The 83,985-nt window shown below is 73.3% G+C and carries 67 protein-coding genes, 1 pseudogene and 1 riboswitch; of the genes and pseudogenes, 44 read left to right on the top strand and 24 right to left on the bottom strand.

The genetic code is table 11. From position 1 onward, the window contains the following. Positions 1-204: 204 nt before the first annotated feature. Positions 205-738, bottom strand: coding sequence for a hypothetical protein (locus AB0P17_RS30530; protein WP_365815806.1), 534 nt, complete (start codon positions 736-738; stop codon positions 205-207). Between the two features lie 344 nt (positions 739-1,082). Here AB0P17_RS30530 and fmt point away from each other — a divergent pair, with 344 nt between their 5' ends. Together fmt and AB0P17_RS30520 are read left to right on the top strand one after the other, a co-directional pair. Continuing rightward, the gene (fmt, locus tag AB0P17_RS30525) at positions 1,083-2,027 is read left to right on the top strand and encodes a methionyl-tRNA formyltransferase (protein WP_365815804.1); all 945 of its coding nucleotides are present in this window, start codon (positions 1,083-1,085) and stop codon (positions 2,025-2,027) included. 32 nt (positions 2,028-2,059) lie between these two features. Further along, a complete protein-coding gene (locus AB0P17_RS30520) occupies positions 2,060-3,493 on the top strand; it encodes a transcription antitermination factor NusB (protein WP_365815802.1) in 1,434 nt (477 codons plus the stop codon). 184 nt (positions 3,494-3,677) lie between these two features. On the opposite strand, the gene AB0P17_RS30515 is transcribed toward AB0P17_RS30520, so the two are convergent. Further along, positions 3,678-6,101, bottom strand: a complete 2,424-nt coding sequence (locus AB0P17_RS30515) for an excinuclease ABC subunit UvrA (protein WP_365815800.1) — start codon at positions 6,099-6,101, stop codon at positions 3,678-3,680. A 445-nt stretch (positions 6,102-6,546) separates the two neighbouring features. Between AB0P17_RS30515 and rpe the strand changes: the two genes are divergently transcribed. From rpe to AB0P17_RS30480, 7 genes are all read left to right on the top strand, one after another. Then, positions 6,547-7,230: a ribulose-phosphate 3-epimerase gene (gene rpe / locus AB0P17_RS30510; RefSeq protein WP_365815798.1), complete on the top strand. Its 684-nt coding sequence runs from the start codon at positions 6,547-6,549 to the stop codon at positions 7,228-7,230. Positions 7,231-7,410: 180 nt separating this feature from the next. Beyond that, complete coding sequence (locus AB0P17_RS30505) at positions 7,411-8,460, top strand: sugar-binding domain-containing protein (RefSeq protein WP_365815796.1); 1,050 nt, start codon at positions 7,411-7,413, stop codon at positions 8,458-8,460. A gap of 210 nt (positions 8,461-8,670) precedes the next feature. After that, positions 8,671-10,113 carry a GuaB1 family IMP dehydrogenase-related protein gene (locus AB0P17_RS30500; protein WP_365815794.1) on the top strand — a complete coding sequence of 481 codons (1,443 nt, stop codon included), beginning with the start codon at positions 8,671-8,673 and terminating at the stop codon, positions 10,111-10,113. 106 nt (positions 10,114-10,219) lie between these two features. Further along, positions 10,220-10,672, top strand: coding sequence for an Lrp/AsnC family transcriptional regulator (locus tag AB0P17_RS30495; RefSeq protein ID WP_365815792.1), 453 nt, complete (start codon positions 10,220-10,222; stop codon positions 10,670-10,672). A gap of 193 nt (positions 10,673-10,865) precedes the next feature. Further along, positions 10,866-11,693 carry a carbon-nitrogen hydrolase family protein gene (locus AB0P17_RS30490; protein WP_365815790.1) on the top strand — a complete coding sequence of 276 codons (828 nt, stop codon included), beginning with the start codon at positions 10,866-10,868 and terminating at the stop codon, positions 11,691-11,693. A 113-nt stretch (positions 11,694-11,806) separates the two neighbouring features. Next, the gene (locus tag AB0P17_RS30485; RefSeq protein WP_365815788.1) at positions 11,807-13,513 is read left to right on the top strand and encodes an NAD(P)/FAD-dependent oxidoreductase; all 1,707 of its coding nucleotides are present in this window, start codon (positions 11,807-11,809) and stop codon (positions 13,511-13,513) included. 341 nt (positions 13,514-13,854) lie between these two features. Then, positions 13,855-15,009, top strand: a complete 1,155-nt coding sequence (locus tag AB0P17_RS30480; protein ID WP_365815812.1) for a glycoside hydrolase family 6 protein — start codon at positions 13,855-13,857, stop codon at positions 15,007-15,009. On the opposite strand, the gene AB0P17_RS30475 is transcribed toward AB0P17_RS30480, so the two are convergent. Then, a complete protein-coding gene (locus tag AB0P17_RS30475; protein ID WP_365815786.1) occupies positions 14,988-16,430 on the bottom strand; it encodes a solute carrier family 23 protein in 1,443 nt (480 codons plus the stop codon). The two genes, AB0P17_RS30480 and AB0P17_RS30475, sit on opposite strands and share 22 nt — an antisense overlap. A gap of 217 nt (positions 16,431-16,647) precedes the next feature. After that, the gene (locus AB0P17_RS30470; protein ID WP_365815784.1) at positions 16,648-17,928 is read right to left on the bottom strand and encodes an MFS transporter; all 1,281 of its coding nucleotides are present in this window, start codon (positions 17,926-17,928) and stop codon (positions 16,648-16,650) included. A 191-nt stretch (positions 17,929-18,119) separates the two neighbouring features. Here AB0P17_RS30470 and AB0P17_RS30465 point away from each other — a divergent pair, with 191 nt between their 5' ends. The 11 genes and pseudogenes from AB0P17_RS30465 (at position 18,120) to AB0P17_RS30415 (ending at position 28,879) form a co-directional block, all read left to right on the top strand. Next, positions 18,120-19,301: an ROK family transcriptional regulator gene (locus AB0P17_RS30465; protein WP_365815782.1), complete on the top strand. Its 1,182-nt coding sequence runs from the start codon at positions 18,120-18,122 to the stop codon at positions 19,299-19,301. A 197-nt stretch (positions 19,302-19,498) separates the two neighbouring features. Beyond that, a riboswitch (FMN riboswitch) is annotated at positions 19,499-19,629 on the top strand. 184 nt (positions 19,630-19,813) lie between these two features. Then, positions 19,814-20,857 (top strand): annotated as a pseudogene (gene ribD, locus AB0P17_RS30460) (bifunctional diaminohydroxyphosphoribosylaminopyrimidine deaminase/5-amino-6-(5-phosphoribosylamino)uracil reductase RibD); the annotation flags it as partial. Positions 20,858-21,046: 189 nt separating this feature from the next. Then, entirely contained in the window at positions 21,047-21,667 is a 621-nt protein-coding gene (locus tag AB0P17_RS30455; protein WP_365815780.1) for a riboflavin synthase, read from the top strand. Beyond that, complete coding sequence (locus AB0P17_RS30450; RefSeq protein ID WP_365815778.1) at positions 21,664-22,314, top strand: nicotinamide mononucleotide transporter family protein; 651 nt, start codon at positions 21,664-21,666, stop codon at positions 22,312-22,314. The genes AB0P17_RS30455 and AB0P17_RS30450 overlap by 4 nt, the downstream gene beginning before the upstream one ends. Then, positions 22,311-23,699, top strand: a complete 1,389-nt coding sequence (locus tag AB0P17_RS30445) for a bifunctional 3,4-dihydroxy-2-butanone-4-phosphate synthase/GTP cyclohydrolase II (RefSeq protein WP_365815776.1) — start codon at positions 22,311-22,313, stop codon at positions 23,697-23,699. The genes AB0P17_RS30450 and AB0P17_RS30445 overlap by 4 nt, the downstream gene beginning before the upstream one ends. Before the next feature lie 75 nt (positions 23,700-23,774). Beyond that, on the top strand, positions 23,775-24,287 hold the full coding sequence (gene ribH / locus AB0P17_RS30440) for a 6,7-dimethyl-8-ribityllumazine synthase (protein ID WP_365815774.1): 513 nt from the start codon (positions 23,775-23,777) through the stop codon (positions 24,285-24,287). 8 nt (positions 24,288-24,295) lie between these two features. Beyond that, a complete protein-coding gene (locus AB0P17_RS30435) occupies positions 24,296-24,568 on the top strand; it encodes a phosphoribosyl-ATP diphosphatase (RefSeq protein ID WP_365815772.1) in 273 nt (90 codons plus the stop codon). A gap of 107 nt (positions 24,569-24,675) precedes the next feature. After that, positions 24,676-25,524 (top strand): ATP phosphoribosyltransferase, encoded by an 849-nt coding sequence (hisG, locus tag AB0P17_RS30430; RefSeq protein ID WP_365815770.1) that lies wholly within the window; start codon positions 24,676-24,678, stop codon positions 25,522-25,524. A 72-nt stretch (positions 25,525-25,596) separates the two neighbouring features. Next, a complete protein-coding gene (locus AB0P17_RS30425; RefSeq protein ID WP_365815768.1) occupies positions 25,597-26,052 on the top strand; it encodes a PH domain-containing protein in 456 nt (151 codons plus the stop codon). 245 nt (positions 26,053-26,297) lie between these two features. Further along, positions 26,298-27,779 (top strand): hemolysin family protein, encoded by a 1,482-nt coding sequence (locus tag AB0P17_RS30420; RefSeq protein ID WP_365815766.1) that lies wholly within the window; start codon positions 26,298-26,300, stop codon positions 27,777-27,779. Continuing rightward, the gene (locus AB0P17_RS30415) at positions 27,776-28,879 is read left to right on the top strand and encodes a hemolysin family protein (protein WP_365815764.1); all 1,104 of its coding nucleotides are present in this window, start codon (positions 27,776-27,778) and stop codon (positions 28,877-28,879) included. The genes AB0P17_RS30420 and AB0P17_RS30415 overlap by 4 nt, the downstream gene beginning before the upstream one ends. 158 nt (positions 28,880-29,037) lie before the next feature. On the opposite strand, the gene AB0P17_RS30410 is transcribed toward AB0P17_RS30415, so the two are convergent. After that, positions 29,038-30,972, bottom strand: a complete 1,935-nt coding sequence (locus AB0P17_RS30410; RefSeq protein ID WP_365815762.1) for an AAA family ATPase — start codon at positions 30,970-30,972, stop codon at positions 29,038-29,040. A 361-nt stretch (positions 30,973-31,333) separates the two neighbouring features. Then, positions 31,334-31,963 (bottom strand): hypothetical protein, encoded by a 630-nt coding sequence (locus AB0P17_RS30405; RefSeq protein WP_365815760.1) that lies wholly within the window; start codon positions 31,961-31,963, stop codon positions 31,334-31,336. Between the two features lie 395 nt (positions 31,964-32,358). Between AB0P17_RS30405 and AB0P17_RS30400 the strand changes: the two genes are divergently transcribed. Further along, entirely contained in the window at positions 32,359-33,726 is a 1,368-nt protein-coding gene (locus AB0P17_RS30400; RefSeq protein ID WP_365815758.1) for a peptidase C39 family protein, read from the top strand. Positions 33,727-33,748: 22 nt separating this feature from the next. Here the strand turns inward: AB0P17_RS30400 and AB0P17_RS30395 are convergent, their stop codons facing one another. Then, complete coding sequence (locus tag AB0P17_RS30395; RefSeq protein WP_365815756.1) at positions 33,749-34,753, bottom strand: alpha/beta hydrolase; 1,005 nt, start codon at positions 34,751-34,753, stop codon at positions 33,749-33,751. Positions 34,754-34,956: 203 nt separating this feature from the next. On the opposite strand from AB0P17_RS30395, the gene AB0P17_RS30390 reads away from it, so the two are divergent. Further along, the gene (locus AB0P17_RS30390) at positions 34,957-35,634 is read left to right on the top strand and encodes a TetR/AcrR family transcriptional regulator (RefSeq protein ID WP_365815754.1); all 678 of its coding nucleotides are present in this window, start codon (positions 34,957-34,959) and stop codon (positions 35,632-35,634) included. Between the two features lie 136 nt (positions 35,635-35,770). Here AB0P17_RS30390 and AB0P17_RS30385 read toward each other — a convergent pair whose 3' ends face one another. Next, positions 35,771-37,045, bottom strand: coding sequence for a glycoside hydrolase family 18 protein (locus AB0P17_RS30385; RefSeq protein ID WP_365815752.1), 1,275 nt, complete (start codon positions 37,043-37,045; stop codon positions 35,771-35,773). A 385-nt stretch (positions 37,046-37,430) separates the two neighbouring features. On the opposite strand from AB0P17_RS30385, the gene AB0P17_RS30380 reads away from it, so the two are divergent. Next, entirely contained in the window at positions 37,431-38,603 is a 1,173-nt protein-coding gene (locus tag AB0P17_RS30380; RefSeq protein WP_365815750.1) for an acyl-CoA dehydrogenase family protein, read from the top strand. Between the two features lie 7 nt (positions 38,604-38,610). On the opposite strand, the gene AB0P17_RS30375 is transcribed toward AB0P17_RS30380, so the two are convergent. Beyond that, positions 38,611-39,009 (bottom strand): hypothetical protein, encoded by a 399-nt coding sequence (locus AB0P17_RS30375; protein ID WP_365815748.1) that lies wholly within the window; start codon positions 39,007-39,009, stop codon positions 38,611-38,613. 226 nt (positions 39,010-39,235) lie between these two features. Between AB0P17_RS30375 and AB0P17_RS30370 the strand changes: the two genes are divergently transcribed. The 4 genes from AB0P17_RS30370 (at position 39,236) to fxsA (ending at position 43,445) form a co-directional block, all read left to right on the top strand. Then, the gene (locus AB0P17_RS30370) at positions 39,236-39,676 is read left to right on the top strand and encodes an Lrp/AsnC family transcriptional regulator (RefSeq protein ID WP_365815746.1); all 441 of its coding nucleotides are present in this window, start codon (positions 39,236-39,238) and stop codon (positions 39,674-39,676) included. 108 nt (positions 39,677-39,784) lie between these two features. Continuing rightward, positions 39,785-41,425: an amidohydrolase gene (locus tag AB0P17_RS30365; RefSeq protein WP_365815744.1), complete on the top strand. Its 1,641-nt coding sequence runs from the start codon at positions 39,785-39,787 to the stop codon at positions 41,423-41,425. Positions 41,426-42,000: 575 nt separating this feature from the next. Beyond that, positions 42,001-42,789: a polyprenol monophosphomannose synthase gene (locus AB0P17_RS30360; protein ID WP_365815742.1), complete on the top strand. Its 789-nt coding sequence runs from the start codon at positions 42,001-42,003 to the stop codon at positions 42,787-42,789. Between the two features lie 71 nt (positions 42,790-42,860). Next, complete coding sequence (fxsA, locus tag AB0P17_RS30355) at positions 42,861-43,445, top strand: FxsA family membrane protein (protein WP_365815740.1); 585 nt, start codon at positions 42,861-42,863, stop codon at positions 43,443-43,445. A gap of 146 nt (positions 43,446-43,591) precedes the next feature. Here fxsA and AB0P17_RS30350 read toward each other — a convergent pair whose 3' ends face one another. The 4 genes from AB0P17_RS30350 to AB0P17_RS30335 form a co-directional block, all read right to left on the bottom strand. Further along, positions 43,592-43,966 carry an RNA polymerase-binding protein RbpA gene (locus AB0P17_RS30350; protein WP_003959706.1) on the bottom strand — a complete coding sequence of 125 codons (375 nt, stop codon included), beginning with the start codon at positions 43,964-43,966 and terminating at the stop codon, positions 43,592-43,594. Between the two features lie 265 nt (positions 43,967-44,231). After that, entirely contained in the window at positions 44,232-45,578 is a 1,347-nt protein-coding gene (locus tag AB0P17_RS30345) for an MFS transporter (RefSeq protein ID WP_365815738.1), read from the bottom strand. Positions 45,579-45,639: 61 nt separating this feature from the next. Further along, positions 45,640-46,419: a glycerophosphodiester phosphodiesterase gene (locus AB0P17_RS30340; protein WP_365815736.1), complete on the bottom strand. Its 780-nt coding sequence runs from the start codon at positions 46,417-46,419 to the stop codon at positions 45,640-45,642. Next, entirely contained in the window at positions 46,416-47,012 is a 597-nt protein-coding gene (locus AB0P17_RS30335) for a hypothetical protein (RefSeq protein WP_365815810.1), read from the bottom strand. Before AB0P17_RS30335 ends, AB0P17_RS30340 begins: the two co-directional genes overlap by 4 nt. 253 nt (positions 47,013-47,265) lie before the next feature. On the opposite strand from AB0P17_RS30335, the gene AB0P17_RS30330 reads away from it, so the two are divergent. Next, complete coding sequence (locus AB0P17_RS30330; RefSeq protein WP_365815734.1) at positions 47,266-48,765, top strand: PLP-dependent aminotransferase family protein; 1,500 nt, start codon at positions 47,266-47,268, stop codon at positions 48,763-48,765. Positions 48,766-48,843: 78 nt separating this feature from the next. Here AB0P17_RS30330 and AB0P17_RS30325 read toward each other — a convergent pair whose 3' ends face one another. Both AB0P17_RS30325 and AB0P17_RS30320 read right to left on the bottom strand, forming a co-directional pair. Next, the gene (locus AB0P17_RS30325) at positions 48,844-50,463 is read right to left on the bottom strand and encodes a hypothetical protein (RefSeq protein ID WP_365815732.1); all 1,620 of its coding nucleotides are present in this window, start codon (positions 50,461-50,463) and stop codon (positions 48,844-48,846) included. Between the two features lie 34 nt (positions 50,464-50,497). Beyond that, positions 50,498-50,692: a hypothetical protein gene (locus AB0P17_RS30320; RefSeq protein WP_365815730.1), complete on the bottom strand. Its 195-nt coding sequence runs from the start codon at positions 50,690-50,692 to the stop codon at positions 50,498-50,500. A gap of 246 nt (positions 50,693-50,938) precedes the next feature. Between AB0P17_RS30320 and AB0P17_RS30315 the strand changes: the two genes are divergently transcribed. Beyond that, positions 50,939-51,331, top strand: a complete 393-nt coding sequence (locus AB0P17_RS30315; protein WP_365815728.1) for an ankyrin repeat domain-containing protein — start codon at positions 50,939-50,941, stop codon at positions 51,329-51,331. Between the two features lie 237 nt (positions 51,332-51,568). Continuing rightward, positions 51,569-52,987, top strand: a complete 1,419-nt coding sequence (locus tag AB0P17_RS30310; protein WP_365815726.1) for a HEAT repeat domain-containing protein — start codon at positions 51,569-51,571, stop codon at positions 52,985-52,987. Between the two features lie 51 nt (positions 52,988-53,038). Here AB0P17_RS30310 and AB0P17_RS30305 read toward each other — a convergent pair whose 3' ends face one another. Then, positions 53,039-53,206: a hypothetical protein gene (locus AB0P17_RS30305; RefSeq protein ID WP_365815724.1), complete on the bottom strand. Its 168-nt coding sequence runs from the start codon at positions 53,204-53,206 to the stop codon at positions 53,039-53,041. 66 nt (positions 53,207-53,272) lie between these two features. On the opposite strand from AB0P17_RS30305, the gene AB0P17_RS30300 reads away from it, so the two are divergent. The 3 genes from AB0P17_RS30300 to AB0P17_RS30290 all read left to right on the top strand — a co-directional run bounded on the left by AB0P17_RS30300 (position 53,273) and on the right by AB0P17_RS30290 (position 56,771). Then, positions 53,273-54,391 (top strand): glycosyltransferase family 1 protein, encoded by a 1,119-nt coding sequence (locus AB0P17_RS30300; protein ID WP_365815722.1) that lies wholly within the window; start codon positions 53,273-53,275, stop codon positions 54,389-54,391. Then, positions 54,388-55,608: a glycosyltransferase gene (locus AB0P17_RS30295; RefSeq protein ID WP_365815720.1), complete on the top strand. Its 1,221-nt coding sequence runs from the start codon at positions 54,388-54,390 to the stop codon at positions 55,606-55,608. The genes AB0P17_RS30300 and AB0P17_RS30295 overlap by 4 nt, the downstream gene beginning before the upstream one ends. Before the next feature lie 308 nt (positions 55,609-55,916). Continuing rightward, on the top strand, positions 55,917-56,771 hold the full coding sequence (locus tag AB0P17_RS30290) for an SGNH/GDSL hydrolase family protein (RefSeq protein WP_365815808.1): 855 nt from the start codon (positions 55,917-55,919) through the stop codon (positions 56,769-56,771). A gap of 142 nt (positions 56,772-56,913) precedes the next feature. Here the strand turns inward: AB0P17_RS30290 and AB0P17_RS30285 are convergent, their stop codons facing one another. Genes AB0P17_RS30285 through AB0P17_RS30270 form a run of 4 tightly spaced genes read right to left on the bottom strand, consistent with a single transcriptional unit; the run spans position 56,914 to position 60,469 of the window. After that, complete coding sequence (locus tag AB0P17_RS30285; protein ID WP_365815718.1) at positions 56,914-57,792, bottom strand: biotin-dependent carboxyltransferase family protein; 879 nt, start codon at positions 57,790-57,792, stop codon at positions 56,914-56,916. Next, positions 57,789-58,406, bottom strand: coding sequence for a 5-oxoprolinase subunit PxpB (pxpB, locus tag AB0P17_RS30280; protein ID WP_365815716.1), 618 nt, complete (start codon positions 58,404-58,406; stop codon positions 57,789-57,791). Before pxpB ends, AB0P17_RS30285 begins: the two co-directional genes overlap by 4 nt. After that, the gene (locus AB0P17_RS30275; RefSeq protein WP_365815714.1) at positions 58,403-59,167 is read right to left on the bottom strand and encodes a 5-oxoprolinase subunit PxpA; all 765 of its coding nucleotides are present in this window, start codon (positions 59,165-59,167) and stop codon (positions 58,403-58,405) included. The genes pxpB and AB0P17_RS30275 overlap by 4 nt, the downstream gene beginning before the upstream one ends. A gap of 24 nt (positions 59,168-59,191) precedes the next feature. Beyond that, entirely contained in the window at positions 59,192-60,469 is a 1,278-nt protein-coding gene (locus AB0P17_RS30270; RefSeq protein WP_365815712.1) for an MFS transporter, read from the bottom strand. 147 nt (positions 60,470-60,616) lie between these two features. Here AB0P17_RS30270 and AB0P17_RS30265 point away from each other — a divergent pair, with 147 nt between their 5' ends. The 4 genes from AB0P17_RS30265 to AB0P17_RS30250 all read left to right on the top strand — a co-directional run bounded on the left by AB0P17_RS30265 (position 60,617) and on the right by AB0P17_RS30250 (position 69,050). Beyond that, positions 60,617-61,333, top strand: a complete 717-nt coding sequence (locus AB0P17_RS30265; RefSeq protein ID WP_365815710.1) for a GntR family transcriptional regulator — start codon at positions 60,617-60,619, stop codon at positions 61,331-61,333. 51 nt (positions 61,334-61,384) lie between these two features. Then, complete coding sequence (locus tag AB0P17_RS30260) at positions 61,385-62,929, top strand: hypothetical protein (RefSeq protein ID WP_365815708.1); 1,545 nt, start codon at positions 61,385-61,387, stop codon at positions 62,927-62,929. A 225-nt stretch (positions 62,930-63,154) separates the two neighbouring features. After that, complete coding sequence (locus tag AB0P17_RS30255; RefSeq protein ID WP_365815706.1) at positions 63,155-64,066, top strand: hypothetical protein; 912 nt, start codon at positions 63,155-63,157, stop codon at positions 64,064-64,066. Positions 64,067-64,181: 115 nt separating this feature from the next. Beyond that, a complete protein-coding gene (locus AB0P17_RS30250) occupies positions 64,182-69,050 on the top strand; it encodes a hypothetical protein (RefSeq protein ID WP_365815704.1) in 4,869 nt (1,622 codons plus the stop codon). On the opposite strand, the gene AB0P17_RS30245 is transcribed toward AB0P17_RS30250, so the two are convergent. Further along, entirely contained in the window at positions 69,037-69,507 is a 471-nt protein-coding gene (locus tag AB0P17_RS30245) for a hypothetical protein (RefSeq protein ID WP_365815702.1), read from the bottom strand. The two genes, AB0P17_RS30250 and AB0P17_RS30245, sit on opposite strands and share 14 nt — an antisense overlap. A 447-nt stretch (positions 69,508-69,954) precedes the next feature. Here AB0P17_RS30245 and AB0P17_RS30240 point away from each other — a divergent pair, with 447 nt between their 5' ends. Genes AB0P17_RS30240 through AB0P17_RS30225 form a run of 4 tightly spaced genes read left to right on the top strand, consistent with a single transcriptional unit; the run spans position 69,955 to position 74,311 of the window. Further along, positions 69,955-72,879 (top strand): nitrate- and nitrite sensing domain-containing protein, encoded by a 2,925-nt coding sequence (locus AB0P17_RS30240; RefSeq protein ID WP_365815700.1) that lies wholly within the window; start codon positions 69,955-69,957, stop codon positions 72,877-72,879. Next, positions 72,876-73,316 (top strand): roadblock/LC7 domain-containing protein, encoded by a 441-nt coding sequence (locus AB0P17_RS30235; protein WP_329828359.1) that lies wholly within the window; start codon positions 72,876-72,878, stop codon positions 73,314-73,316. Before AB0P17_RS30240 ends, AB0P17_RS30235 begins: the two co-directional genes overlap by 4 nt. Positions 73,317-73,326: 10 nt before the next feature. Then, the gene (locus AB0P17_RS30230; RefSeq protein WP_329828358.1) at positions 73,327-73,722 is read left to right on the top strand and encodes a DUF742 domain-containing protein; all 396 of its coding nucleotides are present in this window, start codon (positions 73,327-73,329) and stop codon (positions 73,720-73,722) included. Then, a complete protein-coding gene (locus AB0P17_RS30225) occupies positions 73,703-74,311 on the top strand; it encodes an ATP/GTP-binding protein (RefSeq protein ID WP_365815697.1) in 609 nt (202 codons plus the stop codon). Before AB0P17_RS30230 ends, AB0P17_RS30225 begins: the two co-directional genes overlap by 20 nt. Positions 74,312-74,444: 133 nt before the next feature. Here AB0P17_RS30225 and AB0P17_RS30220 read toward each other — a convergent pair whose 3' ends face one another. Further along, positions 74,445-75,275 carry a M15 family metallopeptidase gene (locus AB0P17_RS30220; protein ID WP_365815695.1) on the bottom strand — a complete coding sequence of 277 codons (831 nt, stop codon included), beginning with the start codon at positions 75,273-75,275 and terminating at the stop codon, positions 74,445-74,447. Positions 75,276-75,438: 163 nt separating this feature from the next. On the opposite strand from AB0P17_RS30220, the gene AB0P17_RS30215 reads away from it, so the two are divergent. Continuing rightward, positions 75,439-75,978 (top strand): NUDIX domain-containing protein, encoded by a 540-nt coding sequence (locus tag AB0P17_RS30215; protein WP_365815693.1) that lies wholly within the window; start codon positions 75,439-75,441, stop codon positions 75,976-75,978. A 47-nt stretch (positions 75,979-76,025) separates the two neighbouring features. Here AB0P17_RS30215 and AB0P17_RS30210 read toward each other — a convergent pair whose 3' ends face one another. Further along, positions 76,026-78,503, bottom strand: coding sequence for a TIM-barrel domain-containing protein (locus tag AB0P17_RS30210; protein WP_365815691.1), 2,478 nt, complete (start codon positions 78,501-78,503; stop codon positions 76,026-76,028). A gap of 216 nt (positions 78,504-78,719) precedes the next feature. On the opposite strand from AB0P17_RS30210, the gene AB0P17_RS30205 reads away from it, so the two are divergent. Continuing rightward, positions 78,720-80,720, top strand: coding sequence for an acetoacetate--CoA ligase (locus AB0P17_RS30205; RefSeq protein WP_365815689.1), 2,001 nt, complete (start codon positions 78,720-78,722; stop codon positions 80,718-80,720). A 78-nt stretch (positions 80,721-80,798) separates the two neighbouring features. Beyond that, a complete protein-coding gene (locus tag AB0P17_RS30200) occupies positions 80,799-81,884 on the top strand; it encodes a hypothetical protein (protein ID WP_365815687.1) in 1,086 nt (361 codons plus the stop codon). A 91-nt stretch (positions 81,885-81,975) separates the two neighbouring features. Here the strand turns inward: AB0P17_RS30200 and ptsP are convergent, their stop codons facing one another. Then, the gene (gene ptsP, locus AB0P17_RS30195; RefSeq protein ID WP_365815685.1) at positions 81,976-83,646 is read right to left on the bottom strand and encodes a phosphoenolpyruvate--protein phosphotransferase; all 1,671 of its coding nucleotides are present in this window, start codon (positions 83,644-83,646) and stop codon (positions 81,976-81,978) included. Between the last annotated feature and the right edge of the window lie 339 nt (positions 83,647-83,985).

Genomic DNA, 83,985 nt, shown 5'->3' with positions numbered 1-83,985 from the left:
GGAGCGGAGCGCGGCGGTGCAGAACGGAGCGGAGCGCGGCGGTGCAGAACGGAGCGGAGCGCGGCGGTGCGGCCGGGCGGCTGCCGGCCGCACCGCGCTCTGCCGCCCGTACGCGGTGGGGGTGCGGTACGGGCTGGCTCGTCGCGCCGTCGCCGAGTGACCGGTTCCGGCGCGCGGGGCGGGGGAGAGCGGGGCGGGGAAGTCTCAGCCGCCCCGCGGACCGGGGAAGGCGTTCGGGCGGCTCTCCTCGCGGAGCGACGGGAGGCTCGCCGAGGGCTGCGGCGGCATCGAACGGGCCGCCGGCACCGCGGGGACGGCGCCCGGCAGCGAGGCGCGGGCGGAGCCGGGGTCCTGCGCGCGGTCCGTGTCGGCCGCGCCGGGCTGCTGCGTGGCCCGCCGCGTACCGTAACGCCGGTGCACCGCCTGCTTGGTGACCCCCAGCGCCGACCCCACCGCGTCCCACGAGAACCCGAGCGAGCGGTCGAAGTCCACCGCCGCGGTCACCAGTGTCTCGACGCTGTCCCTCAGCTCCTGCGCGAGGCGGACGGTCGGGGCGGGCGCCCTGCCGTAGACGACGAAGCCCGTGGAGGGGCCCGAGCGCCGCGGGCGGTAGACGTTGCCCAACTGGGCGGTGAGCGTGCGCAGCGCGTCCACCTGCCGCCTGACCCGCTCGATGTCCCGCACCAACAGGTGCAGACTTGCCCGGGCTTGTGCGTCGTGGGTTGCGTGGTCGGCCATGAACAAGCCTCTCGAACCGGCGTGGAAAAGGATCCGGGCCGCACCGGTGCGGCCCGTGTGGGTCAATCTCTCTTGACAACGCTCGATCGGGCGATGTGGTCACGCTGCGGGGGCGTATGCGCATATGCGCGGGGCGCACAGGCCGTCGTACGCCCCCCGAGGCGGGAGGACGGGGCTCCCCGCTCGCGCATCTACACTGGTACGCCGTTCACCGGCCCGCGAAGATCCGTACCGGTCCCGCGGCACCGGGCCGCCGCGCGGCGGCCCGGGCGGGAGCGTCTCCGGCCCTCCGGCCGGTACTCTCCCTCCGTTCGACCATCAGTCCGAGAGGTAGTCAGCCACCGATGAAGCTCGTCTTCGCCGGCACCCCCGAGGTCGCCGTACCCGCCCTGGACGCACTCATCGCCTCGGAACGGCACACCGTCGCCGCCGTCGTGACCAGGCCCGACGCACCCGCGGGACGCGGGCGCAGGCTGGTGGCCAGCCCGGTCGCCCAGCGCGCGGAGGAAGCGGGCATCGAGGTGCTCAAGCCCGCGAAGCCCCGGGACGAGGACTTCCTCGCCCGGCTGCGCGAGATCGGCCCCGACTGCTGCCCGGTCGTCGCGTACGGCGCCCTGCTGCCCAAGTCCGCCCTCGGCGTGCCCGTCCACGGCTGGGTGAACCTGCACTTCTCGCTGCTGCCCGCCTGGCGCGGCGCCGCGCCCGTGCAGCACGCCGTCATGGCCGGCGACGACATGACCGGCGCCGCCACCTTCCAGATCGAGGAAGGGCTCGACTCCGGCCCCGTGTACGGCGTGCTCACCGAGCACGTCCGGCCCACCGACACCAGCGGCGACCTGCTGACCCGGCTGGCGTTCGCCGGCGCCGGACTGCTCTCCGCGACCATGGACGGCATCGAGGACGGCTCCCTGGTCCCCGTGCCGCAGCCCGCCGACGGCATCTCCCTCGCCCCCAAGATCACCGTCGAGGACGCACAGGTCGACTGGGCCGCCCCCGCTCTCCGCGTCGACCGGGTCGTGCGCGCCTGCACCCCCGCGCCCGGCGCCTGGACACTCTTCCGCGGCGAACGGCTCAAGCTCGTCCAGGCCCGGCTCGCACCCGAGGTCGACACCCTGGCGCCCGGGGAACTCGCCGTCGGCAAGAACACCGTGCACGCCGGCACCGGCTCGGGCGCCGTCGAACTGCTCTGGGTCCAGCCGCAGGGCAAGAAGCCGATGCGCGCCGCCGACTGGGCGCGCGGGGTGCGGATCGCCCCGGACGAACGGCTCGGCACCGCCGACGTAGGCTGAGAGGGATCCACTCTTCTCACCGCGGAGCACCTTTGAACGAGCAGGCCACGCGCCGCCCCTCCAAGCCGTACCGCCGCCCCAAGAAGGACCCCGTACGGCTCCTCGCCTTCGAGGTGCTCAGGGCCGTCGACGAGCGGGACGCCTACGCCAACCTCGTGCTGCCCCCGCTGCTCAAGAAGGCCCGCGAGAACAGCGACTTCGAGGCGCGGGACGCGGCGCTCGCCACCGAGCTGGTGTACGGGACGCTGCGCCGCCAGGGCACGTACGACGCGATCATCTCGGCCTGCGTGGACCGGCCGCTGCGGGAGGTCGACCCGCCGGTGCTCGACGTGCTCGCGCTCGGCGCGCACCAGCTCCTCGGCACCCGGATCCCCACCCACGCCGCGGTCTCCGCCAGCGTGGACCTGGCCCGGGTGGTGCTCGGCGACGGGCGCGCCAAGTTCGTCAACGCCGTCCTGCGCAAGATCTCCAAGGACGACCTGGACGGCTGGCTGGAACGGGTCGCGCCGCCGTACGACGAGGACGCGGAGGACCACCTCGCGGTCGTCCACTCGCACCCGCGCTGGATCGTCTCGGCGCTCTGGGACGCCCTCGGCGGCGGGCGCGCCGGGATCGAGGACCTGCTCGAAGCCGACAACGAACGCCCCGAGGTGACCCTCGTGGCCCGGCCCGGACGCTCCACCACTGACGAGCTGACCGGCCTGTTCGGCGCGGACACGGTGCTGCCGGGACGCTGGTCCCCGTATGCCGTACGGCTCGCGGAGGGCGGCGAACCGGGCGCCGTCGACGCGGTACGGGACGGCCGCGCCGGGGTCCAGGACGAGGGCAGCCAGCTCGTCGCCCTGGCCGTGGCCAACGCGCCGCTGGAGGGCGCCGACACACGCTGGCTCGACGGCTGCGCGGGCCCCGGCGGCAAGGCGGCGCTGCTGGCCGCGCTCGCCGCCGGACGCGGCGCCGCGCTCCTCGCCGCGGAGAAGCAGCCGCACCGCGCCCGGCTCGTGGAACGCGCCCTCGCCGGGAACCCGGGCCCGTATCAGGTCATCGCCGCCGACGGCACCCGCCCGCCCTGGCGCCCGGGCTCCTTCGACCGCGTCCTGGTCGATGTCCCCTGCTCGGGGCTGGGCGCGCTGCGCCGCAGGCCGGAGGCGCGCTGGCGGCGCCGCCCGGCCGACCTGGACGGGTTCGCGCCGCTCCAGCGCGGGCTGCTGCGCGAGGCGTTCCAGGCCGTACGGGTCGGCGGCATCGTCGGGTACGCGACGTGCTCCCCGCATCTCGCCGAGACCCGGGTCGTCGTCGAGGACGTCCTCAGAGGCCGGGGCGGCCCGCCGGTCGAGGCCGAGTGGGTCGACGCCAGGCCCCTGATGCCCGGGGTCCCGGCGCTGGGCGACGGCCCCGACGTACAGCTCTGGCCGCATCTGCACGGCACGGACGCCATGTACCTGGCACTGCTGCGCCGTACGGCCTGATCGCGCGGCGTACGGCCTGAGCGTCGCGTACGGCCTCTGCGTCGTGTACGGCCTGTGCGTCGTGTACGGCCTGTGCGCCGCGTACGGCCTCTCCGTCGCGTACGGCTTGAGCGCCGTGTACGGCCGGTACGTCGTGTACGGCCTGAGCCGCCGTCGGTCCGTGCGCGGCGGCTCAGGCCGCCGGTCAGGCGCCCACGTACTCCGCGAGGTGCTCGCCGGTGAGGGTGGATCGGTCGGCGACGAGATCGGCCGGCGTGCCCTCGAAGACGATCCGGCCGCCGTCGTGGCCCGCGCCCGGGCCCAGGTCGATGATCCAGTCGGCGTGCGCCATGACCGCCTGGTGGTGCTCCACGACGATGACCGACTTGCCGGAGTCGACGAGCCGGTCGAGCAGGCCGAGCAACTGCTCGACATCGGCGAGGTGGAGGCCGGTGGTCGGCTCGTCGAGGACGTAGACCTGCCGGTCGGCGCCCTTCTCGGCCAGGCGGGTGGCGAGCTTGAGCCGCTGCCGCTCGCCGCCGGAGAGCGTGGTGAGCGGCTGGCCGAGGGTGAGGTAGCCGAGCCCGACGTCGGAGAGCCGGCCGAGGATCGTGTGCGCGGCGGGCGTCCGCGCCTCGCCGGAGCCGAAGAACCTCTCGGCCTCGGCCACCGACATCGCGAGCACCTCGCTGATGTCGCGGCCGCCGAGGTGGTGGTCGAGCACGGCCGGCTGGTACCGCTTCCCCTCGCACTCCTCGCAGGTGGTGGCGACGCCGGCCATCATCGCCAGGTCGGTGTAGACGACACCGGCGCCGTTGCAGTTGAGGCAGGCGCCCTCGGAGTTGGCGCTGAACAGCGCCGGCTTCACGCCGTTGGCCTTCGCGAAGGCCTTGCGGATCGGTTCGAGCAGTCCGGTGTACGTCGCCGGATTGCTCCGCCGCGAGCCGCGGATGGGGCTCTGGTCGACCGACACCACACCGGGGCCGGCCGTTGCCGGGCCGTCGACCAGCGACCCGTGCACGAGCGAGCTCTTGCCCGAGCCCGCGACCCCGGTGACCACGACCAGCACCCCGAGCGGGATGTCGACATCGACGTCACGCAGGTTGTGCGCGGACGCGCCGCGGATCTCCAGCGCCCCGGTGGGCGTCCGTACCTTCTCCTTGAGGGCGGCCCGGTCGTCGAAGTGGCGGCCGGTGAGGCTGCCGCCGGCCCGCAGCCCCTCGACGGTGCCCTCGAACTGGACGGTGCCGCCCGCCGTACCCGCGCCGGGGCCGAGGTCCACGACATGGTCGGCGATCGCGATCATCTCCGGCTTGTGCTCCACGACGAGCACCGTGTTGCCCTTGTCCCGCAGCCGCAGCAGCAGGCCGTTCATCCGGCCGATGTCGTGCGGGTGCAGGCCGATGGTCGGCTCGTCGAAGACATAGGTGACATCGGTGAGCGAGGAGCCGAGGTGACGGATCATCTTCACGCGCTGCGCCTCGCCGCCGGACAGCGTGCCCGCGGGCCGGTCGAGCGAGAGGTAGCCGAGGCCGATCTCCACGAACGAGTCGAGGGCCGCCCGCAGCGCGCCGACGAGCGGTGCCACCGACGGCTCGTCGATGCCGCGCACCCAGTCGGCCAGGTCGCTGATCTGCATCGCGCAGGCGTCGGCGATGCTGATCCCGTTGATCTTCGAGGACCTGGCCCCCTCGTTGAGCCGGGTGCCGTCGCACTCGGGGCAGGCGGTGAAGGTGACCGCCCGGTCCACGAACGCCCGGATGTGCGGCTGCATGCCCTCCCGGTCCTTGGCGAGCATCGACTTCTGGATCCGGGGGATCAGCCCCTCGTACGTCATGTTGATCCCCGCGATCTTCATCCTGGTCGGCTCGCGGTGGAGGAAGTCGTGCAGCTCCGTCCCGGTGTACTCGCGGATCGGCTTGTCCGGGTCGAAGAAGCCGGAGTCGGTGTAGAGCCGGTAGTTCCAGCCGCCCGGCTTGTAGCCGGGGACGGTCAGCGCGCCGTCGGCGAGCGACTGGGAGTCGTCGTAGAGCTGGGTCAGGTCGAGATCGGAGACGGTGCCCCGGCCCTCGCAGCGCGGACACATGCCGCCGGTGATGCTGAAGCTGCGGCGCTCCTTCACGGTCTGCCCGCCGCGCTCCACGGTGACGGCGCCCGCCCCGCTGATCGAGGCGACGTTGAAGGAGAACGCCTTGGGCGAGCCGAGATGCGGCTGCCCGAGCCGGCTGAAGAGGATGCGCAGCATCGCGTTGGCGTCGGTCGCGGTGCCGACGGTGGAGCGCGGGTCGGCGCCCATCCGCTGCTGGTCGACGAGGATCGCCGTCGTCAGCCCTTCGAGCACGTCGACCTCGGGCCGCGCCAGCGTCGGCATGAAGCCCTGGACGAAGGCGCTGTACGTCTCGTTGATCAGCCGCTGCGACTCCGCGGCGATGGTGCCGAACACCAGGGAGCTCTTGCCCGAGCCGGAGACACCGGTGAACACCGTCAGCCGGCGCTTCGGGATCTCGACGCTGACGTCCTTGAGGTTGTTCACGCGCGCGCCGTGCACCCGGATCAGATCGTGGCTGTCGGCGCTGTGGACGCCGTCCGGCACGGACGGCTGCGGGCCCGTGCTCGTGGCTATGCTCATCGTGGTGTCTCCATGGTTCAGGCGGAGTCGTCCGGGCGATCTCCGTCGGCGTCGACTGGCTCGATCTAACCAGCTTCGGGCAGTACGTCTGGATTTTTTCCTCGGGTGCGGTCGTTCCGGACCGTCGGGCGCCGACGCCGCGGCGCAGCGGCGCCGGACCGGGTCCCCGTCCGCGCACGCCACGCTACGGGCGGGGCGGCGGGCGGCGCTTCTCGATTCCTGCCCGGTTCCGACCGGACGTCCTGCCCGGTTCCGGCCGGAGGTTCCGCCCGGTTCCGACCGGAAGCCCGGAGCCGCGGGAGTCAAGCCGATCTCTCCGTAAACCCCGATCTGTCCACAGAATCGCGAGGATTGCGCGGACTGTGCCCATTCCCGTACGGGATTGGTCGGTACCCGGGTTCCCGGGGCGGTCGGGAAGTGCTCCGGAGCATGGCAGGCTTGGCACATGGCCCAGATCAACCCCAGCATCCTGTCCGCCGACTTCGCCCGCCTCGCCGAGGAGGCGAAGGCGGTCGACGGCGCGGACTGGCTCCATGTCGATGTCATGGACAACCACTTCGTGCCCAACCTGACCCTGGGCGTGCCCGTGGTCGAGGCGCTCGCCCGGGCGACGGACACGCCGCTGGACTGCCATCTCATGATCGAGGAGCCCGACCGCTGGGCCCCGCAGTACGTCGAGGCCGGCGCGGGCTCCGTGACCTTCCACGTGGAGGCCGCCGCCGCCCCCGTACGGCTGGCGCGGGAGATCAGGGCCAAGGGCGCCAAGGCGTCGATGGCGCTGAAGCCCGCGACCCCGGTCGAGCCGTACGAGGACCTGCTCCCCGAGCTCGACATGCTGCTGATCATGACGGTGGAGCCGGGCTTCGGCGGGCAGGCGTTCCTGGACATCATGCTGCCGAAGATCCGCCGCACCCGGGAGCTGATCTCCAAGCACGGACTCGAACTGTGGCTCCAGGTCGACGGCGGGGTCTCCGCGACCACCATCGAGCGGTGCGCGGAGGCCGGGGCCGATGTCTTCGTCGCCGGATCCGCGGTGTACGGCACGGACGATCCGGCGGCGGCGGTACGGATGCTGCGCAACCAGGCGACCGAGGCGACCGCCGCGGCCTCCTGGGCCTGCGGCCACTGATCCTCGGCCGGGGAACCCGGGCGCGCGCACCGCGAACCCGGGCACCGCGAACCCGCGGAAAACGGGGCGCGCGGCGCGGCTCCCCGGTGGACGACCAGTGAGCCACAGGAACATGAACGGGGCCTTCCGAGGCCGATCAAGGACCGCTGGATCTGACAGGATGAACAGCGAGTCCAGAGTGTGAACAAAGGTGAGGAGATCGCGGTGTCTGGTATGTCGGCGGGTCGGCCAGCCCTGCGGATGGGACCCGCGGAACTGGTGCAGGCGGCGGCCATGGCCCGCCGCTTCTACCTGGAGGGCAAGTCCAAGATTCAGATCGCCGAGGAGTTCGGCGTCAGCCGCTTCAAGGTGGCCCGGGTCCTGGAGACCGCGCTGGAGCGCGACCTCGTACGGATCGAGATCCGCGTCCCCGCCGAGCTGGACGCCGAGCGCTCCGACGCGCTGCGCGCCCGCTACGGCCTGCGGCACGCGGTCGTCGTCGAGTCCCCCGCGGAGGGCGAGGACGAGTCGCCCGACCCCGAGAACCTCGGTGAGGTCGCCGCCGATCTCCTCGGCGAACTGGTGGTCGAGGGCGATGTCCTCGGCCTCGCGTGGGGCCGCTCCACCATCCACATGGCCGCCGCGCTCGACCGGCTGCCGCCCTGCACGGTCGTCCAGCTGACCGGCGTGTACGACGCGGGCACCGCCGAGCGCGGCTCCGTCGAGGCCGTCCGGCGCGCCGCCCAGGTCTCCGGCGGCGAGGCGCACCCCATCTACGCCCCGATGCTGCTGCCCGACCCGGCGACCGCCGCCGCGCTGCGCAGCCAGACCGGGATCGCGCGCGCCTTCGAGTACTTCGACAAGGTCACCGTCGCGGCCGTCTCCATCGGCTCCTGGGAGCCCGGGATCTCCACGGTCCACGACATGATCACCGAGGAGGAGCGCACCCATTACGCCTCGCTCGGCGTCGCCGCGGAGATGTCCGCGCACCTCTTCGACGCGGAGGGCCGCCGGGTCGGCCGCGACCTGGGCGAGCGCTGCATCACCGTCGAGGCGGACCGGCTGCGCCGTATCCCGGAGGTCGTGGCGATCGCGGGCGGGCTGCGCAAGGCCGAGGCGATCGGGGCCGTACTCCGCTCCGGGCTGGTCACCAGCCTGGTCACGGACACCGCCGCGGCCGACTTCCTGCTGACGGAGTTCACCCCCGCCCCGCACCCCGCGCTGGAGCGGGCGGACCCGGACGACGACTGAGGCACCGACGGGGGATTCGACGGGGGATTTCGGAGGAAGCTTCGAAGATCACCACCGGCTCCCTGGCGGAACGTACAGAGCCGGTCGAGAGGTTCGCCAGAACGCCGGCGGATCGGTGATGATGGCGTAGGAGCCGCAGCCGGGGCCCACCGGGCCCGTCGCTGACTCCCCACCCGCCCCTCAAGCGAAACAGCAGGTGAGAGAGTCAGTATGCGTTTCCTCAACGACGTCACGCCTTCGTACGACCTGACGTACGACGATGTCTTCATGGTGCCGAGCCGCTCCGCCGTCGGCTCCCGCCAGGCCGTGGACCTCTCCTCGCCGGACGGCACGGGCACCACCGTCCCGCTCGTCGTCGCGAACATGACCGCGATCGCGGGCCGCCGGATGGCCGAGACCGTCGCCCGGCGCGGCGGACTGGTCGTGATCCCGCAGGACATCCCGATCGAGGTCGTCACCGACGTCATCTCCTGGGTCAAGACGCGCCATCTCGTGCTCGACACGCCGATCGTGCTGACCCCGTTCCAGACCGTCGGCGACGCGCTCTCCCTGCTGCCCAAGCGGGCCCACGGCGCGGGCGTCGTGGTGGACGGCGACCGCAAGCCCGTCGGCATCGTCACGGACCACGACCTGACCGGTGTGGACCGCTTCACCCAGCTCTCCGAGGTGATGTCGAAGGACCTCGTGCTGATCTCCGCGGACCTCGACCCGGGCGAGGCGTTCCACACCCTCGACAACGCCAACCGCAAGCTCGCCCCGGCCGTCGACGCCGAGGGCCGGCTCGTCGGTGTCCTCACCCGCAAGGGCGCGCTGCGCGCGACCCTCTACACGCCCGCCACCGACGCCGAGGGCAAGCTGCGGATCGCCGCTGCCGTCGGTGTCAACGGCGATGTCGCGGGCAAGGCGGCGCAGCTGCTCGACGCGGGCGTCGACACCCTGGTCGTCGACACGGCCCACGGCCACCAGGAGTCGATGATCAGCGCCGTCAAGGCGGTCCGCGCGCTCGACCCGAAGGTCCCGGTCGTCGCGGGCAACGTGGTCGCCGCGCAGGGCGTACGCGATCTGATCGAGGCCGGCGCGGACATCGTCAAGGTCGGGGTCGGCCCCGGCGCCATGTGCACCACCCGCATGATGACCGGCGTGGGACGCCCGCAGTTCTCGGCGGTGCTGGAGTGCGCCGCCGAGGCGCGCAGGGCAGGGAAGCACGTCTGGGCCGACGGCGGGGTCAGGCACCCGCGCGATGTCGCCATGGCGCTGGCCGCCGGCGCGTCGAACGTGATGATCGGCTCCTGGTTCGCCGGTACGTACGAGTCGCCCGGCGACCTCCAGCAGTCCGCCGACGGGCGGCTCTACAAGGAGTCCTTCGGCATGGCCTCCGCCCGCGCCGTACGCAACCGTACGAGCGAGGAGTCGGCGTACGACCGGGCGCGCAAGGCGCTCTTCGAGGAGGGCATCTCCACCTCGCGGATGTTCCTGGACCCCGCGCGGCCGGGCGTCGAGGACCTGATCGACTCGATCGTCGCGGGCCTCCGCTCCTCGTGCACCTACGCGGGCGCGAACTCCCTCGCGGAGTTCGCCGAGAAGGCGATCGTCGGCGTCCAGAGCGCCGCCGGATACGCCGAGGGCAAGCCGCTGCACAACAGCTGGAGCTGACCGGGCGGGCGGGACGGCCCTCCCGTACCGTTCGGGTACGGGAGGGCACGGAGCCACGCATGGAGCCCCGCACGGAGCCCCCGCACAGAGAAATGAACCACCAGCAGTGCGACTGAACGAACTTGACGAACGCATCGTCCACGCCCTCGCCGAGGACGCCCGCCGCTCCTACGCCGACATCGGCTCCCTCGTCGGTCTCTCCGCGCCCGCCGTGAAGCGGCGCGTCGACCGGCTGCGCGCCACGGGCGCGATCACCGGTTTCACCGTACGGGTCGACCCCGCCGCCCTCGGCTGGGAGACCGAGGGCTTCATCGAGATCTACTGCCGCCGCAACACCTCGCCCGACGCCATCCGGCGGGGCCTGGAGCGGCTGCCCGAGGTCGTGGCGGCCTCCACCGTGACCGGCGAGGCGGACGCCGTCGTCCAGGTCTTCGCCGCCGACATGCGCCACTTCGAGCAGGTCCTGGAGCGGATCGCGGGCGAGCCGTACGTGGAGCGCACGAAGTCGGTGCTCGTCCTGTCCCCGCTGCTGCGCCGGCACTCCGCCGGACCGCCATAACCGCCGGCTCCTCGCGGTGCCGGTTCCGCGCGCCCCGTGGACAACGAATCGCCGCCGGGGCCGCCGAACACGCAACGGATCGATGGTTCGCGCGCAATGGACGCGTCTTGTCGCGCCCGGCGGACGGACCGTACCGTCGAGCTGTCCCGGCGGACTCCCGCCGGACCCCTTCGCACCCCGCCCGAGGTCAGCCATGCCCCCGCTCCGTACCGCCCTGCTCCAGAGCTCGGGACGGCCCGGTTCCGTCGACGGCAGTCTGCGCGTGCTCGACGAGGCCGCGGGACGGGCCGCGGCGGCCGGGGCCGGGCTGCTCGTCTGCCCCGAGATGTTCCTCACCGGCTACGCCATCGGCGACGCCGTCCCCCGGCTCGCCGAGACCGCCGAGGGCCCCGGCAGCGCGGCGGTCGCGGAGATCGCCGGGCGCCACGGGCTCGCGGTGCTCTACGGCTACCCCGAGCGGGACCCCGCACCGGGGAGCGGCGCGGTCTACAACTCCGCGCAGCTGATCGGCCCCGACGGCACCCGCCTCGCCAACTACCGCAAGACCCACCTCTTCGGCTCCTTCGAGCGCACCTGGTTCACCCCGGGGGAGCGCCCCGTCGTCCAGGCCGAACTGGCCGGACTGCGGCTCGGGATCATGATCTGTTACGACGTGGAGTTCCCGGAGAACGTCCGCGCCCACGCCCTCGCCGGCACCGATCTGCTGCTGGTGCCCACGGCCCAGATGCACCCGTTCCAGTTCGTCGCGGAATCGATGGTGCCGGTCCGGGCCTTCGAGAACCAGATGTACGTGGCGTACGTGAACCGGACCGGCGAGGAGGGCGCGGCCGGTGAGCGGGACACGTTCGAGTTCGTCGGGCTGAGCTGTCTGGCCGCCCCCGACGGAGCGGTCCGCGCCCGCGCCGGACGCGGCGAGGAACTGCTCCTCGGCGAGGTCGACGGCGCACTCCTGGCCGCCTCCCGCGCGGCCAACCCGTATCTGGACGACCGCCGCCCCGGCCTCTACCCATCGCTGGGCTGACTCCCCGCGCCCGCTCCCGTTCCCCTCCCCGAATCCGCCGAATCGTTCCGCCCCTGTTCCGCGTGCCCTGTCCCGCACGCCCGGTCCCGTATGCCGCGAGGAGTCCGTACCCCATGACGTCCACGGTGCCCACCGCCGTCCAGCACACCGACGCGCAGCCGCCGGTCACCATGGCCGGTCCCGACTTCCCCTACGCGTACGACGACTTCCTCGCCCACCCCGCCGGGCTCGGCCAGATCCCCGCGGCCGAGCACGGCACGGAGGTCGCCGTCATCGGCGGCGGGCTCTCCGGCATCGTCACCGCGTACGAGCTGATGAAGATGGGGCTGAAGCCCGTCGTGTACGAGGCCGACCGGATCGGCGGGCGGCTGCGTACCGTCGGCTTCGACGGCTGCGACCCCGGGCTGACCGCCGAGATGGGCGCGATGCGCTTCCCGCCGTCCTCCACCGCGCTGCGCCACTACATCGACCTGGTGGGCCTGGAGACCCGGCCCTTCCCCAACCCGCTGGCCCCCGGCACCCCCTCCACCGTGGTCGACCTCAAGGGCACCTCCCACTACGCGCGGACCGTCGACGAACTGCCGCCCGTCTTCCACGAGGTGATGGACGCCTGGAACACCGCGCTGGAGGAGGGCGCCGACTTCTCCGCCATGAACCGGGCGCTGCGCGAGCGCGACGTGCCCAGGATCCGGGAGATCTGGGCGAAGCTGGTCGAGAGGCTCGACAACCAGACCTTCTACGGCTTCCTCTGCGACTCCCCGGCCTTCGCGTCCTTCCGGCACCGGGAGATCTTCGGCCAGGTCGGCTTCGGCACCGGGGGCTGGGACACCGACTTCCCGAACTCCATCCTGGAGATCCTGCGGGTCGTCTACACCGAGGCCGACGACCACCACCGCTCGATCGTCGGCGGCAGCCAGCAGCTTCCGCTGCGGCTCTGGGAGCGCGCGCCCGGCAAGCTCACGCACTGGCCGGCCGGTACCTCGCTCGCCTCGCTGCACGACGGCGCGCCGCGCCCCGCGGTGACCCGGCTGCACCGTACGGCGGGCAACCGGATCACGGTCACGGACGCCTCGGGCCGGATCCGCACGTACCGCGCCGCGGTCTTCACCGCCCAGTCCTGGCTGCTGCTCTCCAAGATCGCCTGCGACGAGTCGCTCTTCCCGATCGACCACTGGACGGCGATGGAGCGCACCCACTACATGGAGTCCTCCAAGCTGTTCGTGCCGGTCGACCGGCCGTTCTGGCTGGACGAGGCCGTGGACGACCGGGGGGAGCCGACCGGGCGCGACACGATGTCGATGACACTCACCGACCGGATGACCCGGGGCACCTATCTGCTGGACGACGGGCCCGACCGGCCCGCGGTCATCTGCCTCTCGTACACCTGGTGCGACGACAGCCTCAAGTGGCTGCCCCTGTCGCCGGAGGAGCGGATGGAGGTGATGCTGACCTCGCTCGGCGAGATCTATCCGAAGGTCGACATCAGGAAGCACCTCATCGGCGGGCCGGTGACCGTGTCCTGGGAGAACGAGCCCTGGTTCATGGGCGCGTTCAAGGCCAATCTGCCCGGTCACTACCGCTATCAGCGGCGGCTGTTCACCCACTTCATGCAGGACCGGCTGCCCGCGGACCGGCGGGGGATCTTCCTGGCAGGGGACGACATCTCGTGGACGGCGGGCTGGGCCGAGGGCGCCGTGCAGACCGCGCTCAACGCGGTGTGGGGGGTGATGCGCCACTTCGGCGGCGCCACCGACCCGGTCAACCCCGGGCCCGGCGACGTGTTCGACGAACTCGCGCCCGTGGAACTCCCGGAGGGCTGAGCCCGAGGGAGAGTTCCCCCGGTTCCCGTCGTACGACAGGTGTCCACCGGCGGCCCGCGCCGGGGCGGAGGCCCGGCTGCGCAGCGGGGCCGAGCGCGGCCGGGCCCCGGCGACCGAAGCGGGCGTACATCGGCGCGGTGTGCCCCGGTCGGGGCCGTGAACCCCGCTGATCCGGGCCCGTGCGCCCCGCCCACCGGCATAGGCTCGCGCTCGCCCGGCCCGGCGCTCGCCCGGCCGGGCACCGTGCGAAGGGGGGAGTCCAGGTGGCGGGAACAGGGGCGCGGCGCTCCACGGCTCAGCTCGAACGGGCCGAACGGCGCCGGGCCGGGCGCCACTACGCCATGGCCGTCGCGGCCTCGGCGGTGGTCGTCGTCTCCACCGTCACCGGTGTGCTGAGCGCCGCCGCGGGACCGGACGGGCGGGACACGGCCGGGCCCGCGCCCACCGCGTCGCCGGTGCTCGCGCCGCTGCCCGGGGTACCCAGCCGGGTCGCCGTCGCCCCGCCGGTGTCCTCGCCGCCGCCGTCGAGCACCCCGCCGGCGGCGCCGAGCCCGTCCGGTACGGACGTGGCGCGCACCCCGTCGGCCGCCGCGCCGGAGAGCGGGCGCCGCTCCCCGGAGGGCACCGGGCCCGTGGACGCCGCGCTCTACCGGCATCCCGCGTCCCAGGTGCTCGACTGGGTCGCCGCGCACCGCGACGACCCCCGGCGCCCGCTGATCGAGTCGCGGATCGCGGACCGGCCCGCCGCGGTCTGGTTCGCCGCCTACAACCCGGGCGCCGTCACGAGGGAGGTGCGCGCGGTGACGGCCGGGGCCGCCGCGGCCGGCCGGGTGCCCGTCCTCGTGCCGTACGCGATCCCCGACCGGGACTGCGGGGGCGCCTCGCAGGGCGGGGCGCCCGACCTCGCGGCGTACGACGGCTGGATCGCCGAGTTCGCGGCGGGGCTCGGCGCGGGACCGTCGATCGTCGTCCTCGAACCCGACTCGGTCGCCCTCTCCGACTGCCTGGACGCGGCGGCGCGCGCGGAGCGGTACGCCTCGCTGGCCCGCGCGGCCCGGACGATCCACGCGGCCGCCCCGAAGGCGCGGGTCTACTTCGACGCGGGCCACTCCGGCTGGCACCCGGCGGAGCGGCAGGCCTCGCTGCTGCGGGCCGCCGGGGCCGCGAGCAGCGGCGACGGCATCTTCACCAACGTCTCCAACTTCCACCGCACCGCCGACGAGGCGGCGTACGCCCGGCGGGTGCTGGCCGCGCTCGGCGGCCCGGCCCGGCTCGGCGCGGTGATCGACACCAGCCGGAACGGCAACGGGGCGCCGGCCGCCGGGCAGTGGTGCGATCCGGCGGGCCGGGCGCTGGGCCGGGCGCCGACGACCGACACGGGCGAGGCGCGGATCGACGCCTACCTGTGGGTGAAGCTGCCGGGGGAGTCGGACGGCTGCAAGGGGGCGGCGGGTTCGTTCACGCCGGACTACGCCTACGAGCTGGCGACCGGCTGAGCGGGCTCGTCGGGTCCGTCGGCTCCCTCGGGTCCGCCGGGTCCGTCGGCTCCCTCGGAACCGCCGGGTCCGCCGGGTCCGTTGGTTCCTTCGGTTCCTTTGAGATGCGCCGGGGCGAAGGCGCGCAGCGCGTGGTAGCCGGTGATCACCACGATCGTGCCGAGGGCGATCCCGCCGATCTCGAAGTTGTCGGTGATCTTCAGGCTCACCCCGCCGACCCCGATGATGATGCCCGCGGCCGTCGGCACCAGGTTGAGCGGATTGCGCAGGTCCACCCCGGCGTTGGTCCAGATCTGCGCGCCGAGCAGGCCGATCATGCCGTACAGGATGACGGTGATGCCGCCGAGCACCCCGCCCGGGATCGCGGCCACGATCGCGCCGAACTTGGGGCAGAGGCCGAAGAGCAGGGCGAAACCGGCGGCGGCCCAGTACGCCGCGGTGGAGTAGACGCGGGTGGCGGCCATGACGCCGATGTTCTCGGAGTACGTGGTGTTGGGCGGGCCGCCGACGGCGGTGGAGAGCATCGAGGCCGCGCCGTCCGCCGCGATCGCCGTGCCCAGCTCGTCGTCGAGCGGGTCGCCGGTCATCTCGCCGACGGCCTTCACATGGCCCGCGTTCTCCGCGATCAGCGCGATCACGACCGGCAGCGCGAGCAGGATCGCCGACCACTCGAAGCTCGGCCCGTGGAAGTCCGGCAGCCCGACCCAGGGGGCCTTGCCGACGCCCGACAGATCCAGCCGCCAGTGGTCGACGGCCTCGGCGCCGCCCGCCGGGGAGTGGATCCGGCCCAGGACCCGGTCGAAGATCCAGGAGATCGCGTATCCGAAGACCAGCCCGAGGAAGATCGCGATCCGGGACCAGAAGCCGCGCAGACAGACCACGGCGAGGCCGGTGAACACCATCACCAGCAGCGCCGTCCACTGGTCCTGCGGCCAGTACGTGGCGGCCGTCACCGGCGCCAGGTTGAAGCCGATCAGCATCACGACCGCGCCCGTCACCACGGGCGGCATCGCGGTGTGGATGATCCGGGCGCCGAAGTGCCGTACCGCGAGCCCGGCCAGCAGGAGCACGCCGCCCACGACCAGGATCGCGCCGGTGACGGTGGAGCTGTCGCCGCCCGAGGCCCGGATCGCCGCGGCCACGCCGACGAACGAGAGCGAACACCCCAGATAGCTCGGCACCCGGCCGCGGGTCGCCAGCAGGAAGATCACCGTCGCGATGCCGGACATCATGATCGCGAGGTTGGGGTCCAGGCCCATCAGGACCGGGGCCACGAACGAGGCGCCGAACATCGCCACCACGTGCTGGGCGCCGAGTCCCGCCGTACGGGGCCACGACAGCCGCTCGTCGGGGCGGACGACGGCGCCCGGTGCGGGCGTGCGCCCGTCTCCGTGCAGGGTCCAGCGCACGCCGAGCTTCATGGGTGGTGCTCCACTTCTGGGTCGCGTCCGGCACAAGGCCGGCGCCGCCACGGCCCGGACCGGGCTCGGAGGCTGTCGGGTGACCTCCGGCCGCGCCCGGTCGGAGGTCACCCGACAGGCTCTCAGCCGATCGGGCGGCTGTGTGGCCGAAAAAGATCAGCGCCCATCGTAGTGCCGCCACCGGACCCGCTCCGCCCGGCGGTCCTCGGACAGGACTTCATGCAGGGCCCAGAGGGTCGGACGCCGTCGCCGGGTCACCGGTCCGCGCGCCGCCCGGGGCGCGGGCTCCGTCGGCTGCCCCGTTCGCGGCGGCACGCCGGTCGCCCGTACGCAGCACCCCCGCGCCCACGACCAGACCGCAGGAGAGCAGCGTGACCAGCCCGAACGAGACCACCAGCGAGGTCGCGTCGGCGACCGCGCCGATCGCGGAGGGCGCGATCAGACCCGAGGTGTACGTGATGGTGGCCACGCCCGCGATGGCCTGGCTCGGGTTGGGACCCGAGCGCCCCGCCGCCGCGAAGGCGAGCGGCACGACCACCGCGACCCCGAGCCCCAGCAGCCCGAATCCGGCCATGGCGACCAGCGGCTGTGGCGCGACGACCACCAGCAGACCGCCCGCCGCGGCGAGCACCCCGCCGGTGCGCACGGTCCGTACCGCGCCGAACCGGTCGACCACCCGGTCACCGGTGAGCCGGGTGACCGCCATGGTGAGCGCGAAGGCCGTCGTCGACGCCGCGGCCACCCCGGGGGAGGTGTCCAGGACGTCCCGCAGATAGACCGCCGACCAGTCCAGGCTCGCGCCCTCCGCGAAGACCGCGCAGAACCCGACGACCCCGATGAGCAGCGCGGACCGCGGCGGCAGCGCGAACCTCGGCGGGGCCTCCGCCTCGGGCGCGCTCCGTACGTCCAGCACGTTCTGGCAGGCGATCAGGCCGAGCGTCGTGAGGACGAGGGCCGCGAGGAGATGGTGCAGCCGGGCGTCGGCGCCGAGATGGGCCGCGAGGGCGCCGGACGCCGACCCGATCAGGGCGCCCGTGCTCCACATGCCGTGCAGGCTGGAGATGATCGACCGGTCGAGCCGGGCCTCGGTCTCCAGACCCAGCGCGTTCATCACCACGTCCGACATGCCCGACGAGGCGCCGAAGACGAACAGCGCCGCGCACAGGGTGACGAGGTTCGGCGCCAGCGACGGCAGGACCAGGGCCAGCGTCCACAGGGAGAGCAGCACCCGCAGCGCGTTGCGCGCGCCGAACCGGTGGCTGATCGCCCCCGCGACCGGCATCGCGGTCACCGAACCGATCGCCGGAAAGGCGAGCGCCAGCCCGAGCTGCCCCGCGCTGAGACCGGCGTGCTCCTGGATCCAGGGGACCCGGGTGGCGAAACTGCCGGTGACCGCGCCGTGCACGCAGAAGACGACGGCGATGGCGAGCCGGGCCCGCCGCACCCCCTGCTTGTCGTGCCGCTTGCCGTGCTTGTCGCCGGCCGCTTCAGTCCGCATGCCGTTCCGTCCTCCCCTGAGGGTCCCGCTCCGCCGGGTGTCCCGTTGCCCGGGCCCACCCCGTACCCACCTCCGTCAGGTGCGGGGAGTAAATTATCAGGAACCCTGCCTGATAAATAGAGACAGGCGGGAGGCATCTCAGGACCGCCGGGGACGTCCGTGCCCCGGCGGCTGTCTGGAAGGATCCCGGCATGGCCGCATCCCCGAGCACCGCCCGGGCCATCAACGACCGGCTGGCCCTGCGACTGCTCCAGCAGGAAGGCCCGTTGACGGCGGGACAGCTCAAGACGATGACCGGGCTCTCCCGCCCCACCGTCGCCGATCTGGTGGACCGGCTCCAGGAGTCGGGACTGGTCACCGTCGTCGGGGAGACCGACGACCGCCGCCGCGGCCCCAGGGCCCGGCTGTACGGGATCGTCGCCGACCGCGCCCATCTCGCCGCCCTGGACGTACGGACCGACAGCGTCGCCGTCGTCGTCGCCGATCTCCTCGGTGTCACCCTCGCCGAAGCAGTCCTGCCCATCGGCAGCGACACCGCGACGGAGCCCGCCGTCGAGCAGGCCGCGGCGCTGCTGGAGGACATCGCCCGGCAGGCCGGCCCCGTACCCCTGCACAGTGTCGGGATCGGCGCCCCCGGCCTGGTCGATGCCACCGGCGTACTCCGCGCCACCACCGGGCTGCCGGAGTGGCACCGGCGGCTCGTCGCCGTGCTCCAGGAACGGCTGCCCGCCACCCTCCTGGTCGAGAACGAGACCAACCTCGCCGCCCTCGCCGAGCAGCGCCTCGGCGCCGCCCGCGGCCAGGACACCTTCGTACTGCTCTGGCTCGGCCACGGCATCGGCGCGGCCGTCGTGCTCGACGGGCGGCTCCGCCGGGGCGCCTCGGGCGGCGCGGGCGAGATCGGCTTCCTGCCCGTGCCCGGCACCGGGGGACTGCCCTCGGCGACGGCCTGCGACGGCGGCTTCCACAGCCTGGCGGGGTCGGCCGCCGTCTGCGAACTCGCCGAGGGATACGGGCTCGTGCCCGCGCCGGGCGCGCCTCAGGAGCCGCCGTCCGCCGCGCTGGTGCGCGCCGCCGTCGGAGACGGGCGGCCCGGCGCGGGGAAGTTCCTCGATACCCTCGCCGACCGGCTGGCCATCGGCGCCGCGGGGGTCGCCGCGGTTCTCGACCCCGGCCGGATCGTGCTGGCCGGGGAGGTCGGCCACGCGGGCGGCGAGGCGCTGGCCGCCCGGGTCGAGGACCGGCTCGCCGCGATGTCCCCACTCCGGACCGAGGTCAGACCCGGGGCGCTCGGGGGCGCCGCCGTGCTCAGGGGCGCGCTGCTCACCGCGCGCGACGCGGCGCAGGACGAGCTGTTCGCGCCCGGCATATGAGACGAGGGGCGGCGCCCGCGCCCCACGCACGGGCGCCGTCCCCCATACCCGGGCGGCCGGCTCCCCGTGCGGAGGTGCAGGCGGGAGGGGCGGAGCGCAACCCCTTGGCGGCATTCCCGCCCCTTCTGTGAGTCAACCCACAGCGCTCGCCCGGAACGCCCACGATCAGCCGTGGCACACTGGTCGCGTACCAGCAGCAGCGCACTCCGGGGTCGGTGCAATTCCGAACCGGCGGTTATAGTCCGCGACCCGGCCGCATCCAGTGGCCGGTTGACCAGGTGAGATTCCTGGACCGACGGTGAAAGTCCGGATGGGAGGCAGTGCGCGGCGGGCTCTTACCGGTACGCCGCCCCGGGCGGGTTCGTCCTCCGACGAGCCGGCTCCCCGGCCTTGGCGTTCGCCTGTGAGTTCCCGTTTCTCTGTCGTCATCGACAGGCCCCGGAGTCCGTGCCCGAAGAGGCAGGAGGACCCGGGTGGCCACCCAAGCCGAACGCGTCACCGACGCGGACGCCATGCGGCGGGCCGTTGTGCTCGCCGCCCGCGGACTCGGCTCCACCAGCCCCAATCCGGTCGTCGGATGCGTGATCCTGGACGCCTCGGGACACCTCGCCGGCGAGGGCTTCCACCGCCGCGCCGGCGGCCCGCACGCCGAGGTCCACGCCCTGCGCGCGGCGGGATCCCGGGCCCGGGGCGGCACCGCGTACGTCACGCTCGAACCCTGCGCCCACACCGGCCGCACCGGCCCCTGCGCCCAGGCGCTGATCGACGCCGGGGTCGCCCGGGTCCACTACGCAGTCCCCGACCCGAACCCGCAGGCCGCCGGGGGCGCCGCCACCCTGCGAGCCGCCGGGATCACCGCCGAGCCCGGGCTGCTCGCCGCCGAGGCCGAGGCGGGCAACGCCGCCTGGCTCACCTCCGTACGCCGGGGCCGCCCGTACGTCCTGTGGAAGTACGCGGCCACCCTCGACGGCCGGATCGCCGCCGCCGACGCCACCAGCCGCTGGATCACCTCCGCCGAGGCGCGCGCCGACGTGCACCGGCTGCGGGCCGAGGCCGACGCGGTCGTGGTCGGCTCCGGCACCGCCCGCGCGGACGACCCGCAGCTCGCGGTCCGCGGCATCGAGGGCGCCGTCCAGCCGCTGCGGGTCGTCGTGGACACCGAGGCCACCGCCGTGCGGCCCGGCGCCCGGGTCCTGGACGGCGGCGCGCCCACCCTGATCGCCGTCGCCGAGGACGCCGACGCCCGCCATCTCCCCGACGCCGTACGGCTGCCCCGCGCGGCCGGGGGCCGGGGGCTCTCCGTCCCCGCCCTGCTGGCCGCCCTGCACGAGCGCGGCGTGCGTTCCGTACTCCTCGAAGGCGGCCCGGCGCTGGCCGGCTCCTTCGTCGCCGCGGGCGCGGTCGACAAGGTCGTCGGCTATCTCGCCCCGCTCCTCCTCGGCGCGGGTCCCGCCGCGCTCGGTGACGCCGGAATCACCACGATCGCCGGGGCGTTGCGCCTGCGGATGACGGAGACCGTACGGATCGGCCCCGACCTGCGGATCACCGCGATCCCCAAAGAGGCCACCGCGATCCCCGAAGAGGCCACCGCGATCCCCGAAAGGGCCACCGCGATCCCCGAAAGGGCCACCGCGATCCCCGAAGGGGGCACGGCGGCCCCCGGATCCCCCGTCGCGCGGCCCGCCGGGCCCGCCGCGACCACCGGCACCGCCACCACTGCCACCACCGCCACGAAGGAGCGTTGAGTGTTCACCGGAATCGTCGAAGAACTGGGTGAGGTCACCGCCGTGGAGAACCTCGGTGACTCCTCCCGCTTCCGCCTGCGCGGACCCGTCGTCACCGAGAACGCCCGCCACGGGGACTCCATCGCCGTCAACGGTGTCTGTCTGACGGTCGTCGAGTCGGGGGACGGCGAGTTCACCGCCGATGTGATGGCCGAGACGCTCGACCGGTCCAGCCTCGGCGCCCTCGGGGCCGGCTCCCGCGTCAACCTGGAGCGGCCCATGGCCCTCGGCGGGCGGCTCGGCGGACACATCGTCCAGGGCCATGTCGACGGCACCGGCACCATCGTCGAGCGCACGCCCTCCGAGCACTGGGAGATCGTCAAGATCTCCCTGCCCGCCGCCCTGACCCGCTACGTCGTGGAGAAGGGCTCCATCACCGTGGACGGCGTCAGCCTCACGGTCGTCGACGCGGGCACCGACCACTTCACCATCAGCCTCATCCCCACCACCCTCGCGCTGACCACCCTCGGCATCAAGGGGCCGGGCGACCCGGTCAACCTGGAGGTCGACGTCATCGCGAAGTACGTCGAGCGCCTGCTGACCCCCGCTCAGCGCGCACAGGCCGAGGAGTCCCCGCGGTGAGCACCCTGTCCTGGCTGAACGGTGAGGCGTTCAGCGCCTTCGGTCAGCACATCCTGTGGTCCGACATGATCGGCAACACCATCGGTCTGGCCGCGCTCGCCCTCGGCTGGCGGCGCTCCATCTGGACCTGGCCCGCCCAGCTCCTCTCCGGCGTCATCCTCGTCGGCGCGTACGCCTCCGCCCACCTCAGCGGCGGCGTCGGCAAGCAACTCCTGGTCATCGGCGTCGCCGTGTGGGGCTGGCGCCAGTGGCAGCGGGGCACACAACAGGCGCAGGACGGCTCGATCGCCGTACGGTTCGCCACCTGGCGTGAGCGCGGGCTGCTCCTCGGCGGTACGGCCCTGGGCACCCTCGTCGTCGGCGGGCTCTTCGTCGCCGTACCCGAACTGTCCTGGAACCCCTGGCCCGACGCGTACATCTTCACCGGCACCCTCGCGGCGATGGTCGCCCAGGCGCGCGGCCTCGTCGAGTTCTGGTTCGCCTGGCTCCTCGTCGACGTGGTCGGCGTCCCCCTCGCCTTCAGCAGCGGGCTGGCCTTCTCCGGCCTCGTCTACGTCATCTACCTCGCCCTCGTCCTGTGGGGCATGCGCGACTGGTGGCTGCGCTCCCGCGCCGGCGCCATGCCCCTGGAAGGAGCAGCAGCATGACCACTCGTCCGTCCCACGCCACCGCCCCCGCCCCCGCCCTCGACGGGGCGGCGGCCGGTATCCCGCACCCCGACACCCCCGGGACGCCGCGCACCGACGCGCCGCGCCTCGCCTGGTCGTCCCGCGACCACGCCGAGGACCTCTCCCTCGACCCCGTGGCCCAGGCCGTACGCGACATCGCGGCCGGCCGCCCCGTCGTGGTCGTGGACGACGAGGACCGCGAGAACGAGGGCGATCTCGTCATCGCCGCCGAGAAGGCCACCCCCGAGATCATCGCCTTCATGATGAGCGAGTGCCGCGGCATGATCTGCGCCCCCATGGACGGCGCGGAGCTGGACCGGCTGGAACTCCCGCAGATGGTCGGCGACAACACCGAGTCGATGCGGACCGCCTTCACCGTCACCGTCGACGCGTCGGGCGCCCACGGCGTCACCACCGGGATCTCCGCCGCCGACCGCGCCACCACGCTCCGGCTCCTCGCCTCGGGCGAGGCGGAGCCCGGCGACTTCGTCCGCCCCGGCCATGTCTTCCCGCTGCGCGCCAGGTCCGGCGGCGTTCTTGTGCGCAACGGCCACACCGAGGCCGCTGTCGACCTCGCCCGGCTCGCCGGGCTGCGCCCGGCCGGCGCGATCGTGGAGATCGCGGGCGAGGACGGGGTGATGCTGCGGCTGCCCGAGCTGGTCCCGTTCGCGCGCAAGCACGGCCTGACGATCATCTCCATCGAGGACCTGATCGCGTACCGCCGCACCGAGGAGCCCACGGTCCGCCGGGAGGCCGAGGTCAGCCTGCCCACCGCGTACGGTGACTTCACCGCGTACGGATACCGCTCCACCGTCGACGGGGTCGAGCACGTCGCCCTCGTCCACGGGGAGCTCGGCGACGGCGAGGACGTGCTCGTGCGCGTCCACTCCGAGTGCCTGACCGGCGACATCTTCAGCTCCCAGCGGTGCGACTGCGGCCCCCAGCTCCAGGCGTCGATGGAGCGCGTCACCGCGGAGGGCCGCGGCGTCGTCGTCTACCTGCGCGGCCACGAGGGGCGCGGCATCGGCCTGCTCTCCAAGCTCCGCGCGTACGAACTCCAGGAGCGGGGCCACGACACCCTGGACGCCAACCTGGAGCTGGGGCTGCCCGCCGACGCCCGCGACTACGCGGCGGGCGCGCGGATCCTCGACGACCTCGGGGTGCGCAGCCTGCGGCTGATGACCAACAACCCCGACAAGACCACCGCCCTCGTCCGACACGGCCTGCGGGTCACGGGGCGCGAGCCGATGCCCGTCCAGGCGGGCGAGCACAACCTCCGCTACCTGCGCACCAAGCGCGACCGGATGGGCCACGACCTGCCGTGGCTCGACGCCGTCGGCGCCTCCACCTGCGGCAACCAGTAGGACCGTACGGCCGGCCACGGCTGACGTACGGCCGGCACACCACCCCGACCAGCAGCACAGCATCCGAGGAGAGACGTGAGCGGCAAGGGCGCACCCGAACTGAGCGTGAAGAACTGCGGAGACCTCCGGGTCGCCGTGATCGCGGCGCAGTGGCACGAGAAGATCATGGACGGTCTCGTCGACGGCGCCCTGCGCGCCCTGTCCGACCTCGGCATCGACGAGCCGACGCTGTTCCGCGTGCCCGGCAGCTTCGAGCTGCCCGTCGTCGCCAAGGTGCTCGCGGGACGCGGTTACGACGCGGTCGTCGCGCTCGGGGTCGTCATCCGGGGCGGCACCCCGCACTTCGACTATGTGTGCCAGGGCGTCACCCAGGGCCTCACCCAGGTCTCCGTGGACACCGGGGTTCCCATCGGCTTCGGCGTACTGACCTGCGACACCGAGGAACAGGCCCTGGACCGGGCCGGTCTCGAAGGCTCCCACGAGGACAAGGGACACGAGGCGGTGACCGCCGCCGTCGCGACCGCGACCACCCTGCGCACCATCGCCGAACCCTGGCGCCGGTCGAGTGAGTCCAGCCGCGTAAAGTGAGCGTCACCATGTCCAAGAAGACGTTCGAGGAGCTGTTCAGCGAGCTCCAGCAGAAGGCCGCCCACGGCGACCCCGCCACCTCCCGCACCGCCGAACTGGTGGAGAAGGGCGTCCATGCCATCGGCAAGAAGGTCGTCGAGGAGGCGGCCGAAGTGTGGATGGCCGCCGAGTACGAGGGCAAGGAAGCCGCCGCCGAGGAGATCTCCCAGCTCCTCTACCACGTCCAGGTGATGATGGTGGCGCGCGGAATCTCCCTCGACGACGTGTACGCCCATCTCTGAGCATCGCCCCGGTACCGCTCCGTACGCGTACCGACCCACCTGTTCCACACCGTTCGTCCCGCTGTACGCCTGTCCCGCCCACCCTCCGCACGAAGGAACAAGACCTCATGCTGCGCATCGCCGTCCCCAACAAGGGTTCACTCTCCGGGCCTGCGTCGGCGATGCTCCATGAGGCCGGATACCAGCAGCGCAAGGAGTCCAAGGAACTCGTCCTGGTCGACCCGGAGAACGAGGTCGAGTTCTTCTACCTGCGCCCCCGCGACATCGCGATCTACGTCAGCTCCGGCAAGCTCGACATCGGCATCACCGGCCGCGATCTGCTGCTGGACTCGGAGGCCGACGCCGAGGAGATCCTGCCGCTCGGCTTCGCCCGCTCCACCTTCCGCTACGCCACCAAGCCGGGCACGGCGACCGGGGTCGCCGAGTTCGGCGGCATGACCGTCGCCACCTCGTACGAGGGCATCGTGGCCCAGCACCTCGCCGACCACGGCGTCGACGCCTCCGTCGTCCACCTCGACGGCGCGGTCGAGACCGCCATCGAACTGGGCGTCGCCCAGATCATCGCGGACGTGGTGGAGACCGGCACCTCGCTGCGGAACGCGGGCCTCGAAGTCATCGGCGAGCCGATCATGACCTCGGAGGCGGTCGTCATCCGGCGCACCGGCTCCGACGCGGCGGAGCCGAAGGTGCAGCAGTTCCTGCGCCGCCTCCAGGGCGTCCTCGTGGCCCGTACGTACGTGATGATGGACTACGACTGCCGCGCCGAGCACCTGGAGCGGGCCGTCGCGCTCACCCCGGGGCTCGAATCGCCGACCGTCTCCCCGCTGCACAACGAGGGGTGGGTCGCCGTCCGCGCGATGGTCCCGGCCAAGGAGGCCCAGCGGATCATGGACGACCTCTACCAGCTGGGCGCCCGCGCCATCCTCACCACGGCCATCCACGCCTGCCGGCTCTGACCGGCTCCCGCCGCCGAACCGTCCCGCCGGAGGCCCCCGGGGCCTCCGGCCACCACCCCGGGAAGACCCGCCATGTCCGTGCCCGCCCCCGCCGTACCCGCCCTGCCGGTCACGTTCCGGCCGACCGCCACCCGTACGGTGCTGCTGTCCGTCGGCACGGTCATGTTTGTTGTTATTTCGGCCATCGGCCTGGTGCTCGAACAGCTGAGCACGGGGGAGCGGCTGAGCTTCATCCTCACCGCGCTGCTGTTCTTCGGCGTGCTGGCGCTGCTCAGCCGTCCGAAGGTCGTCGCCGACGACACGGGGGTGACGGTCGTCAATCTCACCCGCACCCGCCGGCTGGAATGGGCCGAGATCCTGCGCGTCAATCTGCGGCCCGGCGACCCCTGGGTCTTCCTCGACCTCAGCGACGGCAGCAGCCTGCCCGTCCTCGGTATTCAGCCGGGCGTGGCCAAGGCGCACGCCATCCGCGACGCCCGCGCGCTGCGCGACCTCACCGAGTCCCGCGCCGCGCGGGACCACGACTGACCAGCGACGGACCTCTCCGGCAGCCACCGGGACACCGGCCGCGCGGCGGTGACCGGTCGCCAGGTCCTGTCCGTCCGGCCCCTGTCTTGATTACTCTGGTGACGGAGGCGCCAGGTGCGCCCCGCCCCGCATCAGACGGCCGTCGACGGCCCGCGGGGCATCCTGCGACCCGAGGAGTGACTCCCTCCAGCAATGGACGGATCGTCCGGTAGTACCTGCGCCGCCCCCTTCGACGAGGCGGCGGCATGACCATCCCCCTTCTGCTGCTCACCGCAGCGTTCCTTCTCATCCTCGCCAACGGCTTCTTCGTGGCGGCCGAGTTCGGCCTCATCACGGTCGACCGCCCCGACGCCGAGCGCGCCGCCGCCGAGGGCGACCGCCGCGCCCGTACCGTCGTCAGAGCCCTGCGGGAACTCTCCTTCCAGCTCTCCGGCACCCAGCTCGGCATCACCATCACCTCGCTCGTCGTCGGCATGCTCGCCGAGCCGGCGCTCGCCGACCTGCTCGGCCCGCCGCTCGCCGCGACCGGACTGCCCGCCGGGGCCGTCTCCGGCATCGCGGTCGTCATCGGCATGCTGCTGGCCTCCGCCCTCCAGATGGTGATCGGTGAACTCGTCCCCAAGAACTGGGCGGTCTCCCGGCCGCTCCAGGTCGCGCGGTTCGTGGCGGGCCCGCAGTACCTCTTCGCCACCGTCTTCCGGCCGGTGATCTCGCTGCTCAACGCCGTCGCCAACCGGCTGGTGCGGATACTCGGCGTGGAGCCGACCGACGAACTCGCCTCGGCCAGGACCCCCGGCGAACTCGTCTCCCTGGCCCGCCACTCCGCGCAGGCCGGCACCCTCGAACAGGACACGGCCGACCTGTTCGTACGGACCCTCTCCCTCGGCCGGCTCACGGCACAGCACGTGATGACCCCCCGGGTGAAGGTCAGCGCCCTCCAGGCGGACGCGACGGCGGCGGACGTCCTCAACCTCACCCGGGCCACCGGGCTCTCCCGCTTCCCCGTCTACCGCGAGCGCATCGACGAGATCATCGGCATGGTGCATCTCAAGGACGCGCTCGCCGTCCCCGTGGCGGAGCGGCTGCGCACCCCGGTCGGCCGGATCGCCGTCACCGCCCTCTTCGTCCCGGAGACCCTGCCGGTGCAGCAGCTCCTGGCGCGGCTGCGCAACGAGCAGCCGATAGCCGCCGTGGTCGACGAGTACGGCGGTACGGCCGGGGTCGTCACCCTGGAGGACATCGTCGAGGAACTCGTCGGCGAGGTGCTCGACGAGCACGACGCCGCGCGGGACGGACGGCCGGAACTCGCCCCCGTCGACCCCGTGGACGGCCGGCCCGCCTGGGAGGCCGACGGCAGCGCCCGCGTCCTCACCCTGCGGCGCATCGGACTCGACGTCCCCGAGGGCCCGTACGAGACCCTCGCCGGGCTCGTCGCCGATCTGCTCGGCCGGATCCCGGCCCCCGGCGACCGCGCGGAGCTGCCCGGCTGGCGGCTCTCCGTACGCCAGGTGGACCGCTACCGGGCCGAGCGGGTCCGGCTGATACGGCTGACCGACGAAGGACCGGCCGGACCCGTACCGGACCACCCGGCCGCGCCGCCGGTCCGCACCGGGGCGCCGCCCGGCAAGGCCCCCGACGGACCCGCCGCCACCGCGGCCGATGTCCTCGTGGGCGCTTCCGCCGAGGTCTCCGCGCAGGCCCCCGCGCCCGTGGAGGCCGTCCGATGAGTGTGCTGCAACTCGTCTTCGCCCTTCTCCTCGTCCTCGCCAACGGCTACTTCGTCGGGGCCGAGTTCGCCCTCGTCTCCGTACGCCGCAGCCAGATCGAACCGCACGCGGCGCGCGGCTCGGCCAAGGCCCGGCAGGCGCTGTACGGGCTGGAGAACCTGCCGCAGATGATGGCCGCCGCGCAGTTCGGCATCACCATCTGCTCCCTGACGCTCGGCGCGGTGGCCGAGCCGACGGTGGCGCGGCTCCTGGAGCCCGTCTTCCACGCCATGCGCGTGCCGGAGGGCCTGATCCATCCCCTGGGATACGTCATCGCCCTGGCGCTCGTCGTCTTCCTGCACCTCGTCATCGGCGAGATGGTCCCCAAGAACCTCGCCATGGCCGCCCCGGAGAAGACCGCGCTGTGGCTCAGCCCCGGCCTGGTCGGCTTCGCCCGCCTCTGCCGGCCGGTCACCGCGGGCCTCGGCGCCTGCGCCCGGCTCGTCCTGCGGGCCTTCCGCGTCGAACCCAAGGACGAGGTGGAGGCCGTCTTCACCAGCGAGCAGCTCAACCGGCTCGTCGAGGACTCGGGACAGGCGGGACTGCTGGAACCCGAGGCGCAGGAGCGGCTGGAGGACGCGCTGGAACTGGGCAGCCGCCCGGTCACCGACGTGCTCCTCACCCGCGCCTCACTGGTCACCGTGGACCCGGCGGTCACACCGCGGGAGATCGAGGAGCTGACGGTACGCACCGGCTACTCCCGCTTCCCGGTGTGCGCCGAGGGCGGCGGTGCCTTCATGGGGTACCTGCACGTCAAGGACGTCCTCGATCTGGAGATGGCCGACCGGGCCGTGCCCCAGCACATCTGGCGGCCCATGGCGACCCTCCGCGCGGAACTCCCGCTGGACGACGCCCTCACCGTGATGCGCCGCGCGGCCACCCATCTCGCCCAGGTCGCGGACGCGTCCGGGCGGGTGCTCGGCCTGGTGGCGCTGGAGGACGTCCTCGAAATGCTGGTCGGGGAGGTACGCGACCCCTCCCACCGGGCGGCGTCCGTCCCCCGGGCGACCCTCGTCGGCGAGCAGCGCACGGACCAGGCCTCCCAGGTCCTGGCCCGCTGAATCCCGGCCGCTGGCCGGTGCCCGGTGGCCGGAGCCCCGGGACCCGGAGCCCCGGGACCCGGAGCCCCGGGACCCGGAGCCCCGGGACCCGGAGCCCCGGGACCCGGAGCCCCGGGACCCGGAGCCCCGGGACCCGGCCGCCTCCGGGACCCGGCGGGTCATGTACCCGTCGGGTCCTGGGGGCTCCGGCCCGCCGGGCCGCGCCCCGAGAGCACCTCGCCGTACGCCTGCATCAGATCGGGCAGCCGCAGCGTGGCCAGGTCATCGCGCGTAGGAGTACCGCTGTAGCCGGACAGCCGCAGATCGCGGTAGGCGCAGCTCTTCTCGTACAGCGTCCGGACGAACCGGCCGTTGCCCAGCTCGTCGATCCATCCCTGGTCGACCACGTGCCCGCTGATCGAGCGCAGCTCGTCCACGGACTCCTCGTCCCACACGTCGCCGTTCTCGGCGGCCAGCACCCCGCCGATCGCGGTCAGTTCGAGCGGCCGGTAGCTCGGGAAGTCGACCCGGCTCGTGAAGCGCGAGGAGAGCCCCGGGTTGGTGGCGAGCAGCCGGTCCATGCCCTCCGGATAGCCCGCCAGGATCACCACGAGGTGGTCACGGTTGTCCTCGGCGCGCTTCAGCAGCACCTGAAGGGCCTCGTCGCCATAGGCGTCGCCCTTGCTGTAACCGGAGTTGGAGAGGCTGTACGCCTCGTCCACGAAGAGCACCCCGCCGATCGCCGAGTCGATCAGCTCGTTCGCCTTGACGGCGGTCTGGCCCAGGAACTCACCGACCAGGTCGGCCCGTTGCGCCTCGACGAGATGGTCCCCGCCGAGCAGCCCGAGCGCGTAGAAGATCCGTCCCAGGATGCGCGCCACAGTGGTCTTGCCGGTGCCCGAGGGGCCCGAGAAGACAAAGTGACGTTTCGGCGGCTGGACCGGAAGACCCTGACCGGCCCGCAGTCGCGCCATGCGCAGCTGCGCGGAGATCGCCTTCACCTGGCGCTTCACCGGTTCGAGCCCGACCATCCGCTCCAGCTCGGCCAGCGCCTCGGCGAGCAGCGCCGGATCCGTCGGCCCCTCGGGGAAACGCGGCGCCGTCGGCTGCTCGGGCGGAGGCGGCAGCTTCTCCCGCAGCGCGTCGGGCGCGACGGGCGGACCGCCGCCGCCGAGCGGCGGCGCCGGCTCCCGGCCGAGCAGGATGTCGGAGCCGAGCGGCCCCTCCGGCTCGCTCCCCGACTGCGCCTGGGACTGGGCCTCGGCCACGTCCGCCGCGTCCTGGCCGAGCCCGGCCAGCGACACGGAGGCCAGCCCCAGCGGATCGTCGGGGCCCTCGTAGCCGTCGTACCCGTCGGAGTCGGTGATCGCCGCGAGCCGCGCCGCGGTGTCCATGAACGCCGGGTCGAGCCGGTGCACGGCCCGGTAGAGCGGCAGGGCGGCGGCGCTGCGCCCGGTGCCCTCGTGGGCGCGGGCCAGCCAGTACCGCAGCTCCTTGCGCTGCGGCTGCTCGCTGCGGCAGCGCATCAGCGCGGTGGCGAGCAGCGGCTCGGCCTGGCCGAACATCTCCAGCCTGACCCGGGCCATCCCGCCGAAGAGACCTGCCTCGATGCCGAGCAGCGGATCGTGCACGAGCTGCTCCGTATGGCGGCACAGCTGTTCCCAGTCCTTGACCAGATAGGCGCGGCAGGCGTGCAGGAAGCGGACCTGCGGATCGGTGTCCACCGGCGGCAGCCCCGCCAACGCCCGGTCCAGCTCGGGCACATGGCGGCCGTCCAGCCAGTGCGAGGCGTGCGCCAGCCGCAGGTCGCGCCCGCTCTCCAGGACCGGCTGGACCCACCAGCCCAGCCAGTACCACGAGTTCAGGGTGCGGCGGTGGCGGGTGCGCTGCTCGCCGAAGCGGTCGCGATGGCGGTACATGTGGAGCAGGGCGGTGGTGGTCTCGACGCGCAGCGCGTGCAGCCCGAGCCAGCCGTCGGCCATCCCGGGATCGAGCCGGACGGCTGTCCTGAACTCCTCCTCCGCCTGGGGGTACGCCCCCATGGTGTAGGCGTCCACCCCGCGCACCCAGGCGAGGTCGGCCGGGGCGCCCGTGCCCTGCGTGCCGATATCCATCAGGTCCCCCACAAACCGTGCCCCCGTGATGTCCCGCCGGGCGGGCGCCCGTCGGCAGCGTACTGAACCACCATGACGCGGACGGGAATTGACCGCACTCACAGGCATCGTACCTGCGCAGAGTGTGTGCGACTAAGGGCGCCGCGCACCGGGTCGCGCGGTGACCCAGGGTGAGCGGGTGAGGCGGTACGGGGCCGGGAACGCGGCGAAGAGGGCAGAACGAAGCCCCCGATCACGGGGGAACAACCGGGGGCTTCGCGTCTGGGGCGGCTCCAAAAAGCCGCACATTAAGAACGTAAGACCTGTCCCGCCCGCTGGTCAAGCCGAGTTGGGTACTCGGTGCGCGTCGATTTCCGACTGCTCAGTATGGCGGCATCAACCGGTCACGGTGGGTGATGGTTTGGTCCTGCCTCGCGGTCGCGCGAGATGCCGGGCGTATCACGTACCCCTCGTGCCCCTCATGTACCAGAGCATCGGAAAAGGGACGAGTTGGGTCCGTCGCGAAATGGCGTGTCTCCGCCACCGTCCAGCCGTCCCAGAAGGCGGACTGCGCCGCTCCGTCCCGGCGGCGCCCCCGCTCCCAGGACTCCTCGGCGCCCCGCTCCATCCAGAACAGCCCGGCGAGATACGGCCGCAGCGCCCGCCGGCCGGCCCCGACCCCCTCCACCACGACCACCGGGGCGGCGGGCAGTACGCGCGGCGCGGTGAAGCGGCGCAGCGTCCAGTCGTACGGGGTGTACCGCGCGGCCTCGCCACGCGAGAACGCCTCGATGACCTGCGCCGTCAGCCGGGGCAGCCACGCGAAGAGCTCCTCGTGGCTGGCCACGTCGTCCAGCCGCAGCACGGGTGCGCCGCCGAGCGCCGTCGCGAGCCGCGCCGCGAAGGTGCTCTTGCCCGAGCCGGCGTGACCGTCCACGGCGATCAGCCGCACCGGACCGCAGGAGGGCGGCAGGTCGCGCAGCCGCGCGGCCACGGCGGTGAGGTCATCCATACGGCCATCTTTCGAGGGAACCTCCGGATGTATCCGAAGGCGGCGCGAGGCGCCGTAGTAGGTTGTTTTCCTGCCTGCGGGCAGCGGGCAGGGCTTGTCCGGGGCCGATTGTCAGGACCGGCGTGAAGCCCCTCCGATTTATCGGTAGGGGAGGAGTCACACGGCCCAGCGTACGAGCTGAGCGAGGCACTGGGGTGGCGCGTTGCGCCGTCCACGAGCCGGGGCGCCCGGAGTGGTGCCCCGGCCGCCCCAGGTCATGCCACTGGCGCAGACCAATATTGGTCGGGCGACGCGTTGCGAATCGCTGGCAGAAGCCCGCGGGGAGCCGCGATAGTGGACGACTGCCGTCCGGCTTTTCGCCTCTCCGCCTCTCCGCCCGTCGACCGGAGGTTCCGATGCCCCGTCCCCCTTCGCGCAGAACCGTTCTCGCCGCCGCGCTCGCGGTCACCGCCGCCACCGGGACGGGCGCGGCCCTGCCGGCCGCCGCCGCGGAGGCGGCCCCCGGGGCTCCCGCCGCCCCCGCGGGGCCGCTCGTCGACAACGCGTTCTGGACCTCGTACACCGACTGGCGGGCCGGTGCGGCGAACGGGGTCCGCGCCGTCTCCGGCGCCCGGCCGTCGCTGGTCATGGCCACCCCGGCGGGTTCCACCACGTACGCCGATCCGCACACCGGGAAGACCACCACGTGGGAGTACGCCACCTGGACCTCCCCCCTGCACCACCCGAAGGTCCCCGCCACCGAGGTGATCGCCTCCTGGAACGCGTCCACCCCCGCGGGCACCTGGCTCCAGGTCGAACTGCGCGGCCGGTACGGGGACGGCACCGACACCCCGTGGTACGTGATGGGCCGCTGGACCTCGGGCGACGGGGACGGCGACATCCGGCGCACCTCCCTGGACGGCCAGAGCGACGGCCGCAGCTCCATCTGGACCGACACCTTCGCCGTGGACGACGCGGCGAGCGGTACGCGCCTCGTCGCGTACCGGCTGCGCCTGACCCTCCACCGCGCCCCCGGCAGCGGCCTCACCCCGGTGGTCCACCGGATCGGCGCGATGGCCTCCGACATCCCGGACCGGTTCACCGTCCCGGCGTCGACGCCGGGGCTCGCGCGCGAGCTGACCGTGCCGCGCTACTCGCAGAACACGCACATCGGGCAGTACCCCGAGTACGACAACGGCGGTGAGGCGTGGTGCAGCCCCACCTCCTCGCAGATGATCATCGAGTACTGGGGTCGTGTCCCCACCGCCGGGGAACTCGCCTGGGTGAACCCGGACTTCGATGATCCGCAGGTCTGCCACGCGGCCCGGTACACCTACGACTACCAGTACGAGGGGTGCGGCAACTGGCCCTTCAACGCCGCGTACGCCGCCACGTACCGGGAGCTGAGCTCCGCCGTCACCCGGCTCGGCTCGCTCGCCGACGTGGAGACGCTGGTGGGCGCGGGCATCCCCGCCATCACCTCGCAGTCCTTCCTCAAGGAGGAGCTGACGGGGGCGGGTTACGGCACCTCGGGCCACCTCATGACGGTCATCGGTTTCACGGCCGAGGGCGATGTGATCGCCAACGACCCCGCCTCGCCCAGCAATCCGGCCGTGCGGCGGGTCTACCGCCGGGCCGAGTGGGAGACGATCTGGCTCCGCACCAAGCGGTACAACGCCTCCGGCAAGGTCGCCTCCGGTACGGGCGGGGTCTGTTACGTCTACTGGCCCGCGAAGCCGTCCGCCGCGCAGTGCCGGGCGCTGCGGGCGGTCGGCCTGCTCTGAGGGCGGAGCGCCGGCGGACGGATCACGGACGGTGCGGGGAGGCGGGCAGCGAGCGCAGCCACTCCACGAGGAGCCCGTTGACCTCGTCGGGGCGCTCCTGCTGCACCCAGTGGCCGCAGCCGTCGAGAAGGTGCGAGGAGATCAGGCCCGGCAGCGTGGTGGGGTACGCCGCGATGGCGTCCGCCATCCAGGTGGTGGAGGCGTCGAGCGTGCCGCCGATGAAGAGCGACGGCTGACGGACGGGTGCCCCGTCCCACGCGGCGAGGTCCTCCCAGTCCCGGTCGACGTTGCGGTAGCGGTTCAGCGCCCCCGTCAGCCCGCTCCGCTCGAACTCGCCCGCGTAGACGTCGAGATCGGCCTCCGTCAGCCAGGAGGGCAGCCGGCCAGCGGGGAAGCGGTCGGAGAGCTTCGCCCCCTCGGGCACGAAGAAGAGGCTCTCCTCGCCGGCCGGCGGCATCGTGTCGGCCGACAGGCCGGCGTAGAACCCGGCCAGCCATCCCCGTACATCGGGCTCGATCTCCGCCTCCGCCCGGCCGGGCCGCTGGAAGTAGCTGATGTAGAACTCCTCCGCCCCGCCGAGCATCCCGAAGGCGTCGCTCGGCCGGAAGCCGTTCCTCGGTGAGTACGGGACGCTCAGCATTCCCACGGCGGTGAAGACATCGGGCCTGAGCAGCGCGGAGTTGGCGGCGATGGGGGAGCCCCAGTCATGGCCGACGACCACCGCGCTCTCCGCGCCGAGCGCGCGCACCACACCGACGTTGTCGGAGACATGGGCGAGCATCCGGTACGCCGCCGCATCGGCCGGCTTGGACGAGCGCCCGTAGCCGCGTACGTCGACGGCGACGGCGTGGTACCCCGCGGCGGCGAGCGCCGGAAGCTGGTGGCGCCACGAGTACCAGGACTCGGGGAAGCCGTGGACGAGCAGGACCAGCGGACCGGTGCCCTGTTCCGCGAGATGGATCCGGCCGCCGGGCACGTCCACCAGCCGGTGCCGTACAGCCGGGTTATCCATCGACATCGCTGACATCGCCGCTCCTCGATCGGGGTGGGTGGTCCCACGATCATTCGCACGGCCCACCACGCCCGCAAGGTTTGTTGCTGGTCCGGCAAAACCGCACCTTCGCGCGAGCCCTCCGCCGACCACACTGTGGTACCCCGCGTCCACTCTGCAATACTGCGAGGATTCCCGCGGGGGGAACACCGTGGCAGCCGGAGACCAGGACGCGGATTTTGAATCGTAGTCAACAGCGTGGACCGTCCCTGCGATCACAGGTACGGCGCTCCGAACTCATCGCAACCGGCCGGAAGTTGTTTGCCGACACCTCGTACGACGCGCTGTCGATGGACGACATCGCGCAGCACGCGGGCGTCGCCAAAGGACTGATCTACTACTACTTCAAGAACAAGCGCGGCTACTACCTCGCCATCGTCGAGGACTCGGTCGCCGAACTCGTCTCGCTCGCCTCCGACGGCGCCGAACTGCCGCGCACCCAGCGGGTACAGCGCACCGTCGAGGCGTATCTGCGCTTCGCCCAGTACAACGAGGCGGCCTACCGCACCATCGTCACCGGCGGCGTCGGCTTCGATACCCAGGTCCAGGCGATCCGCGACGCGGTCAGGACCGGCCTGGTCGCCACGGTCGCCCAGGGCGCCTACGGCCATGACGACATCCCGCCGATCGCGCGGCTCGCCCTGCTCGGCTGGCTCAGCAGCGTCGAGTGGCTCACGCTCGAATGGCTGGAGCACCGGGACGAGCTGCGCCGGGAGATCCCGCGTGACCTGCTCGTCCGGATGCTGCGGCACACCCTCAACACCATCGAGGAGTTCGCGCCGGAGTGCCCGGCCCCGCCCCAGGACCTCGAATGGGTCCCGTTCACGGGCCGCGGCCCCGGGCAGGACACGCCGTAGAGCCCGGCGTACGGAGAGAAAAACCCGGACGCCGGGGGCGGGGGCCGATCGGGCGCCCCGCCCCCGGCGCGTTCCGGGGCCGTACTGGTGCGGGATCCCGTGGGATCCAGTGGGATCTGTCGGTATGGAGCGGGATCTAGTCGATGGACTTGATCAGCTCGCCGTCCGCGGTGTCCCCGCTCAGCTCCCAGAAGAAGGTGCCGCCCAGGCCCTGCTGGTCCTTGTACGCCATCTTCCCGGCGATGGTGGCCGGGGTGTCGTAGCTCCACCACTGGTCGCCGCAGTGGGCGTACGCGGTGCCGCCGACCGTGCCGTTGGCCGGGCAGCGGTCCTTGAGGAGCTTGTAGTCCTCGATGCCCGCCTCGTACTTCCCGGGCGCCGCGCCCGTCGCGGTGCCGCCCGGCTCCGCCTGGCCGACGCCGGACCAGCCGCGCCCGTAGAAGCCGAGGCCCAGCAGCAGCTTCTCGGACGGGATGCCGAGGCTCTTGAGTTTGGTGATCGCGGTGTCCGAGTCGAAGCCCTGGGTCGGGATGCCCGCGTACGAGGTCAGCGGCGAGTGCGGGGCGGTCGGGCCCTGCGCGGCGAAGGCGCCGAAGAAGTCGTACGTCATCGGGTTGTACCAGTCGAGGTACTGCGCGGCGCCCGCGTAGTCCGCCGCGTCGATCTTCCCGCCGTCCGTGCCGTCGGCGGTGATCGCCGCCGTCACCAGGTCGGAGCCGAACGTGCCGCGCAGCGCCGCCGCCACGTCCCTGAAGGCGTCGCGGCCGCTGCTGTCACAGGTCAGCCCGCAGGCGTTGGGGTACTCCCAGTCGATGTCGATCCCGTCGAACACATCGGCCCAGCGCGGGTCCTCCACCAGCGCGCGGCAGGACTGCGCGAACGCCGCCGGGTTCTTCGCCGCCTCCGCGAAGCCGCCGGACCAGGACCAGCCGCCGAAGGACCAGATCACCTTGAGACCGGGGTGCATCGCCTTGAGTTTGCGCAGCTGGTTGAAGTTGCCCCGCAGCGGCTGGTCCCAGGTGTCGGCGGCGCCGTCCACACTCTGGTCGGCCGTGTACGCCTTCTCGTAGTCCGCGAACGCGTCGCCGACGGTGCACTTGCCGCCGGTGACATTGCCGAAGGCGTAGTTGATGTGGGTGAGCTTGTCGGCCGAGCCGGACGTCTCGATGTTCTTCACGTGGTAATTGCGGTCGTAGACACCCCAGTTGGTGAAGTATCCGATGACCTTGTCCCCGGCGGCCCGGGCCGGCGCGGCCGCCGCGGCAGCGGACGCGGCCGGTGCCTCGGTGGTCTCGCCCGCCGAGGCGGTGCCCGCCCCGGAGAGCAGCGTCACGCCGAGAACGGCGGTGCACGCCGCGGCGGTCAGCGCCCGGAAGCGGGAGCGGGAACGGGAAGGGTGGAACCTGAGCATGGAGTCTCCTCGTGGGGGAGAGGAAGGACAAGTGGGGGGAGTCGGGATCCTGCCACGGAGCCGACCGGGCAGGAATGTCAGGTGTGTTGAGGGGGAACGTTAGAAGGACTAGACCAGTGTGGTCAATGGTTCGTACCAACCCGCTTTCCCTCCGCGAACGCCGCACGGCCGCGTCGGTGCGTGATCGCCGACCCGTGACGAAGCCCCGCCGATCGGGCATACTCAACGCGCCACAGCTGATGATCAGCCCACGCCGTGATCCGGCAGGGCAGCATCGGCGAGGCAGGAACGACCTGTCCGGGGCCATCCCCGGACCCGTGCCGGCGACGTGACGCACACCCCGCGCGCGTTCGCCGCAGCGCCCGACAGGGAGGAGAGCGCCGCCATGTCCGACCGCGCCCCGCGACCGGTGGACCGTCTGCTGCCCACCGATGAGGCTCAGGACCTCATCGCCCTCGTACGCGACATCAGCCGACGGGAGATCGCCCCCACGGCCGCCGAGGAGGAGGACGCCGGGCACTTCCCGCGCGAACTCTTCCGTCTGCTCTCCGGATCCGGCCTGCTCGGCCTCCCCTACGACACCGCCTACGGCGGCGGGGGACAGCCGTACGAGGTCTACCTCCAGGTACTCGAAGAGCTCGCCGCCGCCCGGCTCACCGTGGGTCTCGGCGTCAGCGTCCACACCCTCGCCTGCCACGCCCTCGCCGGCTACGGCACCAAGGCCCAGCAGGCCGAACACCTGCCCGCGATGCTCACCGGCGGCCTGCTCGGCGCGTACTGCCTCTCGGAACCCGCCGCCGGCTCCGACGCGGCCTCGCTCCGCACCAAGGCCGTACGGGACGGTGACCACTGGGTCATCACCGGCACCAAGGCATGGATCACCCACGGCGGTGTCGCGGACTTCTACACGGTGCTGGCCCGGACCGGCGGGGACGGCGCGCGCGGCATCACCGCGTTCCTCGTGCCCGGCGACGCGCCGGGGCTGAGCGCGGCCCCGCCCGAGAAGAAGATGGGCATGAAGGGCTCGCCCACCGCCCAACTCCACTTCGACGGCGTACGGGTGGCCGACGACCGCCGGCTCGGCGAGGAGGGCCAGGGCTTCGCGATCGCACTCTCCGCGCTCGACTCGGGCCGCCTCGGCATCGCCGCCTGCGCCGTGGGCGTCGCCCAGGCCGCACTGGACGAGGCCGTCGCCTACGCCACCGGACGGCGGCAGTTCGGCAGGCCCGTCGCGGACTTCCAGGGGCTGCGCTTCCTGCTCGCCGACATGGCCACCCGTATCGAGGCCGGACGCTCGCTCTGTCTCGCGGCCGCCCGGCTGCGCGACGCGGGGCGGCCCTTCTCCCAACAGGCCGCCATGGCCAAGCTGTTCTGCACCGACGCGGCCATGCAGATCACCATCGACGCCGTACAGGTACTCGGCGGCTACGGCTACACGGCCGACTTCCCGGCGGAGCGCTATCTGCGCGAGGCGAAGGTGCTGCAGATCGTCGAAGGCACCAACCAGATCCAGCGGATGGTGATCGCACGCCATCTCGCGGGCCCGGAGACCCGCTGACGGAACCTCAGGCGGCGCGCTGGGGCAGCGACCGCACCTTGAACGGGCGCGAGCCCGGTCCGCCGACGTGCGAGAAGGGCTGGGTACGCCAGTCGAGCCCCTGGGGGAGCGTCAGCAGCAGCCCGGTCTCCTGCTCCTGGGGCTCGTGCGACGCGTCGGCGGGCCGCGCCTCGGAAGCGGCGCGGCCCGTACCGGCGCACACCGACAGCACGAAGGGGTTCCACGGGGTGGGGCACAGCGCGTGCTCCGGAAGGGTCCCCTCGTCGGCGAGGAGCGCGATCGGCTGCACGCAGTCCGGGCAGACGACCCGGTACATCTCGAAGGTGTCGTAGAAATCGATCTCGTCACTGTCGTCGAGATCGACGGGAACCGGCTCGGTACGTCCGGCGCGCTGAAGACTCTGCATGGAGACATTCCCCCTCGGGTGGGCCGACCAGGCTCGTGTGGTCTCGACCACAGCAAGCACTTCCCGTCGCGCGCGCCAGGTAACCGTAAGGTCTCGACGGACACGGCCACAGCTCTGTGGTCTTCGTCACATGCCAGCCGCAGGTGCGCGCGGAAGCGGCCCTCCCGCCGGGCGCGGCGCCGCTCCGACTGTGCCGGAACGGCCCCGTGGCCATAGGTTGATCCGCATGGAGGAGCTGGATCGACAGATTGTGGAATTGCTCGTCAAGGACGGCCGGATGAGCTACACCGACCTGGGCAAGGCCACGGGCCTGTCCACCTCGGCGGTACATCAGCGGGTACGCCGCCTGGAACAGCGCGGGGTGATCCGCGGTTACGCCGCGGTGGTCGACCCCGAGGCGGTCGGCCTGCCCCTCACCGCGTTCATCTCGGTCAAACCCTTCGACCCCAGCGCCCCCGACGACATCGCGGACCGGCTCGCCGGCATCGCCGAGATCGAGGCGTGCCACAGCGTGGCGGGCGACGAGAACTACATCCTCAAGGTCCGGGTCTCCGCCCCGGTGGAACTCGAACACCTCCTCACCCGGATCCGCTCACTGGCCGGGGTCTCCACCCGCACCACGGTGGTCCTCTCCACCCCCTACGAATCCCGGGCGCCGCATTTCTGAGGGCTCGGTTCGCCTCCGGGCGGTGAAAGCCACGGTCGACCGCCGGCGTCGACGCGCAGCGCCCCGGAGGCGCACCGAGCCCCCAGAAAAGAGGGGAGACTGGTGGGCATGAGTGATCGCACCGCCTCCCCGGCCGACCATCGCACCGTGCTGCTGCGCCGCGGGGAAGTCCACAGCCCCGCCGACCCGTTCGCCACCGCCATGCTCGTGGAGCGCGGGCATGTCGCCTGGGTGGGTTCCGAGGGGGCCGCGGACTCCTTCGTCGCCGGGGCCGACGAGGTCGTCGACCTGGACGGCGCGCTCGTGACCCCCGCCTTCACCGACGCCCATGTGCACACCACGGCGACCGGCCTCGCGCTCACCGGGCTCGACCTGTCCGGCGCGGCGAGCCTCGCGGAGGCGCTCGCGCTCGTACGGGCGTACAGCGCGGCGCGGCCGGACGAGCGGATCCTGCTCGGGCACGGCTGGGACGCCGAGCGGTGGCCCGAGCGGCGGGCTCCCGCGCGCGCCGAACTGGACGACGCCGCCGGGGGCCGGCCGCTCTACCTGCCGCGGGTCGACGTGCACTCGGCCGTCGTGACCACCGCTCTGCTCGACCTGGTCCCCGGCGTCACCTCCCTGGCCGGATACCGCCCCGAAGGGCCCCTGACTGCCGCCGCCCACCACGCCGTACGCGCGGCCGCCCACGGTGCCGTCAGCGCCCGTCAGCGCACCGAGGCGCAGCGCGCCGCCCGGCTGCGGGCCGCCTCCCTCGGGATCGGCACGCTCCACGAGTGCGCGGGTCCCGAGATCTCCGACGAGGAGGACTTCACCGCCCTGCTGGCGCTCGCCCGGGACGAGCCGGGGCCGCGGGTCCACGGCTACTGGGCGGAGCCGGTCAGCGACGAGAAGGGGGCCCGGCGCGTCCGGGAGCTCGGCGCCGCGGGTGCGGCGGGCGATCTCTTCGTGGACGGCTCGCTCGGTTCGCACACCGCCGCCCTGCACGAGCCGTACGCCGACGCCGCCCACACCGGCATCGCGCATCTCGACGCCCCCGCCGTCGCCGCCCATGTGACCGCCTGTACGGAGGCGGGACTTCAGGCCGGATTCCACGCCATCGGCGACGCCGCGATCAGCACGGTCGTGGCCGGGGTACGGGCCGCCGCCGAGCGCCTCGGTCCTGCCCGGATCCGCGCCGCCCGGCATCGCGTCGAACACGCCGAGATGCTCACCCCGGAGACCGTCGCCGCCTTCGCCGAACTGGGCCTCACCGCTTCCGTGCAGCCCGCCTTCGACGCGGCCTGGGGCGGCGACGAGGGGATGTACGCGCGCCGGCTCGGCGTCGAACGGGCCCGTACGCTCAACCCGTACGCGGCGCTGCTGCGCGCCGGGGTGCCGCTGGCCCTCGGCTCCGACAGCCCGGTCACCCCCCTCGACCCGTGGTCGACGGTCCGGGCCGCGGCCTTCCACCGCACCCCCGGCCACCGGATCTCCGTACGGGCCGCGTTCACCGCCCACACCCGGGGCGGCTGGCGGGCCGTCGGGCGCGACGACGCGGGGACCCTGGTGCCGGGCGCCCCCGCCGACTACGCGCTCTGGCGGACCGAGGAACTGATCGTCCAGGCCCCCGACGACCGGGTGGCGCGCTGGTCGACGGACCCGCGCTCCGGGACGCCGGGCCTGCCGGACCTCACGCCGGGGCGTCCGCTGCCCGTGTGTCTGCGGACGGTGGTCGGCGGGCAGACCGTCTTCGTGGGCCCGAACGAGTGACGTAGGGACATTTCGTACCGCCGACCGATGCTTTCCGGCCTCGGCCGCGACCTGCGGATCTTCCGCACTGACCTGGTGTTTCGGGTCAATCTCGCAGGTCAAAGGGGTATTGACAGCGAGCCGTCACCGGCGGGTAGGTTCGGCCGGGTCCACCACAGGACGTCCGTCCGGCAACCTCCACGCACGTCGTCGAACGCCGCTGGGCCATGGGGCGGTGTGCCGCACCGGCGCACCACCACTGGGAGCCAGGTCCAGCGCCCGCGTATCGGAGGCGAGGGAAGGTTTCCGCCGGCCGGCAGGTGCGACCCGGACGGGGCCCCGGCGTTCAGTAGACAACGGCTTTCGGTCGATCCGCAGCCAGCGGGTCCCAGGTCGGCCCGAAGGACGCCGGGTCCCGGTCCGCAGCCCCGCCCCGGGTGTTCACGCTCCGTACGGGAGCCCACGGCCGGCCGTTCCCCTCCCTCATCTCCGGACATCACCTCTCAACTCGTCCGACACCGGGCCACCATCGTGCTCGGGGGCCCCTGTCCGCTCGCTAAGCTGAGGCGTCTGCGTACGGCGATGAAGGGGCAGCAGTGAACGACGGTGGCCAGAGGCGGTACGGCCCGCTCGGTACAGCCTTGGTGATCATCCCGACCTTCAACGAGGCCGAGAACATCGCGCCGATCGTCTCCCGCGTGCGCGCGGCCGTACCGGCGGCCGACATCCTCATCGCCGACGACAACAGCCCCGACGGCACCGGCAAGATCGCCGATGAGCTGGCCGCCGAGGACAGCCAGGTCAAGGTGTTGCACCGCAAGGGCAAGGAAGGGCTCGGCGCCGCCTATCTGGCCGGATTCCGCTGGGGCATGGAGCACGGCTACGGGGTCCTCGTCGAGATGGACGCGGACGGCTCCCACCAGCCCGAGGAGCTGCCCCGCCTGCTGACCGCGCTCAAGGGCGCCGATCTCGTGCTCGGCTCACGCTGGGTGCCGGGCGGGCGCGTGGTCAACTGGCCCAGGACCCGCCAGATGATCTCCCGCGGCGGCAGCACCTATTCGCGGGTCCTGCTCGGCGTCCCGATCCGCGATGTCACCGGCGGCTACCGGGCCTTCCGCAGGGAGACCCTGGAAGGGCTCGGCCTCGACGCCGTCTCCTCCCAGGGGTACTGCTTCCAGGTCGATCTGGCCCGCCGCGCCGTCGACGCCGGCTGCCATGTGGTCGAGGTGCCCATCACCTTCGTCGAACGCGAGCTGGGCGACTCCAAGATGAGCAAGGACATCCTCGTCGAGGCGCTGTGGCGGGTCACCGCCTGGGGCGTCGAGTCCCGGGCGAACCGGCTGCTGGGCCGCAAACCGGCCGGACCGAACGGCCCCGCGGCCTGACCCTGGCCCCCCATGATCGTTACGGCCTCCCCGGCCCGCCGTAACGGCCGGCGCCCAGGCACACTGGAACCATGACGACCGCGCACTCGCCCCGGCCCGTTCCCAAGCGCTCACGCGCCCGCACCCTCCTCCCGCTCGCCATCGCCGTCTGGCTGGTGCTGGAGATCTGGCTGCTGACCGTGGTGGCCGAGGCCGCCGGCGGATTCACCGTCCTGCTCCTGCTCGTCGGCGCGGTCGTGCTCGGCGCCGTGGTGATCAAGAGCGCCGGGCGCCGCGCCTTCCAGAACCTGACCGAGACGCTGCAGCGGCAGCAGCGCCCCGGCGCCGCCGCCGAGCCCGAGGCGGCCACCGGCTCCACCGGCAACGGCTTCCTCATGCTCGGCGGCCTGCTGATCATGATTCCCGGGCTGATCACCGACGTGCTCGGCCTGCTGCTGCTCGTACCGCCGGTACGGAAGGGGCTCGGCCGGTACGCGGAGCGCTCGCTGGAGCGCCGGATGAACGCGGCGGGCCCCGGCACCCTGGGTGACGCCTTCCAGCAGGCGCGGATGCGCCGGCCCGACGGCAAGGTCGTCCAGGGCGAGGTCATCAAGCAGGACGAAGCGCCCGAGCGGCGCCCCGAGGACGAGGGCCCGCGCCCGCCGCTGACCCCGTGACCCATGCCGTGACCGTATCTCCCCGGTGACCTTGCGTAACCGGGGAGGGTCGGAGACAGACACGCCGCGGGCCGCGTCACACAGTTCGTGTGACGTGGCCCGCGGCGTGTGCTGTCGTGCGCTTGTCGTGTGCGGCGGTTACGCGGTCAGGCGGACTTCCGGCTGTCCCGCGGGTGCACGGCGATGTTCATGGCGCCGGAGCGCAGGACCGCCAGCCTCTCGGCCAGCACCTCCTCCAGCTCCTCGCGGGTGCGCCGCTCCATGAGCATGTCCCAGTGCGTACGCGCAGGCTTGCCCTTCTTCTCTTCGGGGCCATCCCCGTCCACCAGGAGTGCCTGGGCGCCACACGCCTTGCACTCCCACTCCGGCGGAATTTCCGCCTCCACCGAGAACGGCATCTCAAATCGATGGCCGTTCTGGCATGCGTACTCCACCGCCTGGCGCGGGGCCAGATCGATGCCGCGGTCCGTCTCGTAGCTGGTCACCACGAGTCGCGTGCCGCGGAGAGCTCGCTCACTCATGAATCGTGCCTCCCGGGCTTGTCGCCCACAGGACAGGTGTCGCTGTCGTCGTCATCCGGTCAACGTTCGGTCGGCGGTAAAGATTCCCGTTGCGGGTCATGCCTCGTCCGTCGTGCCGCTGCTTTATCAAGGGTTGCGTACCCACCGGCGCCCGGTTTGTCACATCTAACAGGAGATGTCACCCAGCGATTTCATTGGTTGAGTACGCAGTAACGGTCCGCCTGGCAGGCCAAACGCGTACACTACCGCCCTTTCACTTCAACGTCTAAATCCGGTCCGGTACGGGATTCCCCGCGGCGGCGATCGCCGCCTTGACCGGCACCCGCGCCAGCAGCACGGAACCGATCGCGAAGAAGACCACCAGCGAGATGATCGCATCCCGGTAGCTCCCGGTGAGCTGGAACGCGAGACCGAACACCAGCGGACCCAGCCAGCTCAGCCCCCGGTCGCTCATCTCGTACGCGGAGAAGTACTCGGCCTCCTTGCCGCTCGGTACGAGATGCGAGAAGAGCGAACGCGAGAGCGCCTGGCTGCCGCCCAGGACCAGCCCGATCGCCGCGGCCATCAGATAGAACGCGACCGGCGCCCCCGCGGGCAGGAAGTAGCCCGCCGCGAGGATCAGCGTCCAGACGGCCAGCGACCCCAGGATGACGCGTTTGGCCCCGTACAGCCTGGCCATCCGGCCCATCCCCAGCGCGCCCGCCACCGCCAGGACCTGCACCAGCAGCACGGCGGTGATCAGGGTCGTCTGGTCCAGGCCCAGCTCCTCCGAGCCGTAGATCGACGCCTGGGAGATCACCGTCTGGATGCCGTCGTTGTAGATCAGATAGGCGAGCAGGAAGCCGAGCGTCAGCGGATGGCGGCGCATGTCCCGCAGCGTGGCCATGAGCTGCCGCCAGCCGGTGCCCACCGTCCCCTCGCCGTGCGGCGCCACCTGCCGGTCGCGCAGCCGGCGCAGCGGTACGAGGGTGAAGGCACCCCACCAGAGCCCCGCCGAGGCCAGACAGATCCGTACCGCCGTCGACTCCGGGACGCCGAAGGTGTCGTGCCCGGTGTACAGGACCAGATTGAGGACGAGGACCAGCGCCCCCGAGGTGTAGCCGAACGCCCAGCCCCGCGAGGAGACCGCGTCGCGCTCGTCGGGTTCCGCGATCTGCGGCAGATACGCGTTGTAGAGCACCATCGAGACCGCCAGCGAGGCGTTCGCCACGACCAGCAGCAGCGCGCCCAGCAGATAGCGGTCCCCGTCGAGGAAGAACATGCAGGTCGTGGCCGTCGCCCCGAGATACGCGGCCGCCGCGAGCAGCGGCTTCTTGCGCCCCGTGCGGTCCGCCGCCGCGCCCACCAGCGGCATCACCAGCACCGCCACCACGATCGAGACGGAGACCGCGTACGCGAAGACCGAGCCCGCCCGCACCGGGACGCCCAGCGGATGGACGAAGCCCTCGGCGTCCGCGGCGTTCTTCGCCACCGAGGTCAGATAGGGGCCGAGGAAGACGGTGAGCACGCTCGTCGAATAGACCGAGCACGCGAAGTCGTAGAAGTACCAGCCGTGTTGCTCACGCCTGAGGGCCTTCGCCCCGTCGGCCCGTTCCACCGTGTCAGCGGTCACCCGCGCTGCCTCGCTCTCCCCGTACGGACGCCGCGCCCGCCGGCCGTACCCGCCACGGGCACTACCCCCAGGCTCCCCGCGCGGCCAACACCGAGCGCAGCGTTTCCAGTTGATCAGTCATGATGCCATCCACGCCGAGGTCGACCAGCGCCTCCATCCGCGCGGGATCGTTGACCGTCCAGACATGGACCTGGAGGCCGAGAGCGTGCGCCGTCCGTACGAAGCGCTCGTCCACCACCCGGATGCCGTACTGCGATTCGGGCACCTGCGCGCACACGGCGCCGCGGCGGACCGGGGCGGGGACCCCGTACGACCGCAGCCGCAGGCCCGCCACGCCCCGTACCCCGTACGAGGTGGCGAGCCGGGGGCCCGCGAGCCGGGCCGCGCCCGCCACCCTGGCCTCGGAGAACGAGCCGACGCACACCCGGTCCCAGCTCCCCGTGGCGCGGATCAGCTCGACCAGCGGTGCCAGCGCGGGCGCCGCCTTGATGTCCACGTTCCAGCGGGCCTCGGGGAACTCCTCCAGCAGTTCGGCGAAGAGCGGCAGCGGCTCGCGGCCCGCCACCCTCGCCCGGCGCACCTCGTGCCAGGGCAGCTCCGCGATACGGCCCCGCGCGTCCGTCACCCGGTCCAGCGTCGCGTCGTGGAAGGCGACGAGCCGGCCGTCCGAGGTGGCGTGCACATCGGTCTCGAAGTAGCGGTAGCCGAGACCGGCCGCCCGGCGGAACGCGGCGGCCGTGTTCTCCAGGCCGTCGGCGGCGCCGCCGCGGTGGGCGAAGGGGATCGGGCCGGGGCGTACCGCGCCGGGCCGGTCCAGATAAGGGTGGAGTTCGCGCGTCACCGCCGCAGTATGGCGCCTTCCGGTGACCCGGCGGCGACCACCGTACGGCCGTTGTCCGCCGCGGGGATGGCGAAGACCCGCAGGAAGAACTGGGCCAGGGGGCCGATGGCCAGCGCGTACGCCACCGTACCGATGCCCACCGAGCCGCCCAGCGCGAAGCCGGTGGCGACGACGGCCACCTCGATCGCGGTACGGACCAGCCGCACCGAACGGCCGGTCAGCCGGTGCAGCCCGGTCATCAGCCCGTCCCGCGGCCCCGGGCCGAACCGGGCGGCGATGTACAGCCCGGTGGCCACCCCGTTGAGCACGATCCCGGCGACCAGCAGCGCGATCCGGGCCGGCAGCCCGTGCGCCGCGGGGACCAGGGCCAGCGTCGCGTCGATCGCCAGCCCGACGGCGAAGACGTTGGAGACCGTGCCCAGCCCCGGTCGCTGCCTGATCGGTATCCAGAGCAGCAGCACCACCGCCCCCACGGCGATCGCGACCACCCCCATGGAGAGCCCGGTCAGCTCGGCGAGCCCCTGGTGCAGCACGCCCCACGGCTCCAGCCCCAGGCCCCCGCGCACCAGCAGCGCCGCGCTCGCCCCGTACAGCGCGAGCCCGGCGTAGAGCTGGCAGAGCCGTCGGGTGAGCCGCCGGGGCCCCGGGCCGGCGGCTCCGGACGGGTCGGAGGCGCCGAGCGTGCCTGTGGCGCCGGACGAGCTGGAGGAGCCGGATGAACCGGATGAACCCGAGAAAGTCGACACGGTGCCGTCCCTTGGTGCCATGGTGGACTGATGCGTGTCACTCTGTGGCGGGTGGACAGCGGACAACCAGGTCCAATTCCGGGAAGGTGGACTGATTTCCATGGCTCAGTGGACCTCGGCGGTCGGGGCGTCGCAACTCGCCCGACAGCTCCAAGCCCAGCAGCCCCGGCCGGCCGGCCCCGGCAGCCGCCGCCCGCCCGCCTACCGGGCGCTCGCCGACGGCATCCGGCTGCTCGTCCTGGAGGGCCGTGTCCCCGTCGCCGCCCGCCTCCCCGCCGAGCGCGAACTGGCGCTCGCCGTCTCCGTGAGCCGTACGACGGTGGCCGCCGCCTACGAGGCGCTGCGCGCCGAGGGTTTCCTGGAGTCCCGCAGGGGCGCGGGCAGTTGGACGGCCGTCCCGGCGGGGCACCCGCTGCCCGCGCGGGGCCTCGAACCCCTGCCGCCCGAATCGCTCGGCTCCGTCATCGACCTCGGCACGGCCGCGCTGCCCGCCCCCGAGCCCTGGCTCACCCGGGGCGTCCAGGGCGCGCTGGGCGAGCTGGCGCCGTACGCCCACACCCACGGCGACTACCCGGCCGGGCTCCCGGCGCTGCGGCAGATGCTCGCCGACCGCTACACCGCGCTGGGCGTTCCGACGATGCCCGAACAGATCATGGTCACCACCGGCGCCATGGGCGCGATCGACGCGATCTGCCATCTCTTCGCGGGGCGCGGCGAACGGATCGCGGTGGAGTCGCCCAGCTACGCCAACATCCTCCAGCTCATGCGCGAGGCGGGCGCCCGGCTGGTGCCCGTCGCCATGGCCGAGGGGCTGGCCGGCTGGGACCTCGGCCGCTGGCGCCAGGTGCTGCGGGACGCGGCGCCCCGGCTCGCGTATGTCGTCGCCGACTTCCACAACCCGACGGGCGCGCTGGCCGACGAGGACCAGCGGCGCGCGCTCGTCGACGCGGCGCGCTCGGCGGGCACCGTCCTCGTCGTCGACGAGACCATGTCCGAACTGCGCCTCGACCCGGAGGTGGAGATGCCGCGCCGGGTCTGCGCCTTCGATCCGGCGGGCAGCACGGTCCTCACGGTCGGCTCGGCCAGCAAGGCGTTCTGGGCGGGGATGCGGATCGGCTGGGTCCGCGCCGCCCCCGACGTGATCCGCTCCCTCGTCGCGGCGCGCGCCTACGCCGATCTGGGCACCCCGGTGCTGGAACAGCTCGCCGTCAACTGGCTGATGCGGACGGGCGGCTGGGAGGAGGCCGTCGCGCTGCGCCGCACCCAGGCACGCGAGAACCGGGACGCGCTGGTGGCGGCGGTGCGCGAGCAGCTCCCCGGCTGGGGCTTCGACGTGCCGCACGGCGGGCTGACCCTGTGGGTGCGGACCGGCGGGCTCTCCGGGTCCCGGCTGGCGGAGGTCGGCGAGCGGGTCGGTGTCCGGGTGCCCTCGGGGCCCCGCTTCGGGGTCGACGGGGCGTTCGAGGGGTATGTACGGCTGCCGTTCACCGTCGGCGGCCCGGTCGCCGTGGAGGCGGCGGCCCGGCTCGCGGCGGCGGCGCACCTGGTCGGGACGGGCGCGACCACGGGCACGGACGCGCCGCGCACCTTCGTGGCCTGAGCCCGGCGGGCCTCGCGTGGCCTGAGCGACCGGCCGGCCCCGGGGCCAGGGGGCGGCCGGTCGCGGCGTCCCGCCCGGTCAGCCCTCGGCGGCCGACGGCGCGGGGACCTGCCCGACGGCCGGCTCCGGCTCGGTCTCCTGCCCGGGCACCCGCTCGTACGCCCGGTCCTGCCCGTACGCCCACCGCTGGAAATGCTGCCGGGGAGGCAGGAGATCCAGCACGGCGCGGCGGTGCGGCTCGCTCGTCGCGTCGTCGTACGGGTCGGGCGTGGCCGGGACCTGGAGCCGGAGCACCGGCGCCGTGCCGAGCCGTACGTACCCCCGGCCGGGCGGCATGTCCGGCGTGGGCGTGGTGTGCGGAGGGGCCCCGAGCACCGCCTCCACCAGCGCGGGCGTGGCGGGCCCGAGGACGACCCGGGCGCGGGTGTGCGCCGTCACGTCCTCGCTCAGCTCGCCCAGGGCGTCGAGGTGTTCGGCGACCACGACCGTCACCCGGGCCGCCCTGCCGTGGCGCAGCGGCACCTGGAGCAGGACCTGCGGGTCGGGCCGTCCGTCGGCCGCCGCGAGATGGCCGAGGGCGCCGGGCCGGTCGCACAGGATCCACAGCGGGCGGCGGGTGTCCTCGGGGGCGGGGTGGCCGGACTGGAGGGCGCGGTCGGCCTCGATCAGCCGCCGTTCGGTCTCGCGCGCGGCCCATTCGAGGCCGGCCAGCGCCCCGGTGAGCCCGCACTCCACGGTCAGTACGCCCGTACGCCCGGCCAGGCAGGCGAACTCGCCGGTCCCGCCGCCGTCCACGACCAGGATGTCGGCGTCCGGGAGGGCCTGGAGCGCGAGCGAGCGCAGCAGGCTCGTGGCGCCGCCGCCGGGATGGCCCGCGACCAGCAGATGCGGTGCGGCGGAGCGCGGCCCGGTCCGCCAGAGGACCGGGGGCGCGTTCCGGTGCCCGGCGGTGGCCGCCACGGGAATCGTGCACGGCACCGCGTCGTCGTCGGTGAAGCCGAGGAGGCTCTCGCCCGGCGCCGTGACGAAGCACTGGGCGGCGATGTCGGTGGGGAGCGGGGGCAGGACGGTCATCAGCAGGAGGTTGTCCTCCTCGTCCCAGTCGAAGAGATATTCGCGCCCGCGTCCGGATTTGACGTGCAGCAGCTGCTCGATCCGGGCGCGTGCGGCGGGCTCGCCGTCGGGGAAGTACGGCGGGTAGGCGACCCGGAGCCGGGTGAGCCGTCCGTCGCCGTCGAAGGCGTGGTCGGTGAAGGCGGTGCTCCACTCGCCGCCGTGGCTGAAGAGCGGACTCGGGTCCTCGGGGACGGCGAAGTGCGGTACGAGCGCCTCGTAGAGGGAACGGAGCCGCCGTAGCTCCGCCTCGTCGGGCCCGGTCCGTACGGGCGGACGGTCCCGTCCCCTCCAGCCGGCCACGCCCAGCACCGAGACCAGCAGCAGCGGCGGCCCGTACGGGAGGAGCGCGACCAGCAGGAGGCAGGCGGCGGCCAGGAACAGCGCGGGACCGCGCCGGTCCTTGGGCGTATGCGTCCAGCTCCGGCGCGCCGCCGCGGCCATCATCCGCAGGCCGCGGCCGATCGTGATCAGCGGGTGGAGGGCGTCCCTGGCGCCGTCCGCGGCCGTACGGGCCAACTCGCGCCCGCGCGCGACGCGTTCGCCGCCGCCGGCCGGAAGGTGGGGGAGTGGTCGCCGGGCCACGTCTGTCTCCTGGGGGTGCGGAAGGGGGCGGGCGTCAGAACTTGATCCCGCCCAGGAGGCCGGCGAGGCTCGCCCCGCCGGCCGTGATGCTCGGGGCGATGGCGGTGCCCGCCAGGTAGAAGCCGAAGAGGGCGCAGACGATCGCGTGCGACACCTTGAGTCCGTCCTTCCGGAAGAAGAGGAAGACGATGATTCCGAGCAGTACGACGCCGGACATGGACAGAATCATGGGCATTCTCCTGGTTCGTGCGGACAGTCACCATGAGTCCTTCCAGGATCACGAAAAGTATCTATGCGACAAAAGGTGCAAATGAGTGAAGATTTAAGCATTTCACTGCACTGGCGCAGGTGAGTCCCCACTCCGTCGGCGGACGTCCGGACTCTCCGCTTCCTCTTAGGGCTCCGCGCAGTAATCTGTCGGTTCATTCCGCACAGACTCTTCATTCCGCACAGACTCCGGAAGGCGGTCCCACCGATGAGCGAAGCCCCCGACCCCCAGGTCATCGAACTGGCCACCAAGGTCTTCGACCTGGCCAGGACGGGCGAGGCCGAGACGCTCGCCGCGTACGTCGACGCGGGTGTGCCCGCCAACCTCACCAACGACCGGGGCGACTCGCTCCTCATGCTCGCCGCCTACCACGGCCACCTGCCGGCCGTCGAGGCACTCCTCGCCCGTGGCGCCGACGCCGCCCGGGTGAACGACCACGGCCAGACGCCGCTCGCCGGCGCGGTCTTCAAGGGCGAGGACGAGATCATCCGCGCCCTGCTGGCCGGCGGCGCGGATCCGGCCTCGGGCAGCCCCTCCGCGGTGGATACCGCGCGGATGTTTGGGAAGACGCACCTCCTGGAGCTGTTCGGGGCCCGGTGACCGTCGTGACGGACAGCGTCGTAAATGTGGTCGCGGTGGCGAAATGGCTGGGTCATCATGACGACGGGCCCACGGAGGGCCACCGACGAGAGGCAGGGAAGATGGTCTGCGTTAGGCAGAAGACGACAACGGACGGCCGATCATGTTGCCGCGCGGTCTAGGACGTGCGTCAGGCCCGAGAGGGCTTCGGCACCACACTCCCCGGTTGCGTCGACAGCTTGATGTGAGGCTTTCCCCATGTTCGATCCAGTCATAGCGCCGAGCGGCACGCTGCTCGGCCTGCTGCAGAGGGGCCGCGGCGACGGCACGCTGCACGCGCTCGCCGCACCCCGGGCAGAGGCACTCGCCGCCCTCAACCACTGCGTGCTGAACGACCCCCGCCACGACTGGCAGGTCGAGAACCGCTCGCTGTACTACGCCCGTCTCTATCTGGACATCCACGGCGGTCTCGAAGCCATCGACGACCACCTCTTCCGCGCCGAGGACCACGTCGACAGCGACGAGTCACGGACCGGGCTCGCCCTCGCCGTCCTCGGCCACCTCGCCTCGTACGGCAGGCACGACGCGCTCGACCTGCTCCGGCGCTACACCGCGACCGGCACCAACTGGGCGTGGGCCCTGGACGAGCTGGCGCTGCGCGACGACGACACGGGCCTGCGCGCCCTCGCCACCCCCGTCCTCGCCCGGTTCCCCGCCACCCCCGACGGCGACGCCGAACTGGCGTCCACCGTGCGCGACGCCTTCGAACCCAGGCCCTGGCGGCTCTGGGCCGACGACCCGCGCCCGGCGGTCGGCGCCCGCATCAGAGCCGCCGGCGAACGGGGCTCCTTCGACCGCTGGCAGCGCCAGATGCGGCCGAGCGGACCCCGCCCCGGCTGGAGCGTCCAGGCCGTCTTCGACTGGGCCCAGCAGGGTCTGGAACGCGGCACCGAACTCCACCTGCCCGCGGCCCGCTGCCTCACCGCCGTCGCCGGCCCCGGCGACCGCCCGCTCATCGTCGAGGCCGCCCGCGGCGGACCCGGCGGGGCCCGCTGCGCCGCGCTCCACTACCTCGCCGAGGCCCGCGACCCGGTCGTGCTCGACCTGATCGAGGCGGCGGCCGGCGACCCGCACCGCGCCGTCGCCGACGCCGCGGTCTCCGCCTTCGAGCGGATGTGCGGCGACGAGGCCGTCGACCGCGCCCGGGGCTGGATCCACCGCCCCGACGCCCTCGGCGCCTCCGCCGCCGGAGTCCTCGCCTGCCGCGGCGGCACGAAGGACACCCCTCTGGTCCTCGGCGCCCTGCGGGAGACCGTACGCGCCGAAGGCCCCGACTCCCCGCGGCTGTGGAGTCTCGTCGACGGCGCGGGCCGCCTCGGCATCGTCTGCGCGGCGCCCGTGCTGCGCCACGTCTACCGGGAGACGGCGTCCTCCCAGCTCCGGGGCCGCACGGCGCGGGCACTCGCCGCCACCGACCCCTCGTACGCCACCGGATTCGCCGTCGAATGCCTGTGGGACTGCGAGGAGACCACCCGGGAGATCGCCGCGCTGCACGCCGAGACCGGCGACGTACGGGTGGCCGACCGGCTCCGGCGGCTCGCCGCCGATCCGGCCGAGGAGGCCGAGGTGCAGACGGCCGTACGCAGCCGCATGGGCCCGGACGCGGCGGCCAGGTGACGCCCCGGCCCCGGCCCCGTGGCCCGGACGCGACGGCTTGACCCTGTGCCGTCACCCCGTCGCCGCCCCGGTGTCGCCGTGACGTAAGGGCGCCGAGGGCCCCACGCCCTCGGCGCCCGCGTCCGCCGCGCGCTCCTCGCGCACGGTCCTGGTCACTTCCGCGTACGGCCCCGGTGACATCGCCGGATACGGGGGACGTCCCCCGCTTCCAATGCTCACGGGACGTTCCCCACGCGGAAAGATCCACGTTGGCAGGGACACGTTCGGTACGACGACAACACGGATATGCGTGTCGTCATCGTCACCGAGTCCTTCCCGCCCGATGTCAACGGCGTGGCCCACTGCGCCCTCCAGACCGCCCGGCACCTCGCCGCGCGCGGTCACGACCCCCTCGTCATCGCCCCGTCCGTCGCCGGCGACGACGAGACCGACACACCGTGCCCCGTGGTACGCGTGCCCTCCCTCCCGCTGCCCGGCTATCCCCAGGTACGCGTCGCCCTGCCCAGCCGCCGGATCGCCGCGGCCATCACCGCGCACCGCGCCGACCTCGTCCACCTCGCCAGCCCCTTCGTGCTCGGCGTGCGCGGCATGACGGCCGCCGCCCGCCTCGGCGTCCCCGCCGTCGCCGTCTACCAGACCGACCTCGCCGGCTACGCCCGTACGTACGTGGGCGCCGGCGAGGCCGCCGCCTGGCGCCGGCTCAAGGCCGTGCACACCGCGGCCGACCGCACCCTCGCCCCGTCCAGCGCCGCCGTCGCCGACCTCGCCGAGCACGGCATACCCCGGGTCAGCCTCTGGCCCCGGGGTGTCGACACCGTACGGTTCCGGCCCGAACTGCGGGACGAGGCGCTGCGGCGCCGGCTCGCCCCGCACGGTGAACTGATCGTCGGCTACGTCGGCCGGCTCGCCGCCGAGAAGCACGTCGAACTCCTCGCGGGCGTCTGCGGCCTGCCCGGCGTCCGCGTCGTGATCGTCGGCGACGGCCCCAGCGAGACCTCGCTGCGCACCGCGCTGCCCGGCGCGGTCTTCCTCGGCCGCACCACCGGCGAGGACCTGGCCAGGACCTTCGCCTCCTTCGACGTCTTCGCGCACACCGGCCCCTACGAGACCTTCTGCCAGACCGTGCAGGAGGCCATGGCCAGCGGTGTGCCGGTGATCGCCCCCGCCGCGGGCGGACCGCTCGACCTCGTGGACCACGGCCGTACGGGACTCCTCGTCACCCCGCACGACACCGACGCCGTCACGGAGGCCGTGCGGGAACTCGCCCACGCGCCCGCGCGCCGCGCCGCCTACGGGCGGGCAGGACGCGCCGCGGTCGAGGACCGGACCTGGGCCGCCGTCGGGGACCAGCTCCTCGGCCACTACGCCGAGGTGCTCGGCGCGCGTACGGCGGTGGTCGCGTGAGCGCCCTGCGGATCGTACGGCTCGCCAACTTCGTCACGCCGTCCTCCGGCGGACTGCGCACCGCCCTGCACGCGCTGGGCGCCGGCTACCGCGCGGCCGGACACGAACCGGTGCTGATCGTGCCGGGGGAGCGCGCCTCCGACGAGGAGACCGGGCAGGGCCGGGTGATCACCCTGCCGGGCCCCGAACTGCCCGGCACCGGCGGCTACCGCGTCCTCGCCGCCCGCCGCCCGCTGCGCGATGTCCTCGACCGGCTCGCGCCCGACCGGCTCGAAGTCTCCGACCGGACCACCCTGCGCTGGACCGGCGAATGGGCCAGGCGCCACCGGATCCCGTCCGTCATGGTCTCCCACGAGACGGCCGACGGAGTGCTGCGCACCTGGGGCGTGCCCGGGGCGGCGGCCGGGCGGGCGGCCGACCGGCTCAACGCGCGCAGCGCCTGGGCGTACTCCCGGATCGTCTGCACCACCGAGTGGGCGGAGCGCGAGTTCCTGCGGATCGGCGCCCGCAATGTGGTGCGCGCCCCGCTCGGTGTGGACCTGGACCGCTGCCGCCCGCAGCGCCGCGACCCGGATCTGCGCGCCCGGTACGCCCGGGGCGCTGATGTCCTGCTCGTCCTCGGGTCCCGGCTGTCGGTCGAGAAGCGCCCCGGCGCGGCGCTCGACGCGCTGGCGGAGCTGCGGCGGCGCGGGGTACGGGCGTCGCTGGTCGTCGCGGGCGAGGGGCCGCTGCGCGCCGGGCTGGCCCGCCGGGCCCAGGCGCAGCGGCTGCCCGCGCACTTCCTCGGCCATGTCGGCGACCGTGCCGCCATGGCGGACCTCCAGGCCGCCGCCGACATCTGTCTGGCGCCGGGCCCGGCCGAGACCTTCGGCCTCTCGGCCCTGGAGGCGCTCGCCTGCGGCACCCCGGTCGTCGCGAGCGCGTCGTCCGCGCTGCCCGAGGTGATCGGGGACGCGGGCCGGGCGGCGGCGGACGACGCGCATTCCTTCGCGGACGCCGTAGAGGAGCTGCTGGCCCGCCCGGAGGCCGTCCGTCGCGCGGCGGCCCGCGCGCGGGCCGAACTCTTCGGCTGGGACACGGCGGTGGCGGCCTTCCTCGCGGCGCACGACGCCCCCGTGAACGGCGCCCCGGCGCTCCGCTTCCCGCGCGCGGCGTCCCCCGTGCCGACGGCCGCGGCGCCGGCTCCGGCCGTACGCCCCGACGGGGCCCCGCGATGACGGCACGGCCGAGACCCGTCACGCCGGGCGGAGCACCCGTCACGGCGGCCTGTCCTCCGGCCATGGCGGCGCGTCCTCCGGCCGCGGTGACCCGTCCTCCGGCCGCCGTGGCGCGCCCGTCGGCCACGCACGCGCTCCCGCCGGCCGCGGGGCCGGAACCTGTGCCGACACCGCTGGACACGGTGCCCACGCCGCGCCGTGGCGGCACCGGGCGCCCCGGCGTCCCCGGACCGGCGGCGGCCGGACCGGCGGGCTCCGCGCAGGCAGGACCGGGGCACGTCCCGGCGTCCGTCCCCGTGGCCACGCCCCTGCGGTTCGCCGCGCTCGGGGACTCCCTCACCGCCGGGATCGGCGATCCGGTGGACGGGGACGGCTGGCGCGGGTGGGCCGCGCTGCTCGGCGGCGCCCTCGGCGCCGCGGAGGGCGCGGAGGGCGCGGAGGAGGAATGGTTCCGGAACTTCGCGGTCAGCGGCGCCCTCACCCGCGACGTCGAGGAGCGGCAGACGCCCGAGGCGCTGGAGTTCGCCCCCGACATCGCCTCCGTCGTCGTCGGCGTCAACGACACGCTCCGCTGTGCCTTCGACATCCAGGACCTCGCCCCGCGCCTCGACCGCGTCTGCGCCGCCCTCGCCGCGCGGGGCACCGTCCTGCTCACCGCCTGTCTGCCCGACCCCGGCACCATGCTCGGGCTGCCCGCGCCGCTCGCCCGGCCGCTCGCCCGGCGTCAGCGGGCCCTCAACACCGTCGTCCACGCGCTGGCCGCGCGGTACGACACCGTCCATCTGCACATGGCCGACACCGCCTGGGTCGCCGACCGCGCACTGTGGAGCGCCGACCGGCTGCACCCGGGGGAGCGCGGCCACCGGATGATCGCGGCGCGCTTCCACGCGTCCCTCGCCGGCCACGGGTTCGCCCTCGGGGCGCCGCCCGCGCTCGACCCCGACCGGCCGCCGCCCACCCGCGGGGAGTCACTGCGCTGGCTCGCGACCTCCGGCACCGGATGGGTGGCCCGCCGCTGCCGCGACCTGCTGCCGGAGCTGCTGAGGCTGGCGGGCGACGAGGTCGTGCACTGGGCCCGCGGCACCAGCGCCCGCCTCGACCTGCGGGCCGACCACGCGCTCTCCGGGGCGCTCGCCCAGCTCGCCGCCCCGAGGGAACAGTGACGTACCAGGAGTGACGTACAAGGCGTGACGCACGAACAGTGACGCACGAACAGTGACGCACGAACAGTGACGCACGAACAGTGACGCACGAACAGTGACGCACGAACAGTGATGTACGAGCAGTGAGGTACGGCCCCGGAGTTCAGCGCCGCCCCGGCACCCGCCCCGGCACGAAGCGCACCGGCGTCCCCGGTGCCGCCTGCGCCGCGGCCGCGAGGTCCGGCCCCGCGACGACCGCGACCACCGGATAGCCGCCGGTCGTCGGCCGGTCCGCCAGGAACACCAGCGGACATCCGTCGGGCGGCACCTGCACCGCCCCGTCCACCAGCCCCTCGCTGGGCAGCTCGGCCGGCACCGCGCGCTCCAGCGGCGGCCCCTGCGTGCGCAGTCCGATCCGGTTGCTCGCGGACGACACCCGGTAGACCGCCGTGGTCAGCGTCCGCAGCGCGGCGGGCGTGAACCAGTCGGCGCGCGGCCCGAGCCGGATCCGCAGCACCAGTTCGTCCGGCGGCGCCGGGGCCGGCGCCACGTCGACGCGCGCCGCCCGGCCCGCCGGACGGCCCAGCACCACCACCGCGCCGTCCCGCAGCGGCGCGGGTCCGAGCCCCGAGAGCAGATCCGTGGCGCGGCTGCCCAGCACCGGGAGTACCGCGATCCCGCCGCCGAACGCCACGTAGCTCCGTACCCCGGAGACCGCGGGACCGATGTCGAGGACCGCGCCCGCCGGGACCCGTACGGGCGCCCCCCAGGCCGCCGGACGGCCGGCCACCGTGACTGCGCACGGTGCGCCGGTGACCGCCACCGTGACCGCGCGCCGGGGCCGTACCGCGCAGCCGCCCAGCGTCGTCTCCAGGGCCGCGTCCCCCTCCGCGTTGCCCACCAGCCGGTTGGCCAGCCGCAGCGCGGGCCGGTCCAGCGCACCGGAGCGTGCCACCCCCAGGTGGGCGTGGCCGCCGCGCCCCAGGTCCTGCACCGTGGTCAGCGGTCCCTGCCGTACGACGGCGAAGGCGCGGTCCGTCACCCGTCCACCGCCGTGAACCGCACCCGCGTCCCCGGCGCGAGCAGCGCCGGCGGGGTCCGCGCCGTGTCCCACAGGACGGCGTCCGTCGTCCCGATCAGCCGCCAGCCGCCGGGGGAGGAGCGCGGATACACCCCGGTGTACGGGCCGGCGAGGCCGACCGAGCCCGCCGGGACCGCCGTACGGGGCGTGGTCCTGCGCGGTACGGCGTACCGCTCGGGCAGCCCGGTGAGATAGCCGAAGCCGGGCGCGAACCCGCAGAACGCGACCCGGAACTCCGTGGCCGTGTGGATCCGTACCACCTCCCGCTCCGCCACCCCCCACAGCGCGGCCACCTCCGCCAGATCGGCGCCGGCGTACCGGACGGGCAGTTCGACCACCGCCCCCTCGGCCACGGACGGCCCGGTGCTCTCCCAGTCGCCGAGCCGCGCGGCGAGGCCGGCCGGGTCGGCCACCCCGTCGAGCAGGACCGTCCGCGCGGCGGGCACGATCTCCCCGACCGGCGGGAGGGTGCCCTCGGCGCGGCGGCGCAGCAGCTCGGCGTGGAGCGCCTCGGCGGCGGGCCCGTCGGCCACCTCGACGAGCAGCGCCCGCTCGCCGACGGGCAGCACCCTCATACGAACGCCTCCAGCCGGACGCCGGACGCCTCCAACTGGCCGCGGACGCGCCGGGCGAGGCCGACGGCGCCCGGGGTGTCGCCGTGCAGACAGAGCGAGCGGGCGCGGACCCCGATGGACTGCCCGCCCAGCGAGGTGACGACGCCGAACCGGGCCATGGAGACGGCCCGTTCCACCACCGTCGCGGGATCCGTGATCACCGCCCCCTCCTGGCCGCGCGGCACGAGCGTGCCCTCCACGGTGTACGCGCGGTCCGCGAACGCCTCGGTGACGACCGGGAGTCCGGCCTTCTCCGCCATGCCGTGCAGCCGTGAGCCCGGCAGCCCGAGCAGCGGCAGCCGCTCGCCGGTCAGTCTCACCCCCTCCACGACGGCTTCGGCCTGCTCCTCGTCGTGCACCACCCGGTTGTACAGCGCGCCGTGCGGTTTGACGTACGCGACCCGGGCGCCCGCCGCCTTCGCGAACACCTCCAGCGCGCCGATCTGGTAGGCGACCTCGGCCGCCAGCTCGTCGGACGGCACGTCCATCGGACGCCGCCCGAAGCCCGCCAGATCGCGGTACGAGACCTGGGCGCCGATCCGTACCCCCCGCTCGGCGGCCCACGCGCAGACCCGCCGCATCGTGGCCGCGTCCCCGGCATGGAAGCCGCAGGCCACGTTGGCGCTGGTGACGACGGAGAGGAGTTCCTCGTCCTCCGTCAGCCGCCAGCGGCCGAAGCCCTCTCCGAGGTCGGCGTTGAGGTCGATGGACGCCCAGGTCATGGAGTCACCTTCCGGTCGGCGATGTCAGAGCAGTTCACGCCCGCGAGTCTCGGGCAGGCCGAGCAGCGCGAGTACGGCGAGACCGTAGCCGACCGCGCCGAACACCAGGGCCCCGCCGACGCCCCAGCTCGTCGCCAGGAACCCGACGAGCGTCGGGAAGAGCGCGCCGACGGCCCGCCCCGTGTTGTACGTGAAGCCCTGCCCGGTGCCGCGTACGGCGGTCGGGTAGAGCTCGCTGAGGAACGAGCCGAAGCCGCTGAAAATGGCCGACATGCAGAAGCCGAGCGGGAATCCGAGGACCAGCAGCAGCCCGTCGGCCCCCGCCGGAATGTTGGTGTACGCGAGGATCGCCGCGGCGGACAGCACCGCGAAGAGCGCGATGTTCTTCTTCCTGCCGAGCCGGTCCGTGAGGTAACCGCCGGTCAGATAGCCGGTGAAGGCACCGGAGATGAGGAAGGCCAGATAGCCGCCGGTGCCGACGACGGTGAGTCCGCGGTCGCTCTTGAGGAAGGTGGGCACCCAGGTGGCGAGCGTGTAGTAACCGCCCTGCACCCCGGTGGACATCAGGGTCGCGAAGAGCGTCGTCCGCAGCAGGTCCTTGCGGAAGATCGCGGTGAACGAACCCTTCCGCTCGCTGGTGCGGCGCTGTTCGGCCGCCGCGGGCGCGTCGCTGACGTTGCGGCGTACGTAGACGATCAGCAGCGCGGGCAGCGCGCCCGTCCAGAACATCACCCGCCACGCGGTGTCCGCGTCCAGGAACTGGAAGACCAGGGTGTAGACGACGACCGCGAGCGCCCAGCCGGCCGCCCACGCGCTCTGCACGGCACCGAGCGTACGGCCGCGGTGCCGCCCCGAGGCGTACTCGGCGACGAGGATCGCGCCGACCGCCCACTCACCGCCGAAGCCCAGCCCCTGGAGGGCGCGGAAGACGAGCAGCGTCTCGTAGTTCGGCGCGAAGCCGCACAGCACGGTGAAGACCGCGTAGGTGATCACCGTGATCATCAGGGCCCGCACCCGGCCGATCCGGTCGGCGAGCACACCGGCGACGGCGCCGCCGATGGCGGACACGACCAGCGTGACGGTGGTGAGCAGACCGGTCTGGCCGCTGTCGAGGCTGAAGTAGGCGGCGATGGCCACCATCGACAGCGGCAGCGTGAAGAAGTCGTACGAGTCGAGTCCGTAACCGCCGAACGCGCCGGCGAAGGCCCGGCGCCCCTGCGGCCCCAGGGCCCGCAGCCAGGCGAACGCGCCGGTGTCCTCGGGAAGTTCGTCCTTGGTCAGACGTGCTTGGGTCGTGCTCATCCGCACCTCGCAGGAGGGTGAGTGTGCCGGGACCGTGAGCTGAGAACACCGTAGGGGATTGTTCAACGATCCGACAAGAGGCATGTTGGTTTGTCGGTTTCTTCTACGATGGACGCACCATGCCGGGCGAACGAGGGAGAGCACGCTGTGGGGACGAGCGGGTCGGGACTCGGTCAACTGGCGGACGACCGCGCGCTGCTGGGCCGCACCAGCACGGCGGAACGGGTCGCCGACATCCTGCGCACGCGGATCGCCGAGGGGTACTTCCAGCCGGGGGAGCGGCTCTCCGAGGACAGCATCGGCAAGGCGCTCGCCGTCTCGCGCAACACCCTGCGCGAGGCGTTCCGGCTCCTCACCCATGAACGGCTGCTCGTCCACGAGCTGAACCGGGGGGTCTTCGTCCGGGTCCTCGCGGTCCAGGACGTCGAGGACATCTACCGCACCCGCCGGCTGATCCAGTGCGCGGTCGTCCGCGGCCTCGACGGCCCCCCGTTCGAACTGGGCGGCCTGCTGGACGCCGTCACCGAGGGGGAGCACGCGGCGGAGGAGGGGCACTGGAAGGACGTCTCCACCGCCAACATCCACTTCCACCGGGAACTGGTCGCCCTCGCAGGCAGCGCGCGCACCGACGAGCTGATGCGCGGCGTCCTGGCCGAACTGCGCCTCGCCTTCCACATCGTGGACGATCCACGCGCCCTGCACGAGCCGTACCTCACCCGTAACCGGCAACTCCTCGAATCCCTGAAGGCGGGCGACCGGGACGGCACGGAACGCCTCCTCGCCGCCTATCTGGACGACTCGCGCGAGCAGGTCGTGGAGGTGTACGCGGGCCTGGTCGCCGACGAGCCGGCGGACAAGGACTGAGGTTCTGCGTCGTTTCGACCGTTGTCGGTGCGAGGACCTAATCTGTTCCCCGTGACTTCGCCTGCCCCGACGGACTTCGTTCCGCCCCAGCTCAGCGCGGGGCCGCGGCCCGCCCAGGGCCCGGCCGCCGACGAAGGGCTCGCGCGCCGCCTGCGCGCGCTCGCCTGCACCGCGCCGCTGCACGACCTGGACGCCCGCAAGGCCAATCTGGCGGGCGAGTACTCGGTGTACGCGATGGCGGAGGTCGCCCTCTCCGCCATCGACCTGGTCACGCTCAACATGGACTTCGACACCGGCGCCGACCACGAACAGATAGTGTCCAGACTCCTCCCCCGCATCGCCGCCCAGGCACCCCGCCGCCCGGCCGCGGAGTACGAACGCGTCGCCCGCTGGGTCCTGGAGAACCTGATCAACGTGGGCAGCGTGGACCGTGGCTTCCGCGCCGTCTACGGCACGTTCGGCACGGACGGCGTCTACACCCGCAGGGATTACGACTTCAAGCTGATCGAAGAGGTCCCGGGACACGGCGGCAGCGTCTTCCTCCGTACGACCGACGAAGCGGTCAACGTCCTGGTCGGCGCCCTCGACACGGACGTCACCAGCGCCCAGATCGCCGCCGAGGTCAAGCTGGAGGTCCTGATCAGCCGGGGCAGGCTGGCCGACGCCCAGCTCGCCGCCGAACAGGCCCGGTACCGGACCGTGCAGTACGCGGAGACGCTGCGCAGAACCCTGGAGGCGACCCGGCGCAACGTACGGGCCGTGGACTGGCTGAACGCCGTACCGGACATGATCGACGAGGCGCTCGACCATGTCGCCGACCGGTACCGCCACGAGAACGCGATCCTGACCAACATCCGCAAGGCGCGGGACGAGGCGGAGACCGGCACCGACCCCAGAACGGCCGAGCACAAGCGGCGCGCCGCCGAACTCGTCGACATCGTCAAGGACTGCATCCGCCGGCACACCCAGCTCCAGTCCCGCCTCCTGGAGGCCGGCCCCCTCTTCCGGGCCGAACAGGACCGCCAGGCCTTCGCCCGGCCCGCCGCCCACACCGGACTCGACCTGTACGGACAGCTCGTCGCCCCGCTGCTGCCGCTCCCGGTGGAGCGGGCCGCCCGCGTCACCGACGCCTTCTTCGCCCGCGGCACGGGCCTGCGCACCCCGGCCTCCGTCCGGGTCGGCGACCTGATCGACCTGCTGCTGACCCCACCGGTGGAGCGCGAACACCTCGGCGCGGAGATGCCGGAGCCGGACCTGATCGCGACCCCGGACGACAGCCGCTTCAGCGAGGAACAGCTCGCGAGCGCGAAGGAACTCCTCGACCTGGAGCACGACGCGCCGCGCAGACTCTCCGGCCTTCTCGCGGAGGCCCGCCTGCGCGATCCGGAACTGCCCTACCTCGTCGCCCTCCTGGCCATCCACGCGGCCAGCCCCCCGGTGGGCACGGCCTACCGCCAGGGCGAGGAGCGCCTGCTCTTCGCGGTGGACGACGGCACCCCCCTGGACGACCCGGAGTTCGGCGGCGCGGACCTGATAGTCGGCACGGCCCTCCTGGACGCGGCAGGCATGACGGCGGACCGCGCGGAGGCGGCATGACCACGGCAGCCGGACAGGAGAGCCCATCGGCGGGAGGGGATCGGGGTCGGGTCGGAGGCGGTGCGTGTCCGGACACTGAAGCGTGATGTGTGGCGCGTAGACGCCCGTCTCTTCCGTACAAGAGCAGTACCGCGCCGTGCATCATGCCGTCCGGGCATGTGCCTCCGGAGACCCCGGGCCCCGCACCACGACGCACCACCCGCACCCCCCCCAAGGAGCCGCCCCGTGAGCGACTACACCGCCGAGCCTTCCGCCACGTGGCCCGACCCCACCGACCAGGACCCGCCCGAGCCCCCCGGGCCGAGCGCCGGCGGAGCGCTCACCCCCGCCGACGCCGCCGACGCCGCCCGCCTCGTCTCCTTCGGGCTCCAGCCCAAACTCCTGCCGGCCCGCGACGCCGAGTACACCGAACTGCTCCGCCGCTACCGCGAGGACCCCGCCTTCGCCCGCGTCGCCGACGCCGTCGCCACCGGGTTCGGCCTCGTCGTCCTCGAAGTCTCCCCGCGCGCCGGCATGGCCGTCACCGCGGCCGAGGACTCGGTCTTCGCCGTCCGCATGGGCGACTACGCGCGCCGCGCCTCGACCGACTCCGCCGACCGCTTCCTGCACGGCCTGGCCCATCTCGCCGTCGCGGCCCTGGCCTTCCCCCGCCCCGAGGACCTCGCAGACGACGGATACATCGGCCGGATCACGGTCAACGGGGTGGACGCCTTCGTACGACAGGCCTGCCGCCGCCTGGAGGAACGCGCCGAGCGGGACGGGGAGAACACCGACCCGTCGACCGACGCCCCCGGCCTGGAGGCCGCCTGGCGGACCTACGCACGGCGCAGCGCGACCGGCGCCACCAAGGACGCCCGCCGTCTCGCCGGCTCCACGACCGGCATCATCGGCAAGGCCGTGGCGTTCCTCACCGACTCCGGATTCCTCCAGCGCACCGGCGACGACGCCGGAGGCGCCTACCGCACCACCGCCCGCTACCAGCTCCAGGTGCGCGACATGGCGGGCCACGCGGCCCTCACCGAACTGCTGGAGCTGGGCGTCGTCCCCGTCACCGACGGCTCCGCCACCCTGCTGCCCCCGCCCGACGGCGACGACCTGGAACTGGCCGCCGACGCGGGCCTGCCCTTCCACGCCTGACGCCCCGCCCACGACCACCCGTCCCGCCCACGGCCACTCGCTCCGCCCAAGGCCACCCGTCCCGCCCACGCCATCCGCCCCACCCGCCCCGCCATTCACCAGACGAGAGTCCGCCATGTACGAGCTGTCCCGGGTCCGCCTCTACTCCATCGGCCCCGCCGGCGCGCGCTACGCCGACACCGTGCTCGACCTGCGCGGAGTGGGCGCCCCCGTGCCCCGCCCCGCGCCCACCCAGGCGGAGTTCTTCGAGGAGGAGCCGGTCGGCCCGCCGCGCCGCCCCGCGCCCGCGGGTGTGCTCTTCCTGGAGAACGGCGGCGGCAAGTCCGTCCTGCTCAAGCTGATCTTCTCGGTGATGCTGCCGGGACACCGCAACACACTCGGCGGCGCCAGCTCCGGCGTGCTGCGCAAGTTCCTGCTCGCGGACGACTGCGGCCATGTCGCCCTGGAGTGGCAGCACACCCTCACCGGGGAACTCGTCGTCGTCGGCAAGGCCAGCGAGTGGCGCGGCCGGCAGGTCTCCAACGACCCGCGGAAGTTCGCCGAGGGGTGGTACTCCTTCCGGCCCGGCCCCGGACTCAGCCTCGACTCGCTGCCGGTCGCCGAGTCCACCGCCGTCCGGCCGCCCGCCGAAGGCGTCTCCGGCGCGCGCGGCAGACGCCGCACGATGAAGGGCTTCCGCGACGCCCTCACCGAGGCCGGGAAGTTCTACCCCCATCTGGACATCCACTGGGAGGAGATCCACGACCGCTGGAACGAACACCTCGGCGATCTGGGCCTCGACCCCGAACTCTTCCGCTACCAGCGCGAGATGAACGCCGACGAGGGCGAGGCCGCCGGCCTCTTCGCCGTCAAGAAGGACTCCGACTTCACCGACCTCCTGCTGCGCGCCGTCACCGACACCCGGGACACCGACGGCCTCGCCGACCTCGTCGGAGGCTTCGGCAACAAGCTGGGCCGCCGCGCCGAACTCACCGCGGAGCGCGACTTCACCGCCGGTTCCGTCGATCTCCTCGGCCGGATCGTGGCGGCGACCGAGACCCGCGGCCGCGCCCGCGACGTCCACGCGGGCGCCGAGCGCCGGGCCCGGGCGCTCGTCACCCGGCTCACCGCGCGGGCCGGCGAGGAGCGCGGCCGGGCCGCCGACCTCGCCCAGCGGGTCACCGCCGCCGCCCACACCGTGACCGAGGCCGAGCGGTCGCGCGGCCACAGCGCGCTGATCGCCGCCGAACTCGCCTACCGGCACGCCTCGCTGGCGCTCACCGCCGCGGAGAAGCGCGCCGCCGCCCAGCGCCGGGAGCTCACCGACGCCCGTACGCTCCACTCGGCCTGGCAGGCCGCCGAGAGCGTGCTGCGCCACCGCGCGGCGTCCGACCGCTCCGCACGCGTGGCCGCCGCGATCCGGGAGGCCGAGCGGGACGCCGCGCCCGCGCTGGCCGCCCGCGCCACCGCCGCGGCCGATCTCGTACGGGCGCTGCACGCCGCCGCCGAGGAGGGCGAGCGCCTCGCGAACGAGGAGGAGGAGCGCTCCGCCACCCTCCAGGAGACCGGCGAGGCCGCCCACCGCGACGCGACCGCCGCCGCCACCGACGCGCAGCGCGCCCGCAGCGAGGCCGGGCATCTGCGCCAGCGCCTCGCCGAGGTCGAGCAGGAGACGGCCGAGGCGGTCCGGGCCGGCTGGCTCGACGACTCCGCGCCCGACGCCGACCCGGCCCGTGCCGCGCTCGCCGCCAGTGACGCGGAGAAGGCGGCCGTCGCCCTCTGGGACGCGGCTCGCGACGCGGCGCGTACGTCGGCGGAGCGCGCCAGGGAGGGCGCCTCCGCCGAATCCCGCGCCGAACTGGCCGCCGCCCGCGCCGCCGACGCCGCCCGCGCCGCCGAGCAGTCCTACGAGGCCGAGCGCCGCGCCGCCGAGTCGATCGCCGGGGACGAACGCCTCGCCGAACTGCTGAGCCTGCCCACCACCGTCGCGGCCCTGACCACGTCGCAGGCGGGGGTCCCGGGGCAGCGCACCGGAACGGACCCGGCGCCCGACGGCCCGGCGTCCGACGGCCCCGCGGCCCATCGCCCCGGGGCGTCCCCGCACCCCTCCGAGGGCCCGCTGAGCCCCGAGGAACTGGACCGGTACGCCGACGAGCTGCGCGAACTCCTCGACCAGGGCATCGCCGCCGCCGAGCGGAACCTCTTCGAGCTGCGGACCGCCGCCGCCGACGACGCGCGGATCCTCGGCGCCCTCGGCGACGGCGGGCTGCTGCCGCCGGGCCCCGATGTGCTGGCCACGGTCGAATTCCTCGGCGAACACGGCATCCCCGCGCTGCCCGGCTGGCGCTATCTCGCCCAGGCCGTCGACCCCGCCGACCACGCCGCCGTCCTGGTCGCCAGGCCCGAGCTGGTCGACGGCGTCGTGATCACCGACCCCGACTCGCACGCCCGTGCCCGGGAGGCGCTCGCCGGCGCCGCGCTGCTGCCGCGCTCCACCGTGGCCGTCGGCACCGCCGCCGCGCTGCTGGCCCCGGTGCCGCCGCCGGGCGGGGAAGGTGCCGAGGACAGCGGTGTCTTCCTCGTACCGCCGAACCCGGCCATGCACGACGAGCACGCCGCCGACGAGGAGCGGCAGACGCTGCGCGCCCGCGCCGCCGCCCGCGACGAGGAGATCCGCACCCTCGCCGCCCGGCTGACCGGCGACCGCTCGCTCGCCGCCAGGATCGGCTCCTGGCGCGCCGACTGCCCGCCCGGCATGCTCACGGAGCTGTCCGCCGCCGCGGCCACGGCCCGGGAGAGCGCGGAGACGGCCGCGGCGGCGCTCGCCGAGGCCCGTACGGTACGGGCCGAGGCGGACGAGGCCGCCGCCGACACCGCCCGGGTCCGCGACGAACGCCAGGAGGCCGCCCAGCGCGCCCGCCGGGCCGCCGACGTGCTCTCCGGCCTCGCGCACCGGCTCCGTGAACGCGCCGGCTGGCAGGCCAAGCTCCGGGAACTGGCCGACGACGCCACCGAGTACGAGGCGCGCGCGGCCGTCTGCCTGGAGCGGGCCCGCGCCGCCGACGAGGACCGCAGGGCCGCCCAGCGCGCGGGTGACGACGCCCGCCGTACCGCACGCGCCCTGCGCGCCGAGCGCGCCGAGATCGCCGGCGCCCCCGAGACGATCCCCGAGGCGGCGCCGGACGCCCCGCGCGCCGCGCTGCCCGCCCTGCGCGAGGCCTACCGCGCGGCCTCCCAGCTGTACGAGAAGGTGGGCGTCGGCGCCGACCTGCGCGCCGAACAGGCCCGCGCCGAGGGCGACGAGAGCGCCGCCCTCGCCGAACTGGACCGGCTCACCAACAAGGTCCGTACCCGCGCCGGGCAACTGCTCGAATCCACCGATGGCGCCGACGGGCCCTCCCGGCAGGCCGCCGCCGCCCGCGCCGAGTCCCTGGTCCAGATGCTGGAGTCGCGCGCCTCGGCCGCCAGTGAGCAACTGGGCCGGTTCCGCGGCGAGGCCGAGCGGCTGGCCCCCGCCGACGGCGACACACACACCGAACTCCCCGAGGACCAGGTCCCGGCCGACGCCGAGCAGGCGCAGATCCTGCTCCGTACGGCCACCACCGAACTGGCCGTACGGACCGACGCGCTGGAGACGGCGCGGGCCGCGCACAGCGAGCTGCTGTACGCGCACCGCGCCGCCGAGGAGGCGGCGGGCGGCTTCGACGAGACCGCGGCCCTCCTGCGCGACCTGCTGCGCGGCGCCGTCACCGAGGAGACCGGCCCCGAGGAGGCACCGCGCCCGCCGGAACCGTATCCGGGCACGCTGGAGGAGGCCCGCGGGTCCACGGGCGAGGCCCGCCGGGCCCTGCGCGGCTGCGCGGCCGACCTCTCGGCGGCGGAGGCGGGCGTACGCGAGGCATGCGACGTGCTCGTACGGCACGCCAACTCCACCCGGTACGAGCAGGTGCGCACCCCCGCCCGGCAGCAGATCCGCGAGCTCCCGGCCGCCGCGCTGCCCGAGCACGCGGCGGCGTGGGCGCAGGCGTTCGCCCCCCGGCTGAGGGTGCTGACGGACGAGCTGGCGCAGTTGGAGCGCAACCGCGACTCCATCGTCGACCGGCTGCGGGGTCTGGTCGACTCCGCGCTGACGACGCTCCGTTCGGCCCAGCGGCTCTCCCGGCTGCCCGAGGGCCTGGGGGAGTGGTCGGGGCAGGAGTTCCTGCGGATCCGCTTCGAGGAGCCGGACCGCGCGACGCTCACCGAACGGCTGGGCCAGGTCATCGACGAGGCCACCCGGGCCGCCCTCAAGAAGAACTCCGACCTCCGCAGGGACGGCATGTCCCTGCTGCTGCGCGGCGTCCAGGCCGCCCTCGAACCCAAGGGCATCGCCGTCGAGATCCTCAAGCCCGACGCCGTGCTGCGCGCCGAGCGCGTCCCCGTCGGGCAGATGGGCGACGTCTTCTCCGGCGGTCAGCTGCTGACCGCCGCGATCGCCCTGTACTGCACGATGGCGGCGCTCCGCAGCAACGACCGGGGGCGCGACAAGCACCGGCACGCGGGCACGCTCTTCCTCGACAACCCGATCGGCCGTGCCAACGCCACCTACCTGCTGGAGCTCCAGCGCGCGGTCTCGGACGCGCTGGGTGTGCAGCTCCTCTACACCACGGGTCTCTTCGACACGACGGCGCTCGCCGAATTCCCGCTGGTCATCAGGTTGCGCAACGACGCGGATCTGCGCGCCGGGCTGAAGTACATCAGTGTGGAGGAGCACTTGCGCCCCGGGCTGCCGCAGCAGGACCCGGACGGCGAGCCCGTGCACGGCGAGATCACCGCGACCCGCATGTTCAAGCGGACCCCCGACCCGGCCGCCACACCACCCCCGGCCCCGGACCCGGCCCCAGCCCCGGAAGTCCCGGACTCCGCCCGGGAAGCCGCCCGGATCCCGGCCCCGGCCGGCTCCCCGGACCCGTCGGACCCATCGGACCCGTCGGACACCGGAGGGGCGCGGGTCAGGCCGTCTTGAGCCCGGCCGCCGCCTGTTCCTCGCTCAGGGCGGCGGCGCCCGCCGGCGGTATCCGTACCCCCTCGCGCGCCGCCTTCCTGGCCGCCCGCCGTGCCCTGCGCCGCTCGCGGCGCAACTGGCGCGCCGTACTGCTGGGCACGGACACCACTCCGTAACGCTGGTTCCACACCTGGCGCGTCACCCAGACGTCCAGCACACCCCACGTCGCGACCACCGTCGAGGCCACACTGCTCAGCACCATCGGGAAGGCCAGCCAGGACCCCGCGAGCGTGCTGAGGAACGCAATCATGGCCTGAATCAGTGTCACCGCGGTGATGATGACCGCCCGGACCGCGGCCGTCCTGACCGGATCCGGCATGCGGTAGGACCGCGCGGGCTCCTCGACCCACAACCCGCGCGAGACCCGCTCGAACTCCCCCGCCCGCACGGAACCCCGCCGTTCATCCGTCTGCTGCATGGACCGTCACTCCCCAACCCCGCTGCCCGTCCCAAGGGGGACTGCCCGGCTCGTCACGCTTCATGCCGCTTCGGAATCGAACCGATTCCGAACGGTGATGCGCGAACCGCCCGTAGCGCTCCGGACTTCCCCCTGATCCCCGTACATAACGACGAATGTCCACCCGCGAAGATTCCCCTCCGGGCCGTCATCGGACCGTCACCCCGCTGTCAAGCGAATGATTTCGGCCATCTGTCTTGACCGGTACGGGGCTTCCCTCGTGGCCTCCATACATCAGAGGCCGAAGCCATCTCGCCGAATACCGGGACAACTCATGATCAAGGAGGCAGGGGACGGCTGAAAAACATCCGGACGTGTCTTCGAGTTGCCGGTGTGACAGTAGTAGGCTCGCGCCGTTTGCTGACGAAGTATCTCCCGCATCAGGCGGGGATCGACCAGGGGGAGGCCATGCGCTTTCGCGGGAAATCCATCCGCCGGAAGATCGTGGCGCTGCTGCTCGTGCCGCTCATCGGGCTCACCGTTCTCTGGGGGCTCGCGACGACGCTCGCCGGCACCCCGGCCAAGCAACTCGTCGACGTCAGCTACGCGATCGAGAAAATCGGCCACCCGGTGGAGGACAGCATCCGGGTCCTCCAGAGCGAGCGCCGCCAGACGCTGATCTTCCTGGCGGACCCCGAGGCCGTCGACTCGCTCACCGAGCTCCGCAGCCGCCGCAGCGACACGGACCGGGCGCTGACCACGGTCAGACGCAACGCCGCGTCCGGCGTGCGGGACCGGATGGACACCATCACCTCCGACCGGCTCGGCAGGCTCCTCGGCGACCTGGACGGTCTCGACCTGATGCGCCGGTCCGTCGAGGAGAGCACGGTCACCCGTGAGGGTGCCCTGGACTTCTACAACAAGCTCATCGACCCCGGTCACAACGTCCTCGCCTCCCTCTACAGCAACGAGGACATGGACGGCGACAACTGGGGTCGTGCGCTGATCGGCCTGGACCGCGCCAAGGAGATGCTCTCCCGGGAGGACGCGCTCGTCGCCTCCGCGCTGGTCGGCCGCGAGATGACCGCCGAGGACCTGCGCCGCACCTCCGACCTGGTCGCCAACCGCGTCCTGCTCTACGAGTCCAACCTGGCCGACCTGCCGCTCTCCGACCGCGCGACGCTGGAGCAGTACTGGCGGACCCCCGCCACCCTGGAACTGCGCGAGACCGAGGACCGCCTGATCGCCGCCGGGCCGGCCAAGAACCCGAAGTCGGTCAGTGCCAGGAGCTGGCAGCGGATGACGGCCTCCGTCCTCAGCGACCTCACCGACGAGAGCGCGGAGGCCAGTTCCCTCTACCGGGACCACATCGACCCCGTCCGCCAGGACGTCTTCGTCAGGACCGGGCTCGCCGCGGCGCTGGGTCTGCTCACCCTCCTCATCTCCATCTTCGTCTCCACCCGCGTCGGCCGTGACCTGATCCGCGACCTCTCCCGGCTCCGCAAGGAGGCCCACGAGGTCTCCGGCGTGCGCCTTCCGAGTGTCATGCGCAGGCTCGCCGCGGGCGACCCGGTCGACGTGGAGACCGAGGCGCCGCGTCTCGAATACGACAGGGACGAGGTCGGCCAGGTCGGCCAGGCCCTCAACACCCTTCAGCGCGCCGCCGTCGAGGCCGCCGTCAAACAGGCCGACCTGCGGCGCGGCGTCTCCGAGGTGTTCGTCAACCTCGCCCGCCGCAACCAGGTCCTGCTCCACCGGCAGCTCACGCTCCTCGACACCATGGAGCGCCGTACGGAGGACACCGAGGAACTGGCCGACCTCTTCCGTCTCGACCACCTCACCACCCGCATGCGGCGCCACGCCGAAGGCCTGGTGATCCTCTCCGGCGCCGCCCCCTCCCGTCAGTGGCGCAAGCCCGTCCAGCTCATGGACGTCGTACGCGCGGCCGTCGCGGAGGTCGAGGACTACGAGCGCATCGAGGTCCGCAGGCTCCCGAGGATCGGTGTCGGCGGCCCCGCGGTCGCGGACCTCACCCACCTCATCGCCGAACTCCTGGAGAACGCCACGGTGTTCTCGCCCCCGCACACCGCGGTGCAGGTGCACGGCGAACGGGTCGCCAACGGCTTCACCCTGGAGATCCACGACCGCGGTCTGGGCATGGCCCCCGAGGTGCTGCTCGACGCGAACCTCCGGCTCGCGGAGACCCCCGAGTTCGAACTGTCGGACACCGACCGGCTGGGACTGTTCGTCGTCAGCCGGCTCGCCCAGCGGCAGAACGTACGGGTCTCCCTCCAGCCCTCCCCGTACGGCGGTACGACGGCGATCGTCTTCCTGCCGGTCGCGCTGCTCACCGACGCCCCCGAGACGGAGGGCACCGGCTTCCGGCTCGACCGGAAGAACGCCCTGGAACGGGGGCGCGGACGCGCCGACTCCGGCGGCGGGCGGCGCACCGCCCTGGCGCAGGTCCCCACCGGACTGGGCAGCGGCCCGTCCGTGCTCGACGGCCCGGTCGAACTCGAAGCGCCGGTCGGTGCTCTGGGAGCCGACAGCGGGCCGGTAATCGGCGGAGGTGACGGCATCGGCGATCTCGATGACACGGAGAGCGAGCGTGGCGGCCTGTTCCGCGCGCGCGAGCACCTCCGCGACACCGCCCACAGCACACCCGACGCCCACGCCCGGCGTGACGGACGTGAGGGACGTGACGGTTACGACGTACGGGACACCCGTGACGGCCGCGACGCGCGAGGCGACCTGTACGACGTACGGGACGCCCGTATGAGCCGCGACGAACTGCGCGAACTCCGCGACGAGAACCGCCGTGACGACACCCGCGACGGCCGCGACTTCCGCGACCGGCGTGACGGCCGGGTCACCCCGGCCCCGCGCGCCCGGCACGCCCGGCAGGACCCGGGGGCCGACACCGGATCCGGATCCGCCGACGAGCCGGTCCTGCCCCGCCGCAAGCCCCCGACCCTGGTCGCCGACCGCGGCCGGCGGGTGGACGAGCCGGAACGCGGACACCCGGCGCAGGACCAGCCCGCCCCCGGCGGGACGGGCGGACGCGGCTGGTCCGGCATCCCGCCGCAGACCACCCGCCGCGCCGGAACCGGGACACCGTCGGATCAGGCACCGGCCATGATCGACGGACTGCCCCGCCGGATCCGGCAGGCCAGCCTGGCCCCGCAGTTGAGGGACGTCGCGCAGGACAGGAATTCCGGCCCGGGGCCCGGCGAGGGCCGGCCCGTCGAGCAGGAGCGGGACGCGGACGAGGTCCGCAGCCGTATGGCGTCGCTCCAACGCGGCTGGCAGCGCGGTCGTCGGCAGAACGACGCCGAGGACTCCACCGCCCGGGTCGAGACACAAGGAACCACATCGGAGGGGGACGGTCGATGACCGCACCGAATGTCGCAGCACGCTCCACCGACCCCAATGGCGCGGGAGAGCTCAACTGGCTGCTCGACGAGTTGGTCGAGCGCGTCGCCAGCATCCGTAAGGCAGTGGTCCTCTCCGGGGACGGCCTCGCCACCGGCACGTCGAAGGACCTGACGCGTGAGGACGGCGAGCACCTCGCGGCCGTCGCCTCCGGATTCCACAGCCTGGCCAAGGGCGTGGGCCGGCACTTCGAGGCCGGCCGGGTCCGGCAGACCGTCGTCGAACTCGACGACGCCTTCCTCTTCGTCACCGCGGCGGGTGACGGCAGCTGTCTCGCCGTGCTCTCCGACGCGGACTCGGACGTCGGTCAGGTCGCCTACGAGATGACGCTCATGGTCAAGCGGGTCGGCGTCCACCTGGGCACGGCCCCACGGACCGGCCTGCCCGCCGGAGGGTGAGTGGGCTGAGATGAGTGACTCAGGTCAGGATCCGCAGCACTGGTTCGACGGCGAAGCCGGACCGGTGGTGCGTCCGTACGCGATGACGCGTGGCCGCACCAGCAGCGCGACGCGCCACCAGCTCGACCTGATCGCGCTCGTCGTATGCGAACCCGAGGCCGGCGACCCAGGCCGGGACCAGACGCTCTCCCCGGAACACGTGGAGATCGTGGATCGCTGCTACACGAGTCCCCAGTCGATCGCCGAACTCTCGGCGGGCCTCGATCTCCCCGTAGGGGTGGTCCGGGTGCTCGTCGGGGATCTCGTCGAGGACGAAATCGTGCGTGTAACCCGTCCCGTTCCGCCGGCCGAGCTGCCGGACGTGAGCATTCTCCGCGAGGTGATCAATGGTCTTCGGGCGCTCTAGCCGCAGGCAGCGTCCGGTCGATCCGGTGGCGCTGAAGATCCTCGTAGCGGGGGGCTTCGGGGTGGGCAAGACCACCCTGGTCGGCGCCGTGAGCGAGATCAGGCCGCTCCGTACGGAAGAGGTACTGAGCGAGGCCGGCCGGCCCGTCGACGACGTCGACGGCGTCGAGTCCAAGACGACCACCACGGTCGCCATGGACTTCGGCCGGATCACCCTCCGCGAGGACCTGGTGCTGTACGTCTTCGGTACCCCCGGGCAGGACCGGTTCTGGTTCCTCTGGGACGAGCTGGCCCAGGGGGCCCTGGGCGCCGTCGTGCTGGCGGACACCCGGCGGCTCGCGGACTCGTTCGCCGCCGTCGACTACTTCGAACGGCGCGGCATTCCCTTCACGGTCGCCGTCAACTGCTTCGAGGGGGCCGGCCGGTTCCCCGGCGAGACCGTACGCGCGGCGCTCGACCTCGACCCCGAGGTCCCGCTGGTGATGTGCGACGCGCGCGAACGCGAGTCCGTCAAGGAGGTGCTGGTCTCGGTGGTCGAACACGCCATGACCCGCGCGGCCCTGTCGCGGGAGCACGCGCCTACCTCCTGACCGACCCCCGCTCCCTCAGGCCTCTCCCGCACGAGAACCGGAGACGGCCGGCCGGCGTCCCCCACCACGGGGGACGGCCGGAGCCCACGGGGGTGGTCCCGGCCGTTCCCGCGCCGTTCTCGGGACTCCGGGCTCAGCGGCCGAGAACCGAGCCCCGCGCCACCGGGAAGTCGAAGTAGGTGTCCGGGAACGTCTCCGGCTTGTGGGTGAAGTGCCACCATTCCTCGGGCAGGTTGGTGAATCCCACCTCGGTCAGGGCCGACTTCAGGAGCTGCCGGTTCGCCCGCTGCTCACCCTGCACCCGCGGGTCGTCGGTGTGCGACAGCGTGTCGAAGCAGTCGTAGCCCGTTCCCATGTCGACGGAGTTGTCCGGGAACCGCTCGTCCTTCGGCCCGTAGCACGGAGTGAGCGGTTCGCCCGGTACGTAACGACGCGTCGGCAGGGCCGGCAGCCTCACCAGCGTCAGGTCCACCGTGGAACCCCGGCTGTGGCCGGACTTCTCCGCGATGTAACCGTCCTCGAACAGCCGCGACTTGTCGACGCGCGGGTAGAACTCCGTCTTCATGCGCTCGTCCTGGAGATCCTTCGCCCAGCGCACGAAGTGGTCCACGGCCCGCTGCGGCCGGTAGCAGTCGTACACCTTCAGGGAGTAGCCCTGCCGCAGCAGTCGCGACTGCGCCGTGCGCAGCGCCTCGGCCGTGGACCGGGTGACGATGCAGACGGGGTCCTTGTAGCCCTTCACCGGCTTGCCCAGGAAGGTGTGCGGGGTCGGGTAGCGCATCTCCTCGATGACGGTCGGCACGACCGTGCGCAGGGCGACGAACTCCGGGGGCGCGGTCGGCTCGGAGCGGACCGTGGCGGGCGCCGCTCCGGCACTCGGGGCGGGCGTGATGACAGTGAGCAGCGCGGCGGCGCAGGCGGCCGTGACGGCCAGGGCGCGGCGCGGGAACGCGATTCTTGTCATGGTCGTATGGATCTACCAGCTTCACCGGGCGTGGGGAAAGGGTGATCGCATACAAGGAAAGGGCGATCGCATACGGTCCGCCTGCGTCCGGTGGTGGCCGCCCGTGTCCGGCGGTGGCCGCCTGTGTCCGGTGGTGGCCACCCGTGTCCGGTACAGTCCCGGCGTGTCCGAGCCCCGGAAGAAGACCGACGCCCACGCGTACTGCGGCCACTGCGGCGCCCCGTACCCCGCCGCCGCGGGCTGGCCCCGCACCTGCCCGGCCTGCGGCGCCACCGCCTACCGCAACCCGCTGCCCGTCGCCGTCGCCCTGCTGCCGGTGACCGACCGCGAGGGCACCTCCCTGGTCGTCATCACACGCACCATCGAACCCGCGTACGGCGGCGTCGCCCTCCCCGGCGGATTCATCGACCACCGGGAGGACTGGCGCCACGCCCTCGTCCGCGAACTCCGCGAGGAGACCGGCATCGAGGCCGCCGAGCAGGACGTCACGCTCGCCGACGCGCTCAGCTCACCCGACGGTCATCTCCTCCTCTTCGGCCTCCTCCCGGAACGCCCCGCCGCGAGCCTGCCGCCCTCGGTCCCCACGGCCGAGACCTCGGGCCTGCACCTGCTGCGCGCCCCCGCCGAACTGGCGTTCCCGCTCCACACGGAGGCGGTACGGGCCTGGTTCGCCGGCCGCTACGCCACCGGGCCACGCCGCTGACCGTACGGCGGCCGCCCGTACTGCGGTACGGAGCCGTACCGGTCCGGTCAGCCGGCGGCCCGGCCCCGGACCCGTACCGGCCACCGCGGGGGCGCCGCGCCCTCGTCCGTCACCCGCTCGACCCGGACGGCGCCGTCCACCAGCCGCGAGGTGTACCGCTCCACCCGGGGCTCGGGCTCCCCCTCGGACCCGCCCGCCGCGGCACGCTCCGCCCCGTCGACCGCCCCGCGTTCCGCCGCGTCTCCCGCGGCCTCCACCGGCTTGTCGCCACCGTCCTCCGGATCCAGCACCACCAGCCCGCCGCCCGCGCGCCCCCCGGCCGGAGTCCACGCCTCCAGCTCCATGCCCCCGTCCGCGCCCCGTACCGGAATCACCGCACCCGCCCGGGCCAGCACCGGGATCCGGGACGGCGGCGCGTCCAGCAGCACCTGGCCGGGCCCCTCGTACGCCTGCTCCGTCACCGTGTCGTACCACCGCCCACGCGGCAGCCGCACCGCCCGCCGGTCCGCGCCCCGCGTCAGCACCGGCGCCACCAGCAGCGCGTCACCCAGCAGGAACGCGTCCTCGCAGTCGCGCAGCGCCCGGTCCTCCGGCGCGCCCCACCACAGCGGCCGGACGTACGGCGCCCCCGTCAGCCGAGCGAGCTGAGCCAGCGTCACGAAGTAGGGCCGCAGCCGCTCCCGCTCGCCGAGCGCGGCCCGCGCGTGCTCCAGCACCCGGGGGCCGAACTCCCACGGCTCCCTGCGCCCCGCGTCGATCGCCGCGTGCGTACGGAACAGCGGCAGATACGCGCCGAGCTGGAACCAGCGCAGATACAGCTCGGGCGACGGACTCCCGTCGAAACCGCCCACGTCAGGACCCGAGTACGGCACCCCGCACAACCCGAGACCCAGCACCAGCGCGAGTGACGCGCGCAGCCCGGGCCACCCCGTCGACACATCACCGGACCAGGTGCCGCCGTACCGCTGCATCCCCGCCCAGCCCGAGCGCGAGAACAGGAACGGCCGCTGCTCGGGACGCAGCCGCCGCAGCGCCTCGTACCCGGCCCGCGCCATCGTCAGCGCGTACACGTTGTGGGCCTCGCGGTGATCGCCGCCCCGGCCCTCCAGCGCGTGCCGCGCCGAGCGCGGCAGGGTCGGGTCGCCGAACGGCGCGAAGGACACCGGCTCGTTCATGTCGTGCCACACCCCGGCGAACCCCTGCGCCAGCCGCTCCTCGTACAGCTCGCCCCACCAGTCGCGCACCGCCGGATCGGTGAAATCCGGGTAGACGCACTCACCGGGCCAGACGACGCCCCGCACCGGGCGCCCCCGCGCGTCCCGTACGAACGCCCCGCCGCTTCCCGGGTCCCCCGCGCGCGCACCGAGCGCGCGCCCGCTGTCGTACACCGCGTTACCCGGCTCCGCCTTCACCGCCGGATCGACGATCGAGACCAGCCGCACCCCCTCCGCGCGCAACTCGGCCGCGAGCCCCGGCAGATCGGGGAAGCGCTCGCGGTCCACCGTGAAGACCTGGTGCGCGTCGTAGTGGTCGATGTCGAGATGGACCGCCGACAGTGGCAGATTCCGCTCGCGGTACCCCGCCACGATCCGCCGCACCTCCCGCTCGCTGCCGAACCCCCAGCGCGCGTGCTGCGGACCGAGCGCCCAGGACGGCGGCGCCACGGGCGCGCCGCTCAGCGCCGTCCAGCCGTGCAGCACCCGCGCCGGCGTGCCGGTCACCACCCAGCAGCGCAGCGGCCCGCCCTCCATCCGCAGTTCGGCCGTGCCTGGCCGGTCGTGCCCGGAGCCCGCCCCCTCCTCGCCCTCGCGCAGCGTGACCCGGCCGTCCCAGGAGTTGTCGTGGAAGGCGAGGTGCGTACCCGCGTCGGCCACGACGAGCTGCACCGGCATCGTCACGTACAGCGGATCGTCCCCCGGCCCGAACCCGCCGCCCGGATCCGTGTTCCACAGCCGGTACGTGCCGTCCCGCAGCCGCGGCCCCGACGCCCGCCCGCCCAGCCCGAAGAACCGCGCGTCCGCCGCCACCTCCGTCCGCTGCACCCAGCGCGCGCCGCCCCCCGCCACCGGTTCCCACCAGCGGGGCGGCAGCTCCCGGCGGAGCACCACGCCCCCCGGCGTACGGACCTCCACACCGCCGTGGCGCGACACCGCCACCGTCACCCGCTCCGACACCACCCGCCAGCCGCCGTCCTTGTCCGGTTCGAGACCGGCCCGCGGATCCGGCTCCGGCGGGGCACCGGCCAGCCCGTACGACGGCAGCGGACCCGCCCCGTCCCACCCCCAGAAGACCGCGCCGCCCACCATGACGCACACCCGCAGCTCCGCCCGCGCGAACCGCACCGTCCCCCCGCCCGGCAGCGGCTCGGCCCCCGTGACCGGCCCCGGCACCCGGGCCCGCTCCGGCCCGCGCGGCGCCAGCTCCCGGGCGTCCGCCCGCCGCCCGCGCCATGCCGACCGTACGGAGCGCAGCCCCCGCACCGATCCGACCACTCTCATCGAACGCACCAGTTCCCGACCGTCCATGCTGCTCAGCCTGCCATCCGGGCCGCCTCCGGGGGACTCCGTTCAACTCCCGTTCACTTGTGGCGCCCCCGGTCCGACATCACGGACGGAACCTGGTGCCGCGGACGATCACATGGCATCGTCCGTACCACGCCACCGAGTCACCACGCACCACGCACCGCGTCACCACGCACCACGTCACACGTCACCACTGCCGAGCCAGCCGGGAGCCGCCCCATGACCGCAGCCGCCAGCCCCGACACCCCCCTGTGGCAGCCGAGCCAGGACCGGGTCGCCACAGCCCGGATCACCCGCTTCCAGAGCTGGGCGGCCGAGCGGTACGGCGCACCGGCCGACGGCGGCTACGCGGCACTGCACCGCTGGTCGGTCGAGGAACTGGAGACGTTCTGGACCGCCGTCGCCGACTGGTTCGACATCCGGTTCGCCACCCCGTACGAACGCGTCCTGGGCGACCGAACCATGCCCGGTGCCCAGTGGTTCCCCGGCGCCACCCTCAACTACGCGGAGCACGCGCTGCGTACGGCGGACGACCCGGCCCGCGCCCAGGAACCGGCGCTCCTCTACGTCGACGAGACGTCCGAGCAGACCGCGGTGAGCTGGGCGGAGCTGCGCCGCCAGGTGACCGCGCTCGCGGCCCGGCTGCGCGAACTCGGCGTACGCCCGGGGGACCGCGTCAGCGGCTACCTCCCCAACATCCCGCAGGCCGTCGTGGCGTTCCTCGCGACCGCGGCCGTCGGCGGGACCTGGACCTCGTGCGCGCCCGACTTCGGCGCCCGCGGCGTACTCGACCGCTTCCAGCAGGTCGAACCCGTCGTCCTCGTCACCGTCGACGGCTACCGCTACGGCGGCAAGGAGCACGACCGCACCGGGACCGTCGCGGAACTCCGCCGCGAACTGCCCACCCTGCGGGCCGTGGTCCACATCCCCCTGCTCGGCACACCGGCGCCGCCCGGCGCCCTCGACTGGACGGACGTCGTCGCACCGCCCGAGGACCTCTCGGCCGAGCCGGCGGCCCTCGCCTACGAGCACGTCCCCTTCGACCACCCGCTGTGGGTCCTGTACTCCTCCGGCACCACCGGCCTGCCCAAGGCGATCGTCCAGTCCCAGGGTGGCATCCTCCTCGAACACTTCAAGCAACTCGGCCTCCACTGCGACCTGGGCCCCGAGGACCGCTTCTTCTGGTACACCTCCACCGGCTGGATGATGTGGAACTTCCTCGTCTCCGGGCTGCTCACCGGCACCACGCTCGTGCTGTACGACGGCAGCCCCGGCCACCCCGCCATCGACGCCCAGTGGGCCGTCGCCGAGCGGACCGGCGCCACCCTCTTCGGCACCTCGGCCGCGTACGTCATGGCCTGCCGCAAGGCCGGTGTGCACCCGGGGCGTGACCACGACCTCTCGCGCGTCGGCTGCGTCGCCACCACCGGATCGCCGCTGCCGCCCGACGGATTCCGCTGGCTCCACGACGAGGTCGCCGCGGACCTGTGGATCGCCTCGGTCAGCGGCGGCACCGACGTGTGCAGCTGCTTCGCCGGGGCCGTCCCCACCCTCCCTGTCCACGTGGGGGAACTCCAGGCACCCTGCCTCGGCACCGACCTCCAGGCCTGGGACCCCCAGGGCCGGCCGGTCGTCGGCGAGGTCGGCGAGCTGATCGTCACCCAGCCCATGCCGTCCATGCCCGTCCGCTTCTGGAACGACCCCGACGGCAGCCGCTACCGCGACAGCTACTTCGAGATGTTCCCGGGCGCCTGGCGTCACGGCGACTGGATCACCCTGACCGACCGGGGATCCGTCATCATCCATGGACGCTCCGACTCCACCCTGAACCGCCAGGGCGTCCGGATGGGCTCCGCCGACATCTACGAAGTCGTCGAACGCCTCCCCGAGATCAGGGAATCCCTGGTCATCGGAGTGGAAGAACCGGACGGCGGCTACTGGATGCCGCTCTTCGTCCAGCTCGCCGAGGGCGCCGTACTCGACGACGCCCTGCGCGACCGCGTCCGGCGGACGATCCGCGAACAGCTCTCCCCACGCCATGTCCCCGACGAGATCGTCGAAGTCCCCGGCGTCCCGCACACACTGACGGGCAAACGCATCGAGGTCCCCGTCAAGCGCCTCCTCCAGGGCACACCGCTGGACAAGGCCGTCAACGCCGGCTCCGTCGACGACCTCGAACTGCTCCGTTTCTACGAGAACCTCGCCCGCGAACGCCCCTGATCCCGGCGGCGGACCGCCCGTTGTCAGACCCCCCAATTACTCTGAGTGAGCAAAGATCGACCGTGTTCAGGGGGAGTCATGACGCACACCGACCGCAAGCACACCGACCGTACGGATTCCGGCCGTACGCACACCGACCACATCCGAGCCGACCACGTCCGAGCCGACCACAACGGAGCCGATCGCTCCCGCACCGATCGCCCCCGCACCCGCGCGGCCAGGCGCCGCGCGCTGCGCCGTGAGGTCCCCAGCATCGTCGGCCTGTTGGCCGACGAGCGGGACTTCACCGCGATGCGGAGCTATCCCAGCTTCACCTTCGACGACCACGCGGCCTATCTCCGGCAGCTCGACGGGCTGCTGAGGGCACTCGCGGCACAAGGGGTGCACACCACCGTCGCCCTCTTCGACCCGGAGGAGTTCGCGGAGTACTGCGAGGAGACGGGGCTCGACCCGGACACCCCGGACAGCCGCAGCCGCTTCACCGCCGCCATCCCGGCGAGCGGCGCGGCCGTCGCGTACACGGGCCAGCCCATCGACACCCTCGTCCCGCAGCTGGTCAACACCGCGATCCGCAGGGCCACCTGGGAGTACGTGACGACGCTCCTCGCCGACCTCGGCACCTGCGCGCAGTGCGGAGAGGACATCGGAACCGCGGCCTTCGACCGCGGCTCCCACATCCTGCTGCGCCTGTTGGAGGAGGCGGGCCCCGGCACCCACCACCTCGTCTGCAGCGTCCCCGCGGGGGACGAACAGCTCCTGGCCGTCCTGCACGCGGAACGCGCGGAGGGCACGGAGGGCACGGAAGACGCGGCGGGTTCGTCGCCGTCCGGTGGCGCCACGGTGTCCGAGGACATCGCGCCCCTGGACGGCGAGGCGGCCCGTCTCGACGCGTCCGAGGCGGCCGAGTTCGTCAGCGTGCTCGCGGCGGGCATCGCCCTGGAGAGCCCCGGGGGAGTGGTACTCCGTACGACGGAACCGGGCACCCCGGACCGGCTGCGCGGCTGGCGCCTCGCCGCCGGGAGCCTCGTCCCCCTCACCGAGGGCGAGGTCTTCAGCGCCTACTGCACCGACGCGGACACCGGCGAGCCGCTCTCACCCGAGCCGGACGTGGAGTACTGCGCGGGCTTCGATCTCCACCTCGAAGAGAGCGGCCCTCACCACTAGAACCCACTGGAGCCCAAGGCCAAGGAGAAGGGGCTTCCTGCCGTGCACGGCAGGAAGCCCCTCAGGATCCCAAGGAACCCGGATCACCGGCTCATTCGCCGGACAGCACCGTCTGGGCGGCCTTCCTGGCCTCCTCCGCGGAGTCCGTCGCCCGTGCCGCGGCCGCGGCACGGGCGCACTGCGCCAGGGTGTACTTGGCCAGCGCGGACCGGACGTAAGGAATCGAGGCCGCGCCCATCGACAACGACGTCACACCGAGACCGGTGAGCACACAGGCGAGCAGCGGATCGGCGGCGGCCTCACCGCACACACCGCAGCTCTTGCCCTCGGCCTTCGCGCCCTCGGCCGACAGAGCCACCAGATCGAGCAGCGCGGGCTGCCACGGGTCCTGGAGCCGGGAGACGGCGCCCACCTGCCGGTCTGCGGCAAAGGTGTACTGGGCCAGGTCGTTGGTCCCGAGCGAAAGGAACTCGACCTCCTGAAGGATCGACCGGGCCCGCAGAGCGGCCGACGGAATCTCCACCATCGCACCGAACTTCGCGTTCAGCCCGGCCTCGCGGCACGCGTCCGCGAACGCCTTCGCGTCGGCGCGGTCGGCCACCATCGGCGCCATGACCTCCAGATACACCGGCAGTCCGGCCGCCGCCTTCGACAGCGCGGCGAGCTGGGTGCGCAGCACATCGGGATGGTCCAGCAGACTCCGCAGCCCGCGCACACCCAGCGCCGGGTTGGGCTCGTCGGCGGGGGTCAGGAAGTCCAGCGGCTTGTCCGCGCCGGCGTCCAGGACCCGTACCACCACCCGGCCCTGCGGGAACGCTTCGAGGACCTTGCGATACGCCTCGACCTGCTTCTCCTCGGAGGGGGCCCGCTCGCTGTCGTCCAGGAACAGGAACTCGGTACGGAACAGACCGACGCCCTCCGCCCCCGCCTCGACCGCGGCCGGTACGTCCCCGGGCCCGCCCACATTCGCGAGAAGAGGCACCTTGTGCCCGTCGGAGGTCGCGCCGGGCCCGGTGGACGCCGAGAGCGCGGCCTTCCGCGCGGCGGCCGCCGCCTCCAGTTCGGCGCGCTTCGCGGCATCGGGGTCGACGAAGATCTCCCCCGTACTGCCGTCGACCGCGATCACGGTGCCCTCGGCGATCTCTCCCGCACCCGGCAGCGCGACGACGGCGGGCACTCCGAGCGCCCGCGCGAGAATCGCGCTGTGGCTCGTCGGCCCGCCCTCCTCGGTCACGAAGCCGAGCACCAGAGCCGGGTCGAGCAGCGCCGTGTCCGCCGGCGCGAGATCGCGCGCGATCAGTACGTACGGCTCGTCGCTGTCCGGCACACCGGGCATAGGAACCCCCAGCAGCCGGGCGACGATACGATTCCGCACATCGTCCAGGTCCGCGACCCGCCCGGCCAGGTACTCACCGGCTCCGGCGAGCAGCGCCCGGTACGAGGCGAAGGCGTCGTAGACACCGCGCTCGGCCGTGGACCCGACGGCGATACGCCGCTCCACATCGGCCATCAGCTCGGGGTCCTGCGCCATCAGCGCCTGAGCCTCCAGCACGGCCTGGGCCTCTCCGCCGGCCAGATTGCCCCGGGCGATCAGATCGGCGGCCACCGCCTCGACAGCCTGGTGGGCCCGCCCCTGCTCGCGCTCCGCCTCCGCCGCCGCGATCTGCTTGGCCGGCGGTTCGAGCACCGCGGTCCCCATGTGCCGGACCTCGCCGATCGCCACTCCGTGGCTGACCCCGACGCCTCGCAGTGTTGTAACCATCTTTCTCCTTGAGTGGAAATCCCAGCTTTCAGGCGGGGAAGAAACGTGCCTTCGTCTTCCGATCGCGACGCGGCGTAGCAAGTTACAGAGCCTGCTTCCGGGCAGCGGTCAGGGCTTGGCCGTCACAAGACTCTACGGAGCCGAGTGAGAAGCCGCCCCGTTCTCGGGGTGGAGGAGTCACTTCACCCGTCTCCGGTATGGATGGATATAACGAACCGGGAGGCGGCCGCCGCGTTGTGTGTCGGGGCGCGCGAGTCGAACAGCTCCAGATGCGGGTAGATGCCCTTGCGGCGCGTCGTCAGCACCTGGTACGTGGCGATCGTGACCGGCCGGATCTCC

Origin of the sequence: Streptomyces sp. NPDC088124, assembly GCF_040685895.1 — a bacterium.
In the GTDB taxonomy this organism is placed as follows: Bacteria; Actinomycetota; Actinomycetes; order Streptomycetales; family Streptomycetaceae; genus Streptomyces.
This window is presented reverse-complemented; position numbering and strand designations above follow the sequence as displayed.

What these genes read in the sequence shown, in the direction of transcription:
- AB0P17_RS30400 (WP_365815758.1), top strand. Translation starts at nt 32,359, where the DNA reads ATGCCCCGTCCCCCTTCGCGCAGAACCGTTCTCGCCGCCGCGCTCGCG.
- AB0P17_RS30500 (WP_365815794.1), top strand. Translation starts at nt 8,671, where the DNA reads ATGCGTTTCCTCAACGACGTCACGCCTTCGTACGACCTGACGTACGAC.
- AB0P17_RS30445 (WP_365815776.1), top strand. Translation starts at nt 22,311, where the DNA reads ATGACCACTCGTCCGTCCCACGCCACCGCCCCCGCCCCCGCCCTCGAC.
- AB0P17_RS30225 (WP_365815697.1), top strand. Translation starts at nt 73,703, where the DNA reads ATGGTCTTCGGGCGCTCTAGCCGCAGGCAGCGTCCGGTCGATCCGGTG.
- AB0P17_RS30205 (WP_365815689.1), top strand. Translation starts at nt 78,720, where the DNA reads ATGACCGCAGCCGCCAGCCCCGACACCCCCCTGTGGCAGCCGAGCCAG.
- AB0P17_RS30465 (WP_365815782.1), top strand. Translation starts at nt 18,120, where the DNA reads ATGGCCGCATCCCCGAGCACCGCCCGGGCCATCAACGACCGGCTGGCC.
- AB0P17_RS30405 (WP_365815760.1), bottom strand. Translation starts at nt 31,963, where the DNA reads ATGGATGACCTCACCGCCGTGGCCGCGCGGCTGCGCGACCTGCCGCCC.
- pxpB (WP_365815716.1), bottom strand. Translation starts at nt 58,406, where the DNA reads ATGAGGGTGCTGCCCGTCGGCGAGCGGGCGCTGCTCGTCGAGGTGGCC.
- AB0P17_RS30370 (WP_365815746.1), top strand. Translation starts at nt 39,236, where the DNA reads ATGGAGGAGCTGGATCGACAGATTGTGGAATTGCTCGTCAAGGACGGC.
- ptsP (WP_365815685.1), bottom strand. Translation starts at nt 83,646, where the DNA reads ATGGTTACAACACTGCGAGGCGTCGGGGTCAGCCACGGAGTGGCGATC.
- AB0P17_RS30315 (WP_365815728.1), top strand. Translation starts at nt 50,939, where the DNA reads ATGAGCGAAGCCCCCGACCCCCAGGTCATCGAACTGGCCACCAAGGTC.
- AB0P17_RS30235 (WP_329828359.1), top strand. Translation starts at nt 72,876, where the DNA reads ATGACCGCACCGAATGTCGCAGCACGCTCCACCGACCCCAATGGCGCG.
- AB0P17_RS30415 (WP_365815764.1), top strand. Translation starts at nt 27,776, where the DNA reads ATGAGTGTGCTGCAACTCGTCTTCGCCCTTCTCCTCGTCCTCGCCAAC.
- AB0P17_RS30475 (WP_365815786.1), bottom strand. Translation starts at nt 16,430, where the DNA reads ATGAAGCTCGGCGTGCGCTGGACCCTGCACGGAGACGGGCGCACGCCC.
- AB0P17_RS30470 (WP_365815784.1), bottom strand. Translation starts at nt 17,928, where the DNA reads ATGCGGACTGAAGCGGCCGGCGACAAGCACGGCAAGCGGCACGACAAG.
- AB0P17_RS30490 (WP_365815790.1), top strand. Translation starts at nt 10,866, where the DNA reads ATGCCCCCGCTCCGTACCGCCCTGCTCCAGAGCTCGGGACGGCCCGGT.
- AB0P17_RS30270 (WP_365815712.1), bottom strand. Translation starts at nt 60,469, where the DNA reads ATGAGCACGACCCAAGCACGTCTGACCAAGGACGAACTTCCCGAGGAC.
- AB0P17_RS30200 (WP_365815687.1), top strand. Translation starts at nt 80,799, where the DNA reads ATGACGCACACCGACCGCAAGCACACCGACCGTACGGATTCCGGCCGT.
- AB0P17_RS30210 (WP_365815691.1), bottom strand. Translation starts at nt 78,503, where the DNA reads ATGGACGGTCGGGAACTGGTGCGTTCGATGAGAGTGGTCGGATCGGTG.
- AB0P17_RS30420 (WP_365815766.1), top strand. Translation starts at nt 26,298, where the DNA reads ATGACCATCCCCCTTCTGCTGCTCACCGCAGCGTTCCTTCTCATCCTC.
- AB0P17_RS30395 (WP_365815756.1), bottom strand. Translation starts at nt 34,753, where the DNA reads ATGTCAGCGATGTCGATGGATAACCCGGCTGTACGGCACCGGCTGGTG.
- AB0P17_RS30375 (WP_365815748.1), bottom strand. Translation starts at nt 39,009, where the DNA reads ATGCAGAGTCTTCAGCGCGCCGGACGTACCGAGCCGGTTCCCGTCGAT.
- AB0P17_RS30480 (WP_365815812.1), top strand. Translation starts at nt 13,855, where the DNA reads ATGGCCGTCGCGGCCTCGGCGGTGGTCGTCGTCTCCACCGTCACCGGT.
- AB0P17_RS30230 (WP_329828358.1), top strand. Translation starts at nt 73,327, where the DNA reads ATGAGTGACTCAGGTCAGGATCCGCAGCACTGGTTCGACGGCGAAGCC.
- AB0P17_RS30220 (WP_365815695.1), bottom strand. Translation starts at nt 75,275, where the DNA reads ATGACAAGAATCGCGTTCCCGCGCCGCGCCCTGGCCGTCACGGCCGCC.
- AB0P17_RS30350 (WP_003959706.1), bottom strand. Translation starts at nt 43,966, where the DNA reads ATGAGTGAGCGAGCTCTCCGCGGCACGCGACTCGTGGTGACCAGCTAC.
- AB0P17_RS30365 (WP_365815744.1), top strand. Translation starts at nt 39,785, where the DNA reads ATGAGTGATCGCACCGCCTCCCCGGCCGACCATCGCACCGTGCTGCTG.
- fxsA (WP_365815740.1), top strand. Translation starts at nt 42,861, where the DNA reads ATGACGACCGCGCACTCGCCCCGGCCCGTTCCCAAGCGCTCACGCGCC.
- AB0P17_RS30485 (WP_365815788.1), top strand. Translation starts at nt 11,807, where the DNA reads ATGACGTCCACGGTGCCCACCGCCGTCCAGCACACCGACGCGCAGCCG.
- hisG (WP_365815770.1), top strand. Translation starts at nt 24,676, where the DNA reads ATGCTGCGCATCGCCGTCCCCAACAAGGGTTCACTCTCCGGGCCTGCG.
- fmt (WP_365815804.1), top strand. Translation starts at nt 1,083, where the DNA reads ATGAAGCTCGTCTTCGCCGGCACCCCCGAGGTCGCCGTACCCGCCCTG.
- AB0P17_RS30435 (WP_365815772.1), top strand. Translation starts at nt 24,296, where the DNA reads ATGTCCAAGAAGACGTTCGAGGAGCTGTTCAGCGAGCTCCAGCAGAAG.
- AB0P17_RS30310 (WP_365815726.1), top strand. Translation starts at nt 51,569, where the DNA reads ATGTTCGATCCAGTCATAGCGCCGAGCGGCACGCTGCTCGGCCTGCTG.
- AB0P17_RS30425 (WP_365815768.1), top strand. Translation starts at nt 25,597, where the DNA reads ATGTCCGTGCCCGCCCCCGCCGTACCCGCCCTGCCGGTCACGTTCCGG.
- rpe (WP_365815798.1), top strand. Translation starts at nt 6,547, where the DNA reads ATGGCCCAGATCAACCCCAGCATCCTGTCCGCCGACTTCGCCCGCCTC.
- AB0P17_RS30380 (WP_365815750.1), top strand. Translation starts at nt 37,431, where the DNA reads ATGTCCGACCGCGCCCCGCGACCGGTGGACCGTCTGCTGCCCACCGAT.
- AB0P17_RS30245 (WP_365815702.1), bottom strand. Translation starts at nt 69,507, where the DNA reads ATGCAGCAGACGGATGAACGGCGGGGTTCCGTGCGGGCGGGGGAGTTC.
- AB0P17_RS30330 (WP_365815734.1), top strand. Translation starts at nt 47,266, where the DNA reads ATGGCTCAGTGGACCTCGGCGGTCGGGGCGTCGCAACTCGCCCGACAG.
- AB0P17_RS30410 (WP_365815762.1), bottom strand. Translation starts at nt 30,972, where the DNA reads ATGGATATCGGCACGCAGGGCACGGGCGCCCCGGCCGACCTCGCCTGG.
- AB0P17_RS30250 (WP_365815704.1), top strand. Translation starts at nt 64,182, where the DNA reads ATGTACGAGCTGTCCCGGGTCCGCCTCTACTCCATCGGCCCCGCCGGC.
- AB0P17_RS30320 (WP_365815730.1), bottom strand. Translation starts at nt 50,692, where the DNA reads ATGATTCTGTCCATGTCCGGCGTCGTACTGCTCGGAATCATCGTCTTC.
- AB0P17_RS30300 (WP_365815722.1), top strand. Translation starts at nt 53,273, where the DNA reads ATGCGTGTCGTCATCGTCACCGAGTCCTTCCCGCCCGATGTCAACGGC.
- AB0P17_RS30385 (WP_365815752.1), bottom strand. Translation starts at nt 37,045, where the DNA reads ATGCTCAGGTTCCACCCTTCCCGTTCCCGCTCCCGCTTCCGGGCGCTG.
- AB0P17_RS30240 (WP_365815700.1), top strand. Translation starts at nt 69,955, where the DNA reads ATGCGCTTTCGCGGGAAATCCATCCGCCGGAAGATCGTGGCGCTGCTG.
- AB0P17_RS30530 (WP_365815806.1), bottom strand. Translation starts at nt 738, where the DNA reads ATGGCCGACCACGCAACCCACGACGCACAAGCCCGGGCAAGTCTGCAC.
- AB0P17_RS30515 (WP_365815800.1), bottom strand. Translation starts at nt 6,101, where the DNA reads ATGAGCATAGCCACGAGCACGGGCCCGCAGCCGTCCGTGCCGGACGGC.
- AB0P17_RS30275 (WP_365815714.1), bottom strand. Translation starts at nt 59,167, where the DNA reads ATGACCTGGGCGTCCATCGACCTCAACGCCGACCTCGGAGAGGGCTTC.